This is a genomic window from Acinetobacter sp. YH12156 (assembly GCF_013418235.1).
Classification (GTDB): Bacteria; Pseudomonadota; Gammaproteobacteria; order Pseudomonadales; family Moraxellaceae; genus Acinetobacter; species Acinetobacter pseudolwoffii.
In genome coordinates, this window is sequence record NZ_VPCL01000002.1 from 57414 (window position 1) to 172756 (window position 115343).

101 protein-coding genes, 2 tRNA genes, 3 pseudogenes and 1 riboswitch (2 of these 107 cut by a window edge) are annotated in these 115343 nt (G+C 44.7%); of the genes and pseudogenes, 62 read left to right on the plus strand and 44 right to left on the minus strand.

Translation table 11 applies throughout. The annotated features are described in order from the left end of the window. On the plus strand, positions 1–45 hold the final stretch of the coding sequence (gshA, locus tag FTU87_RS03250) for a glutamate--cysteine ligase (protein ID WP_180001031.1). 1533 nt of this gene lie to the left of the window's left edge; the window shows 45 of its 1578 coding nt (coding positions 1534–1578); its start codon lies off the left edge, out of view; its stop codon occupies positions 43–45. Positions 46–63: 18 nt separating this feature from the next. Beyond that, a complete protein-coding gene (locus FTU87_RS03255) occupies positions 64–591 on the plus strand; it encodes a disulfide bond formation protein B (RefSeq protein ID WP_005094960.1) in 528 nt (175 codons plus the stop codon). 51 nt (positions 592–642) lie between these two features. Here the strand turns inward: FTU87_RS03255 and FTU87_RS03260 are convergent, their stop codons facing one another. Then, positions 643–1974, minus strand: a complete 1332-nt coding sequence (locus tag FTU87_RS03260; RefSeq protein ID WP_005173301.1) for a hypothetical protein — start codon at positions 1972–1974, stop codon at positions 643–645. A gap of 246 nt (positions 1975–2220) precedes the next feature. Here FTU87_RS03260 and FTU87_RS03265 point away from each other — a divergent pair, with 246 nt between their 5' ends. Both FTU87_RS03265 and parE read left to right on the plus strand, forming a co-directional pair. Further along, positions 2221–2814, plus strand: a complete 594-nt coding sequence (locus FTU87_RS03265; protein WP_180001029.1) for a YqiA/YcfP family alpha/beta fold hydrolase — start codon at positions 2221–2223, stop codon at positions 2812–2814. A 1-nt stretch (position 2815) separates the two neighbouring features. After that, positions 2816–4696, plus strand: coding sequence for a DNA topoisomerase IV subunit B (gene parE, locus FTU87_RS03270; protein ID WP_100534542.1), 1881 nt, complete (start codon positions 2816–2818; stop codon positions 4694–4696). A 108-nt stretch (positions 4697–4804) separates the two neighbouring features. Here the strand turns inward: parE and FTU87_RS03275 are convergent, their stop codons facing one another. From FTU87_RS03275 to FTU87_RS03285, 3 genes are all read right to left on the minus strand, one after another. Then, positions 4805–5533, minus strand: coding sequence for a hypothetical protein (locus tag FTU87_RS03275; protein WP_100356993.1), 729 nt, complete (start codon positions 5531–5533; stop codon positions 4805–4807). Positions 5534–5649: 116 nt separating this feature from the next. Next, entirely contained in the window at positions 5650–6177 is a 528-nt protein-coding gene (locus tag FTU87_RS03280) for a GNAT family N-acetyltransferase (RefSeq protein WP_180001028.1), read from the minus strand. An 81-nt stretch (positions 6178–6258) separates the two neighbouring features. After that, positions 6259–7002, minus strand: coding sequence for an outer membrane protein OmpK (locus FTU87_RS03285; RefSeq protein WP_180001027.1), 744 nt, complete (start codon positions 7000–7002; stop codon positions 6259–6261). 1001 nt (positions 7003–8003) lie between these two features. Here FTU87_RS03285 and FTU87_RS03290 point away from each other — a divergent pair. The 4 genes from FTU87_RS03290 (at position 8004) to dsbD (ending at position 11681) form a co-directional block, all read left to right on the plus strand. Then, entirely contained in the window at positions 8004–8372 is a 369-nt protein-coding gene (locus tag FTU87_RS03290; RefSeq protein ID WP_005094974.1) for an HPF/RaiA family ribosome-associated protein, read from the plus strand. Positions 8373–8500: 128 nt separating this feature from the next. Then, positions 8501–9043: a hypothetical protein gene (locus FTU87_RS03295; RefSeq protein WP_005094976.1), complete on the plus strand. Its 543-nt coding sequence runs from the start codon at positions 8501–8503 to the stop codon at positions 9041–9043. A 21-nt stretch (positions 9044–9064) separates the two neighbouring features. Beyond that, entirely contained in the window at positions 9065–9820 is a 756-nt protein-coding gene (locus FTU87_RS03300) for a transporter (RefSeq protein ID WP_180001026.1), read from the plus strand. Between the two features lie 19 nt (positions 9821–9839). Next, positions 9840–11681, plus strand: coding sequence for a protein-disulfide reductase DsbD (gene dsbD / locus FTU87_RS03305; RefSeq protein WP_100329564.1), 1842 nt, complete (start codon positions 9840–9842; stop codon positions 11679–11681). A 31-nt stretch (positions 11682–11712) separates the two neighbouring features. On the opposite strand, the gene FTU87_RS03310 is transcribed toward dsbD, so the two are convergent. After that, positions 11713–12909, minus strand: a complete 1197-nt coding sequence (locus tag FTU87_RS03310; RefSeq protein WP_180001025.1) for a GGDEF domain-containing protein — start codon at positions 12907–12909, stop codon at positions 11713–11715. Between the two features lie 262 nt (positions 12910–13171). On the opposite strand from FTU87_RS03310, the gene FTU87_RS03315 reads away from it, so the two are divergent. Next, positions 13172–13741 (plus strand): FMN-dependent NADH-azoreductase, encoded by a 570-nt coding sequence (locus FTU87_RS03315; RefSeq protein WP_005094985.1) that lies wholly within the window; start codon positions 13172–13174, stop codon positions 13739–13741. Between the two features lie 62 nt (positions 13742–13803). Here FTU87_RS03315 and FTU87_RS03320 read toward each other — a convergent pair whose 3' ends face one another. Continuing rightward, positions 13804–14715 carry an alpha/beta hydrolase gene (locus tag FTU87_RS03320; protein ID WP_180001024.1) on the minus strand — a complete coding sequence of 304 codons (912 nt, stop codon included), beginning with the start codon at positions 14713–14715 and terminating at the stop codon, positions 13804–13806. Positions 14716–14871: 156 nt separating this feature from the next. Here FTU87_RS03320 and FTU87_RS03325 point away from each other — a divergent pair, with 156 nt between their 5' ends. Continuing rightward, complete coding sequence (locus FTU87_RS03325) at positions 14872–15309, plus strand: DUF2147 domain-containing protein (RefSeq protein WP_005173279.1); 438 nt, start codon at positions 14872–14874, stop codon at positions 15307–15309. Between the two features lie 70 nt (positions 15310–15379). Here FTU87_RS03325 and FTU87_RS03330 read toward each other — a convergent pair whose 3' ends face one another. Both FTU87_RS03330 and FTU87_RS03335 read right to left on the minus strand, forming a co-directional pair. Next, entirely contained in the window at positions 15380–15730 is a 351-nt protein-coding gene (locus tag FTU87_RS03330; protein ID WP_034609159.1) for a Spx/MgsR family RNA polymerase-binding regulatory protein, read from the minus strand. A gap of 462 nt (positions 15731–16192) precedes the next feature. Next, positions 16193–17011 (minus strand): exodeoxyribonuclease III, encoded by an 819-nt coding sequence (locus FTU87_RS03335; protein WP_180001023.1) that lies wholly within the window; start codon positions 17009–17011, stop codon positions 16193–16195. A 40-nt stretch (positions 17012–17051) separates the two neighbouring features. On the opposite strand from FTU87_RS03335, the gene pyrE reads away from it, so the two are divergent. Next, complete coding sequence (gene pyrE / locus FTU87_RS03340) at positions 17052–17702, plus strand: orotate phosphoribosyltransferase (RefSeq protein ID WP_180001022.1); 651 nt, start codon at positions 17052–17054, stop codon at positions 17700–17702. A gap of 597 nt (positions 17703–18299) precedes the next feature. Here the strand turns inward: pyrE and FTU87_RS03345 are convergent. Continuing rightward, a complete protein-coding gene (locus FTU87_RS03345; protein WP_005094999.1) occupies positions 18300–18509 on the minus strand; it encodes a cold-shock protein in 210 nt (69 codons plus the stop codon). 547 nt (positions 18510–19056) lie between these two features. Between FTU87_RS03345 and FTU87_RS03350 the strand changes: the two genes are divergently transcribed. Beyond that, complete coding sequence (locus tag FTU87_RS03350; RefSeq protein ID WP_005095001.1) at positions 19057–19383, plus strand: hypothetical protein; 327 nt, start codon at positions 19057–19059, stop codon at positions 19381–19383. 149 nt (positions 19384–19532) lie between these two features. Here FTU87_RS03350 and FTU87_RS03355 read toward each other — a convergent pair whose 3' ends face one another. The 4 genes from FTU87_RS03355 to FTU87_RS03370 form a co-directional block, all read right to left on the minus strand. Beyond that, positions 19533–20501, minus strand: a complete 969-nt coding sequence (locus FTU87_RS03355) for a copper resistance protein B (RefSeq protein ID WP_180001021.1) — start codon at positions 20499–20501, stop codon at positions 19533–19535. Further along, positions 20488–22254: a copper resistance system multicopper oxidase gene (locus FTU87_RS03360; protein WP_180096676.1), complete on the minus strand. Its 1767-nt coding sequence runs from the start codon at positions 22252–22254 to the stop codon at positions 20488–20490. The genes FTU87_RS03355 and FTU87_RS03360 overlap by 14 nt, the downstream gene beginning before the upstream one ends. 39 nt (positions 22255–22293) lie before the next feature. Next, entirely contained in the window at positions 22294–22674 is a 381-nt protein-coding gene (locus tag FTU87_RS03365) for a hypothetical protein (protein WP_227523614.1), read from the minus strand. A 159-nt stretch (positions 22675–22833) separates the two neighbouring features. After that, a complete protein-coding gene (locus FTU87_RS03370; protein ID WP_004281307.1) occupies positions 22834–23034 on the minus strand; it encodes a DUF3565 domain-containing protein in 201 nt (66 codons plus the stop codon). A gap of 144 nt (positions 23035–23178) precedes the next feature. On the opposite strand from FTU87_RS03370, the gene gshB reads away from it, so the two are divergent. Continuing rightward, positions 23179–24129, plus strand: coding sequence for a glutathione synthase (gene gshB / locus FTU87_RS03375; protein WP_180001020.1), 951 nt, complete (start codon positions 23179–23181; stop codon positions 24127–24129). Positions 24130–24512: 383 nt separating this feature from the next. Here the strand turns inward: gshB and FTU87_RS03380 are convergent, their stop codons facing one another. After that, complete coding sequence (locus tag FTU87_RS03380) at positions 24513–25715, minus strand: CynX/NimT family MFS transporter (RefSeq protein WP_180001019.1); 1203 nt, start codon at positions 25713–25715, stop codon at positions 24513–24515. Positions 25716–26134: 419 nt separating this feature from the next. Here FTU87_RS03380 and murG point away from each other — a divergent pair, with 419 nt between their 5' ends. The 7 genes from murG (at position 26135) to lpxC (ending at position 34249) form a co-directional block, all read left to right on the plus strand. Then, positions 26135–27241 (plus strand): undecaprenyldiphospho-muramoylpentapeptide beta-N-acetylglucosaminyltransferase, encoded by a 1107-nt coding sequence (gene murG / locus FTU87_RS03385; protein ID WP_100356984.1) that lies wholly within the window; start codon positions 26135–26137, stop codon positions 27239–27241. 3 nt (positions 27242–27244) lie between these two features. Further along, the gene (gene murC, locus FTU87_RS03390) at positions 27245–28693 is read left to right on the plus strand and encodes a UDP-N-acetylmuramate--L-alanine ligase (protein WP_180001018.1); all 1449 of its coding nucleotides are present in this window, start codon (positions 27245–27247) and stop codon (positions 28691–28693) included. Positions 28694–28750: 57 nt separating this feature from the next. Continuing rightward, positions 28751–29680 (plus strand): D-alanine--D-alanine ligase, encoded by a 930-nt coding sequence (locus FTU87_RS03395; RefSeq protein ID WP_005173261.1) that lies wholly within the window; start codon positions 28751–28753, stop codon positions 29678–29680. A gap of 2 nt (positions 29681–29682) precedes the next feature. After that, positions 29683–30537, plus strand: a complete 855-nt coding sequence (locus FTU87_RS03400; RefSeq protein ID WP_180001017.1) for a cell division protein FtsQ/DivIB — start codon at positions 29683–29685, stop codon at positions 30535–30537. A 70-nt stretch (positions 30538–30607) separates the two neighbouring features. Then, entirely contained in the window at positions 30608–31870 is a 1263-nt protein-coding gene (gene ftsA / locus FTU87_RS03405; protein ID WP_100354935.1) for a cell division protein FtsA, read from the plus strand. Positions 31871–32029: 159 nt separating this feature from the next. Beyond that, on the plus strand, positions 32030–33220 hold the full coding sequence (gene ftsZ / locus FTU87_RS03410) for a cell division protein FtsZ (RefSeq protein ID WP_074383861.1): 1191 nt from the start codon (positions 32030–32032) through the stop codon (positions 33218–33220). Positions 33221–33346: 126 nt separating this feature from the next. Further along, positions 33347–34249, plus strand: a complete 903-nt coding sequence (gene lpxC / locus FTU87_RS03415; protein ID WP_005095032.1) for a UDP-3-O-acyl-N-acetylglucosamine deacetylase — start codon at positions 33347–33349, stop codon at positions 34247–34249. 99 nt (positions 34250–34348) lie between these two features. Here lpxC and FTU87_RS03420 read toward each other — a convergent pair whose 3' ends face one another. Further along, positions 34349–34789: a DciA family protein gene (locus tag FTU87_RS03420; protein WP_180001016.1), complete on the minus strand. Its 441-nt coding sequence runs from the start codon at positions 34787–34789 to the stop codon at positions 34349–34351. 107 nt (positions 34790–34896) lie between these two features. Between FTU87_RS03420 and FTU87_RS03425 the strand changes: the two genes are divergently transcribed. From FTU87_RS03425 to recJ, 10 genes are all read left to right on the plus strand, one after another. Further along, a complete protein-coding gene (locus tag FTU87_RS03425; RefSeq protein ID WP_005173245.1) occupies positions 34897–35580 on the plus strand; it encodes a M23 family metallopeptidase in 684 nt (227 codons plus the stop codon). 328 nt (positions 35581–35908) lie between these two features. Beyond that, positions 35909–38611, plus strand: a complete 2703-nt coding sequence (aceE, locus tag FTU87_RS03430) for a pyruvate dehydrogenase (acetyl-transferring), homodimeric type (protein WP_100354934.1) — start codon at positions 35909–35911, stop codon at positions 38609–38611. 2 nt (positions 38612–38613) lie between these two features. Beyond that, complete coding sequence (locus FTU87_RS03435; protein ID WP_180096677.1) at positions 38614–40626, plus strand: 2-oxo acid dehydrogenase subunit E2; 2013 nt, start codon at positions 38614–38616, stop codon at positions 40624–40626. 88 nt (positions 40627–40714) lie between these two features. Then, positions 40715–40857: riboswitch (yybP-ykoY riboswitch) on the plus strand. A gap of 73 nt (positions 40858–40930) precedes the next feature. Continuing rightward, entirely contained in the window at positions 40931–41506 is a 576-nt protein-coding gene (locus FTU87_RS03440) for a TMEM165/GDT1 family protein (RefSeq protein ID WP_005173234.1), read from the plus strand. 184 nt (positions 41507–41690) lie between these two features. After that, positions 41691–42488 (plus strand): MBL fold metallo-hydrolase, encoded by a 798-nt coding sequence (locus FTU87_RS03445; protein WP_005095047.1) that lies wholly within the window; start codon positions 41691–41693, stop codon positions 42486–42488. A gap of 96 nt (positions 42489–42584) precedes the next feature. After that, a complete protein-coding gene (locus tag FTU87_RS03450) occupies positions 42585–42950 on the plus strand; it encodes a YkgJ family cysteine cluster protein (protein ID WP_074383866.1) in 366 nt (121 codons plus the stop codon). Between the two features lie 236 nt (positions 42951–43186). After that, positions 43187–44653, plus strand: a complete 1467-nt coding sequence (gene guaB / locus FTU87_RS03455; protein WP_005095051.1) for an IMP dehydrogenase — start codon at positions 43187–43189, stop codon at positions 44651–44653. 122 nt (positions 44654–44775) lie between these two features. After that, positions 44776–46107 (plus strand): phosphoglucosamine mutase, encoded by a 1332-nt coding sequence (gene glmM / locus FTU87_RS03460; protein WP_034608847.1) that lies wholly within the window; start codon positions 44776–44778, stop codon positions 46105–46107. Positions 46108–46118: 11 nt separating this feature from the next. Continuing rightward, positions 46119–46775 (plus strand): pyridoxamine 5'-phosphate oxidase, encoded by a 657-nt coding sequence (gene pdxH / locus FTU87_RS03465; protein ID WP_005173224.1) that lies wholly within the window; start codon positions 46119–46121, stop codon positions 46773–46775. Positions 46776–46789: 14 nt separating this feature from the next. Further along, entirely contained in the window at positions 46790–48490 is a 1701-nt protein-coding gene (recJ, locus tag FTU87_RS03470) for a single-stranded-DNA-specific exonuclease RecJ (RefSeq protein WP_180096751.1), read from the plus strand. A 51-nt stretch (positions 48491–48541) separates the two neighbouring features. Here recJ and FTU87_RS03475 read toward each other — a convergent pair. Together FTU87_RS03475 and FTU87_RS03480 are read right to left on the minus strand one after the other, a co-directional pair. Next, positions 48542–49278 (minus strand): annotated as a pseudogene (locus tag FTU87_RS03475) (putative porin). A 177-nt stretch (positions 49279–49455) separates the two neighbouring features. After that, positions 49456–50235, minus strand: coding sequence for a putative porin (locus tag FTU87_RS03480; protein WP_180096678.1), 780 nt, complete (start codon positions 50233–50235; stop codon positions 49456–49458). Between the two features lie 503 nt (positions 50236–50738). Here FTU87_RS03480 and prfB point away from each other — a divergent pair. From prfB to FTU87_RS03505, 5 genes are all read left to right on the plus strand, one after another. Continuing rightward, positions 50739–51834 (plus strand): peptide chain release factor 2 gene (gene prfB, locus FTU87_RS03485; protein WP_100329506.1). Its coding sequence is split into 2 segments (ribosomal slippage): positions 50739–50810 and positions 50812–51834, totalling 1095 coding nucleotides; the frame shifts between segments, so codons are not numbered across the junction. Between the two features lie 167 nt (positions 51835–52001). Further along, entirely contained in the window at positions 52002–52301 is a 300-nt protein-coding gene (locus FTU87_RS03490) for a helix-turn-helix transcriptional regulator (RefSeq protein WP_005173210.1), read from the plus strand. A gap of 20 nt (positions 52302–52321) precedes the next feature. Then, the gene (locus FTU87_RS03495) at positions 52322–53407 is read left to right on the plus strand and encodes an alkene reductase (RefSeq protein WP_180096679.1); all 1086 of its coding nucleotides are present in this window, start codon (positions 52322–52324) and stop codon (positions 53405–53407) included. Positions 53408–53486: 79 nt separating this feature from the next. After that, positions 53487–54767, plus strand: a complete 1281-nt coding sequence (locus tag FTU87_RS03500; RefSeq protein ID WP_100329505.1) for a 3-deoxy-D-manno-octulosonic acid transferase — start codon at positions 53487–53489, stop codon at positions 54765–54767. 251 nt (positions 54768–55018) lie between these two features. Then, on the plus strand, positions 55019–55732 hold the full coding sequence (locus FTU87_RS03505; RefSeq protein WP_074383873.1) for a 16S rRNA (uracil(1498)-N(3))-methyltransferase: 714 nt from the start codon (positions 55019–55021) through the stop codon (positions 55730–55732). Here the strand turns inward: FTU87_RS03505 and FTU87_RS03510 are convergent. Both FTU87_RS03510 and FTU87_RS03515 read right to left on the minus strand, forming a co-directional pair. Continuing rightward, positions 55706–56686 carry a mechanosensitive ion channel family protein gene (locus tag FTU87_RS03510; protein ID WP_180096680.1) on the minus strand — a complete coding sequence of 327 codons (981 nt, stop codon included), beginning with the start codon at positions 56684–56686 and terminating at the stop codon, positions 55706–55708. The genes FTU87_RS03505 and FTU87_RS03510 overlap by 27 nt on opposite strands. Positions 56687–56802: 116 nt before the next feature. Next, complete coding sequence (locus FTU87_RS03515) at positions 56803–57381, minus strand: DUF805 domain-containing protein (RefSeq protein ID WP_180096681.1); 579 nt, start codon at positions 57379–57381, stop codon at positions 56803–56805. Positions 57382–57654: 273 nt separating this feature from the next. Between FTU87_RS03515 and acs the strand changes: the two genes are divergently transcribed. Next, positions 57655–59601, plus strand: coding sequence for an acetate--CoA ligase (gene acs / locus FTU87_RS03520; protein WP_074383876.1), 1947 nt, complete (start codon positions 57655–57657; stop codon positions 59599–59601). A 138-nt stretch (positions 59602–59739) separates the two neighbouring features. Next, complete coding sequence (locus tag FTU87_RS03525; protein ID WP_180001007.1) at positions 59740–60921, plus strand: acyl-CoA dehydrogenase family protein; 1182 nt, start codon at positions 59740–59742, stop codon at positions 60919–60921. A gap of 65 nt (positions 60922–60986) precedes the next feature. Here the strand turns inward: FTU87_RS03525 and FTU87_RS03530 are convergent, their stop codons facing one another. The 4 genes from FTU87_RS03530 to msuE all read right to left on the minus strand — a co-directional run bounded on the left by FTU87_RS03530 (position 60987) and on the right by msuE (position 65201). Continuing rightward, positions 60987–62402, minus strand: coding sequence for a deoxyribodipyrimidine photo-lyase (locus tag FTU87_RS03530; RefSeq protein WP_100534522.1), 1416 nt, complete (start codon positions 62400–62402; stop codon positions 60987–60989). A 120-nt stretch (positions 62403–62522) separates the two neighbouring features. Continuing rightward, a complete protein-coding gene (locus FTU87_RS03535) occupies positions 62523–63143 on the minus strand; it encodes a riboflavin synthase subunit alpha (protein ID WP_180001006.1) in 621 nt (206 codons plus the stop codon). A 181-nt stretch (positions 63144–63324) separates the two neighbouring features. After that, positions 63325–64437 carry a dimethylsulfone monooxygenase SfnG gene (gene sfnG / locus FTU87_RS03540; protein WP_180001005.1) on the minus strand — a complete coding sequence of 371 codons (1113 nt, stop codon included), beginning with the start codon at positions 64435–64437 and terminating at the stop codon, positions 63325–63327. Positions 64438–64466: 29 nt separating this feature from the next. Continuing rightward, complete coding sequence (msuE, locus tag FTU87_RS03545) at positions 64467–65201, minus strand: FMN reductase (protein WP_180001004.1); 735 nt, start codon at positions 65199–65201, stop codon at positions 64467–64469. A 377-nt stretch (positions 65202–65578) separates the two neighbouring features. Between msuE and FTU87_RS03550 the strand changes: the two genes are divergently transcribed. After that, the gene (locus FTU87_RS03550) at positions 65579–66229 is read left to right on the plus strand and encodes a response regulator transcription factor (protein WP_004281370.1); all 651 of its coding nucleotides are present in this window, start codon (positions 65579–65581) and stop codon (positions 66227–66229) included. Positions 66230–66309: 80 nt separating this feature from the next. Here FTU87_RS03550 and FTU87_RS03555 read toward each other — a convergent pair whose 3' ends face one another. Both FTU87_RS03555 and FTU87_RS03560 read right to left on the minus strand, forming a co-directional pair. Then, the gene (locus tag FTU87_RS03555) at positions 66310–67071 is read right to left on the minus strand and encodes a hypothetical protein (protein WP_005095093.1); all 762 of its coding nucleotides are present in this window, start codon (positions 67069–67071) and stop codon (positions 66310–66312) included. 410 nt (positions 67072–67481) lie between these two features. Next, entirely contained in the window at positions 67482–70973 is a 3492-nt protein-coding gene (locus FTU87_RS03560) for a PAS domain-containing hybrid sensor histidine kinase/response regulator (RefSeq protein ID WP_180001003.1), read from the minus strand. Positions 70974–71155: 182 nt separating this feature from the next. On the opposite strand from FTU87_RS03560, the gene FTU87_RS03565 reads away from it, so the two are divergent. The 4 genes from FTU87_RS03565 (at position 71156) to FTU87_RS03580 (ending at position 76284) form a co-directional block, all read left to right on the plus strand. Then, a complete protein-coding gene (locus FTU87_RS03565; protein ID WP_004890697.1) occupies positions 71156–71488 on the plus strand; it encodes a DUF485 domain-containing protein in 333 nt (110 codons plus the stop codon). Between the two features lies 1 nt (position 71489). Continuing rightward, positions 71490–73196, plus strand: coding sequence for a cation acetate symporter (locus FTU87_RS03570; RefSeq protein ID WP_180001002.1), 1707 nt, complete (start codon positions 71490–71492; stop codon positions 73194–73196). A gap of 228 nt (positions 73197–73424) precedes the next feature. Next, entirely contained in the window at positions 73425–74138 is a 714-nt protein-coding gene (locus tag FTU87_RS03575) for an ion channel (protein WP_005095099.1), read from the plus strand. A 175-nt stretch (positions 74139–74313) separates the two neighbouring features. Next, positions 74314–76284: a choline BCCT transporter BetT gene (locus tag FTU87_RS03580; RefSeq protein WP_180001001.1), complete on the plus strand. Its 1971-nt coding sequence runs from the start codon at positions 74314–74316 to the stop codon at positions 76282–76284. Positions 76285–76366: 82 nt separating this feature from the next. Here FTU87_RS03580 and omp33-36 read toward each other — a convergent pair whose 3' ends face one another. Beyond that, the gene (gene omp33-36, locus FTU87_RS03585) at positions 76367–77278 is read right to left on the minus strand and encodes a porin Omp33-36 (protein ID WP_257220456.1); all 912 of its coding nucleotides are present in this window, start codon (positions 77276–77278) and stop codon (positions 76367–76369) included. 1113 nt (positions 77279–78391) lie between these two features. Between omp33-36 and FTU87_RS03590 the strand changes: the two genes are divergently transcribed. Together FTU87_RS03590 and FTU87_RS03595 are read left to right on the plus strand one after the other, a co-directional pair. Beyond that, entirely contained in the window at positions 78392–80098 is a 1707-nt protein-coding gene (locus FTU87_RS03590) for a diguanylate cyclase (RefSeq protein WP_180000999.1), read from the plus strand. A 65-nt stretch (positions 80099–80163) separates the two neighbouring features. Then, positions 80164–81912: a P-loop NTPase fold protein gene (locus FTU87_RS03595; RefSeq protein ID WP_180096682.1), complete on the plus strand. Its 1749-nt coding sequence runs from the start codon at positions 80164–80166 to the stop codon at positions 81910–81912. A gap of 12 nt (positions 81913–81924) precedes the next feature. Here FTU87_RS03595 and uvrA read toward each other — a convergent pair whose 3' ends face one another. The 3 genes from uvrA to tenA all read right to left on the minus strand — a co-directional run bounded on the left by uvrA (position 81925) and on the right by tenA (position 86195). Further along, positions 81925–84756 (minus strand): excinuclease ABC subunit UvrA, encoded by a 2832-nt coding sequence (gene uvrA / locus FTU87_RS03600; RefSeq protein WP_180001843.1) that lies wholly within the window; start codon positions 84754–84756, stop codon positions 81925–81927. 181 nt (positions 84757–84937) lie between these two features. Next, positions 84938–85306: a hypothetical protein gene (locus FTU87_RS03605; protein WP_180001844.1), complete on the minus strand. Its 369-nt coding sequence runs from the start codon at positions 85304–85306 to the stop codon at positions 84938–84940. Between the two features lie 217 nt (positions 85307–85523). Then, complete coding sequence (tenA, locus tag FTU87_RS03610) at positions 85524–86195, minus strand: thiaminase II (RefSeq protein WP_180001845.1); 672 nt, start codon at positions 86193–86195, stop codon at positions 85524–85526. 222 nt (positions 86196–86417) lie between these two features. Here tenA and FTU87_RS03615 point away from each other — a divergent pair, with 222 nt between their 5' ends. From FTU87_RS03615 to FTU87_RS03630, 5 genes and pseudogenes are all read left to right on the plus strand, one after another. Beyond that, positions 86418–87506 carry a DUF475 domain-containing protein gene (locus FTU87_RS03615; RefSeq protein ID WP_004647275.1) on the plus strand — a complete coding sequence of 363 codons (1089 nt, stop codon included), beginning with the start codon at positions 86418–86420 and terminating at the stop codon, positions 87504–87506. 153 nt (positions 87507–87659) lie between these two features. Then, a complete protein-coding gene (locus FTU87_RS03620; protein WP_100534512.1) occupies positions 87660–89024 on the plus strand; it encodes an MFS transporter in 1365 nt (454 codons plus the stop codon). A 51-nt stretch (positions 89025–89075) separates the two neighbouring features. Then, on the plus strand, positions 89076–89666 hold the full coding sequence (ssb, locus tag FTU87_RS03625; RefSeq protein WP_005095120.1) for a single-stranded DNA-binding protein: 591 nt from the start codon (positions 89076–89078) through the stop codon (positions 89664–89666). 155 nt (positions 89667–89821) lie between these two features. After that, positions 89822–89971 (plus strand): annotated as a pseudogene (locus FTU87_RS15085) (site-specific integrase); the annotation flags it as partial. Positions 89972–90026: 55 nt separating this feature from the next. Further along, complete coding sequence (locus FTU87_RS03630; RefSeq protein ID WP_180096683.1) at positions 90027–90959, plus strand: IS5-like element IS17 family transposase; 933 nt, start codon at positions 90027–90029, stop codon at positions 90957–90959. A gap of 53 nt (positions 90960–91012) precedes the next feature. On the opposite strand, the pseudogene FTU87_RS03635 reads toward FTU87_RS03630, so the two are convergent. After that, positions 91013–91225: pseudogene (locus tag FTU87_RS03635) on the minus strand (hydrolase); the annotation flags it as partial. Between the two features lie 308 nt (positions 91226–91533). On the opposite strand from FTU87_RS03635, the gene FTU87_RS03640 reads away from it, so the two are divergent. From FTU87_RS03640 to FTU87_RS03650, 3 genes are all read left to right on the plus strand, one after another. Beyond that, the gene (locus FTU87_RS03640; RefSeq protein WP_100329487.1) at positions 91534–92412 is read left to right on the plus strand and encodes a pirin family protein; all 879 of its coding nucleotides are present in this window, start codon (positions 91534–91536) and stop codon (positions 92410–92412) included. Between the two features lie 414 nt (positions 92413–92826). Continuing rightward, positions 92827–94134, plus strand: a complete 1308-nt coding sequence (locus tag FTU87_RS03645) for an FAD-dependent oxidoreductase (protein ID WP_159138368.1) — start codon at positions 92827–92829, stop codon at positions 94132–94134. 3 nt (positions 94135–94137) lie between these two features. Then, entirely contained in the window at positions 94138–94986 is an 849-nt protein-coding gene (locus FTU87_RS03650) for a cyclopropane-fatty-acyl-phospholipid synthase family protein (protein ID WP_005173172.1), read from the plus strand. Positions 94987–95062: 76 nt separating this feature from the next. Here the strand turns inward: FTU87_RS03650 and FTU87_RS03655 are convergent. The 3 genes from FTU87_RS03655 to FTU87_RS03665 form a co-directional block, all read right to left on the minus strand. Further along, positions 95063–95138: transfer RNA gene (locus tag FTU87_RS03655), tRNA-Thr, on the minus strand. A gap of 203 nt (positions 95139–95341) precedes the next feature. Then, a complete protein-coding gene (locus tag FTU87_RS03660) occupies positions 95342–95569 on the minus strand; it encodes a hypothetical protein (protein ID WP_005095157.1) in 228 nt (75 codons plus the stop codon). A gap of 366 nt (positions 95570–95935) precedes the next feature. Then, positions 95936–96026 (minus strand) — tRNA-Ser (locus FTU87_RS03665). A 121-nt stretch (positions 96027–96147) separates the two neighbouring features. Between FTU87_RS03665 and FTU87_RS03670 the strand changes: the two genes are divergently transcribed. Then, a complete protein-coding gene (locus FTU87_RS03670) occupies positions 96148–98028 on the plus strand; it encodes a potassium transporter Kup (protein WP_005095159.1) in 1881 nt (626 codons plus the stop codon). A gap of 78 nt (positions 98029–98106) precedes the next feature. Here the strand turns inward: FTU87_RS03670 and FTU87_RS03675 are convergent, their stop codons facing one another. Beyond that, positions 98107–98685, minus strand: coding sequence for a hypothetical protein (locus FTU87_RS03675; protein WP_180001423.1), 579 nt, complete (start codon positions 98683–98685; stop codon positions 98107–98109). 265 nt (positions 98686–98950) lie between these two features. Here FTU87_RS03675 and FTU87_RS03680 point away from each other — a divergent pair, with 265 nt between their 5' ends. Further along, positions 98951–100033, plus strand: coding sequence for a DNA/RNA non-specific endonuclease (locus FTU87_RS03680; protein WP_074383897.1), 1083 nt, complete (start codon positions 98951–98953; stop codon positions 100031–100033). Between the two features lie 77 nt (positions 100034–100110). Further along, on the plus strand, positions 100111–100356 hold the full coding sequence (locus tag FTU87_RS03685; RefSeq protein ID WP_005095167.1) for a hypothetical protein: 246 nt from the start codon (positions 100111–100113) through the stop codon (positions 100354–100356). Positions 100357–100458: 102 nt separating this feature from the next. Here the strand turns inward: FTU87_RS03685 and FTU87_RS03690 are convergent, their stop codons facing one another. Next, positions 100459–101472: an AraC family transcriptional regulator gene (locus FTU87_RS03690; protein WP_180076132.1), complete on the minus strand. Its 1014-nt coding sequence runs from the start codon at positions 101470–101472 to the stop codon at positions 100459–100461. 110 nt (positions 101473–101582) lie between these two features. Between FTU87_RS03690 and FTU87_RS03695 the strand changes: the two genes are divergently transcribed. Then, positions 101583–102227, plus strand: a complete 645-nt coding sequence (locus FTU87_RS03695; protein ID WP_180096684.1) for a hypothetical protein — start codon at positions 101583–101585, stop codon at positions 102225–102227. Between the two features lie 594 nt (positions 102228–102821). On the opposite strand, the gene hisF is transcribed toward FTU87_RS03695, so the two are convergent. Beyond that, entirely contained in the window at positions 102822–103580 is a 759-nt protein-coding gene (gene hisF, locus FTU87_RS03700; protein WP_005095173.1) for an imidazole glycerol phosphate synthase subunit HisF, read from the minus strand. 113 nt (positions 103581–103693) lie between these two features. On the opposite strand from hisF, the gene FTU87_RS03705 reads away from it, so the two are divergent. The 3 genes from FTU87_RS03705 to FTU87_RS03715 are packed head-to-tail and all read left to right on the plus strand — an operon-like array spanning position 103694 to position 105720. Next, positions 103694–104641 (plus strand): homoserine kinase, encoded by a 948-nt coding sequence (locus FTU87_RS03705; RefSeq protein WP_100354909.1) that lies wholly within the window; start codon positions 103694–103696, stop codon positions 104639–104641. 36 nt (positions 104642–104677) lie between these two features. Continuing rightward, the gene (locus tag FTU87_RS03710) at positions 104678–105304 is read left to right on the plus strand and encodes a DUF1294 domain-containing protein (protein ID WP_074383901.1); all 627 of its coding nucleotides are present in this window, start codon (positions 104678–104680) and stop codon (positions 105302–105304) included. A gap of 20 nt (positions 105305–105324) precedes the next feature. Beyond that, entirely contained in the window at positions 105325–105720 is a 396-nt protein-coding gene (locus FTU87_RS03715) for a hypothetical protein (RefSeq protein ID WP_005095179.1), read from the plus strand. A 355-nt stretch (positions 105721–106075) separates the two neighbouring features. Here the strand turns inward: FTU87_RS03715 and FTU87_RS03720 are convergent, their stop codons facing one another. Beyond that, complete coding sequence (locus FTU87_RS03720) at positions 106076–106435, minus strand: helix-turn-helix domain-containing protein (RefSeq protein WP_005095181.1); 360 nt, start codon at positions 106433–106435, stop codon at positions 106076–106078. A 96-nt stretch (positions 106436–106531) separates the two neighbouring features. Here FTU87_RS03720 and FTU87_RS03725 point away from each other — a divergent pair, with 96 nt between their 5' ends. Together FTU87_RS03725 and FTU87_RS03730 are read left to right on the plus strand one after the other, a co-directional pair. Beyond that, on the plus strand, positions 106532–107863 hold the full coding sequence (locus FTU87_RS03725; RefSeq protein ID WP_180096685.1) for an APC family permease: 1332 nt from the start codon (positions 106532–106534) through the stop codon (positions 107861–107863). A 40-nt stretch (positions 107864–107903) separates the two neighbouring features. Continuing rightward, positions 107904–109310 carry an FAD-binding oxidoreductase gene (locus FTU87_RS03730; protein ID WP_180096686.1) on the plus strand — a complete coding sequence of 469 codons (1407 nt, stop codon included), beginning with the start codon at positions 107904–107906 and terminating at the stop codon, positions 109308–109310. A 71-nt stretch (positions 109311–109381) separates the two neighbouring features. Here the strand turns inward: FTU87_RS03730 and FTU87_RS03735 are convergent, their stop codons facing one another. The 7 genes from FTU87_RS03735 to hisB form a co-directional block, all read right to left on the minus strand. Continuing rightward, entirely contained in the window at positions 109382–110293 is a 912-nt protein-coding gene (locus FTU87_RS03735) for a DMT family transporter (RefSeq protein WP_180096687.1), read from the minus strand. Between the two features lie 64 nt (positions 110294–110357). Further along, positions 110358–111092 (minus strand): 1-(5-phosphoribosyl)-5-[(5-phosphoribosylamino)methylideneamino]imidazole-4-carboxamide isomerase, encoded by a 735-nt coding sequence (gene hisA / locus FTU87_RS03740; protein ID WP_074383906.1) that lies wholly within the window; start codon positions 111090–111092, stop codon positions 110358–110360. Between the two features lie 199 nt (positions 111093–111291). Continuing rightward, positions 111292–112062 carry a hypothetical protein gene (locus tag FTU87_RS03745; RefSeq protein WP_074383907.1) on the minus strand — a complete coding sequence of 257 codons (771 nt, stop codon included), beginning with the start codon at positions 112060–112062 and terminating at the stop codon, positions 111292–111294. A 406-nt stretch (positions 112063–112468) separates the two neighbouring features. After that, the gene (locus FTU87_RS03750) at positions 112469–113128 is read right to left on the minus strand and encodes a 3'-5' exonuclease (protein WP_180096688.1); all 660 of its coding nucleotides are present in this window, start codon (positions 113126–113128) and stop codon (positions 112469–112471) included. 103 nt (positions 113129–113231) lie between these two features. Next, entirely contained in the window at positions 113232–113765 is a 534-nt protein-coding gene (locus tag FTU87_RS03755) for a DUF805 domain-containing protein (RefSeq protein WP_005173134.1), read from the minus strand. A 160-nt stretch (positions 113766–113925) separates the two neighbouring features. Further along, complete coding sequence (hisH, locus tag FTU87_RS03760; RefSeq protein WP_074383909.1) at positions 113926–114543, minus strand: imidazole glycerol phosphate synthase subunit HisH; 618 nt, start codon at positions 114541–114543, stop codon at positions 113926–113928. Further along, positions 114543–115136 carry an imidazoleglycerol-phosphate dehydratase HisB gene (gene hisB / locus FTU87_RS03765; protein WP_005095198.1) on the minus strand — a complete coding sequence of 198 codons (594 nt, stop codon included), beginning with the start codon at positions 115134–115136 and terminating at the stop codon, positions 114543–114545. Before hisB ends, hisH begins: the two co-directional genes overlap by 1 nt. Before the next feature lie 96 nt (positions 115137–115232). Here hisB and FTU87_RS03770 point away from each other — a divergent pair, with 96 nt between their 5' ends. Next, positions 115233–115343: the start of a GNAT family N-acetyltransferase gene (locus FTU87_RS03770; RefSeq protein ID WP_005095200.1), read on the plus strand. It continues 267 nt past the right edge of the window; the window shows 111 of its 378 coding nt (coding positions 1–111); its start codon is at positions 115233–115235; its stop codon lies beyond the right edge, outside the window.

Below are 115343 nucleotides of genomic sequence, written 5' to 3' on the forward strand. Positions count from 1 at the left end.
GATAGCAGCGTCAGTTTTGCTGATTATTTAGCTCAATATCGATAAAAAGTAAGAGGATTCACCATGCAATGGGGTTATCGCTTCGTGAGTGGTATGTTATTTTTGGCTGCTGTCATTGGAATGGCATTTGCTTTATATCTTGAGCATGTACAGGGCCTGGCGCCTTGTCCACTCTGTGTGTTTCAGCGTGTGGGATTAATTGGACTGGGGATCATCTCACTCATCGCATGTCTGCATAACCCTAAATCCAATATCATGAAGCGGCTCTATGCCTTGCTAGGTTCGCTGAGTATTTTATGGTCTGTGGGCGTTGCTGCCCGGCATGTCTGGTTACAGAATCTGCCACCGGATCAGGTGCCGAGCTGTGGTCCTGGCCTGGAATACTGGCTGGAAACCTTGCCAATGCAGTCGGTATTGCAACAGGTACTCAATGGTTCTGGCGAGTGTGCCACCATTGACTGGACTTTCTTGGGGCAATCTTTGCCGGTCTGGTCTCTGATCTTCTTTAGTATTTTATTGCTGGTCAGTCTATGGCAACTGCTGCGCAAATATAAAACTGCACCGGTTAAACGGCTCAGAGATAAATATTAATAAGTTCGCATTAACAAGCCCTCAATTGAGGGCTTGTTAATGCGCTGAAAGTTAAGTCAGGGCAATACCTTCCAGACTTTCCAGATCAATTGTATATTCACGAATTTGATCAAAGGCTTCATCTTCTACACTTGGATAGAACCAGCGTGCCACCTGTTCGGCGACCAGCGGATGATATTGAATCTCGAAATGGTTCAAGCCATAGAAAATAGCCTTGTGGGCATCCGGAACTTTGAGCTGGAAACGCGGATTGGGATGCTCGCCCAAAGCGCTTTTGATACTGACCAGATAGTCGCCAATCACGTGCAGGGTCTTGTTTTTGCGGTTTTCAAATTCGATCGTACCCGCAACCAGATAGGTGTCGATATGCGACGGGATCGGGGCAGGTTTACGGTTGTCATCCATAAAGCCGATCCGAAGCGCATTATGCTCCCAGTCATCATCACGGACGCTGCCATGGCGTAAATCCAGAATCCCATTACTGCGAATATTGACCAGATGACCAATCAGCCGGATCAGCGGGAAATGTCCAAGTTTGTCCTGCAAGCTAAACCCAAAACGTTCCAGTACAGCACCATGATGTGGTGAGCCGAGACAGACCAGATTCTCCACCATATTGATCCAGCCATACATATTCTGCTTGCCATAAAACAGCGCACTACGAGAGACTAGACCCCCCATGCTATGCCCGATCAGGTCAATACTGGTAATTCTCGGATTGCGAGCGACCAGATCCTGCAAGGTATTGGCCAGACTGCGGCCATTGGCTGAAATTCGCCGACCGGTATTGTAATTCAGATACAGCATGGTATTGCGGTCGCGCTGGGCCAGTAATTTTTCTCCAATCCCTTCATATTTGCGATTTGACCAGTCTAAATGGTTCATGCATAAGCCATGTACAAACAGGGTAATCCGTCCGCTCAGCTCACCATTTTGCAATGAGCCATAATGATCATAGATCACCATGGGCAAGGCCAAAGGGTTTTGATATTTCAGCAGATAATCCCCAATAATGCCATTTAAGGCACTGACCAGAAAATGCAAGGAAGGCGTCAGCGGCTTATTATGCAGTTTGGGAAAACGTTCAATAATCTGGCGTAGACCGGGTGCAATCAGGGTATTGCCATAATGAAACAGCATGTCATAGGACATTTGATAGAGCCGGGCAATCGACGGAATATTCTGAATTTTTTGTGAATTATTCTCACTTAAACCAAAAATACTCATTAAAATTTCACGCTGAATACTCTTGATCAGTTCCTGAATAACGTCGTTAAAGCGCGTCGTCACCAGCTGCGCCAGACCTTCCAGTACATCGGCCTGACTCGGTGGGGTTCGGTCCCAGCGACAATAGGTTTCATGTAACGGTGTCAAACTTGGCATCTGATGCTGTCCTTTCAATGAGCCGCATGATTTGTCATCTTTCTTTTTAAAGAACTTCGCGGTATAAATTCTTTTTCTTGTCGAGTTTCCAGATATTGAGGCCTTCATTCTAAAATAGCGAGAATTACAGAATACTTCTGGCTTTTTTGTCAGACAATTTAAGTAATTAACGGGTCTGATATTGTAGTGTACTTCACATTTTTTAAATTAAATTTTGATGATGAATGGGTTTTTTGTTGGTAGTTCATGAATATTATTTATTTGCATGGCTTTAAAAGTAATGCCTACTCGATCAAGGGGACATTGCTGCAACACTACTGTGCAAAATACCCCGGGGTTCAGGTGCATTTGCCTGATTTAAATATGTCGCCACTGGCTGCGATTCAGCAGCTTTCCGAGCAGATTCAGTCAATGCAAGATGTGGCGCTGGTGGGCAGCAGTCTTGGCGGATTCTATGCGACATATCTGGTCGCACAGCATGCTGTGCCTGCTGTACTGATTAATCCGGCAATGCGACCATGGCAACTGTTTCGTGAACTGTTTGACGAGCAACTGCCTTTGCAGGTGCATCCGAACTGGTGTCTGGATGATGCAGATCTGCTGCAACTGCAACAATTGGCCCTGCCAGTTGCACAAGATGCAGACAAAATGCTGGTTCTGCTGCAACAAGGCGATGAAGTTTTGGATTATCGTGAAGCACATCGTTATTATAGTGCTGCGCGTCCCCCTGCAATGCTGATGACCGAAGCAAATGGCAGTCACGGGATGGATGATTTTGCGGAGAAAATTCCGCTGCTCTTACAGTTTTTGTTGGACTGCATAAAAAAGGAAACCGAATAACGTGTCTCAATATACGGCTCAATCTCTTGAAGTTTTATCTGGTCTGGATCCGGTACGTCGTCGTCCGGGCATGTATACCGATACCTCTCGTCCGAACCATCTGGCGCAGGAAGTGATTGATAATGCTGTCGATGAGGCCTTGGCCGGACATGCCAACAAGATTACCGTCACGGTCTGTAAAGATGGTTCATTATCTGTCGAAGATAACGGTCGTGGTATGCCAGTCGATATTCATCCCGAATATGGTCAAAGTGGTATTGAAATCATCATGACCAAACTGCATGCCGGTGGTAAGTTCAGCACCGATAACTACCAGTTTTCCGGTGGTTTGCATGGCGTGGGGATTTCAGTCGTCAATGCGCTTTCGACCCGTGTAGAAGTTGAAGTTCAGCGTCAGGGCAACCTGTATAAAATGGCCTTTGAAAATGGTGAGCCGACGGCTCCACTTGAAGTGCTGGCAGGCAAGGCGCCTAAACGTGCCTCGGGAACTACGGTACATTTCTGGCCTGAAACCAAATACTTCGATTCACCCAAATTTGCCTTAAAAGCTTTAAAGCATAATCTCAAAGCCAAAGCGGTTTTGGCTGCGGGCTTACAGATCAATTATGTTGACCAGATCAATGACGAAAAGATCAGCTGGCAGTTTGAAAATGGTCTGGTCGACTATTTGATGGATGAGCTTGAGGATCGTGAAATCATTCCTGCACCGGCTTTTGTTGCAACAGGTGACGCTGAGCGTGCCAGTGCCGAGTTTGCGATTTGCTGGAATGTAGAAGGCGGCGATAGCATTCAGGAGTCCTATGTCAACCTGATTCCGACCGCGCAGGGCGGTACCCATGTCAATGGTTTACGTTCAGGCGTGACCGATGCCATGCGTGAATTCTGTGAGCTGCGTAATCTGTTACCGCGTAATATGAAACTCTCTGCGGAAGATGTCTGGGATGGTGTCAACTATATTCTGTCGCTGAAATTCCAGGAGCCGCAGTTCTCGGGACAAACCAAAGAGCGTCTGTCGAGTCGTGAAGCCTCAGGTACGGTGCAGAATATTGCCAAAGATGCATTTGCACTCTGGCTAAACCAGAATTCTGATATCGCGATGCAACTGGCTGAAATGGCCATTTCCAAAGCGGGTCGCCGTTTAAAAGCCGCGAAAAAAGTAGAACGTAAAAAAATTGTGGCCGGTCCAACCTTGCCGGGTAAATTATCCGACTGTGTTGGACATGATCTGGATCAGTCGGAACTGTTTATTGTGGAAGGCGATTCTGCGGGTGGTTCTGCCAAACAGGCGCGTGATAAAAACTTCCAGGCGATCATGCCCATTCGCGGTAAAATTCTAAACACTTGGGAAGTCTCTTCGGATGAAGTTTTGGCATCGCAAGAAGTACATAACATCGCGATTGCGATCGGTGTCGATCCGGGTTCAGATGACCTGTCCGAGCTACGTTATGGCAAAATCTGTATTCTGGCCGATGCCGATTCCGACGGTCTGCATATTGCAACTTTGCTCTGTGCCCTGTTCGTCAAGCATTTCCCGACCTTGGTGGAAGAAGGGCATTTATTCGTTGCCATGCCGCCCTTGTATCGGATTGATGACAACAAAGACGTGCACTATGCCCTGGATGATGACGAGCTCAATGGTATTTTGAAAAAATGCAAAAGCAAAAATCCGCAAATTACCCGATTCAAAGGTCTGGGCGAGATGAATGCCAGCCAGTTACGTGAAACGACCTTAGATCCAAATACACGCCGTTTGGTGCAGCTGGATTTGGATGATAGTCATTTTACCGCAGGTTTACTGGACAAGTTACTTGCGAAAAAACGTGCCAGTGACCGTAAGGAATGGTTAGAGCAAAAAGGCAATCTGGCAGATATTATCGTGTAATAGCTCTCTTTTTTAGATCAAGAGCCCGCAACTGCGGGCTTTTTGCTGGCTTGAATCTAAGCCCTATTTTTTCGATCTGAGCACTGACATTTTTATATCTGAAACCGATTAATTCTCTACTTTTAAGAAAACTCCTGCCGCTGAAACATTATGCCCAAAGCCACAACCTGAATCACCACTATTCTGCTTAAGCACTGCACGACTTCCGAGTTTGGCATCAAAGCCGAAAGAGATATCGATTTTGCAGTCTTCAGAGCGATATTGTGCCTGTGTTTTATTCAGTGGCATCGTGGTATTAAATCCACCTAGATTTGGTCCATAAATCAAACTGCGTAAGCCCATATAGAGACCTTCATATTCGATCGCATAATGTTGCTGCTGTTTGACAATTTTCAGCGTACTCCAGGCACCAAAACCGGCATGCTGTACATAAGTACCTGCAAGTTGAGTGTCCTTTTTAGGCGGAGGAAGCTGTTTTAAATTAAACTGACTACTTTTAGCATCGGGGTAAACGGAGAACCAGGCACGTGCCCATTGAGGCTTGCCAAGTTTGCTATAGCTTAAACCCACATTATTAAATGCTGTTGTAATGGCTTGTTCAGAGAAAGAGGTTTTAGCTTCATCCCGGTTCATTTCACAAAAAGATGACCAGGCAGCTTGTTGCTTAAATTGTGCTATGGCCTGTTGATAGTGTTTTTGATCATAGAATTTTTTGCCATTATTGGCGTAGCTCTTCACTTTGCTGCAGCTTGTACGAAGTTCTTTTTCAAAATCTGAATCGGCAAAAGTTAGTGTACTTAAAGTTAAAATACCAATACAACATAGAGATTTATACATTGTTTTACTCTGGACGGCTTTGATCTGAATAAAACATAGCCAGCTTTGGAAGTAAATAGAGTGTCTGTTTCGATACCAGTTTAAAAAAAGAGAAGCCGGTCTAAATAACAGGAGATTTAAAGAGCCGTTACTTCAGCCTGCTCCAAATTCAGTTGTAATAGCACCAGATCGCGCCATTGACCAAACTTTTGTCCAACTTGCTGCATATAAGCACTTTGCACAAAGCCCAGTTTTTCATGCAGGCGAATCGACGAGATATTTTCTGAATCAATCGCTGCGACCATGATATGCAATTGCTGTGCTTGAGCCTCTTCAATTAAATGCTTTAATAAGCTAGAACCCAGACCTTGTCCTGCATAATCCGGATTTAGAAAAACTGAATGTTCTACCGTGTGTTGAAAGCCTTGAATACTACGAAACTGGTCATAGCAGGCATAGCCAACAACACGCTGATCTCGTCTATCTTCAACCACAAAAACCGGGAAATTTTGATTCTTCAACTGCTTAAACCAGATTTTAAAATAGTTCAAATCAAAGGCTGTTCTGTTCCAGGTCGCAGTGCCATGTAGCACTTCTTGATTATAAATCTCGAGGATGGTTTCAAGATCATGTTCGGTCGCAGGTCGAATGTCAAAATCAGGCATATTCTTGTTCTGGTAAGGTTGATCTGAAATCACAGTTTAAAAAAAAGCAGAACCGGAGTTCTGCTTTTGATCATACATCAATTAGAAATGGTATTTAACCAATGCACTAACATCATTTTGATCTAAGCCTTTAATGGCATATTTATTGTTCCAAACTGAATGTTCAATACCCACATACAATTTTGTTTCTGGAGAAATGTGTTTGCCTACATTCCATTTGTACTGAGATGTCCAGTTTAACTCACTTGCGTGACCATTCTTTTCAGCTGTTGACCAGTCTAAGAATGCATCAGCCAAGAACTCTTCACCGCCAATTTTAAATGGGACTGCGTAAGTGATCGTCATTTGATAATCATCTTCACTGCCATCATTGTCGGCTTTATAGAAGTTGATGGTTGCATAGTTGGTATAAGGGATCGCTAAATTAAAACCAACACCATATAGGTAGTTGTTAAAATCACTACCCTTGGCACTGTTGCCTTCCCAAGTCGTTGCAATCAATATGTCTGTGATAGGGCCTAGTTCAAGTTTCTGGCCAGTTACCGCGCCAAGGCTTAAACGTGGTGCAACTTCAAAATAGGTTTCGTTACCATTTGGATCATTGTTGGTACGATCCGCAAAGGCAAAGAAATCGCCATATTTAAAACCAGCGGCATATTCAGCAGTAACTGTGCTTTGCTCAATTTTTTCATCTTGAGTTGAAGGTACTTTATAGTTTTCACCATAAAGGCCGGTCAGGCTAAAGTCTTGCCAGATTGGTTTTGCCTGGGTAAATGTTGCAGTGGTAGCCAATGCACAAAGTGCCGCGAGTTGTGTCAATTTCATTTAAATCTCTCCCCCAAGAAAGCAGAGTAAGCATACAGATTAATGCGTAAAAATAAAGTTAAAATTGATCGCTGACCTAAATATATTTCAGTCCTCATGAGTTGAATGCAGACGATCATCTTCCTCAGTTTTCATTGTTTTTCGCTGATGTTTTTCTAAAGCATTATTTTTTAAATAAAGTTGAATATGTAGCGCCTTAAAAGACTGAATGTATAACTAAAAATATAAAATCACTTCAATTCAGGATGATTAACTTAAAAAACAAGTATAGAAGGAATGTACAGATTATTTGGCAATTAATTTTAGGCTGAGGCTGAACAGCTTTGTTCAGTTTGTGTAATGAGATTAGTTTTAAAATCTCAAATGACCGTCGTTTTATAAGCCTGTTCTCAGCCCCTTCAAGTAAGATTGAACGGTCTTATATTTCAATTGAAAATCATTTTTGCAGGTTGTTATTTTAGAATGACGAAGGGGTATTTTTCCTGATTCTGCAAAAGTAACTAAATAAGGATAAAGCATATGATCTATTCAGGACTGTAAGGCTTACTAGATGCAGATCTTATAAGAAAAATTATTAGATAAAAGTGAGCTAATTTCGATAAAAAATACTTTTAATTCCTCTTTTTTAGGTTTTCTGGTCGAGTGTTATTTAAGCGATTTATCGGTCTGGCTAAAAAATTATTTCGAATTAAATCGTGTGAAAGGTTTTGAAATTACCAGTTGAAAAATCCTGCATTTTTGAGCTGAGTAAGCAGTTGTCACAATGGATTATTCTTTTGCTAAAAAACCAAAATATCACTTGCATATTTCCCAGATACAGCCGATATTCAAGATATAAGGACACGATTCTGCAGACTCAAAAATGTGTTCATCATTCAAAGTGGAGGGTGTAATTCCAATCATTTGAAGAAGTGAAATGCGATGCGAAACAGCAAGCTACAAACGTGCCAAGATAAAAATTTTTGCACTCAAAAAGTTACAAAGATTGAGGATGGTAATTTATGAATATTGAACTTCGTACAGATAAACACATTCAGAATAGCGAGCGTTTAATTGATTATGTACGTGAAGAATTAAATCAAGAATTCCAGCGCCATAGTGAGCGTATTACTCATTTTTCAGTCCATCTCAGTGATGAAAATGGCGCCAAAGGCGGTGATGATGATATTCGCTGCATGATAGAAGCGCGTCCTGCAGGGTTAAAACCCGTGGTCGTCAATCATCGCGCTCACAATGTGGATACTGCCATTCGTGGTGCGATTGACCGGCTAAAACGCAGTCTGGAACATGTGATTGAGAAAAAAGACAATGTTCGTCCTGGTGCCTTAGCACTGGCAGATACAGATACTGCAGCAGAGATTGACGAGTAATGCTGACCGATTTTAAAAAGCCCTGCGGGGCTTTTTTTGTATGAAATAAAAATATAATAGTGAGAAGCGCAACAAAGCCGCACGTTATTCGGCATAATAGTCGAAAACGAATGAAAGTGAGCTCCATCATGTTAACTGCGCAACAACAGCTTTTTGTGCAAGCACTCGAAGAATTAAATCTGGATCAGGTAAAGCAGCTTTTGGCAGATGGACTCAATCCAAATTTTATTGATCATGACAAAGGCCCGGTAATTTCGGTCTGGTCAGATGGTTTATTTAAATGGTGGGAAGAGGTATGCGAGTTATATGAAGCCGGCACCCCACTTTCAGCTGAAGAAAAACAGGCAAGATTGGCTGTACATTTACAAATTCTGGAAGAATTGATCCAGGCCAAAGTGAATTTGCATCTCTGGGATGCAGAAGAAATTTATGGCCCATTATGGGATGCTGCAAGTGCCGCATGTGCACCTGCCGTGCAGCGTTTACTCGATGAAAAAGTTGATCCAAATAGCAAAGATGAAGATGGCATGACCATTTTATCTTCGATTAGTGACCTGTTCTTCGATTGTGATTTTGATGAAATTAACTGGTCAGAAGCCTTGGATGAAGAAAAACAGACGCTAGAACTCCTGCGTAGTCATGGCGCAAAAATGAGCAAAGAACTGGGTTAAATTTTAATAAAGAGCACCAAGATGACAATATTAAAAACTTTGGGTTTAATTGCACTGACTGGTTGCAGTGCATCACTTTTCGCAGCAGATTTTGAATTTGATCGACCAGGTGAAGGTCTCAGTACTGGAATTACTCCAGTCGGAAATGTCGCTTGGGAGCAAGGCTTGCCTACAGCGCGTTATAGCAAGTCAGGCGATCAGACCGCGACCACACTCAGTGCAGATATGTTGTTACGTACCGGACTTAGTGATGGTCTGGAGTTGCGTCTGGGCTGGGAAGGCCCTGTCTGGTCACAAGTCAAATCCAATGGTCAGACGAATGAAAATGATGGTCTGGGCGATGTCAGTATTGGTCTGAAAAAAGCCATTGATCTGGATGATGACAAACTGAGTCTGGCCTTGCTGGCCGAAGCAGTTATTGCGACAGGCAATGCCGGTTTCAGTAATGAAGAAGATATTTACAGCCTGGGTTCTGTCGTATCGTACCAATATAATGACTTGGTCAGTACCGCATTGACTATGCGTTATGAATGGCAGGACAGCAATTGGGCCATAGCTGCGATTCCATCGATCGGCTACCAGATCACCGATCGCTGGTCAGGCTATTCGGAACTGATTTACCGTAAAGCTGAAAGCATCGACAATGAATACGCGCTTGGCACTGGGGTCATGTATGCCTTAAATGATCGTGTCCAATTAGATGCGAATGTCGGTGTGGATCTGGATGGTGCAGATCGAAGTTACTTCTCAGGCCTAGGTTTCTCTGTGCTGTTCTAAGTTATTCAACTCACAGATGATGAAATACTCGCAGTTCCCGACCTGGGGGAAAATGCTTGCCCCGGTTATTTTGGGAAGCACCTTGTTCAGCAGTCCTGCTCAGGCGGAAACTGCATTGTTGTCTGCCGATCAGGCTTTTCCTGTGAGTGTGATCTCAACCAGTCAACAGCAGGCTGAACTGAGCTGGCAGATTCCGGACAACTATTATCTGTATCAGCATAAAATAGAAGTGCGGCAGGGCAATCAGCCTGTATTGCTTGAATTACCGCCTGCTAAAGATCTGTATGATGACAACTATGGGCATACCCAGGTGTATTATCAGCAGTTAAAGTTTCAGATTCCGACGCAGGCCAACCAGTCCTATCAGGTGAGCTGGCAGGGCTGTGCCAAAGACCGAATCTGTTATCCGCCGCAAAGTATTCAGTTCAAGACAGATCTGTCAGGTCTGGTGCAATTTGAAGCTGCCGGCCCAGGAAGCAAGCGCTTACTTGATCTAAACGGGTCATCACTACAACACAATACCCTGTTTAATACAGCGGCTTCCTCAGAATCTACAGCGGATGCATTTTCTGCAACCTCTAGCGGGCAACCCGCAGTCGGTGCGGCACAAGACCAAAAATGGTCAGCTCAATTGCTTGAACGCTCTTTGGGTTATGGACTGTTACTGTTCTTTGGCTTAGGAATCTTGCTGGCTTTTACCCCATGTTCCTTGCCGATGCTGCCGATCCTGACCTCGCTGATTGTACGGGACAGCAAAGGTGTCAAAGCCTGGATGATCGCCCTGACTTTTGTCAGCAGTATGGCCGCGGTCTATGCGGTGCTGGGTTTAATTGCGTCTTCGGCCGGCCTGAATTTCCAGCGTTGGTTGCAGCAACCCGGTACCCTGATTGCGTTTAGTGTGTTGTTTGTCCTGTTTGCCCTGAATCTGTTTGGACTGTTTGAAATCAAACTGCCACAACGTCTGGTTCAGCGTCTGGATCGGGCTCAGGCCATGCAGCAGGGTGGTAGTTTGGTCAGTGCTGGAGTCATGGGCATGATCTCGGCGCTGCTGGTCGGGCCATGCATGACCGCACCGTTGGCGGGTGCACTCTTGTTTATTTCCCAGACCCAAAGCCAGTGGCAAGGTGCCTTGCTGCTATTTACCCTCGGTTTTGGCATGGGCACACCTTTACTGTTGGCCAGTATTTTGGGTGCACGGGTACTACCTAAAGCCGGGCACTGGATGAATCAGATCAAAGTGCTCTTTGCCTTTATCATGCTGGCGCTGGCACTGTATTTTATTCGCCCACTGATTTCAGAAGCGACTTTACAGTGGTTATCCTTAGGCTTGGGCATGGTCTTTGTGACCTATGTACTGTTCCGGATTTTCTGGCATCGTACCAGTCTGAGGTGGTTGTATATCCTGTGTCTGGTGATAGCGCTGCCTTATATCAGCTATAGTCAATATCAGCATAGTCAGCGGTTTTTTGTTGAGCAGTCCAGTACAGAAGCCCAGTGGCATGTGGCACGCAGCGCAGCAGAATTTCAGCAGATTTTGAATATAGCACCGCAAGGGCAAAAGATCGTGATTGATGTCTATGCCGACTGGTGTGTCGCTTGTCAGCCGATTGAACATCGTATTTTAAAATCTGCACAGGTACAGCAGGCTCTGGCACCTTATTTCCTGATCAAGCTGGATTTAAGCCAATACAATGCCTCGCATCAAATGCTGTTAAATCAATGGGAAATTCTGGGACCACCAACCTATTTATTTCTGAATGAGCAGCAACAGGAAATTCGCGGTTTACGTTTGACCGGTGCTTTTAGCGAAGCAGAATTGCTGGCCCAGCTGCAACGTCTGGCTCAAAGCTCAACTCCATAATCTTCATAATCATCGAAAAAGCTGAACCCGTTTAAGAAACCTGCATCTGTGCAGTCACCGGTTCAGCATAGGCTTTGACCCGATTACGTCCACCGGCTTTGGCCTGATAAAGCGCCTGATCGGCCTGACTGAGTAGCTGTTGTGGGCGTAACTCGGCTTTGGAAATAGCAATTCCGAAACTGGCAGTCACCGGAATCGGCTCACCTTCATCACTCATCATCTGTAATTGCTGAATCGCGCTGCGGCAGCGTTCTGCTACTTGTTTGGCTTTTTCCAGACTGGTATTTTTCAGCACCAAAATGAACTCTTCACCGCCAAAGCGGCCCACTACATCACTTTCGCGTAACTGTTGGCTTAATACAGCACTGACTTCAACCAAGGTTTCATCGCCCTTATGATGACCATACAGATCATTAATTTTCTTAAAGTGATCCAGATCTAAGAGAACCAGGGCGTAATGGGGTACAGCCGTAGCATTGAGCTGATCCAGACATTGATTGATACTGCGCCGGTTAAACAGGTTGGTGAGCGGATCGATCTGGCTCAGCTGTTTGATCAGCTGCTCGCGATGCCGCCACTGACTGAGCAGAATCTCGAATAACACCATGCAGACGGCCAGAATTGGCAAAATGAAATACAGCATCGATAACAGCCAGAAACCATTATAGAAAAGCTCGCCATCGAGATTAAATAGCGGTGAATAAGGCAATTGATGGCTGAAACTTAAATAGGCACATCCGCCTAGGAAAATGGATGCTGGAATCAGCATGCTATAGACCAGTGTGCGATGGAACAGCACCAGTCCCACCATAATTAAACAGACATAGGAGGTCGTGGCCACAGGGCTGATCACCCCCACGACATAGGCATCACGGCACAGCGAAATCACAAAAGTACCCACTGCCATGTAGGGCAGATAACGTTCCACCAGAGGATTGCTCTGAAATTTATAACAGGGATAAATCAGTGCCAATAAAATCGCTAAAAAGCTGCTGTTCAGGATAACTTGGGTATGAACCCGTTCTAACTGAACATATTGCCAATACTCTGGATTGAATAAAACAAAGATATCCCAACCGAGCCAGGTCAGATGTACGCCGCAGCCCAAAGCCAGCATCAGGATGCACTTTTTGAGAATACTCCAGTTCATCACGACTTCATCTTCGACCAGATATTTCGTGATTCTGTGTTTGATTATTTTTTGTAATACAGGCGATATTCGCTTCATGTTGTCGGTCTGACTTAAATTATTATGGCAACTTTTTAAGATTTATTGACTATTTATAGCTTTATTTACATAAGATAACATAAGTTTTAACGCTTGATAAACCACAATATTTAAGGCGTCTGCAAAATAGGAATTTCTAATATTAAAGCTGGTTTTGTTCTAAATTCAGAATGATGTGTTTTATCTGTGCTAATTATTTCATGCAACCTAAGCCTTAAAATGGCTGCATTAGTTAGATAGCCCCATAGATGAGAGCGAAGCCATGAAAGTTTTACAGATTGATTCCAGTATTTTAGGCGATGCCTCTATTTCGCGTCAGCTGACTCAGGCGTTGGTGAGTCAGTTACAACAAAAACATGCTCAGGCCATCGAGCTTGAATATCTCGATCTTGCTGCACAGCCGATTCCACATCTCACGGCTGAAATTTTAATGGGTCAGAATGCAGAACAGACTGCATTAGGCGAAGACATCCTGCAGCAGTATTTACAGGCAGATATCGTGGTGATTGGCGCGGCCATGTATAACTTCGGTTTGCCATCGACCTTAAAAGCCTGGATTGACCGGATCTGTGTGGCGGGACGTACGTTTAAATATACCGAACAGGGCCCTGTCGGTCTGGCTGGCAATAAAAAAGTATATATTGCCAGCAGCCGTGGCGGAGTTTATGGGGAGCAAAGTCCTGCCGATTTTCAGGAAGCTTTTTTGAAAACCGTGTTTAACTTTACCGGCGTAACCGATATTGAAGTGATTCGTGCGGAAGGCGTGAACATGGGCGAAACGATCAAGGCACAAGCCTTAGAGACGGCATTGCAGCAGGTTCAAGCCATCTAAATATCCAAAAACAACTCAAAAGGTCAGCCTATGCTGGCCTTTTTTATATGGGTAAACAGTGATTAATCTCGATCCAGACGGTGCGCGAAGGCTGCCAGATCGCTCAGCGCCTGTTGGGCTTCCTCAAACCAGGCACTGAACATCTGAAAGTTATGCCACATGCCGGTATACAGTTTAAATTCCACATCGACACCCGCCTGTTCGGCTTTTTCCTTAAAACGACTGGCATCATCCAGTAGAATTTCCTTGGAACCGACCTGAATATGAGTTGGGGGCAAGCCGCTTAAATCGGCGAAAAAGGGCGAAACTTCCGGATCACCCCGATCGATGGCACGCGGGACATAATATTCAATGCCAGTTTCAACTGTTTCCGGAGACAGCAGGGCATCATGTTTCTGGTTATAGCGCAACGATTCACTGGTCAGGGTCAAATCCAGCAAAGGAGACAACAGAATCAAACCACTCACTTGTGGGAGGTTTTCTTTTTGTAATTTGAGCGCCAAGGCCAGCGCCAGATTGGCCCCACAAGAATCACCGGACAGGATGATATCTTTGGCCTGAACGCCTTGATCGAGCAATAAGTTATACACATCAAACAAGGCTTCCAAGGCCTCTGGATAGGCAGATTCCGGTGACAGCGGATAATCTACATGCAGTACCTGCATCTGGGTTCGAGCCGCAATTTGAGTCATAAAGGCACGATGGGTATTTAAAGAGCCTAAATAAAATGCCCCGCCATGAATATGAAAAATCAGCTGAGTCGACTCTTGCTGCGGCTTAATTTCCTCTGCGCGCAGACCCGCCAAACGTAGCGAACGAATCTGTACGGTTTTGTCTTGTGGAAAGAGTTTGCACATCTGCTCCAGTGCAATGCGCATTGAACTCGGTGGAAGATTGAATCTGCTCGGGGCACGAATGACTGTCTTTAAGATGCTTTCTGTAATTAATTGTTTTGTTAACGGGCTTATCTTCATTTTCCTTCCATCTTTTTGTGCTTTTATTGATCATGTAGATTATTTACCAACCATATTTACAAGGTTACACTAAATAGTCACAGCTAAAAATTGAAAAATTGTTGTGACTTTTTAATACTACAGAGGTCTATTTTCAGACTAAGGAAATGAAGAAAAATGAAAAAAATAGCGCTTATGTTAGGACTACTAGGCTTATCTGTACTGGCAAATGCCGCAGATCCTTTAAATGGCACGGTTTGGAAAACCATTGATGATAAAACCAAGCAGCCTAAGGCCATGGTTAAATTTACTGAACAAAAGAACGGTACGTTGTCAGCAAGTATTCAATCTGTGTTAACACCAGGTGAAGAAAATGCCTGTACCAAGTGTGAAGGTCCGTACAAGAACAAGTCACTCAAAGGCTTGACCATTGTGAAAGGTCTTAAGAATTCAGGTGGTACCAGCTATGACAGTGGTTCAATTCTGGATCCGCAATCTGGTAAAACTTACAAACTGAAAGGCCAACTGGCAGATGGTGGCAAGAAACTTGAGCTTCGTGGCTTTATTGGTGTGGCAGCATTAGGCCGTAACCAGACTTGGGTTCGTGCAAACTAATCCAGTTCGATAGAAAGATAAAAGCCTGACTGCTGTCAGGCTTTTTTGTATGAATTATTTAGGATAATAATTAATTACTTAGGGTGCGATAAGCCGCGTCATCAAAACCGGCAATAAAACCTGTGGGCGTGGCCAAGATCGGACGTTTAATTAAACTGGTATGAGTGCTTAATGCGGCAATTAAAGCATCTTCACTGGACAGCGCCGTTTGCTGCTGTTCTTCAGTCAGTTTGCGCCATGTGGTTCCTTTTTTATTTAATACCACATCCTGACCCAGCGCATTCAGCCAGACTTTAATGGTATCAGCATCGATGCCCTGTTTCTTATAGTCATGAAATTCATAGCTCAACCCCAGCTCAGTCAGTAGGTCAAAAGCTTTTTTCATCGAATTGCAGTTTTTAATCCCGTAAATTTTTAACATATTCGCCATCTAACACATCTTAAATCATGGCCTAGCTTAACCAAATTCGCAGCAGTCGACCATGCAAAATAGAATGATTAGAAAACAATTTAAAATAGGGAGGCAGAATCGTCATCAAAATGACATCAATGCGCTTTAAAATGACCAGCAAGAAAAACAACAATAAAAAAAATAATAATTTTAGGCAGTGGAAATAGAAAACCCGCATTTAATCATCCTGATCATGCGGGTCTCAATTCAACGTCCATTGTCACATCCATGAAAAACAAGCTAAATGTTCTAGTTTGTTTTATTTTCTTCCTACGGCGTCCTGTCCTTATATTGTCATCCTGACATGTCCCTGTGCCGTGAGGCTATAATGCTCTGTTATGACATCGAGATAAACCCAAAAAATACGTCATGTCATGTAAGCAATAAGCCTTAATTGAGTGAACAGGTGTGCACTCAATTGATAGGTATCTTTTATAGTTTGTAGTCGATGATCACTGGGGCATGATCGCTAAACCATTGTTCCTTATACACCCAGGCATTGACGGTACGCTCTTTCCAGTCTGGTGAGCAGGCCTGATAATCAATCCGCCAACCGACGTTCTTGGCTCGGGCTTGTCCGCGGTTTGACCACCAGGAATACAGTTCAGCTTCTTTGCGTACTTCGCGGAACGTATCGACATAACCGAGTTCATCATAGATATGATCTAGCCAGGCGCGCTCATGTGGTAAACAGCCGGAAGATTTCTGGTTGCCGGACCAGTTTTTAATATCAATCCGTTTATGCACGATGTTGTAATCACCGCAGACAATCACCGATTTATTTTCATCGCGCCATTGTTTCAGGATTTTGGCATATTCTTCCAGAAAGTGATCTTTACGCGCTTGTGCTTCATCGCCTGATGAGCCGGAAGGTAGATACAATGAACAGATATGGGCCGTTTGCTCCAAACCTAAATCAAATTCGGCTGCAATAAAACGGCCTTGCGAATCTGCCAGTTCAAAGCCCAGACCATCGGTTAAAGAGACGAAGGGCAGGCGGCTATAAATCGCGGTACCGGCATAACCTGGACGTTCGGCAGGGAATAGATGAGTATACCAGCCTTCCGGTTTAAATTTATCGGTCCACTGCACATGGGTGATCCGGCTTTCCTGCATACAGATCACATCGGCATCCGACTGTTCCATCCATTCCAATAGGCCTTTGCTCACCGATGAGCGTAAACCGTTGACATTAATTGAAACGACACGAAGAATTTTTTGATCACCTGGATAGCTACTCTTTGGTATCATGCGCAAGTCTTACCTTAATTAATGGATTTAGGAGCACCTCATGCCAACGCCAGCTCAGTTTAACCCGCAAGCTTTTATCGAACTCGCATTATCACGCGGTGTGCTTAAATTTGGTGAGTTTACTTTAAAATCGGGACGTGTGAGTCCCTATTTTTTTAATGCGGGTCTGCTGAATGATGGTGAAGCCTTGACATTGCTGGCTTCTGGCTATGCAGCAAAATTAACGGTATGTGACCATGTGGAAGTGGTTTTTGGTCCTGCATATAAAGGTATTCCTTTTGTGGCAGCGACCGCTGTGGCGCTATCACAAAATCATGGGGTGAGTGTGCCTTGGGGTTTTAACCGCAAAGAAGCCAAAGATCATGGCGAGGGTGGCGTACTGGTGGGTGCTTCTGTAGCAGGTAAAAAAGTCTGGATCATTGATGACGTGATCACGGCAGGAACAGCGATTCGTGAAGTCGTGACAATCTTGAAAAATGCCGGTGCACAAATCGCAGGTGTTTTGGTTGCACTTGACCGTCAGGAAAAAGGTCAGGGCGATTTATCTGCCATTCAGGAAGTGCAGCAAGAGCTCGAGATTCCTGTACATGCCTTGATTACCATGAAAGATTTGATGGACTATCTGGAAACCAAGGGCGATCAAGAAGCTTTAGCTAAAATGGAAGATTATCGAGTTAAATACGGGATCTAAGCGGTGATCCTTATCGTAAAGGAAGCTACAGCTTCCTTTTTTGTTTTAAAGTTCAATTGATGTAGAAATTAAGCATTCAAATACAGGGTGAATACTTAAAAAACTAAGTCAAAGTTCTGTAATTCAAAGATTTTTAATATTAAAGACTTTCAATCTTGATGTAGATGAATACAGTTTAAAATACTGGAAATTGACAATAATATTCAGTGATTCTGTACGCATTTGCTTACGTGAGTTCAAGCCGTTTGCGTCTATACGCGCTGTGCTGCATTGCCTATGATGAATTCATCAGGAACAGGATGTTCCATAAAAGAATAACAAGAGATAAATACAAGGAAAGTAAGGTAAGACAGGAATCATACCCAGCGAACCAACACGAAAATCCCCCGGCAGGATGCTGGGGGTTTTTCATTTTTAGCGATTCATGCAGGCCCAGATGTAGCAGGCTTAGACGCGGGGAGAATAAATAAGATGATTTACTGGTTTAAATGACTGGAATAGGTTTAAAAAGCATCACCAACCGATCGCTTTTGAAGATTGTTAATCTTTAGAGCCAAAAAAAGCACCTTAAGGTGCTTTTTTTATTGCTGGGCTAAATTATAGCGCAACGATATTGATCGCGTTCGGGCCTTTTTGACCTTCAACTACGCTGAAAGAAACGCGTTGGCCTTCAAACAATGTTTTGAAGCCAGAACTGCTAATTTCTTTAAAATGAGCAAAAACGTCAGGACCTGATTCTTGTTGAATAAAACCAAAACCTTTAGTTTCGTTAAACCATTTCACTGTACCGGTAACTGTAGTAGACATAATATAACCTATCAAATTTTTAATAATTTTAGCCATTGAAATGACTATGGATAACTTTGAAAAACAACAAGAATTGAAATAAAGATCTGAAAAAACTGAGGATTATAAAATAACACTGCGGTACTTAAAGAAGTTTAACTAAACAACACTTTTTTCTAGTTGAGTACAGTATAACCTAAATCAGCAAATATTCAAGTTTTTTATATTTATTATTTATTTTTCTTATAAATATGGGTGGATCTTTCTTTTTTAAATATGTGCTGGTCAATTTTTTTAGTATGACTGACTGTATAAAGATTTACTCAAGCAAAACAACAAACATACATTTTACTTACGTTACTTTATGTTAATAAAACTGAACCAGTACGCGGAAAGATTTTTCTAAGTGAATGTATTTTATAACATTGGGTAAATTTGTAGCTGGCTTGTTTAAGATAGTTCTGGTCATTGTTCAGCTATTCAAAGGCCCCTATATTAAAAACACATGGAAAAATTAACTATAAGAATTTCTTAATTTTAATTTAAAACCAGAATAAGAGTGAGTCTCATGGATTACTGGAATTGTGTTTTATTAATCTCCATTATTGCAGTTGTAGGCCTAACGATTATTATCCTGCTGGTCGGCTGTAAAATCTGGAAAAACCTGATCGTCACTTTACTGATTTCGACCATAATGAGTTTTTTGATTATCTATGCCATCAACTTTATCTTTGGAAAGAGTCTGCATTTCCTTTGGGGTCACCGGGAAGTCGGGAATCTTGACTTTATGCTTGAAATTGGGCTGATGAGTCTGGTGATTGGTGGGGTAATCACCTTTATGATTATGTTAGGCACCTTGATTGCCAAAAGTAATGATAAACAGAGTGAGGAATAGAAACAGAGAGCAGGCAGTAGCAATGCTTTCTCTGGACAATACACAGCCTCCTTCTCTTGAGTCAATTTAATAACAGCCGACGAAGTATGAATGGATTTTTCATACTTCGTCGTGGTCTTACCTTTTATCTTAAAAATGATAATCCGTCCTTAAAACATCATTTTAAGTCCTAAAGCATAGATCCAGCCCTGGTCAGAGCCGGATGCCTGCTGCCAGGCAGTCTGTTTGTTTCCTTTGCTATATTCATAGCCAACCTGCAGATAAGGCATGACTTTTTTACTGATCTCATAACGGGTTTCTAGTCCTAATGTCGCATGACTCAGACCAGATTTTTTCGCACTCGCAGCTTGATCATTGAAAATGATATCCAGTTCAATAAAGGGCTGCATAATCAGTTTCTGAGTCAGCAACAGGTCACGTTCTGTTTCCAGTTTGAATCCGACAAAATCATCTTCACCGACATAGAGATAGGCATCGGTTTCAAAAAAATAAGGGGCCAGGCCATGCAGTCCAAGCACTGCATCGAAACGTTCATTTTGTAGGGAAGCTGTATGCTGGCTTATATTTTCCTGACGGTAGCGCAAACCGGTTTGTACATCCCAGAAATCGGAAATATTACGGCTATACAGGATTTCGGCCGCATAGTCAGCCTGACTCGATTCAGATTTATCTGCCTGCAGCTTGAGAAAAACCTTGTTTTCATCAGTACCAATTCTGGCTTCATTCTCTGATTTAAAAGCGCCATTTCCAGCTGAATTGATTTGCCATTTCTGGTCCAGAATGACTTGGCTATAAATCTGTGCACCATGTTCTTTCCGATGGTCATGCTCCGCAGTAGCGCCAACAGGTTTTTCGTGCCCTACAGATTCTTGATCAGATAAAGATCGAGCTTGTTGGGTATGTGAGCGTAGATCCGGCACTGCAATAGGAGCGCTATGATGTACTGCGGTTTTGCTAGGATGATGATCCTGATGATCCTGATGATCCTGATGATCCTGATGATCCTGATGATCCTGATGATCCTGATGATCCTGATGATCCGCTGCCAATATACTGAAACTCGCCACGAGCAGTGCACTGCTTAATACCGATTTTAAAAAGAGCTTAGTGATGTGCATGGCTTTCTCCTTGATCCACTGCTGGCTTTGACGGCATTTGTTGCGGCGAAGCATGAGAAGCTTGATCGTCATTCACATGTGCCACAATCAGCTTATTCATCATGCCGGCACTCATGTGATAGAGCAGATGGCAGTGAATCGCCCATTCTCCCAGTTCATCTGCCGTTAATAAGGTTGTGAGCGTTTTTCCAGGTGGCACAATCACGGTGTGTTTATTTGGCATCTGTGCAGCAGATTGACCATTTTCCAACTGCATAAACATGCCATGTAAATGCATCGGATGCGCCATCATGCTGTCATTGATAAATTTCAAACGGATCCGTTCGCCATATTGCACCTGCAATGGTTCGGCATCACTGAATTTTTTACCATTGATGGTCCAGATATAACGTTCCATGGTTCCACCCAGACGAATCACCAGTTCACGTTCTGCGGCTCGGGTATCGGTTTGTGGCGTCAGGGCTTTGAGGTCTTGATATTGCAATGCTTTATGCCCTGCAGGTGTAGACATATTGACCCAACCCTCAACCGGTGGATGAGACGGATTTGTCTTGGGTATAGCACTGTGACCTGCGTGCATGTCGTGCTGGGCATGCTCATCATGTTTAGGCGTATCTGTTGCAGATTTCGTGGTCTGACTGCTGTGTGCGGTATGAGACATGTCATGCGGTTCGCCATGTCCCATATCTTCCATGGTCAATAAGGCACGTGGACGTGGCGTCGGTAATTGAATCGGATGTGTCGCTGGATCAGCCTCATTGTGCAAGCTGCCAATGGCAAAGCCTGAACGGTCGATCGATTCGGCTTCAATCTGGTAATGAGGTGCAGTTGGTTCCACAATCACATCATACGTTTCAGCAGTTCCGATACGGAATTCATCTACAGTGACCGGCTGTACAGCTTGTCCATCGGCGCTAACCACGGTCATTTTAAGCTGGGGAATACGTACATCGAAAAACGACATGGCCGAGGCATTAATGAATCGCAGACGAACCTTTTCATTCGGTTTAAATTGGCCGCTCCAGTTCTGTTGCGGGGTTTTGCCATTGATTAAAAAGGTATAACCGCTGACATCAGACAGGTCGGTTTTCAACATGCGCATCTGGTTCCACATTTTGCGATCTGACCAGGTGGCCTTGAGACCGTCACGTTTTACCTGCTGGAGTACATCGCCCACGGTTTCACGCTGATTCTGATAATATTCAGCCGATTTTTTTAAATTATTCTGAATCTGCTGGCTGTCCTGTTCATGAAAATCCGACAGCATCACCACATAATCCCGCTCGGTTTTTTCATGCTCAGGCATCGGTGTTTGTGCTTTAGGATAAATCACCAAGGCACCATATAAGCCGTCCTGTTCCTGGCCTTTGGAATGCGCATGATACCAATAGGTACCGTTTTGACGAACCTTGAAACGATAAGTAAAAGACTGCTTCGGTTTGATACCCTGAAAACCATTAAATCCAGGGACACCATCCATTAGGCCGGGCAGGAGCAGGCCATGCCAGTGCAGCGAGGTATCTTGATTCTTCAGGTTATTTTGCACATGAATCACCGCATCATCACCTTCTTCGAATTCCAGCAAGGGGGCAGGGAATTTTCCGTTTACGGTAATCCGTTTGACCGTCTTTCCGGTGAGATTGAGCGGACTTTCATCAATAACCAGATGATATTCTTTAACAGCTGCAAAAACTGCAGACGATGACATCAGGCAAATGCCCAGACATAGGCATTGGGGAATTTTAATTAACATCACTTAATCCTTAATTAATAAAAAATTGAATATTCAGGATTAAGTTTTGGGTGGGCGCAGGATTTCCTGCCAATAACCGGCAAGGTGTTTGGCATGATAAGTTGGGAGGAGGGTTCTTTCTAGAGAATGATGGTCGAATACTGTCAGTTCAGGGGCCGAAATTTGCAAGCCGCTCATCTGGCTTTGACAGGCCATCGTACTGCAATCCAGACAGTCTTGTGAGTGCTGTGGCATATCCGGAAAACAGTCAGCCTGTGTCAGGTCTTGATCTGAGTTATGCGCAGATTCATGCATAGCATGAGAGGTGGAGGCTTTTACCATGTCCAGACAATGGCTGCTCATCTGTTCAGACGACATGACCAAATGCATGGTTGTTGCAGAAGCAACAGACACACTGCTCCAGCCTATGGCAAAAACCATAAGCATCACCAACCAGATCTGTTTGACGAGCCGTGTGAGCAAAGTCCACCCTGAAAAAAACGCTGCATGTTTGAGCAATAAAAGCATAAACGCAGTGACTGCAATTAGCAAATCCTGTGCGAGATTATTTTTAGTCAGCTACATCACACTTTTATAGGTTCAGGTTTCAGTTTCGCACTTTTCACATTTTTTACAGTCCAGCAGCATGCCAAGCTTTTCTTTGCGACCTTGCTCGGTCATCACCCAGGGCCGATTTTGCCACGGCGGGGTATGCCGTACATGCTGGCCATGTCCGCAGGCCAGCTCTGCAACCCAATGCTGTTCTTCATCCAAATGAAAACCGATAATTGCCTGTTGCATGGCAAACCTCCTTTTGAGCTCAATCTGCCTCAGTACTTATCTAAAAATCTATACAGAACAAGTCATGCAAAATCACCATAAACAAAAGAATCCACACAAGCTATACTCCTTGCTAAGTCATTTTTTGAAAAAGAGCAGAGACACATGCGCGTACTTGTTGTGATGGATCCCATCGAAAATGTAAACCTGAAGAAAGACTCGACCATGGCCATGCTTTGGGCAGCAGCACGCCGTGGGCATGAGCTTGGTTATGCATTACAACAAGATTTATATATTGAGCAGGGCAAAGCTTTTGGTTTGATAGTGCCGCTACAGGTGTTTGAAGACTATGATCACTATTATGAACTCGGTGAAAAAAAGAAAGAATCCATCGCTGCTTATGATGTGGTGTTGATGCGTAAAGATCCACCTTTTGATATGAATTTTGTCTACACCACTTATATTCTGGAGCAGGCAGAACGCGAAGGTGCATGGATTGTTAACAAGCCACAAAGCCTGCGTGACTGTAATGAAAAACTGTTTGCGACCCAGTTCCCGCATCTGCAAGTTCCGACACTGGTGACTTCGCAGCAAAGCCTGATTCGTGAGTTTCTCAAAGAACAGGTCGATGTGATTGTGAAACCGCTGGATGGCATGGGGGGTACTGGAATTTTCCGCCTGTATCAGGATGGCATCAATATTGGTTCAACCATTGAAATGCTGACCAATAACGGTACCCAGCCGATTATGGCACAGCGTTATATTCCTGAAATTGTCGAAGGCGATAAACGTATCCTGATGATTAATGGCGAGCCAGTACCATATTGCTTGGCCCGTATTCCACAAAATGGTGAAGTGCGCGGCAATCTGGCGGCAGGCGGTCTGGGAGAAGCACGTCCACTGACTGAAAATGACCGCGCCATTGCGGCAAAAGTAGGCCCTTATCTTAGAGAAAAAGGTCTGGTTTTTGTAGGACTGGATGTGATTGGTAATTATGTCACTGAAATTAATGTAACCAGCCCAACCTGTATTCGTGAAATTGATGACCAGTTTGGAACCTCAATTGCCGATGATCTGTTTGCTGTATTAGAGGCAGGCCGTTCGCAGCAGGTTTAAACCAGACAGAAAAAGAGCCTCATCTGAGGTAATGCTGATCAGTTAAGGAGTTTAGAAATAGACTCTTTAATTTTTTAGTCATTCAATGCGGAGTATTAATGTTATAAATCAAATTCTTGTAAATTATTTGTTACTTTGGTTTCGCCCAAATGAGAAGCGAAGCTTCGCAAGGAAGGCATCTTGCGGAGCAACACTCCTCACCGCAAAACTCGTCAGCCTCCATCGACTAGTAAATTTGTCGCAGAAACAATCATTTTTAAATCTAGTCCTGCCTCAAACAGTTGCGGATGACTTTTCTACTTGTCAAATATGATCATGAATTTAAAAAAGAAAATTCTAGTCAATTTCTTAACTGACTGGCATTACTCATCTGAGGCTCTTTTTTATTGAGCATAACGCTTAAATAAAAGCAGCGTCATCAATATTCCTAAGATAGAAAGACAGGCTGTGACTGTCGCGATATGGGCCCATTGTTGTGTCGTGGATACCAGTGCCGCACTCAGAGGAGGTACAAAGAATTGCGCACAGGCTGAAACCTGTAAAACCAGACCGACACTGGCGGCTGCGGCATTGGCACGCGGTGCATAGCGCAGGGTAATCGCAAAGATCGTGGTCGGAATCATCCCGCCAATGAGTGAAAACAGTACGGCACTCACAAACTGTAATTCAAATGACAGCCAAGAGCTTGCCGCAAAAGTCAGCAAGCTGCTGCACAGCATGGCGATAAATCCTGTGCTTAACAGGGTTTTGGGTTTCCAGCCACCTTGCAGCAACATACCTGCGCCAAAGGTACCGCCTAAATTAGCAAGCACCACCATCGAGACCAGAGCCCCTGCGACTTTTAAATCAATCCCATGTTCGACATACAGGGTAGGCAAGAATCCAGTCACGGTTATCCACTGACTGGTATAACAGGCAAAAATAATGGCCAAACACAAAATCGGTGGGTGAGTCAGGGTCACTTTAATAATTTGCCAGAAGGAGGTATTTTCTGTGCCGGCTTGCGGGTGATTCGGCTGTACCGGTGTGACCGCTTCAAGATATAAATACCGTTTAATCATCACTGCAATGAGCAGACAGAGACTCCCTAAAATGGCCCAAATGCTTTGCCAGCTCAGGTATTCAAGCAACATGGGAATGGTAAAGACAGCAAGACTGACACCAACCCCCATATAGGAACTCCAGAGTCCCATTTTAAAATTGAGTGTTTCAGCTCGGCTGATACGTTTGAGAATGGCAGGGGCACATAAGGAGATAGTTAAAAATCCGATCCCTTCAGTAAAACGGAAGAAATACAACGCCGCGACATGCTGAATCCAGAGGCCTGCCATACTGCTGAGGCCTAAAATGATCAATGCCAAGATCAGACAGCGTTTTAAACCGACTTTTTCTGACAATGCACCAATACACAAGGCAAACAGCATCCCCGCGCCTTGAACCAGAGATAGGGAAAAACCGGCTTGCGTAAAGCTGAGACCTAAATCCTGTTGTAAAATGGGAAGAACCGCAGAAAGTTTCCCGACATGAATAGCCGCCAAATAGCCGGCCAAAATAATCCATAGGTCACGAATTGATATTTTTGACATTTATAATGATTTAATCCATTCAATCAATGTGCTAATACAGCTAAAAAAGTATATAGCGATATGGATAACATAAAATTTTATTAAGATTTATATGATTTAGGCATAAGTTAATAGAGCAATTAAACTGGTGAATGAATAGAAATTGCTGAGAAAATCCCGAAAAACAAATAGATCTAACAAATACAGTGAGGGAAAGATTAAATGAAAGAGGGTTAAAATTGTGTTTATATGTCACTTAAGTCTAAGGAAAAATGCCTGCCTGATAACAAAACTAGTTTAAACTTTAAAATCGTATGAAAAAAACAATTAATGCCTTGTTGAAATAAAGTAAATAAACTTTCAAGGCCCTACAATTGTGATTACAATTGACCACTTAAATCAGATTTCCTGTTCCATTTTTTAAATTGAAGAATTAGACCGTGACCGACGCTCAGCAAAAACAGCCTAAACATGTCATGATGATGGCCGCAGGTACGGGTGGACATGTGTTTCCAGCGTTAGCCGTTGCAAAAAACTTACAACAACAAGGGATTGAAGTGTCTTGGCTGGCTACGCCTGCAGGCATGGAAAATCGTTTATTAAAAAATCAGAATATTCCTATTTATCAAATTGATATTCAGGGTGTGCGTGGTAATGGTTTTGTACGTAAGGCCTTGGCCCCTTTTAAAATCATGAAAGCGACTTTTAGTGCCATGAAATACATGAAGCAGCTAAAAGTCGATGCCGTAGCCGGCTTTGGTGGTTATGTGGCAGGGCCGGGTGGTCTGGCTGCGCGTATTCTAGGCATTCCGGTGCTGGTTCATGAGCAGAATGCGGTGGCCGGTTTTACCAATAGCCAATTGTCGCGTGTTGCCAAGACGGTGTGTCAGGCGTTTCCGGACACCTTTCCCGCACAGGATAAAATCGTGACCACGGGCAATCCGGTGCGCCAAGAAATTAGTGACATTTTAAATCCGTCCTGGCGTTATCAGGAGCGTGAAAAAGCAGGATTACCCTTACGCATTTTAATCGTGGGCGGATCTTTGGGGGCGCAGGCCTTAAATGAACGGGTGCCTGAAGCCTTAAAACAGTTCAATGTGCCTTTAAATGTCTATCATCAGTGTGGTCAAAACCATGCTGAGGCGACGCGTGCACGTTATGCCAATGCTCCGGCAAATCTGCACGTCGAAGTCCAGCCTTTTATTGAAGATATGGCCAAAGCCTATAGTGATGCCGATGTGGTGATCTGTCGTGCTGGCGCATTGACGGTGACCGAAATTGCGACGGCAGGTGTGGCTGCGATTTTTGTACCGCTTCCAAGTGCGGTGGATGATCACCAGACTGCCAATGCCGGTTTTCTGGCCAAGATTAATGCGGCAAAAATCTGCCCACAGGCCAGCATGACCCCGGAAAGTTTAAAAACCTTATTAGAGCCGATGCTGAATCGCCAGCTATTAATGGAAATGGCGGTAAAAGCACGTCGACAGGCTCAACCCGATGCGACTCAACATGTGGTCCGTTTAATTCAAGAATTATCATTCGAGTAAACTATGTCTCCAGTAACCCCCGCTGAACAAGCGAAAAAATTAATTAAAGTGCCGGAAATGCGCCGTATCAAACACATTCATTTTGTGGGCATTGGCGGTGCAGGCATGTGTGGTATTGCCGAAGTATTGAAAAATCAGGGCTATAAAGTTTCCGGTTCAGATATCAAGGCATCCAATACCACGGCGCAGCTGGAAGAAAATGGGATCAAGGTTTATATCGGGCACACTGCAAATAATATTAAAGGGGCCAATGTGATCGTGGTGTCTACTGCGATTGACAAGGAAAACCCGGAAATTAAAACCGCGATTGAAAGTCGTATTCCTGTGGTTCGCCGTGCAGAAATGCTGGGTGAGCTGATGCGTTACCGTCATGGTATTGCGGTTGCCGGCACGCATGGCAAAACCACAACCACCAGTCTGATCACCTGTATGCTGGCAGAAGAAAACATGGATCCAACCTATGTGATCGGTGGTTTGCTGAACCGTACCGGTATGAACGCAGCCTTGGGCGCCAGCCGTTATATCGTGGCCGAAGCCGATGAGTCAGATGCTTCTTTCCTGCACCTGGAACCGATGGCTGCCGTGGTGACCAATATTGATGCCGATCATATGGATACCTATGGCGGTAGCTTCGATGTCCTAAAAGATACCTTTATCCAGTTCCTGCAAAAACTGCCATTTTACGGCTTGGCCGTAGTCTGTGGTGATGATGCCAATATCCGTGAAATCATGCCGCGGATTGCACGTCCGTTACTGACTTATGGTTTCAATGAAGACAATGACATCCGCGCAGTAGATGTTGATCAGGATGGTATGCAAACCCACTTTACCGTATTGCGTAAAGAGCGTGAGCCATTGCGTGTAACGGTCAACCAGCCAGGCTTGCATAATGTGCTGAATGCCTTGGCCGCGATTGGTATAGCAACCGATGAAGGCGTGTCTGATGCTTCAATCTGCCGTGCACTGGAAGGTTTCAGTGGTGTGGGTCGCCGCTTTGAAGTTCAGGGTGAGTTTGCGATTGAGGGTGGTGACGTGAAACTGGTGGATGACTATGGTCATCATCCAAAAGAAGTCGAAGCCACCATTAAAGCCGCGCGTCAGAGTCATCCGGATCGTCGCCTGGTGATGATGTTCCAGCCACACCGTTATAGCCGTACCCGTGACTGTTTTGATGATTTTGTGGAAGTACTTTCTACTGTAGACCAGTTATTGTTATTGGATGTTTATCCTGCCGGTGAAAAACCGATTGTAGGGGCGGACAGCCGTACTTTAGCCCGCAGCATTCGTTTACGTGGCGAAGTTGAGCCAATTCTGGTCGATGCGGTGGACGGTAATCTGAATCAGATCATGAGAAAAGTATTGCAAGCAAATGACTTGTTATTAACCCAAGGCGCAGGTAATGTTGGAGCAATCTCAGTCGAACTTGCGCAAAATCACTTATATATAAAATAGTCATCTTGCATGACTGAATTGAATTGACCAGATTGAAAAAAGTTTAAGGATATAAACGTGTCAAATGCTTCAAAATTCGGAAAAGTTGCCGTGTTGCTTGGTGGTAAATCTGCAGAGCGTGAGGTTTCTCTAGACAGTGGTACGGCGGTACTTGAGGCATTAGTGCGTTCAGGGGTCAATGCGGAAGCTTTTGACCCGCAGCAACGTAGTGTCACAGAACTGGTAAATTATGACCGTGCTTTCATTGTATTGCATGGTCGTGGTGGTGAAGACGGTCAGATTCAGGGTGTACTGGAATGGCTAAATGTGCCCTATACCGGTACGGGGGTACAAGGCTCTGCAATCGGCATGGACAAGGTCAAGACCAAGCAGGTCTGGCAGGGTTCGGAATTGCCGACAGCGCCTTATCGTATTGTTACCAAAGATTCCGATGCAGCTGATATCGTCAATTCTTTAGGCCTGCCTTTGATTATCAAACCGGTACATGAAGGTTCCAGTATCGGCATGAGCAAGGTTGAAAAAATTGAAGACTTTGCAGAAGCAATTGCCAAGGCAACTGAACATGATGCCGTGGTGATGGCAGAACAATGGATTACCGGCCGTGAATTCACCATTGTGGTTTTAAATGGTCAGGCGCTGCCTGTGATTCGTCTTGAACCACCTCAAGATGTTGCTTTCTATGATTATGAAGCCAAATATAACCGTAATGATGTGCAATATGGCATTCCATGTGGTTTGACCGAAGCTGAAGAGCAACAGTTAAAAGCCCTGAGTCTGCGTGCATTTCAGGCAGTCGGTGCCAGCGGTTGGGGCCGGATTGATGCCATGCAGGATGAACAGGGCAACTTCTGGCTGCTGGAAGTGAATACCGTACCGGGCATGACCAGTCATTCTTTGGTGCCAAAAGCGGCAGCTGCAGTCGGTTATAGTTTTGATGACCTGTGTGTTGCGATTCTGGAACAGACCCTGACCGGGTCGGCACACTAAATATGGCTCAACTTCCTGTTTCCATGCGCCGTAAACGTGCTGCGATTACCTCAATTCACGACAAGCCGCCGACACGCAAAGAAAAGCTGTCCAATTTTGGTGGCTGGTTATTGTTGTGTATTGCAGTGCTGGTGCTGGCCTTTGGAATATTGGGCTTATATAAAGTCATGACCAATACCGAAGTGGCAGAGCTGGGCGTGTTAGGTACCCGCTCGGCTGCTGAACAGCGTCAGGTCATGCAATATGTGTCACCGGTTGTGACCGAAAACTATTTTACTTCGGATCTGGAAGCGATCCGAGATCGTACCTTGGAGCTGTCCTGGGTGGATCGGGTGGTGGTTTCCCGAGCCTGGCCAAATGGCATTCGGGTACGGATCATGCCACATCATGCGATTGCACGTTGGGGCACAGGACGTTTATTGAGTGACAGTGGTGTCATTTTCACCGAAGTCACACCCAAGAATTATGAGGCATTACCGTTACTACATGGGCCAGCGAGCCATGCAGAAACCATGATGCGTCGTTATAATGAAATTAATCAGTTATTTTTGCCACACGGCATTCGTCTAAAAGAACTCTATCTCACCGAGCGAATGACCTGGTTTATGCAGTTTGATTCGGGTTTAAGAATAATTGTTGATAAAGATCAGACCATGAGCAAATTACAGCGCTTGAGCCATCTGTCTCAAAGCGACTTAAAGCCGGTCTGGTCTAAAATTTCGGCCATCGACCTGCGTTATCGCAATGGATTGTCGATACAGTGGAAAAATTCAATTCCGCCTAAAATTGTAAATGGACATTTTATTGTAACCATTGATGACACGGGCGTTGAGAATAAGGTAACAGTAAAGCCATAATGATCGGCTTTAAAAAATAGAGGCATTTAAAGCCATAAATCTAACAAACACGTAATGGTAGTAGTGAATAATGAGTGAAGCTGTTCCCTCGGTTGTGGCGATTGACATTGGGACACACAAAGTTTCAGTTTTGATTGGCAAGGTACACGCGCCAGACAATATCCAAGTGATTGGTATGGCCACCGCTCGTAACCGAGGCATGAGTAAAGGGAAAATTGTCAGTCTCGATAAAGTTATTACTGCAATTAAAAATGCCGTTCAAGAAGCAGAAGATATGGCGGAATGTCGTGTACATTCTGCCTGGGTTTCTATTCCAAGTGCCGAATTAAAAAGCTTTTATGCTTCAGGTCGTACCTCGATTGACAATAGCGAACATGCGATTACCACCAGTGAAGTGGTGCGTGCACTGGAATTGGCCAAAGCCAGTCATTTGACTTCAGATCATTATCTGGTCAGTGCTGTGCCTCTGGGTTTTGAGCTGGATGATTCACCGGAATGGGTGCTAAACCCGATTCGTATGTCGGCACATAGCATGACCGGGCATTATCATCTGATGATGCTGCCAATCAGTACCATGCAGAATATTGACCGTGCCCTGAAAGGTGCCAATATTGGCGTGGAAAAAATGGTGGTGTCGAGCCTGGCCACTGCCGAAGCCAGCCTGCTCAAAGATGAAAAAGAATATGGCGTCTGTCTGGTCGATATCGGTGCCGGCACCACCAATGTGGCGGTATATGTGGATGGTCGTCTGGCCTTAACCCATACCTTCCAGCGTGGTGGCGAGCATGTGACCCGTGATATTGCGGCGGTGTTACAGACCACGACCGAAGAAGCTGAACGCCTGAAACTGCTGTATGGCTGCGTAGACCTGAAAGTGGTTAAGCCTGACCATATGATTCAGTTCCAGGGGATTGATGGGCCACAAACCATCAGCCGGATTGAGCTGACCGAAATTATCATGGCGCGTTATGACGAGATTCTTGGATTGGTGCGTGATGAACTGGTGAAAAATGGCGCGATCCAGGGCTTGTATCATGGTGTGGTCCTGACCGGTGATGCCAGTCATATTGAAGGTATGGTGAGTTTTGTACGCCGTACCTTGGGTGTGTCAGCTCATTTGGGTAATCCACCAACGCAGGTGTATGCCGATGAACAGCATCAGGCGGCGCTACGCCGTTCGCAATATAGTACGGTCGCGGGTTTGCTGATGTTTAGTCAGAGTGATACTCAAGACACGATTGTAGAACAGGATGATGTAGAGCGATTATCGTTAACTCAGCGCGTCAAGCGGGCTTGGTCTGGCTTTAATGACACCTTGAAATCAATCTTTTAAGTCGATTTTTATTGTGAATATTGTTGAGAAGATGTAGTTAATCGGGCTTGTACTTGACAAGTTAACGCATGAGCAGCATTCTTAAAAACAATTTTATTAAGATTAAGGCAGTGTACGGGCTTAGTGACTGCCAATTATGAATTAGGAATTTTATAGGTCATGGCCTCATTTGAATTTTTCGAAGACGATCATAGCGATAGCAATGGTCAAGCCCGTTTCACTGTGTTTGGTGTAGGCGGTGCGGGTGGTAATGCTGTACAACACATGTTGCAGTCCGATATCCAGGGCGTAAAGTTTGTTTGTGCCAATACGGACAAGCAGGCACTCGATCGCATGGAAGCCGAATTTAAAATTCAGCTGGGTGAGCAAAGTACCCGTGGTCTGGGTGCAGGTGCCAATCCGCAAGTGGGTCAGACTGCAGCAGAAGAAAGCCGTGAACTGATCCGCCAGCAGCTTGAAGGGACCGATATGGTCTTTGTCACTGCGGGTATGGGCGGTGGTACCGGAACGGGTGCTGCGCCAGTGGTTGCTGAAATTGCCAAAGAAATGGGTATCCTGACGGTTGGTGTGGTGACGACGCCATTCAACTTTGAGGGCAAGCGCCGTTTACAATCTGCGGAAAAAGGCATTGAAGCGCTTGAGCAGCATGTCGACTCATTGATCATCATTCCAAATCAGCGTTTATTGAAAGTCTTCCGTGATATTTCAATGAAAGATGCCTATAAAAAAGCGGATGATGTGCTACTGAATGCGGTACGCAGTATTTTTGATCTGGTGGTACGTCCGGGTCATATCAACCTTGACTTCGCCGATTTGAAAACAGCGATGAGTACTCGTGGTTATGCCATGATGGGTGTTGGTTTAGGCCGTGGTGAAAACCGTGCCCGTCAGGCTGCTGAACAGGCTATTCGTAGCCCATTACTCGATAACGTAACCATCATGAATGCCAAAGGTATTCTGATTAACGTAACGGGTGGCGATGATGTCACTTTTGGTGAAATTGAAGAAATCACCGATGTTGTTAACCAGATTGTCGATTTGGATGAAGGTCAGGTGTTCTACGGTACGGTATTTGATCCGGATGCACGTGATGAAATCAGTGTGACCGTGATTGCAACGGGTTTAACCCGTCATGCAGCGGATTCGGTTGAACCGACCAAACGTACCAATGTACAGGCAACGCGCCCAGCAGCAGCTTCACAGGCTGTGGTAGAAGATGATGATGTACCAGCGATTCAGCGCCAACAGCATGAAACCGCTACGCCAGCGAATGTTTCAGCATCAGTTTCAAGCCCGCGTCCAACACCAATGAGTATTCAGGATTATCTTAAGAATCAACAGCGTAAATAACATGTAACATCATGTGTTTACCATGATTACACAGGAAAGGTGGCTTTTAAGCCACCTTTTTGTTTTTTCTCAATGGCCAAATATGCTAACGTATAGCGGTTTTATTGATGAACAGATGAAAGAAGCATGTTGAAACAACGTACCCTGAAACGTATCGTGAAAGCGAGCGGAATCGGTCTTCACAGTGGGCAAAAAGTCATGATTAACTTTGTGCCGCACCATGCCGATGGGGGAATTGTGTTTCGTCGTATTGACCTGAATCCGCCGGTCGACATTCCTGCCGATGCGATGCTGATTCAGGAAGCTTTCATGTGCTCGAATCTGGTTCAGGAAAATGCCAAAGTCGGTACGATTGAACATGTCATGAGTGCGATTGCCGGTTTAGGAATTGATAACCTGATTATCGAAGTCTCTGCCTCTGAAGTGCCGATTATGGATGGCAGTGCAGGCCCGTTTATCTATCTGCTCATGCAAGGTGGTCTGCAAGAACTGGATGCTGCGAAAAAATTCGTCAAGATTATTAAACCGGTTGAAGCACTGATTGATGATAAGCGTGCCATTTTTAGTCCGCACCATGGCTTCCAGCTGAATTTCACCATTGATTTTGATCATCCTGCTTTTAAAAAAGAACATCAGTCCGCCAGTATCGATTTCTCGACTGAAACTTTTGTTTATGAAGTTAGTGAAGCGCGTACCTTTGGTTTTATGAAAGATCTGGATTATCTCAAAGCCAATAATCTGGCACTGGGAGCCAGTTTGGAGAATGCCATTGGTGTGGATGAAACCGGAGTGGTGAATGAAGAGGGTCTAAGATTCTCTGATGAATTTGTACGCCATAAAATTTTGGATGCAGTCGGGGATTTGTATCTGCTTGGACATCAGATCATTGCCAAATTTGATGGTTATAAATCTGGACACGCTTTAAATAATCAGCTGTTGCGCAATGTGAAAAGTGATCCAAGCTGCTATGAAATTGTAACATTTGATGACGAGGCCAATTGTCCAATCATGTATGTGAATGTGACATAAGTCATTGTGTTTGTGTCTTTATGTTTTAGTTATTGCGTCAATAGTGTGACATGTGTCGCATAATACTGCTTTTCTAATTTATTACATTTGATTGCTATGTTACTTTTTATTGCTTGCCAAACGTAGCAAAGCTTGGCTAAGCTTAGAGTCGCTTATAAAGTCAGCTGCACCACGAAGTAATTCCTGTGTTTCTGCATTTAAGGCTCTTTCAGGTGTTGCTGCAACAGGTTGCGTTTGTGAAGGATTCCGCAAGCAAACTTGAAGTTTTGTAAGATCTGTTAATTCATTTATTTGAGAGAGTTGTGAAATGTATTGCTTTTGAAGATAGGCCAATTGACTGATCATGGCCTGGTTTTCACCGGTAATCGTTAACACACCATTTTGATAGCACACAACTTGCCAGCGTTCCGGTTGGGGCAATAGCGGTTGTACGAGTTTCGTAAGTTTCTGCCAGGCAGCAACTTGTGATGAGAGAAACGAAAAGTTTCCTGTTTTTATCTGTTTTCTGGTTTGTTGAAAAACGTTGACAGGTTCTGACATACATAATTCCTACATGTTTATGTCTTAATCTTATGCGCTTCTTTTAGTGGATATCAAGGATAGAGATCTTCAAGGAACTCGATTAAAGCAGTTTAGAGAGGTTTTTTATGCATATGCGACGTATTTTGTTGGCATTTTCTTTATCAGTTTCAGCTGCTTCGGTAGCCTTTGCAGATTTAGTCAATCTAAATCAAGAAAATGGTTCAACAGATCGTATCGAGCAATTGACGCGTACTCTGGCACAGGGTGCATATACTCATCCAGATGATATCGATATTCCGGCGCAAACCAAATTGAATGTCCAGCTACGTGAAAAGCCAGTTGAGCTTAACAATCGCACGCTGGCACAGAAGTATGCAAATACCTCATCTAATCGAGCTGCTGCAAATAGTGCTTATTCCTGGCTGATCGCTCATCCCTTACCCAATTCTCGCGTAAGTTCAAATTACGGTGGTCGTACCATGGGTGGCCGTGCTGAAAATCACTCAGGTCTTGATCTTGCAGCGCCAAGTGGTACACCAATTTATGCCACAGGCCCAGGTATTGTAACCAAATCAGGTTGGGGTACGGGTTATGGTCAATATGTTGAAATCAATCATGGCAATGGCTATTTAACACGTTATGCTCATGCTTCACGTCTTATTGCACGTGTGGGAGAGCAGGTACAGGCAGGTGATCATATTGCCAACGTTGGCTGTACTGGCCGCTGTACCGGTCCACACTTGCATTATGAAGTAGTAAAAGACGGTCAACGTAAAAACCCATCTACTTATTTGGCTATGTTACCTTAAGTATAGACCTGAATTTCTATTAGGCTCTTTATACATAAGCATCTCTCCAATAAGCATTTCAAAGCGATTAAGCTAAGGCTCTTCAACCCACATTGAAGGGTTCTTCAGATAATCGCTTTTAAGTCTGATATTATCACCAACTATTATAATGAATGTATAATAAATCTCCTATATTGACTATTTTTTGTTATGTTGTGTAATTAAACGTCACCAATCATTTAGTTCCTAAATAGTACTGCCAAATCGCATTCAGCCAGAGCCATACCTGCTGAGGTCTCAAATATGGTACATATAAGACATTAAATTAGGCTTTTAGGAACTGTAGATTATGGCGTTTTATGGCGATACAGACGCGCAAGAAACCCAAGAATGGCAAGATGCATTTGACTCTGTTTTGCAACACATGGGTACCGAGCGTGCAGCATTTTTATTAGAAAAACTTTATCAACGCGCAATTGCAAAGCATGTTCCTATTCAGCGTTTAAATACTCCCTACTTAAATACGATTTCCGTTGAAGAACAACCGGCAATGCCGGGCGACCAGGATATGGAACGCCGGATTCGTGCGCTGGTTCGCTGGAATGCCTTGGCAATGGTATTACGCGCGAATAAAACCGGTGATGATCTCGGTGGTCACCTGGCGAGTTTTGCTTCTTCCGCAACCCTTTATGATGTGGGCTTTAACCACTTCTTCCGCGCCAATAGCGACAGCTTCGGCGGCGACATGATCTATTACCAGGGTCACTGTGCACCTGGTATCTATGCGCGTTCATTTTTAGAAGGACGTTTGACTGAAGAGCATCTGAATAATTTCCGTCGTGAAGTAGGCGGTAAAGGTCTGCCATCTTATCCGCATCCTTATTTGATGCCGGACTACTGGCAGTTCCCAACCGTATCGATGGGTCTGGGCCCAATCATGTCGATTTATCAGGCACATATTCAAAAGTACCTGATGAACCGTGGCCTGATCAAAGAAGAAGATCGTAAGGTTTGGGCGTATTTGGGTGATGGCGAGATGGACGAGCCGGAAAGCCTGGGTGCAATTTCTCTGGCAGGTCGCGAAAAGCTCGATAACCTGATCTGGGTGGTGAACTGTAACTTGCAACGTCTGGATGGTCCGGTACGTGGTAATGGCAAGATCATTCAGGAACTTGAGTCACTATTCCGCGGCGCAGGCTGGCGTGTGATTAAAGTGGTGTGGGGCCGTCATTGGGATCCACTACTGGATAAAGATAAATCCGGTGCACTGAAAGCAGTGATGGAAGAAGCCGTCGATGGCGATTTCCAGCGTTACCAGGTCAAAGGTGGTGCTTACGCACGTGAAAAGTTCTTCGGTAAATACCCAGAAGCCAAAGAGCTGGTCAAGGATTTAAGCGACGAAGATATTGATAATCTGAACCGCGGTGGCCACGACCCGTACAAAGTCTTTGCGGCTTATGCCGAAGCATGTACGGCCAAAGGTCAGCCGACCGTGATTCTGGCGAAAACCGTCAAAGGTTATGGTTTGTCCGAGGAAATCGAAGCAGTCAACAAAACTCACCAAATCAAGAAGATGCAAATCAATTCTTTGAAATACGTGCGTGACCGTTTCAATCTTCCGTTCACCGATGAACAGCTGGAAGAAGTACCATTCTACCGTCCAAGTGAAAATTCGCCTGAAATCAAATATATGAAGGCGCGTCGTGAAGCATTGGGTGGTTATCTGCCGGCACGTCGTAAGGAAAGCGAACAGCTGGCGATTCCTGGACTTTCAGTATTTGATTCGGTCTTGGCCGGTTCAAATGGTAAAGAACAATCGACCACGATGGTGATGGTACGTTTAATCTCTGCGCTTCTTAAAGAGAAAGCAATTAAAGACCGTGTTGTTCCGATTGTGCCAGATGAAGCACGTACTTTTGGTTTGGAGGGCATGTTCCGCCAGCTCGGTATCTATGCTGCGCATGGTCAGAAATATACGCCTGAAGACCAAGAACAGTTGATGCATTATCGTGAAGCCAAAGACGGACACATGTTGCAAGAAGGAATTAACGAAGCCGGCGCCATGAGTGCCTGGGCCGCGTTAGGCACCAGTTATTCAACCAATAACCTGCCAATGATCCCGATGTACATGTACTACTCGATGTTCGGTTTCCAGCGTATCGGTGATATTGCATGGGCAGCCGGTGATGCACAGGCACAAGGTTTCTTGCTCGGTGCAACTGCAGGTCGTACTACACTAAACGGCGAAGGCTTGCAGCATCAGGATGGTCATTCCCATATTCTGGCCAATACCATTCCAAACTGTGTCTCTTATGACCCATGTTTTGGTTATGAACTGGCAGTGATCGTGCATGACGGTTTACAACGTATGTATGTGAATCAGGAACGTGTGTTCTATTACCTGACCGTGATGAACGAAAACTACGAGCATCCGGAAATGCCAAAAGGTGTTGAAGAAGGCATCAAGCGTGGTATGTACTTACTGGAAGAAGATGAAAAAGCCACGGTTCAGTTACTGGGCTCGGGTGTGATCCTGCGTGAAGTGATCAAGGCGGCGAAGATTCTGCGTGAGGAATATCAAATTCACTCAAATGTCTACAGTGTCACCAGCTTCAATGAACTGGCACGTGATGGTATGGCATGTGAAGAATACAACCGCCTGCATCCACTTGCTGAGGATGTGAAAGAAGCATGGATATCGAAACAGCTACGCGGTACCGAAGGTATTGTGGTGTCTGCAACTGATCATATGCGTGCCTATAGCGAACAGATTCGTGCCTATCTTCCAGATGGCCGCCCATTTGTGGCACTCGGTACCGATGGTTATGGCCGTTCAGATACACGTGGTAATTTACGTAGCTACTTCGGTGTCGATGCTGCCCATATTGTGGTGGCAACTCTGAAAAAACTGGCAGATGAAGGTGAAGTTGATCCGCGCCTGGTGAAAGACGCGATCTCGACGTTTGAGCTGGATACCGATCGTCCGGTGGCTTGGGCACCGCAAGACACCCCATCTGTACATGCTGTTGCTGACTACAAAGAGGAGAACTAAGCATGCAAATTACGACTCCCGATATTGGTGTAGATCAGGCAACCGTGGCCGAAATTCTGGTCAAAGTCGGTGATACGATTGCGATTGATGACAGCATCGTGTTGCTTGAATCCGATAAAGCCTCTGTTGAAGTGCCCAGCACTTCAGCAGGGGTGGTGAAAAGCATTCTGGTCAGTCAGGGTGATGAAGTGACTGAAGGCGCGGTACTGATTGAACTGCAAGCTGAAGATGGCAGTACGGATGTGGTCGAGCCACAGCAAGCAGATGCCTCACAAAAAACCTCAGAAAATACACCTACGTCTTTGCCTGATCAGGAAATCATGCAAGAACTGGCATCACATCAGCCAAAAGTTTCTGCTGCGCCTGAGGCTCAAGCAAGTTCACAAGTGGTCGATGTTCAAGTCCCCGATATTGGTGTAGAGAAAGCCACTGTCGGTGAAATTCTGGTCTCTGTCGGTGATGAAATCGAGGTGGATCAAAGCATCGTGGTGGTGGAATCGGACAAGGCGACTGTTGAAGTGCCAAGTACGGTTGCAGGTACGGTGGAATCCATCGACATTAAAGAAGGCGACACGATTAAAGAAGGTGTGGTGATTCTAAAAGTGAAAACTTCAGGATCGACCCCGACTGTTGCAGCAGAAGCGCCAAAAGCTGAAGCTGCGCCAGTTCAAGATGCTAAAGCGGAGCCAGTGGCTCAAGCTGCAGCAGCACCTGCGGGTGAGGTTGAAGTGATGGTGCCTGACCTCGGGGTAGACAAAGCAGCTGTGGCTGAAATTCTGGTTTCTGTCGGTGATACGGTTGAAAAAGACCAGAGCATCATTGTGGTGGAATCAGACAAAGCCACGGTTGAAGTGCCAAGCACAACTGCTGGGGTGATCAAGGCGATTCATGTTGAGCTGGGACAAAATGTCTCTGAAGGCATTGCACTGATGACAATTCAAGCTGAAGCGCAAGCAGAGGCTGCACCTGTTGCGGCTAAAGCGGAAGCACCGAAAGCAGCTGTTGCACCAGTAGAGACCACCAAAGCAGCACCTGCGGCATCTTCTACTCCAGCGGTGGCGACCTCTGACAATGCCGACAAGCTGACGAAAGAGCAGAATGTCGCCAACTCGAAAGTCTATGCCGGCCCTGCTGTACGTAAACTGGCGCGTGAACTGGGCGTAGTATTGTCAGAAGTTCAGGCTTCAGGTTCCAATGCCCGGGTGATGAAAGAAGATCTGAAGGCTTATGTCAAAGCGCGCCTGACTGCGCCGCAGGCTGCTCCTGTAGCCGCTGCTGTTCAAGCCGCAGGTCTACCAAAATTGCCAGACTTTAGTGCTTTTGGTGGTGTGGAAGAGAAAGCCTTAACGCGTTTGCAACAAGTGTCTATTCCGCAGTTGTCGCTGAATAATTTCATTCCGCAAGTGACCCAGTTTGATGCAGCCGATATTACTGAACTGGAAGCGTGGCGTAATGAGCTGAAAGGCAACTTCAAGAAAGAAGGCCTGAGCCTGACCATTATGGCCTTCATCATCAAAGCAGTTGCGCACTTGTTAAAAGAAGAGCGCGAGTTTGCTGGTCACTTGGCCGATGATAGCAAGTCAGTCCTGCTACGTAACGAGATCCATATGGGGATCGCGGTGGCAACGCCAGATGGTTTAACGGTTCCGGTATTGCGTCATCCCGATCAGAAGTCGATTAAACAGATTGCCACTGAGCTGGGAAGCTTGGGTCAAAAAGCGCGTGACAAGAAATTGTCGCCAAAAGATCTGCAAGGGGCGAACTTTACCATTACCAGCCTGGGCTCAATTGGTGGTACTGCATTTACGCCGCTGGTGAACTGGCCGCAAGTGGCAATTCTGGGAATTTCACCTGCCACCATGCAACCGGTCTGGAATGGTGAAGGTTTTGATCCACGCTTGATGCTACCGTTGTCTTTGTCATACGATCACCGTGTGATTAATGGTGCAGATGCTGCGCGTTTCACCAACAAGCTGACCCAGCTGCTTAAAGATATTCGTACTTTATTGATCTAATCTGATCAGATCATTTCAATCATAAACCTTGCTTCGGCGGGGTTTATTTTTGCCACATTGAAAAATAATGGATTTGATTCTATACTTGGCGCACTTCATTGGGGAGTAGCCGCCTTTTGCGCAAAGCAGAAGGGTGATGGTCAACATATTTGTCCTGAACCGGACATGGTCATCATAGCAAAGAACCAAATGAGCTTCTCGAAGCTTTCTTTTGTTGGCAAGACCTTTGATTTACCACTCTGCAGATTTTGGCTAGCAGGAGCGGTGAGTCATTGGTATTGGATGCTAGCCAGAGAAAGACCTCATGTATGAATTCTTACTGTCGACCGCAATCGTGGCACTGGCTGAAATGGGTGACAAAACCCAACTGCTGGCTTTGCTGCTTGCCGCACGTTTTCGCAAACCCGTTCCTATTTTAGTTGCTATTTTATTGGCGACGCTGATTAACCATGGCCTTTCTGCGGTATTGGGACAATGGATCACCACGGTGATTGGGCCGGAAGTGTTGCTGTGGATTGTGTCGATTGGTTTTATTGCGATGGCGGCCTGGATGCTGATTCCGGATGAACTCGGAGATGAAAATGCCAGTATCAATAAATGGCAAAAATTCGGGGTATTTGCTGCGACCTTCATTTTGTTCTTTCTGGCAGAAATTGGCGATAAAACCCAGATTGCCACAGTCGCGCTGGCAGCACGTTTCGATAGTATATTCTGGGTGATGCTCGGTACCACTTTGGGGATGATGCTGGCCAATGCACCTGCGGTATTTCTAGGAGATAAACTGGCGAACAGGCTGCCGATCAGCCTGATTCATAAAATTGGCGCGGCCATTTTCCTGGTGATTGGTGTCGCCACTCTGCTTCAATATTATTTATTTTAAAAATACAGTAATAATTGCATGAATCCTGAGCTAAAAACTCAGGATTTTTTATGCCTAAAATAAGCTTAAAACTTTGATAAGTAGTGTGATATGGCCAGTTTTATTGATTGTAAGTTCAACTAAATACTTATATGTTATATGGGTATAAAACAGCACTTTTAAATTTAAATCGGGGAATATATACATGGTTTTTGAACGCACCACATCGCAGGTCCTGTTTGATGACGGGACACATAAATGCATCAGTTTTACCAGTCTGGTCAAAGGTGAAGGCGTTCAGGCAAACCAGTTTTTAATCATTGATAACGAGCGGGCGGCGGTACTCGATCCGGGTGGTGATCTCACCTATGTTCCGCTAACCATGGAACTGAATAAATACACCCGGTTGACCAATCTGGATTATGTCATGGCTTCGCATCAGGATCCTGACATCATTACTTCGATGCCACGCTGGCTGGTATATACCGATGCCAAAGTGGTGGCTTCCAAGCTCTGGGCGCGTTTCTTGCCACATTTAAACTCGGCTTTTATGAGTGACCGGATGAAAGGCAACTGGCTAGATCGGCTGGTCGAGCTCCCGGATCATGGTCAGATCATTCCTCTGGGTAATGCCAATATTGTGGCGGTACCAGCGCATTTTCTGCATTCAGTCGGCAATTTCCAGTTTTATGATCCGATTGCCAAGATCCTGTTTTCGGGAGATATGGGTGCATCGATGGTCGATGATGCTGCCAAACCATTGGAAAACTTTGCTGCGCATATCCCAAAAATGAAAAGCTTTCATCAGCGTTATATGTGCAATAACAAGGTGATTCGTCTTTGGGTGAACATGGTGCGGGGCATGGATATCGAGATGATTGTGCCGCAGCATGGCACGCCTTTTATGGGTAAAGAGCAGATCACCCAGTTTCTGGACTGGATTGAAACGCTGCAATGTGGCACCGACCTGATGGACGAAACTGTTTTTACCTGTCCTGAATAGTTCACAGAAAAATAAAATTTTTCTTGTGTAGAAAAACAACATTTTTTATATTTCTTCTCCAAAAAACTTTTTTTTGATCATGAGAACTTATAAGAAATGTTATCTCAAGTTCCAACACCAGATGCATGTTTAAGCTGCGGGGCGTGCTGCGCCTATTTCAGGGTTTCGTTTTACTGGGCAGAAGGGATTCATATGCCTGAGCATTATACGGAACCTGTAACAGCAGTTTATTCATGTATGGCTGGAACCAATCAAAAAAATCCACGCTGTATTGCACTGGATGGCACCATCGGCCAGCAGGTCAGTTGCGGTATGTATGAGCTGCGCAGTTCATCCTGCAAAGAAGTACAGATCGCCGATGATCAATGCAATAAAGCCCGTTTGGCACATAATATGTTGCCTTTTATTCAGATTGAAAATGATGAAGCTGACAATGATGACAGTTTTGAATACGTCAGCTAAATCGACCCAAAGCAGAGTTTAGGCTCTGCTTTTTAGCTTTTCAAAGTATCGGGATTGAGTTCAAGCATCAGGCTACTGTGGTCAGTTCTTTTCTGATGTCGTAGTTCTCAAATTGATTCACTGGAAAAAATCCAGCCCTCAAAACTATTTTAATGCAAAAATAATTTTGCAATTGCAATGAAATTTAAGTCGATATTTGTTTATAATAGTGCACGGAAATTACCAGTGAGACTGTTATGTTGACCATCGTTCAAGACGCGTTAACCTTCGATGATGTCCTATTACTCCCTGCCTATTCTACTGTTCTCCCAAAAGATGTCTCTCTAAAGACACGCCTGACCCGTGGCATTAACCTGAATATTCCTCTTGTGTCTGCAGCGATGGATACGGTGACTGAGTCCCGTATGGCAATTGCAATGGCGCAAAACGGTGGTATCGGTATTTTGCACAAGAACATGGATATCGCTGTTCAGGCTGCAGAAGTGCGCCGTGTGAAAAAATTCGAAGCGGGTATGGTCAAAGACCCGATTACAGTTACTCCTGAAACCACAGTACGTGAATTGATTGCTTTGACTCAAGCCAACAATATCAGTGGTGTACCAGTGGTGAAAGATGGCAAAGTGGTCGGTATTGTGACAGGTCGCGATACACGCTTTGAAACCAATCTTGAGCAGCCAGTCAGCAACATCATGACTGGTCAGGATCGTCTGGTAACAGTTCGCGAAGGCGAATCGAAAGAAAATATCCAAGCCTTATTACAGCAGCACCGTATTGAAAAAGTATTGGTGGTGAATGATCAGCAAGAGCTGAAAGGCTTGATTACGGTGACAGATTTCCGTAAAGCTGAACTTTATCCAAACAGCTGTAAAGATGATTTAGGTCGTCTACGTGTCGGTGCTGCAGTCGGTACCGGTGCAGAAACCCCAAGCCGTGTTGAAGCGCTGGTTGAAGCCGGTGTCGATGCGATTGTTGTCGATACAGCACATGGTCATTCTGCGGGTGTGATCGAACGGGTACGTTGGGTTAAAGCCAACTATCCACAAGTTCAGGTGATTGGCGGTAACATCGCAACTGGCGATGCTGCATTGGCTTTGCTTGATGCAGGTGCGGATGCGGTTAAAGTCGGGATTGGTCCGGGTTCAATCTGTACCACACGTATTGTGGCCGGTATTGGTATGCCGCAAATTTCTGCAATCGATTCTGTTGCTAATGCGCTGAAAGATCAGATTCCGTTGATCGCGGATGGTGGTATCCGTTTCTCTGGCGATATGGCCAAAGCGATTGGTGCGGGTGCAAGTACCATTATGGTTGGTTCATTGATGGCCGGTACTGAAGAAGCACCGGGTGAAGTTGAATTCTTCCAAGGCCGTTACTACAAAGCCTACCGCGGTATGGGTTCGTTGGGTGCCATGGCGGGTGCAACCGGTTCGGCTGACCGTTACTTCCAGGACTCTAAAGCCGGTGCCGAGAAACTGGTTCCTGAAGGCATTGAAGGTCGCGTACCGTACAAAGGTCCAATGGGCAATATCGTGCATCAGATGATGGGCGGCCTACGTTCTTCGATGGGTTATACCGGTTCTGCCGTGATTGAAGACCTGCGTCAAAATGCCAAGTTTGTGAAAATCACTTCTGCCGGTATGTCGGAATCACATGTGCATGATGTGACCATTACCAAAGAAGCACCCAACTATCGCGTGGGTTAATCTCCTGTGATTTAAAATTTTTAAAAGCCGTCATGCAAATGACGGCTTTTTTATTTTGGTGTAAAGTGTGGCACAGGGAAAAAATGGGTGAGATCAATCATCCGCTAAGAAGTGAGATAAAGATGAGTTATTTTGGTACGGATGGTATTCGTGGAAAGTTTGGCGAATTGCCGATTACCCCTGAGTTTGCCCTGAAATTGGGGTTTGCAGCCGGTAAGGTTTTAAAGCGTCATAGTAAAAAAGCCAAGCCCTTGGTGGTTTTGGGTAAAGATACCCGTTTGTCTGGCTATATCCTGGAAGCCGCCTTGCAGGCAGGTTTAAATGCGGCTGGCGTCTATGTTCATCTTTTAGGCCCACTGCCAACACCGGCGATTGCCCATTTGACCCGCGCCTTGCATGCCAGCCTGGGAATTGTAATTTCTGCTTCGCATAATCCGTATTTCGATAACGGTATTAAGTTTTTCTCGGCGGAAGGCAAGAAATTACCGGATGCCTTGCAAGAAGAAATCAATCAGGAACTCGAACAAGATTTCATCATTGAAGATACCGCGAGCCTGGGTAAAAGTATCCGGGTCAAAGATGCCAATGGTCGCTATATTGAATTCTGTAAATCGACTTTCCCCTATCATCTGGACTTGAATGAACTCACCATTGTGGTGGATTGTGCCAATGGTGCCGCCTATAACGTCGGGCCTGCTGTGTTCCGTGAGCTGGGCGCACGTGTGATTGCCATTCATAATGAACCGACCGGGTTAAATATAAATAAAGACTGTGGTTCGACTCATCCTGAAAGCTTGCAACAAGCCGTGATCCAGCATCAGGCCGACTTAGGTGTTGCTTTTGATGGCGATGCCGACCGTGTAGTTCTGGTGGATAAGTCTGGAAAGCTGATTGATGGCGACCATATTCTGTATATTCTTGCCACGCAAAGCTCGAAAAAGCCGGCAGGTATCGTCGGTACCTTAATGAGCAATATGGCACTGGAACTGGCACTGGAAAAAGCTCAAGTGCCATTATTACGTGCCAAAGTCGGCGACCGTTATGTGTTGCAAGGTCTGGAAGAAAACGGCTGGACGATTGGTGGCGAGCCTTCTGGGCATATTCTGACCTTGGACAAGAGCACCACCGGTGATGCGATTATTGCCGCCTTGCAAGTGCTGACAGTCATGGTTGAACAGAAGAAAGCCCTGCATGAGCTGGTGGCTGATTTTCAACTGTTGCCAAATGTCCTGGTCAATGTGCGTTTAGATGCCATGTTTGATCCTTATTCAGTACCGGCCTTGGCCGCTGAATTTGAAAAAGCCGAACAGCAGCTTAAAGGGCGTGGCCGCTTGTTGATTCGTAAATCAGGCACTGAACCGGTGATTCGTGTCATGGTGGAAGGCGAAGATTTAAGTGAAGTGACTGCACTGGCAAATTCATTAGCTGATGCTGTACGTGCCAATGCCGCTTAGAGGAAGAAAGAATGAGTGATCTGATCAAAGATCTGAGTGAGCTACGCCTGAATTATCAGAAAGGCGAGCTGCAAGAACAGCAGGTCAACCCGAATCCGCATATGCAGTTCTTGCAATGGTTTAACCATGCACTAGAAGCGAAGCTGCATGAACCCTATGCCATGTCATTGGCAACGGCGGATGCTCAAGGTCGTCCGCATGTGCGTACCGTATTACTGCGCGGGGCGACTGAAGCCGGCTATGACTTCTATACCAATTATGACAGCCAAAAAGGTTTGGATCTGGCCGAAAATCCGTATGCTGAATTATTGTTCTATTGGCAGGATCAGGAACGTCAGATTCGGGTGAGTGGTAAAGTCATCAAGATTTCTGAACAGGAGTCGACTGATTACTATCATAAACGCCCACGTGACAGCCAGATTGCTGCGCATATCAGCACCCCGCAAAGTGGGGTAATTGCCAGCCGTGAAGAGCTGCAACAGCGTTTCTGGGATTTGCATAATCAGGTGGCGAATCAGCAACAGCTGGATAAACCGGAGTTTTGGGGCGGTTATCGTCTCGAACCCGATTATTATGAATTCTGGCAGGGCCGTCCGAACCGTCTGCATGATCGTTTAAGCTATGAGAAAATTGACGGTGCATGGCAATTGCAACGCTTGATGCCTTGATTATGCCAAAAATCATGCCAAAACTTGACATCAAACAGCGCCCCTTTCTGACCCGTCCTGAAAATTTTCAGGGTGTTCCAGCGTTTGTGGCTGAAATTCTGGCCCGTCGCGGGGTGGAGTCCGAGCAGGAACTTGAGCTTAAACTCAAGCATCTGCTGGCACCGACCATGAAAGGCCTGACGGATGCGATTCAGTTGATCGATCAGGCAATTGATCGTGGCCAGAAAATCGTGATTGTCGGCGATTACGATGCCGATGGTGCAACCAGTACTGCACTCATGGTGCTGGCTCTACGTGATATGGGGGCGAATGTCGAGTATCTGGTACCAGACCGTTTTAAATATGGCTATGGTCTGACTGCTGCCATTGCCGATCTGGCTTTCGTCAATTTCACACCTGATCTGCTGATTACCGTGGACAATGGTATTTCCAGCCATGCAGGAGTGAAACAGGCGCAAGATCATGGTATGCAGGTGATTATTACCGATCATCACCTGACCACCAAGCCGACACCTGAAGCCGAAGCGGTGGTCAATCCGAATCAGCTGGGTTGTGATTTCCCCAGCAAAGCCTTGGCCGGGGTCGGGGTGGCGTTTTATGTGCTGGCCAATCTGTCGACCCATCGCAAAAAACTTGGAAAATCGACCACTCAAATTATTCATTATCTTGATCTGGTGGCACTCGGTACTTATGCCGATGTCGCCAGTCTGGACTATAACAACCGGATTCTGGTCGATGCGGGCTTGAAACGGATTCAGCAAGGGCAGTGCCGCGCGGGGATCAGTGCGCTACTGGATATTGCAAAACGTGATCCGGCAGGTCTAAAAGCGCAAGATCTCGGTTTTGTCTTAGGGCCGCGAATTAATGCAGCCGGACGGATGGAAACCATGGACATCGGGATCGAGTGTCTATTGGCGCCGGATCTGGCAAACGCCTATCCACTGGCCGAACAGTTGAATCAACTGAATGTTGAACGCCGTCAGGTCGAAGCTAAAATCAAGCAGGACGCTTTAAACGAACTTGAGAAAATCCAGCTGGACGAAACTGAATTGCCGGCTGCATTAATCATGTTTGAACAGCATTGGCATCAAGGTGTCATTGGTATTGTGGCGGGGCGTTTAAAAGAGCAATTTCATCGTCCGAGTATTGTCTTTGCCGCAGATGAAGATGGCATACATATCAAGGGTTCAGCGCGTTCGATTGACGGGATTCATATCCGTGATGCGATTGAACAGGTGGCGGAGCAATATCCACATTTAGTCAGTCATTTTGGCGGGCATGCAGCGGCAGCGGGTTTAACCCTGAAAAAAGAAAATTTTGCTGAATTTAAGCAGGTCTTTGAAGCACTGATTGCTACGATGGACGCGGATTTATTCACTGCGACTTTATGGACGGATGGGGAGCTATCCGCTTCGGCTTTCCAGATCGAAACAGTCGATATCCTGCAACATTTAAGTCCGTGGGGGCAAAAATTCCCTCCACCTATTTTTGAAGGGATCTTCAAGATTATGGACTATCGTTGGCTCAAAGATGTACATCTTAAATTACGCGTGGCTTTGGAAAATGGGCAGGTGATTGATGCGATCGCCTTCAATGCAGCCGATAAATATGAATTTGATCCGATGAAAGATACACGCTTGGTGTATGAGCTGGATAAAAATGTCTTTAATGGCAATGTCAGCCTGCAAATGCGGATTATCCATTTAGAACAATAGGCCATAAAAAACCGCTCAAGTGAGCGGTTTTTTTGCTTTTAATCGGAGAGATTAGAAGCGGTATGCACCACGTACGCCAAAGGTATCAGCATTATCAGCAAAATTAATCGAACCTTCTAAGCTAACTTGTTGGTTAAAGAATTTCTTGGCACGAATGGTAAAGACATCATTACCTTCTAGATCTGAGTCAGAGAATCCTAAGCCAACACTGAAAGTTTTATCGAGATATAAATCCGCACCTAGGTTATAAGCATCGATATCACCAAAACTTGCACCACCTTCGAAGTTCATATCGTATTGACCGACTTGTGTTACATATTTAGCACGTAAAGTTGGATCAATTTCATCGTCTGCATTGTCTTCAGAAATACCTACAAGACCAAGTGCTACTAATAAGCCAGGAACAGGTAAATAACCCGCTTCAGCAGCGTAACCAGTTATGTCACCAGCGTCATTATCAAAATGAGTAATATTACCACTTAAATAAAAGTCTGAATTTGGACAAAATATTCAATACCAGCACCAATGCCAAACGTGTCTGAATCATCTTGATAGCTTAATACACCATTCACATTGCTGGCACGGTTTAAAAATGCAGCTTCATTCAAAGGCGAATTTTTGACTTGGACCGAGTTGAAGTAGTAAGTCCCATCGATAGCAAAACCTACATCTGAACCACCTTGGTCACGATCAATAAGATCAATAGAAGCCCCAACTTCAGTTTGGTAAGCGTGTGCAGTTCCCAGGCCAGCAAGAAGCGCTGTAGCAAGAGCAAGTTTCTTAAGCATTTAGATTTCTCTCTTTGTTATAAAAATATGACTGTTTGATGAACAGTTGTAACAAATTGTACAGCTTATATTCGCCCCGTCAATGTGCAAAAAAATACCTAAATGCTTGTTAAGAGTGCAATAAAAAACCCATCCGAGGATGGGTTTTTTTATGAATAATTAATTTGTGGTTTTAGATTAGAAGCGGTATTTCGCTGCTACACCAAATTTATTGTAGTCATTGTTACCTGCTTCACCAAAGCCTACTCGACCTTCGAGGCTGACTTGCTGATTAATGAATTTACGAGCGCTTACACCGAATTCATTTTGATTTCTCAGATCATTGTCTTGGTAGTCGACACCAACACTGAAGGTTTTGTCAATGAAATAATCTGCTGCCAGATTGTATTCATCTAGATCACCAAAAGCTGCACCTGCTTCCAGGTTGATATCTTTACCATTACTAAGTGTAGTCACGTATTTGGCGCGAAGTGTTGGATCTACACCATCATCATTGTCGTTATCCCAACCTTTTACACCCGCCGCAATCAATAGACCTGGCGCTGGTAAATAACCAACTTCTACACCGTAAGTCGTTAAGTCATTATCAACATTATTGTTGTCTTGCAGATCATGACCATTCACATTACCGCTTAAGTAGAAGTCAGAATTTGGAACGAAGTACTCTGCACCTACGCCATATTGATGCGCTTCATTATCGCCAATTTCATTATATTGATAATGAGCATTTACGTTACTGGCACGATCAAGGAAAGCTGCCTCTGCTAATGGTGCATTACGTGTTTGAACTGGATTGAAGTAATATGTACCATCAACACCGAAAGAGCCACTGGTTCCACCGTTATCAGGATCAAATACGCCTGCTGATGCACCAATTTCTGCCTGGTAAGCATGTGCTGCTGTACCTGTCATTGCTATTGCTGAAAGTAGTGCCGAAGCAATCGCTAATTTTTTCATGGTTACTACCCCTCAAATCTTTAGTTAAAAACATTACACTTTTTGTTACAACTTTCAGTCTAGAGCAATTTCAAAGATCGTCAATCAAAGGAAAGTTACAGCAATGTGAATAGCGTAATCTTATGTAATCTTTTCTAAATAAGTAACTGAATAATAAAATTAAATTTATAATGTAGTGTTTTATTAAAACTGTGTAGATATTGTGGAATGTATTGAATTTGCTGATTTTTTATTCAATTTGGTAGATATTTTTAGACGATAAAATTAAATGAAAACTATATTTTGATAATGAATGCGAGATGCGAAATCCGATCAAGCTTCAGATCAAAACGACATTTAATAACCGATTCAATTGTCAAAAATTTCCTGACGAAAACATAACTCTAAATTGGGATGACATTCGAGCTTTGGACTGGATCCACCACACTGAAATAGCAGAAATAGACTGTGCTATAATATGGGGCTAAATAATTTGTGCCTAATTTTGATTGAGAGTAATTCACGTGGAAATTAATCCGTATCTAAACCAATTAAAAGACTTAAACGAACGTGGTCAAACACTACGGGGGTATCTTTGACTACGATCTGAAAAAAGAGCGTTTAGAGGAAGTCCTGCGTGAATTAGAAGATCCCACCATCTGGAATGACCAGAGTCGTGCCCAGGCCATGGCCAAAGAAAAAGGCGAACTTGAGAACGTATTAAATGTGCTGGATGGTTTGACCACACAGCTTGAAGATGCGCAGGCCTTGCTTGATCTGGCAGTGGAAGCGGATGATGAAGGCTTACTGGAAGATGTACAGGCTGAACTGACTACAGCTGAAGAAGAACTGGCTAAACTTGAATTCCGTCGTATGTTCAACAATCCGATGGATCCTAATCCTTGTTATTTAGAAATTCAGGCCGGTTCGGGTGGTACTGAAGCGCAGGACTGGGCATCCATGCTCATGCGGATGTACCTGCGCTGGATTGAACGTCATGGCTTTAAAGCAGAAATCATGGAAGAATCGGACGGTGATGTTGCAGGGCTTAAATCAGCGACGATTCGTGTAGACGGTGAATATGCCTATGGCTGGTTACGTACCGAGTCAGGCGTACATCGTTTAGTGCGTAAATCGCCATTTGACTCGGGCAACCGTCGTCATACCTCATTCTCGGCTGTGTTTGTTTCGCCTGAAGTCGATGACAATATTGAGATCGAAATTAATCCGGCAGATGTGCGTACCGATACCTATCGTGCATCGGGTGCCGGTGGTCAGCATATTAACAAAACGGATTCTGCGGTTCGTTTAACGCATGCACCGACCGGGATTGTAGTGGCCTGTCAGAACCAGCGTTCACAGCATGCCAACCGCGACCATGCCTGGAAGCAGTTACGCGCCAAACTTTATGAACGTGAAATGCAAATTCGTAATGATGCTGCAAAAGCGCTGGAAGATACCAAGTCTGATATCGGCTGGGGAAGCCAGATTCGTTCATACGTTCTGGATGATTCACGTATTAAAGACTTACGTACCAGTGTCGAAAGTTCCAATACCGGCGCGGTTCTGGATGGCGATCTGGATAAATTTATCGAAGCAAGCTTGAAACAGGGCTTGTAAGAAATCGTTTAAGCTTGTAAGAAATCGTTTAAATAGCTGGCGTAACCAAGTTAGTACAGACTGTGACTCTTATATCTAAATTTATCGATATATAAATCGATAAAATGCGATATAATCGGTTTAGATGCTGAAACAAGTTTTGTTACGCCACAGATTGTGATGTACCTATGGATCTTGATCTAATTTTTAAAGCCTTAGCCAATCCGATACGTCGGCAGATTCTGGAATGGTTGAAATCGCCAGAACAATATCTATCTGTGGAAGAGTGTGGCGGCTTTCAACGCGGGGTCTGTGCAGGGCAGATTGAAAAGTTAGGACAAGTCTCTCAGTCCACCATGTCCAATCATTTGTCTGTCTTGCAGCAGGCCGGTTTAATCACCGCGACCAAGCACGGACAATGGTCTTATTTCTCGCGTAATGAAGCTTTGATTCAGCAATATATCGACTATATGCAACAACACCTTTAATCCAACAGGTGGGAGTACTGATGGCTGAATTAAATTCTCCTTTAACGCTTGGCGCGTTAGAACTTAAAAACCGTGTCATCATGGCGCCGCTTACGCGTAGTCGTGCAACTGACGACCGCGTACCAACGCCAATGATGGCCGAATATTATGCACAACGTGCAAGTGCCGGTTTAATCATTTCTGAAGCCACGGTGATTTCTGAAGAAGCCAATGGTTACCGTAATACTCCTGGTCTCTTTACTGATGCGCAGGTAGCAGGCTGGCAGCAGGTGACTCAAGCGGTACATGACCAAGGTGGCCTGATTGTGGCGCAGCTGTGGCATGTGGGTCGTGTGTCTGATCCAGAACTGTTAAATGGTGAAACGCCAGTATCGGCGAGCAGTGTACAACAGGCCGGTCATGTCAGTTTATTGCGTCCAAAACGTCCTTATGTGTTGCCGCGTGCGCTGGAAATTTCAGAAATTCATACCATTACCGAACAATATAAACAGGCGGCAATTTGCGCCAAAGCTGCCGGTTTTGATGGGGTTGAATTACATGCAGCCAATGGTTATCTGATTGACCAGTTCCTGCAAACCAAGACCAACCAGCGTGAAGATGAATACGGGGGGGCAGTCGAAAACCGTGCCCGTTTCCTGCTGGAAGTCATGGATGCACTGATTGATGTCTGGGGTGCAGACCGTGTCGGAATTCATTTGGCACCGCGTGGCGATGAACACGATATGGGCGACAATGATCCACGTGAAACCTTCGGTTATGTCATGGAACAGTTGGGCAAGCGCCAGATCGCGTTCTTCTTTACCCGTGAATATCTGGCGGAAGACAGTATCTCGGAGTATATGAAACAGCGCTCAAACGGCGTGCCGTATATGGCCAATATGCGTTTAAGTCGTGACGATGCGATTGAATTGCTGGCTTCAGGCAAAGCAGATGCGGTAGCTTTTGGTAAGGCTTATATTGCCAATCCGGATTTATACGAGCGCCTACTCGAAGATGCACCGCTAAATGAACTAAAGCTGGAAAATATGATCGGAACCAATGTCGCAGAAGGCTATATTGATTATCCGACATTGGCTGAAGCAGACGCTTTAACTACTGTAGAATAATCTAAAAATGAGCCACATCGATTAACATGTCGATGTGGCTCTGTTATATTTTGTCGATTGAATCTGTTTCGAGGCGCATTTGGCTACTCCATTTTGGTATAACGCAGCGTTAGCTCTGATTAAACCCTTATATCAATCGCGTATTCGTAAACGTGCGACCGATCCTGAACAATTACAACAAGAACTGACAGAACGTTTCGGCCCATTTCAGCCGCCCAAAAATCTGCATGCCATCTGGTTTCATGTGGTCTCGGTCGGTGAGACCAATGCTGCCCAGCCTCTCATCGAACATTATTTAAAATCGGGTCATCCGGTGCTGGTCACCAATACCACCAAAACCGGTCAGGCACGGGCCAAATCACTTTTTTTAAAAGCACCTTATCTGGATTTATTTCAAGCGGTCTATTTACCTGCTGATCAGAAAGTACTGATTGGTGATTTTTATCAGCAGTATCAGCCAAAACTGTTATTGCTGATGGAAACCGAGCTTTGGCCGAATCTGCTGGATCAGGCACCAGAGTTTGATGTGCCCAGTATATTATTGAATGCGCGTCTTTCGGAAAAGTCAGCCAAGGGCTATGCCAGGGTTAAAGGTCTGACCCGGAGCATGCTACAGCAGTTAAGTCAGCTTTTGGCACAGGATACTGCCACCCAGCAGCGTTATATCGAGTTGGGAATCACCGCCGAAAAAACCCAGGTTTTGGGCAATATCAAATTTGATATTACTGCACCACAAAGTTTTGTAGAACATGCTGCAAACTTGAAGCAAGCATGGCAACTGGCAGGTCGCAAAATTATGATACTGGCCAGTACCCATGCGCCTGAAGAAAAAGAAATTCTAAGCGCTTTAAAATCGGCTTTAGATAGCAACCCAAAACTTTTATGTATCGTCGTACCCCGTCATCCGGAACGTTTTGATGAGGTGTTTCAGGCTGCACAGAGTTTAAATTTAATAACTCAGCGCCGTAGTTTGGCCCAGAACATTGAAGCAGATACCCAGGTTTATCTGGCGGACTCGATGGGGGAAATGTGGCTCTGGTATGCTTTGAGTCAAGCCTGTTATGTCGGTGGCTCGCTGAATGAGCCGGGTGGTGGGCATAATATTCTGGAGCCGATTGCCTTGAATGTACCGACTGTTTTAGGCAAAAACTATTTTAATTTTCAGACCATTGTCGATGAATTCGTTCAAGCAGATGCAGTAGAAGTTGTGCAGGATGCGCAGCAGGCGGCAGAGGTATTGCTGGAACTTTTGCAAGATCAAATCAAGGCACAACGTTTAAATACAGCAGCGCAGAGAATTATGCAGTTAAATACGGGATCGCTTGCCAAGCATATTCAGGTGATTGATCGGTATCTTTAATTTATATTGATAAGTAACAGATATTGGATTTACCAAGACGGCAGGGATGCCGTCGTTAGGCTGTGTGGATTGAAGTTTTTTCAATATTTCTAAGCTGGCTTATCTAGCCTACTTTTCAAAGATGAAAAGTAGCAAAAATATTTTGTATCCCTGAAGGAATGTGCTTCACCCTCAGGGATACGCACGACATCCATGTCGCCACCCTCTAGCGGATAGAGGTCATTCAACAGTTCTTCGGTATAAAATCTTCTATGAATATTGTCCTGCTTGACCATCGACAAACACAATCGGATCTCTGGACGATTTCATCGAAACGTCAACTGGAACATTTACAGCAGCATGTGCAGATTCAAGTTGGAGATACCTTAAAAGTAGGGGTGCTGGAAGGTCAGCGTTATCTCACCGAGATTGTCGAGATTTCTGAAAAAGCAGTGCGACTAAAACCGCTTCAAGAGGATGCTGTTCCAAAAAAATTACCGGTGACCCTGATTGTGGCCTTGCCACGGCCGAAAGTGCTGCGCCGTTTGATCATGGACAGTGTCACCTTGGGCGTGGAAAAAATCATTTTACTGCATAGTTATCGCGTCGATAAAAGCTACTGGCAAACCCCATTTTTACAGCAGTTAAATCATTATATCGAGCTGGGACTGGAACAGGCAGGAGATACAATAGCTCCGAAAATCGAGCTGTATAAACGTTTTAAACCTTTTGTTGAAGATATTTTACCGGACTTGATTACGGCTGACCGACCCGCTTATGTGGCACATCCTTATGCCGAACAATCCATGCCTTTTGCGATTCCGCATCCTTGTACGATGATCATCGGCCCGGAAGGTGGATTCATTCCGTATGAAGTAGATTTACTGGTTAAAAACGGCTGCCAGGCTGTGAGTCTGGGCAACCGTATTCTCCGCACTGAAACCGTGATTCCCTATGTTCTAGGTCGCCTGTTTAGCACGAGCTGAGGCATCTTCATTGCCTTCGCCGCGATAGACTTTGACTTCCTGTACCGGATAAGGAATTGAAATATGATGTTCGGCAAATGCCTGAATCACGCGTTCCTGCACCGCACTGATTGAGGTTCCTGTGCCTGTCTCAGTGGTATCGACCCACCAGAGCGCTTTTAAGGTAATGGAAAAATCAGCCAGCGCCGTGACATTGACACTAAAGCCCGGCTGACTGAGGATGGTCGGGTCTTTATCTAAAATGGCGGTAATCAGGTCTTTGGCCTTCTGGATATCATCTTCATAACCAATGCCCACTACAAACTCACAGCGACGGCGGGTATAGGCCGTGTTTACCGTCACGGCACTGGTATAGACCGTGGCATTGGGAATCACGATACGGCGGCCATCCGGTGAACGCAAAAAAGTCGCACGAATCTGGATATCTTCGACTGTGCCTTCCATGCCATTGACGATAATATCATCGCCAATCTTGAATGGTTCACCGAGTAAAATCAGCACACCAGAAAGCAGGTTCTGGAAAATATCCTTGAAGGCAAAACCGATCGCGACCGAACCAATTCCGAGGGCACTCATCAGCTGACCCGGGGTAAAGCCAGGCACGGCAATGACCAGACCAATCAAAACACCAAAGAAAATAATAAAGGTACTACCGACACGGTTGAGGACCAATACCAGATTCTGGCGGGTATAAGAGCGGTTTTCCAAAGTTTTACGTACGAAAAACTTGAAGACTTTGGAGAGTAACCAGAAAATCGTAATCACGATTAGCGCGATACAGAAATAAGGCACACGCTCCCAGAAGCCTTCCATGATCTTGTCAATGGTGCTGTAGGCATCATTATACTTGGCGGTATGTTCAATCACGGTCTGGGTCGTTTTCTCAGTTGCCTGATGTAACAACTCCGTGGTGCCCTCTGTTACCTGGCTTAAGGTATTGTTTTGCTCTGCCACAAAAATTCCACAATTCAAATTTTGCCTATTCTGCCTATTTTGCCTGATGTTCAGCAAAAAATTAATAAGGGCTCGAAGTCACCAGTGGATATTTTCTAAAAATAACGGCGCTGTTATTAAAAGTATTTGGTGGTTTTTTGCATCATTTCCGTGGGGGTAGGTGACTGTTCTTCACCGCTCATATAACTGAATAAAGCGATAGATCCCAACAGGCTAAGCAGGGTCAGGATAATCATCAACCAGGCCAGCATCTTTTCCCAGAGCAAGGTCATCCGTGCCGGACCATACTGATTACTGCCTCGATCGCCCGAACCAAAAACGATATAAAGCCATACAAAAATGTTTACTAGCGGCAGTAAAAATAATAGTGCCCACCAGCCACTGCGGTTCATGTCATGCAAACGGCGAACGGTCACCACTAAAGCGAAATAGGCATAGACCAGAATCATGATCAGCACGCCGATACCGGCCAAGCCTTGTAGTGAAAGCAGCCAGTTAGAATCCATTGAATGGACTGCAATATTCACAATATCAATACTTAAGCCCAGCGCAATACTGCTAAACAGGAAGATGAAATGTAGAAATGCTGACCACGCAATAAAACTCAGACGCCCGAAACGGCCTTTTATCGACAAGGGATGATCCGTTGCCACTAAAGCGGGAGGGGTGAAATAGGGAGATTCTGGCGATTTCATAAATATGATCCTGAACTGAACAAAATGAAATAAGAGCGAGAGCTAAATTCTATTTTTTAAAGGGCATTGCTACAGATCATACACAGTTATGCAGAATATTCTGTACTGTAAGTTATGCTTTATTTTGTTTGAATTTGAATAAATAATCTACGACGAAAGCATGATTGCCGGATTCGAAATAAGCAGGCCATACTGCTATTATGCATAAAAAACAATCAACAACACAGCATTAACCTCTCGTGATGAGATAGAACAAAATCAAGGAAGTGACATATGCAAGAGATCTATCCAGTACCCGAAGATTTTAAAAAAACAGCACGCACGCTTGAAGACCAGTATTTCGAACGTTATCAACATTCCATCGAGCAGCCAGAAGCATTCTGGACAGAACAGGCACAACGTCTGGACTGGATCAAGCCTTTTACCCAAGTCAAAAATACCAGTTTCGATCCCGACAATTTTAAAATTGAATGGTTTGCTGATGGTCAGCTCAATGTCAGCGCCAACTGTCTGGACCGTCATCTGAAAGAACATCCCTATAAGCCGGCCATTATCTGGGAAGGGGATCATCCTTCACGGCACAAGATTATTTCTTTTGCCGAGTTGCATGACGAAACCTGCCGTTTCGCCAATGTGCTGAAAAAAAATGGCATTGCTAAAGGCGACCGGGTGATGCTGTACATGCCCATGGTCTCTGAAGCCGCGATTGCCATGCTGGCCTGCGCGCGCATCGGGGCGGTGCATTGCGTGGTATTTGGTGGGTTTTCACCGGATTCTCTGGCCAGCCGGATTGAAGACTGTCAGGCCAAAATGGTGATTACGGCCGATTCCGGTATGCGCGGCGGGAAACCGATTCCGCTGAAAGCCAATGTTGATGAAGCCCTGAAACTGGCTGGTACAGACTCCATTCAAAATGTAATAGTGGTGCATCGCACCGGCAACCCGATTGAAATGCAAGAGGGGCGCGACCTGTGGTATCACATGGAAATCATGTCGGTGAATGACATTTGCCCACCGGAACCGATGAATGCCGAAGATCCGCTATTTATCCTGTATACCTCAGGTTCGACCGGCAAGCCCAAGGGCGTGATGCATACCACGGGCGGTTATTTGACTTATGTGAATTGCAGTTTCCGCGAAGTGTTTGACATCAAACAGGATGATATCTTTTGGTGTACCGCAGATGTCGGCTGGATTACCGGACATTCCTATGTGCTGTATGGCCCATTGTCGAATGGCACCACGACTCTTATGTTCGAGGGTGTTCCGCAGTATCCGAGCTGGGCGCGTACCGGACACATTGTCGATAAGCATAACGTCACCATTCTCTATACCGCACCGACAGCCATCCGCGCCATGATGCGTGAAGGTGATGCCTTTGTGCGGGAAAGTGACCGCAGCAGCCTGAGAATTCTAGGTTCGGTGGGTGAGCCGATTAATCCTGAAGCCTGGAACTGGTATTACACCGTGGTCGGTGAAAGTCGCTGTCCCGTCATTGATACCTGGTGGCAGACGGAAACCGGCGGTTTTATGATTACGCCATTGCCAGGCGCGACTGATTTGAAACCGGGTTCTGCAACACGGCCTTTCTTTGGGGTACAACCTGCGATTGTCGATGCGGATGGTAAGGAGCTGGAAGGCGAAGCTGAAGGCAATCTGGTGATTAAAGATTCCTGGCCGGGCCAGATGCGAACCATCTGGGGTGATCCGGAACGTTTTATCGAAGCCTATTTCTCGACTTATCCGGGTACTTATTTTACCGGAGATGGCGCGCGTCGCGATAAAGACGGTTATTACTGGATTACTGGCCGGGTCGATGATGTGCTGAATGTGTCCGGACACCGTTTAGGCACAGCTGAAGTTGAAAGTGCGTTGGTGGCCCATGAAGCAGTGGCTGAGGCTGCTGTGGTGGGTATGCCGCATGACATTAAAGGGCAGGGAATTTGTGCCTTTGTCACCTTACAGGCCGACGTGACCAGTTCAGATGAATTGCGTGCTGAACTGGTGAGCTGGGTGCGCAAGATTTTGGGGCCAGTGGCGACACCTGATGCACTGTACTGGGCACCCGCTTTGCCCAAAACCCGTTCAGGGAAAATCATGCGCCGGATCTTGAGAAAGATTGCAGCCAATGAGCTGGATAGCCTGGGCGATACCTCGACATTGGCTGAACCACAAGTGGTGGATCATCTGATTGCAGAAGTACAAGCCAATCCTCGTTAAATAGCTAAAGTCCACAAGCAAAATACCGGCTGCACGCAGCCGGTATTTTTAGATCAGGAATAAGCTCTGCATGCTTTCGAATATAGCGCAACGTCTTGATCTGCTAAGCTGCCCACATGCTGAACATGAGTTAAAATAATGAATGTACAATCACCATATTTAGATCAATCTCCTGTCGATATTGCCCAGAAACTGGCAGAACAATTTGCCCAAACTGCCGCAGTGCGAGACAAGCAGGGCGGTAATCCCAAGCATGAACGAGACCTGATCCGTAACAGTGGTCTGCTCGGCTTGTCTATTCCTGTTGCCTATGGTGGACAGGGTGCAGACTGGCGGACAATTTTTAAAACCATTCAGACCCTGGCGCAGGTCGATAGCTCTCTGGCGCATATTTATGGATTTCATCATTTATTGATTGCCACCGTACAGCTATTTTCCCAACCTGAGCAATATGGCAAATGGTTTGCACAGACTGTCCAAAATAATCTGTTCTGGGGCAATACTCTCAATCCGCTGGATCGTCGTACCACGGCAACTCAAGTCTCAGAACATGAATATATTTTCCATGGTGATAAAAGCTTTTGTTCTGGTTCGATCGATTCGGATATGTTGCTGTGTTCAGGTTATAACGAAGCAGGAAAATTGCTGATTGGCGTGATTCCTACCCAGCGACAGGGTGTGAGCTTTCTAGGCGACTGGAACAATATGGGCCAGCGCCAGACTGACAGCGGCACCAGTCATTTTGAACAGGTCAACATTCACCGGGATGAATTGCTGCTCAATCCGGGGCCACTGAGTACGCCGTATTCCAGTTTACGTCCATTGATTGCGCAGCTGATATTTGTGCATATGTTTCTCGGTGTCGCCGAAGGGGCTTTTGAAGTTGCCAAACAGACCGTACAAACCCAAAAAGCCTGGTCAAAATCCTTGGCTGAACATGCAGTGAATGATCCTTTTACCCAAAAGCATTTTGCCGAGTTTTATGTGCAGCTGGAAAGCGTGCGTTTATTGGCAGATCAAGCCATTCAGACCTTGCAGAAAGCTTGGAATATCGGCCCTGATCTGACTGCCGAGCAGCGTGGTGAAGTCTCGATTGCGATTGCCACCGCCAAAATTGCCGCGACCAATAGCTCTTTATATATCACCCAGAATATTTTTCAGGTCATGGGTGCACGGGCAACGACTGCGCAACTGAATCTGGACCGGTTCTGGCGTAATGTTCGGACTCAAACCTTGCATGATCCGGTGGATTATAAATATCAGGAAGTGGGGGAATGGGTGCTGACCGGAAAAGTGCCTGATCCAAGTTTTTATTCCTGATCCTAATAATAAAACAGCCTCTATATGAGAAGCTGTTTTATTATTTTTAAGATGACGGGTCTTTTTTAAAGCTGCTTAAAAGCCTCGATTGCCCGGACACGGGAAGATTTTAAATCCACAAGCGGTTTTGGATAGTCCAGTTCACGGTCAGGGTTTTTGGCGTAGGGTTCATGAATGCTTTTGGCATCCAGATGCGCCAGTTCAGGCACCCACTGACGGATATAATCCCCATTCGGGTCGAACTTCTGTGACTGGCTGACCGGATTGAAAATCCGGAAATAAGGCACCGCATCCATACCCGTCGAAGCACACCATTGCCATCCGCCATTATTGGCTGCCAGATCACCATCAATCAGCTGCTGCATGAACCAGCTTTCTCCCAAACGCCAATCGATCAGCAGGTTTTTGCACAGGAACATTGCGGTAATCATGCGCACCCGATTATGCATCCAGCCGGTGGCCAGTAGCTGCCGCATCCCGGCATCTACAATCGGGATCCCGGTTTGGCCCTGTTGCCAGGCTGCCAAATCTTCAGGTGCATGCCGCCACTGGATTTTATCGGTATTTTCTTTAAACGGGCGATGTCTGGAAACGCGGGGAAAATCGAACAGGGTATGCTGATAAAACTCACGCCACAGCAGTTCATCCAGCCAGGTTTGTTGACCGAGATCATCGATCTGGAAATAGCCATGATGTTGTTTAAACAGCGCCTGAATGCACTGGCGGATCGAGAGAATGCCGATATTTAAATAAGGCGAGAGTTGACTGGTGCCATTAAGCGCTGGAATATCACGATCTGTTTGATAGCTGCTTAAGCGGTCTTCGATAAAATCATCCAGCATCTGTAGGGCATGAGTTTCATCTACGGGCCAAAGTTTTTCAGAATTTTCTATTGAATAGCGACCCGCAAACTTTTCCAGATCAAAATGTGTCAGCTCTGCAGGCAATTCGAGCAAGTCCTGAGACGCAATCACAGGATAAGCAGAAGGCACATCGAGAATCAGCCGCTCATAGCATTTTTTCTTAAAGGCACTATAGACTTGATAGGGTTGATTGGACTGATTGCGGATACTCGCCAATGGAAAGAGGGTGCGATCATGATACAGCTCGACCCGAATCTGCTGCTGTTCTAGTCGTTGCTGAACCTTGAAATCACGCTGTAGTTCATTGACCCCAACTTCAATATGTGCATGCACGCTATCAATCTGCAAGTTTTGGCAGAGTGCTAACATCTCATCAGCAAGATTACGCCACAAGCCGACTTCTCGCACAATTAAAGGAATATTCAGTTGTTCTAGTTGCTGTTTGAAAACCTGTAGCCGTCGCAGATAAAAATCGATTTTGATCGGCGCATCTTGATGTAACTGCCATTGCTCAGGAGAAAGCACCACCAAAGCCACACAGGGGCCTTGTTGAGTGGCATGCCACAAAGCGGCATGGTCTTGAATTCGAAGGTCTTGGCGAAACCAGATCAGATGCATGGTACTTTCTTAAATCAGGGAGTTAGCCTGCATTTTAGGCAATCTGCTACCGATGGAATAGTATTAAAATATTAATATGATAGGAGACTGATTTTTGCACGTACCAGTCTCTTTATACCATTAAGCTTTGGCTTGATAAATATTTTCCAGAGTATCCACCAAAGTACGGGTCATCTGGTCAATTTCATAATTCACTGTATCGCCCACCTGGATGTGCTTCCAGGTGGTCAGACGCAAGGTTTCTGGAATCAGGTCAATCGAAATTTCACTGTGGGCACGATCGACACGGTTCACGGTCAGGCTGCAGCCATTTAGCCCGATAAAGCCTTTTAGGAAGAAGTACTTGATATTGCCCTCTGGAATCTGTAAATCGATATGCAGGGTTTCACCGCGAGCTTCAATCTGGATGACCTTAGCCCTGCCTTCAATATGGCCATACAGATTATGTCCACCGTTTTCTGCACCGACTTTGGCAGAGCGTTCAATATTCACTTCATCACCAATTTTTAAGGCTTTCAAGGTGGTAAGCGCCAAGGTGACATTGGAAATATCAAAATGAATCTGTTTCTGCGCCCGGTCAATCGTGCTCACCGTGAGACAGACACCATTTACTGCCACACTGGCGCCAATAAACACATCTGCAAAAAAGCCGTGCTGATCACTGACCAACAGGGTAATAAAACCATCGCCTTTGCGAATCTCGATGACCTGTTCCAGGCCTTGGACAATACCGGTATACATAGTTAAAACGTCTATTCTTGCAATTGCATCCCATTGTAGGCAGGAAAGCTAAATCCGGCTAGCGCTTTACTGGACTGCTTGGTTTCTGTCCGGATAAAAAAACCCTCAAGCCGAGCCTTGAGGGGAAAATTTGCAATGTGCCGTCATTATTATAATATTTGGGCATAAGCACCACTTAGATTTAAGCGGATTTAGCCTGCACAACCTGCTGTTGTTGTACTTCTAGCTCACGCACCAATGGCAACACCTTTTCTCCAAAATATTCGACTTCTTCAATACAGTGCAAGAAACCGGAAAGCACCAGATCGACTCCAATATTTTTTAAAACTACAATACGTTCAGCAATTTGCTGCGGTGTGCCAATTAAATTGGTCTTGAAACCGTCGTTATACTGGACTAAATCTTCAAAACTTGATTTTGCCCAGTTGCCTTCGCCTTCAGTTGTCGAGGCACCGGCTTCACGTGTCGCTTCAGCAAAATTTTTCACTGCTTTGATATTGGCCTTATCAATAATTTCCTGTAACACCGCTTTGGCTTGTTCTTCAGTATCACGTGCGATGATAAAGGCATTGACCCCAATTTTTACAGTGTGATTATTGGCCCGGGCTTTTTCGCGAATATCATCAATCTGTTTTTTCAGCTCTTCAGGGGTGTTGCCATTGGTGAAATACCAGTCTGAAACACGTGAAGCCATATCGCGCGCCGCACGTGAACTGCCACCCTGAAAAATCTCGACCGGTTTATCCGGGAGCGGTTGTGGGCGTAAGGTATAGTCTTTAAATTGATAGAACTTGCCATCAAAATTAAAGTGATCCGTATTCCAGATTCCGCGCAAACTGCGAATAAACTCTTCTGAACGGGCATAACGCTGGTCATGCTCTGGCCATGCTTCGCCAATCGCATCAAATTCGCCACGGAACCAGCCACTGACCACGTTAATCGCAATCCGGCCATTGCTGAGCTGGTTAATGCTGGCCAATTGTTTTGCCGCAAGCGCAGGTTTCCACGGCCCGGGTAAAATTGCTGCAATTAACTTGATCTTGCTGGTTTGTGCGAGCAAGGCATGACTGAAGCTGACAGATTCATGCTGGTTTTCTGCACCATAGCTTGACGCAAAACGAATCTGGGTCAGACCATATTCAAAACCGCTTTTTTCTGCTGCTTGTGCCAGACGCACGTTATATTCATAGCTCCAGTCGGTACGCTGTTCGATGGTACTGACGACAAAACCGCCACTGACATTCGGAACCCAATACGCAAATTTGATGTCTTGCTGTATTTGCTGTTGTGACATATTTCAACCCTCGAAGTGAAAATCGCTGATCAAGCAACTTGCGTTTGCGCTGATTTTTTACTGTGCAAGCGGGATTCTGCTGCATCCAGACTTGGTACAGCCGCAGAGGGCAAGACTTCTTCTTGTTCGATTTGTTTATTGATGCTCAAGTTCTGGTTGGCCTGTTGGGTTTTTGCTTTAACGACTTCGGCACGTTGTCCTTTGGCCGGTGTCCATTCCAGAATAGGCAGGGCACGTGCTACTGCCAGGGTAATACGATCGCGGAGCAATTCACTGTGAATGGTATATTCAGGAGTGAAATCACGATCAGTCGCATACACGCCAATCGGTAAAGTCTGAGCCTGGAAGAAGCTGAATAATGGACGTAATTGATGTTCGAGCACCAGCGCATGTCGGTCACTACCACCTGAAGCTGCTAAAAGTACCGGTACATCGACCAGTGCAGTCTGCTCGACAAAATCAAAGAAATGTTTAAACAAGCCGGTAAATGAAGCGCGATATACGGGTGTACCAACAATCAGCGCATCTGCAGCTTCGACTGCGGCCAGATCATCCTGAACGCGCTGCGGTAATTGATTACGATAAATCGCACCACCCAGGAGCGAACCAATTTCACTAAATTTAATAAAATGTACATGAATTGGTGTCGCTTCACCCAGTTCATCAATAATGGCCTGAACCAAGGCTTCTGTTTTAGACGGATGATTTAAACCACCCGATACGGCAACAATATTTAAGGGTTTTTGCGCATTAAAATTAGACATGTTTAGAACCTGAAAAATAGGAGTAATCTCGGAATGTCCTTATTAATCCCGATTCAGTGCCGGGCTGTAAAATAACGAAAAGCTGAAAAGTTATCTGATTTTTCGATATATGAAAAAAGCCTGGTTTATAAGCATTAATTTTAATATAAGTTTTTGATATGTAGATTTATATTGAATATAGCTAAGCTTTTTAATTTAGGAATACGTTATATATAAAAAAGTGATGAGAATTAAATAATTATTGAAATACCGCGAAAAATGGTGATTTTGAAGAAAAACTGCATATTATTTTAAAAATTGTAGAGTCTTGCATATCCTTAACCGGGTTGTGTGGTTAGAATAGGGTCTACCGTGCCAAGATCTCTCTCACGTTGCCTATGAATATTTTAATCGTTGATGATCATCCACTATTTCGTCATGCCTTGATTCAGGCTGTACGTTATAGCCTGCCACAAGCCCAGATTCATGAAACTGCGGCAGTCAATGAATTTTATGAACGTCTAGAAAATGGCCCCGAGCCTGATCTTGTGCTGCTGGATTTAAATTTGCCAGGCGCATCAGGTTTTTCTGCCTTGGTACACGTCCGCGCGCAATATCCGTCGCTGCCGATCATTGTCGTGTCTGCGCATGAAGAAGTCAGTATTATCCAGCGTGCCATTGCGCATGGTGCCATGGGCTATATTCCAAAATCTGCCCATCCAAGCCATATTGGTGAAGCGATTCGCGAAGTGCTGGAAGGTGAGATCTGGTTACCGCCAAATCTGCCAGCCAATATGAACTTTGACCCGCGTGCTGCCGATGAAACGGCTTTGGCGGAACGGATCCAGTCTTTGACCCCACAACAGTTCCGAGTATTGATGATGGTGGCCGAAGGCTTGCTGAATAAGCAGATTGCTTATGAACTGGACGTGTCAGAAGCGACCATTAAAGCGCATGTGACTGCAATTTTCCGTAAGCTTGGCGTACAAAACCGGACACAAGCGGTATTGGCCATTAATGCACTGAATATTGAAGACCGGAAAATGTAAGTTCTGTATATCCGCATGGAAAAAGGCCTCCTTGGAGGTCTTTTTTTATCTGAATAATTCAGTGAAAAAGCATGCATATATTAAGCAATATAATCCTGCTTGCGGGTGAAATCATCGCAGAATAATGGATTTAAGGCACATTGCAATTCATCGATCTGATCTTCGGTGACATAACCCTTGGATTTCAGATACTCTGCCACGCGATCATCTCGCAGGCTCAGGAAAGTCGCATCATAAACACCCAGATCGACAAAGAGTGCAGCCGTTTCCAGACTGTTAAAACGGTCCAGATAGACTTCATTGTCATACATCAGGAAGATATGATCATCGCGCGTGTTCGGATCGACATGTAAACGCTGCGCTAGCTCATGCGGGCAGGTTTTAATAAATAGTAAATCAGACAGCTCGTCAAACTGGCTGGTATCCAGACAGTTATCTTCGTTTTTGACTTTACCCAGCCAGGCCTTAAACACCAGGACGGCACCACCACGCAGCAACATGCTCCAGATCTGATGACGAGTTTGCGCCGGCAGATCCGCTGTTTCAGCTTCTAAAGACTGAAGCAGTTTGTCTTCCTGCTCGGCAATCCGTTCAAACAGACCCAGTCCTTGCGGCTTGTAAGCATAAGGTTCAAAGACATCAAAATGTAATTCATCAAAAACTTGCAGTGCCAGCGGGACTGCACTCTGATACAGCGTTTCCAGCGCCTGATACTGGGCATCATTCAGCTTGCTGTATTTAAAGATCTGTGCCCAGTCAATGCTTGGCAATAAGGCATTGGCGCCATATTGACGGTGGAACTGCTGGGCCTGATTCAGGCCATGGTTTTGATCTATGTTCATGTGAAGAACTCCGATATGCAGAAAGATCAGCTACCCAAACAATCAAGGCATGTATGAGATGGAAACTGATCGTTTCTTATTCCTCTATTTTTAGAGCCAAGCATAGCTGATAAAAAATACGACTAAAGTTATAGTGCTGGAAAATTACCCTTTAATTATGAGTTAAAACAAATAGATAATTAATTGTAAATAAGTGTACTGCTGTACAGGTACAGATTGGTCATTTTTTGCCATGGTGAATTAGAAAATGAACATTTTGGTCAATTTATTCGGCTGTATTTTCGGCATATTTGCTGCTTTTAGCACATTAGAATAAATTTTATGCAAGCTAGGTGATTTTCTGTGGCAGTTGAGTATAAAAAATGCCCATTTTAAGCTTTAAAATGGGCATTCATGAATGCAATACAATCTTAGGAATCAGAAATTTTCAGTCCGGATAACCATGATCGTAAGGATGCAGGTTTCAGTGGTTTTTTCAGCAATACAATATTCAGCTCTTTCAGGCGCTGTGGCAATTCCGGATCGGAATCGGCAGTAATCAGCGCCACCGGAACATCATTGCGGCGCTGTTCCAGAATAAAGTCTAAACCGATCTTGTTCTGATTGAGATGCTGATCGACCAGCCAGACCTGAATATTTTCCTGCTGAATCAGCCTCAATGCCTGCTCTGGTTCGGTGGCTTTAAAGACTTGATAACCCCATTTGCTCAACAAGGTCGCCATCCCTTCCAGAATGGTTTCATCATTATCCAGACACAGGATTTTAAACGCCTTGGTTTTTAGTGGTACGGCCTGAACAGGTGCAGCGACGACTTTGGGTGCTGCAATGACAGGCACTTCAATCATAAAACAGGAGCCTTTGCCCAGCGCCGAATACACATGCACAGGATAATCCAGCATGCTGGTCATGCGTTGTACGATGGCCAGACCCAGTCCAAGGCCCTGTTCACCCCATGGAGAGGTATGGCCGCAACGTTCAAACTCCTGAAACAGCTTGATACGTTGTTCTTCGGCAATCCCCGGTCCGGTATCCCAGACGCCAATGCGGATATGATTCGGTTTGGTACTGGAGCGTAAGACCCCGACCATCACTTTACCTTTGGCGGTATAACGCAGCGCATTACTGACAAAGTTCTGGATAATCCGGCGAATCCACTGTGGATCGGTATCAATCCAGAACTGCGCATCATGTACACTGAATTGAATGCCACGTTGTGCCGCAATGGATTTAAACTGCAGTTCCAGATCACTGAGCAGGTCATGTAGCGGATAGGCCTGACGTTTCGGCTGAATGGTACCGCCTTCCAGTCGGGCAATATCCAGTAGCGCAGACAGCATGCTTTCTGCACCATGCAGGGCACGATCTAGTTGCTGCAAGGTCTTGCGGTCTTCGTCATTTTGCACGCTTTGTTCCAAGGCAGTACTGAACAGACGCGCCGCATGCATCGGCTGCAACAGGTCATGACTGGCGGCGGCAATAAAGCGGCTTTTCGACATATTGGCTTTGTCGGCCTGTTCACGCGCCAGTTGCTGTTCGGACAAGGCATCTGCCAGCTGTTGGGTACGATCCTGAACCCGGGCTTCCAAGACGGCTTCATTTTCACGGAAGGCAGTAATATCGGCAAAAGTCGTAACGAAACCACCCCCTTCGATCGGATTACCACGCATCTGAATGACCCGGCCATCTTTACGAATCCGTTCAAATTCATGGGCACTGCCGACCTGCATCCAGTGAATACGCTTGCGGACATGTTCTTCGACCGAACCCGGCCCACATTCACCACGTTCGGCGTTATAACGGATCAGATCTGCGATTGGACAGCCGACATAGACAATATCGGTCGGATAATCGAACAGTTTCAGATACTGATTATTCCAGGCCACCAGACACATGTTTTCATCGACTACGCTGACCCCTTGGGTCATGTGATCAATCATGGTCATGATCAGATTCTGGTTAAAACGTTGCCATTGCGAGGCCTGATCGAGAATGTTGGCGACCTGACCCAAGGCCAGGCCATTATTGACCATGGCCGTGGTCAGCAGGGTACGTGCCGAAGCTGCCCCGATGGTACCGGCCAGATATTGTTCGGTAAAACGCCACCACATGCCATTGGCGCTGCTATTTTCATTCAGTTCGACACTGTTTTGGGTACAAAATTGCTGAAAAGCGCGGGTAGTGGGCCCTTCACCGGTAATGCGCTTGGCCAGGGTAATCAGATCGCCGACTTTTAAACGCGCCACATCCTGATGCGAATAACTGACTTCAGTTGAGGGACTCTGCGATGGCAGTGGCTTGGTTTCATAATAGAAGAAACTTTCAGCCTGAATCTGTTCGGCAATACTCGGACGGAAAATCCGCGAGATCCAAATATATAGGATTGTATTCAGGCCCAGTGCCCAGACCACCCCATGCGTCAGCGGATCAAACGATTCGAAACCGATCAGCGCTTCAGGACGTAACCAGTTCCAGCCAAAAGGGCCGTTAGTGAGCAGACTTTGGCTAAAGCGGTGATAGGCTTCTGGCAGGCTGCGCAGAATGGTGGGAAACAGCAGGGTATAGGACCACAAGGCAAAACCGGTCAACAGACCCGCATATACGCCCTGCTTACTACCACCGCGCCAGTACAGGCCACCGATCAGGGCAGGGGCGAATTGTGCTACCGCACTAAAGGCCAACAGGCCAAAAACAGAAAGCTGATCAATATCATTAAAGAAGTTGAAGAACAGGAAGCCCATTAACATCACGCCCAGAATACAGATCCGGCGGGTAAATTTCAGTACCAGTGGCAAGCGTTTATCATGTCGGGAAATCAGTTTCAAACGCCATAGCGCTGGCATAATCAGATCATTACTGAGCATGATGGAAAGTGCCACAGAAGACACCAGCAGCATCCCGGTAGATGCGGAAAAGCCGCCCAAGAATGCCAATAAAGTGAGCCAGTCCTGATTATAGCTGAGGGGTAAGGACAGGACCGCCACATCTGGAATTGCCAGATATTGCGGCGCCGCATGCAATGCCCAGCTGGCAATCGGAATAATCGCCAGCGTGGTCAGAATCAGATAAACCGCAAACCAGCGCCGTGCACCGCGGATATGTTTTTCATCACGCAGCTCCACCACTGCCACATGGAACTGGCGTGGCAGGCAGATAACTGCCAGGGCTGCCAGCAAGGTCTGAACCCAGAAACTTTGCGGAACCCCAAACAGCTGGACATCACGGAAGGTGGTACTGATATCTGTGCTGATCTGTGCCATATTTCCTGGTGCTTCAAACATAAAGAAACAGGCGACTGCCAGCAGGGCAAAGAGCTTGACAAAGGATTCAAAGGCCACGGCCAGCATCAGACCGCCATGCTGTTCAGTATTGGCAATCTGCCGGGTGCCAAAGATCATCGCCAGAATGGCCAGTACACCGGTCAAAAACAGCACCCCATTGGTGGTGTTGGCAATTCCGGCAGATGGTTCCAGAATGACTGCGGCACTCAGGGCAATGGCGCGTAGCTGTAAAGCCAGATAAGGCACAATCGCGACCACTGCCAGAATGGTGACCAGCGATGCCAGCGGGCCACTTTTACCATAGCGCGCCGCGACAAAGTCCGCGATTGAGGAAATCGCATGATGCTGTCGTACCCGTCCTAATCGGCGCCAGATATCATAACCGACGGCAACGAATAACAGCGGGCCAAGATAGATCGGCAGGAAAATAATGCCTTCCCGTACCGCAGCGCCGGTAGCGCCATAAAAGGTCCAGGATGAACAGTACACCCCTAAAGTTAAACTAAACAATAGCATGCGCCCACGGGTACTCAGCCGGCTGGCATGTTTTTCCCCGTAAAAAGCGCAGATAAAGAGCAATGCGATATAGAGGGCAAGTACCCCTATGATGAGCCAACTGTTCATATAGCCTGATGTGTGCTGAGCATGCCGCTATGATAGCGCATCATGAACGCTGCAGTTTAAATTGGTCATTTTTTAACGACCAAAGTCTAAATTACAAGAACATATGATTCTTGTTAAGTTGTAATAGTGATAATTCGAATTAAAAAATAGGCAGCCCAAGGTTGGGCTTCAGGAGAGTAATTATGGATGAGGTACAAGTAGATCGCATTCTACAAAATCCAAAATTCAAAGAAATGGTTGCCAAGAAAAGTCGTCTTAGCTGGACGCTTACGGCAATCATGTTATTCGTTTATGTCGGCTTCATGCTTTTGGTCGGCTATAACAAAGAGTTTCTATTGTCTTCACTTTCAGGTGGTGTGACCACGTGGGGTATTCCACTCGGTCTGGGCATCATTGTTTTGTCGTTTCTCTTGTGTGGTGTGTATTCCTACATTGCCAATAACAAACTGGATCAATTGACCGAAGAAGCAATCCGTGAAGTTGAAGCAATCGCTCATGAAAAAGGACCACGTTAAGATGAAATGGAATTCTCTTATTGCCCTGGCGACCACCCTTATGGCTTCAGGTATGGCTTTCGCTGGTCCTGACTTGGGTGCAGCAGAACAGCAACCAACCAACTGGCCTGCAATTATCATGTTTGTGATTTTCGTAGGTGCAACACTGTTCATTACCAAATGGGCAGCGAAACAAACCACCAGCACCAAAGACTTCTATACGGCCGGTGGCGGTATTTCCGGTTTTCAGAATGGCCTGGCGATTGCCGGTGACTATATGTCAGCAGCTTCTTTCCTGGGTATTTCCGCGATGGTGTTCCTGTCAGGCTTTGATGGCTTGCTGTATTCACTGGGCTTTATGGTCGGTTGGCCGATCGTATTGTTCCTGGTGGCAGAACGTCTGCGTAACCTGGGTAAATACAACCTGTCAGACGTAGTGTCTTTCCGTTTACAGGAAAAACCGGTACGTACCTTGGCTGCTTTAAGCTCGCTGGTTGTGGTGGCGTTCTATCTGATTGCACAGATGGTGGGTGCAGGTCAGCTGATCAAACTTCTATTCGGTCTGAACTATAATATTGCAGTCGTGATCGTTGGCTTGTTGATGATGGCCTACGTGATGTTCGGCGGTATGTTGGCAACCACTTGGGTACAGATCATCAAGGCGGTGATGTTGCTGTCTGGTGCAACCTTTATGGCATTCATGGTCATGAAAGGTGTGGGCTTCAGCTTTACCAACATGTTTGAACAGGCGATTGGTGTCTACTCAAAAGTACATGACTTGAGCCTGACAGATGCGACCAAAATCATGGGTCCGGGTAGTCTGGCGTCTAATCCGATTGATGCGATTTCTTTAGGTCTGGCATTGATGTTTGGTACAGCAGGTCTTCCACATATTTTAATGCGTTTCTTCACGGTAAAAGATGCTAAAGAAGCGCGTAAATCAGTCGTAGTTGCGACAGGTTTTATTGGTTATTTCTACCTGCTCACCTTCATCATTGGTTTCGGTGCGATTCTGTATGTATCGAACAACCCGCAATTCCTTGATGTTGCGAAAATGGCATTGACTGGCAAGCTGGAGCTGGTTGGTGGTAATAACATGGCTGCGGTGCACCTGTCTGATGCAGTGGGCGGCGACCTGTTCATGGGCTTTATTTCTGCAGTCGCATTTGCCACGATTCTTGCAGTCGTTGCTGGTTTGACCCTGTCAGGTGCTTCAGCAATTTCGCATGACTTGTATGCCAACGTTTTGAAGAAAGGCCAAACCACGCCTGAATCTGAACTACGTATGTCTAAGATTGCGACTTTAGGTCTTGCGATCTTCGCGATGATTCTCGGGATTCTGTTCGAGAAACAAAACGTAGCCTTCATGGTCGGTCTGGCGTTCTCGGTTGCAGCATGTGCCAACTTCCCGGTACTGGTATTGTCTATGTTCTGGAAAGGCTTGACGACACGTGGTGCAGTGATTGGTGGTGTTGCAGGTCTGGTAACCGCAGTAACCTTGATTGTGCTGTCTAAAGCAGTATGGGTCGATACTTTGGGTATTTCTGATACACCAGTGAACCCGTTCAATGGTCCTGCAATCTTCGCGATGCCATTGTCATTCTTCTGCTGCTGGTTATTCTCTGTGACAGATAATTCAGCACAGGCTCAAGCAGAACGCAAAGCCTTTGATGCTCAGTTTGTACGTTCACAAACCGGTATCGGTATCTCAGGAGCATCAGATCACTAAGATTTGATATCCTGCAAAAAAAGTCCCGTAAGGGACTTTTTTTATGCCCTTATGCTCCAAATTTTTTAGAGCAAGCGCCGTACTGAATTTGGGTGCGCTAGATTTTACTTTGATTTTTTCAATCTTTGCATATAAATCGTACAGCTATATACTGCTTTAATCATGCTATGTTAAGCCTGATAAAATAACAATACATGCGTGCATGACTAGACAAACAAGAAGGGCAGTATGAAGCAATCTTTGCAGCAGTTCTGGCACAGTTTTACCCATCTGCCCTCAGCATGGCTGCTTTGTTTACAATTGCTGATTTTGATCTTGTCCATGTTGAGTTATGAAAACCTGCCCTATCGGGCAATCACCTGGATGCTCGGTGTCCTGGTGTTACTGGTCATTGCCAAGGTCATTCGCCAGACGCCGATGTTTACCATTTTAGGACTCAGCTTTGTGGCCGGCGCAATTCTATTTTCTTCACTGATTGTTTTGGGCCTGCGCTATACCTGGGTCTATGTGACGGCGAATTTGTTTGAAGCCAGTGCATATTTTAGTGCTGCTTATGGCCTGTTGCGTTATATGTTTCATGACCGCTATCTTACCAAAGATGAACTCTTTGCAGCTGGAGCGGTATTTACCTTACTGGCCTGGGGCTTTGCTTTTCTTTATAGTGTCTGCCAGTTATGGGTGCCTTATAGCTTTTCAGATCCTGACTTGCAAGCCCATCAGCCTTGGCTAGATTTGATCTTTCTCAGCTTTAGTGTCCAGTCCGCCACGGGCTTGTCGGATGTGATGCCGGTCAGTCCGCTGGCACGGATGCTGGCAATTATCCAGATGTTTGTCGGGGTGATGTATCTGGCGCTGATTGTATCCCGCTTAATTGCCTTGCAATATATCGCACGTCTACCTCATAAAAAGAACGTGAAAAATAGAGAAAACCCGCCTGAGTAATGAAGTTCATCCTTTTATTGTATTGGTTACAGTAACTTAACGGCTTTATTTTGTGTAACATCCTAAAATAGCAGGAGATCTAGCTTCCATAGACTGAATCTGTCTGATCATTTTGACCTTACCAATAATTATTTGACGCTGTTTGTCGATCCAATTTTTAAAAAATGGAGGAGGTATGCCTTCCACAAAACCATCCTGGTTTGCCAATATCAATCCAAATGTTTTTATTAGTACTGTCGCCATTATTGCGATATTTTTAGCGTTGGTCGTATTTGCACCCGATGCTTTTTCAGTTTTCACCCAGCAACTGAACCAGTGGATTACCACCTCCTTTAGCTGGTTCTATGTATTGTCGGTGGCGATATTTCTCATCCTTCTGGTTTATATTGCCCTGTCAGACATGGGTAAAATCAAACTGGGGCCTGATCATAGTCAGCCTAAATATAGCAGTACCTCCTGGTTTGCGATGTTATTCACTGCAGGCATGGGCATCGGACTAATGTTCTTTGGTGTGGCCGAGCCAGTAATGCATTATGTCACGCCACCTGCCGGCGAGCCAGAAACGGTAATGGCTGCACAGCAATCCATGCGAGTGACATTCTTTCACTGGGGGCTGCATGCCTGGGCCATTTATACGCTCGTCGGTTTGTCGCTGGCGTATTTTGCTTATCGGCATCAACTCCCCTTAAAAATTCGCTCAGCCTTGTATCCGCTGATTGGCAAAAAAATCTATGGCCCGATTGGGGATGGGGTCGATACCTTTGCCACCATTGGTACAGTCTTTGGCGTAGCCACGACTTTAGGTTTTGGCGTGACCCAGATTAACTCGGGTTTGAACTATTTGTTTGGCATTGAACAGGCACCCAGTACTCAGGTCATTTTGATTATTGTGGTCAGTGCCATGGCGGCGACTTCCGTATTTTTTGGATTAGACAAAGGAATTAAACGTTTATCTGAACTAAATTTGGTACTTGCACTGCTGTTGCTGATTTTTGTTTTTGTGGCAGGTCCGAGTATTTATCTGTTACAGACGACTATTCAGAATGCCGGCCAGTATGTTTCAAATCTGTTCAGTATGACCTTTAATCTGTATGCCTATCAGCCAAGTGGCTGGATTGGGGGCTGGACCATCATGTACTGGGCCTGGTGGATTTCCTGGTCGCCATTTGTCGGGATGTTTATTGCCCGGGTCTCGGAAGGGCGCAGTATTCGTGAATTTATCGTGGGTGTATTGCTGATCCCGACTGGATTTACCCTGATCTGGATGGGCTTTATGGGCAATGCTGCGCTGTATAGCATTATGCATGAAGCCAATACCAGCTTGCTAGAAGCAGTTCAACGTGATTCCTCTGTGGCTCTATTCGAATTTTTAGCTAATCTGCCTTTCAGCTCAGTGACCAGTATCATTGCGACTTTACTGGTGATGCTGTTCTTTGTGACTTCTGCCGATTCAGGAGCATTGGTGACTGATTATCTGACAGCAAAAAGTGAAAATTCACCGACCTGGCAGCGTCTGTTCTGGACCGTACTCATGGCTTTACTGGCTATCATCCTTTTACTGGCAGGAGGCTTAGAGGCTTTGCAATCGGCCACGATCATGAGTGCTTTGCCATTTACCTTCATTATGCTGCTGATGTGCTGGGGATTAATCAAAGCCTTACATCTGGATGTCACCAAAATGCATGCGCTGCAAGCCGCACGGATTACCCCGCGTGCGATCCAGAATCCGCGCAGCTGGCAACAGCGATTAGGCCTGATTATGCATTATCCGCACACTCAGGAAGAGGTGCAGCAGTATATTCAAAATACAGTGAATAAGGCATTTCTCAGCTTTCAGAGTGAATTGAAACGGCGCCGATTACACGTGACGATTAGTCCGCTAGAAGACGGTATACAGCTCCGTGTTGATCATCAGGATGAAATTAATTTTATCTATCAGGTCAATGCGACCCAGACTTTAAGTCCAAGCTTTATGTCGGAGCCGGAGTGTGCAGGAGCAGACTCCTATCAGGCGGAAGTATTCTTGAGAGAAGGCGGGCAGAGTTATGACGTGATGGAATGGACGCAGGAAGATCTGCTCCAGGATATTATTGATCAATATGAGCGACATTTGCACTTTTTAAGTCTGGTGCGTACACCGGAATAAGCGTATCTAAATCTGAAAATCAAGCAATAATAAAAAAGGACGCATCAAGCGTCCTTTTTTCTATTCAGCATCTAATTGAAAATTAGAAACGGAATTTAGCATTTACGCCAACAGTTTGTGTGTCACGTACTTGTGCATTTTGCGCAAGATTTGCTTCGTAGTTAGCATTTACATAAGTTGCGCCAACTGCAACAGCAGGAGTGATGAAGTAGTTTACGTTCGCACCCCAAGCTTTGTCTGGAGAACCAGCATAGCTAGATTCCATATAAGATGCGCCAACGCTTAACTGTGGGTTAAGGAAAAGCGTAGTACCTAGGTTGTAGGCAGTGTCTTCACCATAAACCAAGCCACTTTCAAAACCAATTGACATGTTAGTACCGTCAATCGCGCCTACATATTTAGTGCGGGCAGTGATTGCGTCTTGGTCTTCATCAATTGTTTCAGATTCTAAGCCAGCTTTAACAACACCATTAGAAAGAATGTTGAATGCATCATAAGAAGTTTGGTCAGCAACGCTGGTATAACCCACAGCCACCAAGAAGTTAGGAGCAACTAAAGCACCTAGTTCTAATGCATAGCGGTCGCCATTGCCGTCTGCTTTACCCGCTTTGTTATCCGCGATGGTATGGCTATAAGAAGCGCTTGCATAAACAGGCACAACTTTAGTTGGGATATAAGTTTCACCTTTCACGCCGTAAGTATGATTTACAGTACGTGAACGTCCAGCTTCTTCTTGACCATTTTCGCCATAGCTATACGCTAGAGCAACATTAGATGCTTGGTTTAGGAAAGCAGCTTCAGCTAAAGGACCTTTAGAAGCATCTACATCTTTAAAGTAATAAGTACCTTGAACAGCGCCAGTGAAGTCTTTGTCATTTGCAGTGTTATCGATGTACTCTGACTGACCTTGAACTTCGAATTGATATGCTTGAGCACCGGTCATCGCTAATAATACAGCAGTGGCTAAACCTAGTTTTTTCATGATATTTACCATTTTGTTACAAAAGATGTACAACATAGAACATATTGTATTGTAACAATTTATTAAGTCAATCCACTTCGAATTTAGTATTTTTTCGTCTTAAAATAATGTATTAGTTTTGTGTAATATTCATCTATTTAGCTTGAAATTGAATTTTATGTAAAATTTGTTTTATAACAAAAAGCTAGAGCTTAAAAATAGAACACTACGTCAAAGATTAAGAAGAAAATGTGTGGATATTATTATTCATTAATTAAATTGATTATTGATTTTTTATCGTAAAATTCAATTGATGTTTTAAGGATAAATTCATAAATATGTCAAAAAATATAAGATGAATTATATAATTCATCACGCTTTATTATAAATTGTACAAATTTAATGCAGAATTCCTCTAGAATTGTAATAGGTGTCTCTTTTTTGAACCAAAATGTGATGCTTTTTAATCTCGACTAGGCCAATCGGCTTTACATTGTTAATAGATTTTTACATAATATCAGTATCAGGTTAAAGTTCATGTTTCATTATGATTTAACGTGATTCTCCACAATTTTTTTATTGGCCCAGCTTTCCCCAAGGTTGGGCTTTTTTTTATCCGCATTTTTTATTTACTTTCTATTCATCTTCTAAGATAGAAACTGTTCTGTAGCAATGAACTTCAGCAATAAAAATAGTAAAAATAAAGCACTAAAATGGTGCATATTAATTCATTAATAGATGACCTAAAAATATAAGCACTAAAAAAAACCCCAGTTTTCATAGAAAACTGGGGTTTTTTCGCCAAAATTTGCGGGTAAACTAAAATATCTGCTGAGGAATAATTTAACTCGCCCTAATGCGGTGCATTATGCACCCAATTGTTGCATGTGTAAATAGTGCGGAAAGCAAGTTTTGATATTTTTTTTAATGCTTAAAAGTCCTGTATTTGTGTTGTATTTTTTGTAGGATAAAACCCATAAAACTTTAGCCTGAATTTAAAAAGTAGCGCTTTTAAAAATTAAAATCAAAAAAATATAGAAAAAACATTAACTAAGTTGAATTACCTACTTTAAGAGTATTTCATTTTATTTGTATAATAATCGCTCTATACAGCATTCTTTTGGCATTGGGGCGTAATAAAACAGCATGAACACCTTACGCTCAGGCTGGATCAGTAAACGTTTATACTGGGCTATGTCGATCATTATTTTAAGTTTGCTTTGTATCTGCATTCCCTTGATCGTCAGTAGTGGTCAAAATTATTTAAAATCGGTACAGACCTATCAACAGTTAGATGCACTACAACAGGTCGCTGATCTGGCCAATCGAATCTCCCGTGAGCGTGCTCCTGCCAATAAAGCCATGTCCAGTTCGGCAGAAGATTTTGCGCAGCATCAACAAGAATTAATAATTTACCGTCAGCAGGTGGATCAGCAGTTTTCCCAGACCGCTGAGGTATTGGCAGAATCCGGTTTCAACGATCTGAGTCAGCAACTTTTAAAGGTCAAAATCAGTCTTGACCATGGACGTGCCCAGGTCGATGCTTATACCCAGATGCCGCGTCAGCTGCGCAGTGCTCAGGAACTTGATCAGGCAATTCTGGCCATGTTTGCTGCATGGGACAGCTGTCGTGAAATTTTAAGAGGCGTGGTTATCGCTTCAGATAGCTCGTCGACTCATCTCTATCGTTATATTAGCCAGATTTTATTTTTATCCGATTTACGTGATCAGGCCGGTCGTGTGGCTTCGAGTATTATAGCGCATGTGACTTTTGCTACGCCTCTTCCCACGCAAAATATCACCCGTTCTTTACAGACTCAGCATCAGGTGCATTATCTTTGGGCATTGATTGAAACCATTCAACCGGCTGAAGACAAGACAGATGAATTTATCCGTTTACATCGCCGGGTAGAAACTGATTTTATTCAGCAAGGTCTGCCGATTGTTTCTGAACTGATCAATGATAGTGTGGAGAAACGTACCTATCATTTGACTGGAACCCAACTGACTGAAGCCATTGTCGATAAATTTTCGACCGTGGTTGACCTGCAAAGCTATCTGCTTCAGTACAGCAGAGAAGTGGCCATTCGGGAAATGACCACCAATATGAATCATTTGATCTGGACCGTATTGCTCTCTCTTATTTCCTTGCTTGCTGCCATTTCGACCATGATTTTTGCACGTAAGCAGGTTTTTTTGCCGCTCATTCAAGCTCGCCGAATACTTTTAAGTTTATCTAAACGTTCGGGCCGTCAGCCACCTGGTTTAAAAATACGCTCAGATAAGCATTCTGATTCTTTATTCGCTGCGATTCAGAAGTTACAGCAGATGTTACAAGAACGCGATGCTTTGGAATTCCGGTTAAAGAATATCGCGCATTCAGATGCCTTGACCGGATTATCAAACCGTTTTGCTTTGGAAGAATATATCCGTTTTCTGGAAAATCAGCCGGGTCAATTGAGCCAGACCTGTCTGATGATTATTGATATTGATCATTTTAAACAGGTGAATGATCAATATGGGCATATTATTGGCGATCAGGTGATTCAACTGGTGGCCGAGCGGTTAAAGGCCAATGTTCGGGCGACGGATTTGCTGGTGCGCTATGGCGGCGATGAATTTCTGGTATTGATTGAAAATATCCAGATGCAGCAGGCATTGATTGTGGCCGATAACATTCGGGCTGAAGTGGCTGAGCGTCATATTTTGACTGCAGCAGGAGACGAGATTCAGGTTTCGGTTAGTATCGGAGTCGCCATTGGTGCCGTGTCCTGGATGGCTTTATTGTCAAATGCTGATGATGCTTTGTTTAAGGCCAAAGCGAAGGGGCGCAATGTGGTGGCTGAGGTTTAAATTCTTAGCCCAGTACTTTTTAATTTAAATTTAAGCGAACTTATCACTCTTAGATGCTAATAAAGATGAAACCAGAACAAAGATTAGAGCAAATATTTAGAGAAAATGAAAACAAAGGTATGGCTGTGGCTATTACTGGATCTTGGGGAGTAGGTAAAACTTTTTTTTGGAAAAATTTTCTAAAAAACCAAACTCTTGAAGAGTATAAAAATGTTAGTAATTTCTATTACTATGCAAGTAAATTAAATTATATAAATGTATTTGAGAATAAAAAATATGCTTATGTCTCATTGTTCGGCATAGAAACTTTAGATGCTCTAAAGAATGAAATTGCCATAAAAATTGGTTGGAATCCACATTCTAGAAATATACATACTCATTACGGAATACCTCAACTTGTTAAAAGCTCATTAGCCCAATTCAAAGATATAAAACTTTCTCATTATGGAGTGAGTTCGAGTTCAAAGTTAATAGATTCCTTACTTTATTCAGAGGTAAAAAATTCAATTATTTGCTTTGATGATTTTGAAAGATTGTCTGAAAAAATTAAAATTCAAGATGTTATGGGTTTAGCAAATCAATTAAAGCTTGAAAGAAATTGCCAAGTAATTTTGATTTTAGATGAATCAAAAAGTGGAGATAATAAATATGCTGAATATAAAGAAAAATTGATTGATGAAACGATCAAGATTAACTCTGTTGAACCATTAATTCGTGAAAATACAAGAGATATAGATGAACCTTTAGTAAATTTAATGGTGAAATTTGCAGATAAATTAGAAATTCATAATTTTCGTTTTTTTCAAAAGGTCATAAAAATTTATAAAGAGTTTAGGGAGCAGTTCCCTGGAAAGATTGCTGATTCAACTAAACAAATAATTTTGATTAGGATTTTGCAAGGATATTTTTTAGAAAATTTTGGTAAGAAATATGAGTTGGACTGGGGTGATATTCGAATAGTAAGAGAAGAAGATCAAAGAGCGTGGTCTCAATCTAAAATTAAAATATATTCGATTTTAAAGGAGTTATCTTATGATTTTGTACGCACCGATACATGGCTAATTGAATTTAAAAAGAAGTTTGATCAAACAGGTGAACCAAATTTAGAGGTACTTATAGGTTTAATAAAATCTGATATGTACTCAGAAAAGAATAATATCATTAGAGAGCAATTAAATGAGTTAATGGAACAGTGGAGAAATTTAGAAGTAGATTCATTGTTTTGTCAGCATCTCTATGATGTAGCCCACCAACAAATCCCATTTGAGAACTTAGAAAATTTAGGTTTTTACTGTGATTTATTAAAAGAGTTTGGGGTAGAGCAATTAGCTATTCAACTCCAAGAGAGTATTAAGGAGTATCTATTTAATCAGTATGAAAGTAAAGGTTATCTTTTTGCGAATGAACATTTTAATTTTGGTTATAAGCCTGAAAATAGATTTCATAGTTACCTTAAATCTTTACAGGAGCAGAAGCCAAATCAAGGATTTCCTATCTTGATAGATGTTATTCATAATTATATTTTTAATAATGGATATAATGTTGATACAGATTCTTTTGTACTGAAAAATGCAACCAAAGCAGATTGGTATAACTTAATTTTTCATGAAATTCCAAAGGATGAAAGATTTAAAAAGTCTAATAAACTTCAAATTTTGCGAAAATTATTAGTCCAGCAAATTTCAGTTGAATTACAATCTCAAATAAATGCTTTGATTTTTGAAGTCTTAGAAGACGAAGCTCGAGCATCAAGCTTGGAGAAAAGAAAGAATATTGAGTATGTGATTAAACGTTTAAAAGAAGGGCTCTTATGAGCCCTTTCTATATCACTTCAACAACGCTTTCAAGAACTTACCCGTATGTGACGCTTTCACTTTCACGACTTCTTCAGGTGTACCTTCCGCGACAATCATACCGCCACCTGAGCCACCTTCAGGTCCCAAATCTACCACCCAGTCAGCAGTTTTAATCACATCCAGATTATGCTCAATCACCACAATGGTATTACCCTTATCACGTAGCTGATGCAGGATGTCCAGCAGCTTGGCAATATCATGGAAATGCAGACCCGTGGTCGGTTCATCCAGAATATACAGGGTTTGACCGGTATCGCGTTTGGCCAGTTCACGTGCCAGTTTGACACGCTGCGCTTCACCACCGGAAAGCGTGGTCGCAGACTGACCCAGACGGATATAACCCAAACCTACCTGATGCAATGTTTCCAGACGACGGTGAATGACGGGAATGGCATCGAAGAAATGCATGGCATCCTCAACGGTCATCTGCAACACATCGGAAATATTCTTGCCCTTATAGTTCACTTCCAGCGTTTCACGGTTATAACGTTTGCCATGACAGGCATCGCAAGGCACATACATATCCGGCAGGAAATGCATCGCCACCTTGATCATGCCGTCGCCTTCACAGGCTTCACAGCGACCACCTTTCACGTTAAACGAGAAACGACCCGCGGCATAACCACGTGCTTTGGCTTCCGGAGTTTGTGAAAACAGTTCACGAATCGGGGTAAATAAACCGGTATAAGTGGCCGGATTGGAACGTGGGGTTCGTCCAATCGGACTCTGGTCAATATCGACGACTTTGTCGAGGAACTGCAAGCCATCAATCGATTCAAACTTTTCCGATGTTAAAGTGGTTGCACCATTCAGTTGGGTCGCCGCCAAAGGTAACAATGTCCGGTTAATCAAGGTCGATTTACCCGAACCCGATACCCCGGTAACACAAGTCATAATGCCCAAAGGAATGGTCAGATCGACTTTTTTCAGGTTATGCCCAGATGCACCCATCAGCTTGATCTGTTCTTCAGGTTTAGGTGGCTGAATCCGTTTTTTCGGCACTTCAATTTTTAACTTGCCAGACAAATATTGTCCGGTCAGCGAGTCAGGATTGGCCAGAATTTCATCATAAGTCCCTTCAGCAATCACATGTCCACCATGTACACCTGCACCCGGGCCAATATCAATAATATGATCGGCGGCACGAATTGCATCTTCATCATGCTCGACCACCAAGACGGTATTGCCCAAGTCTCGCAGACGGATCAGGGTTTGCAGCAGACGGTCATTGTCACGCTGATGCAGACCAATTGAGGGTTCATCCAGCACATACATCACGCCCATCAGGCCGGCACCAATCTGGGAAGCCAGACGAATACGCTGTGCTTCACCGCCCGACAATGTTTCGGCAGAACGCGACAGGCTGAGATAATTCAGACCGACTGAGACCAGGAAGTGCAGACGTTCACGGATTTCCTTGAAAATCTTGTCGGCGATTTCTCCGCGTGCGCCTTCTAGGTTAATGTCCTGATAATAGCTTTCGGCATCACCAATCGACATGCGGGTAATGTCGGCAATGGTCTTGTCCAGAATTTTCACATTCCGCGAGATTTCATTCAGCCGTGAACCATCACAGGCATCACAGGCAGCATTGGACAGATACTGCGCCAGATCATCACGCACATAATTACTTTCAGTTTCACGGTAGCGGCGTTCCAGATGCGGCAAAATCCCTTCAAACGGAATCACCCGATTATGACGACGGCCACGCTCATCGATATAACTTAGATCAATTTTTTCTTTGCCGGTGCCGTACAGGAATTTTTTCTTGGTGTCGGCATCCAGTTCATTCCACGGCGTTTCTAAAGAAAAACCAAAATGCTCGGCGACTTTCTGGATCATGCCGTAATAATAAGGACGCTGACGGTCCCAGCCACGAATCGCACCCTGACTGACACTGACTTCAGGATTGGGAATCAGTTTATCGGCACTAAAATGACTGCGGGTGCCGAGACCATCACAGACCGGACAGGCACCAAAAGGGTTATTGAACGAGAATAAACGCGGTTCCAGTTCTGCGACAGCGCGGTCACATTCCGGGCAGGAATGCTTGGCTGAAAACACGCGATCGTTATGTTCGCCCTTCATCCAGGATAAAATCGCAATATCGCCACCGAGGCGCAGTGCAGTTTCAAAACTTTCTGCGATACGGTTGCCCAGATCATCACGGACTTTAAAGCGGTCGACCACGACTTCAATGGTATGTTTTTTCTTTTTGTCCAGTTCTGGTGGCGGATCAATTTCCATGATCTCGCCATCGACGCGGGCACGGACAAAACCTTGACTCTGTAACTGCTCAAATAAGGCGGTATATTCACCTTTACGCTCACGCACCACCGGGGCAAGCAGCATCAAGGCTGTGCCTTCTTCCAGCACTTTGACTGCATCGACCATTTCCGTGACGGTTTGTGCCACCATCGGCAGGTCATGTTCAGGACAGAAGGGTGTACCGACACGTGCATACAGCAGACGTAAGTAGTCATAAATTTCGGTAATGGTACCCACGGTAGAACGCGGGTTATGGCTGGTCGATTTCTGTTCAATCGCGATGGCTGGACTGAGACCTTCAATCGAATCGACTTCCGGTTTTTCCATTTGTGAAAGGAACTGGCGTGCATAGGCAGACAGCGATTCTACATATCTGCGTTGACCTTCGGCATATAAGGTATCAAAGGCAAGCGAGGACTTACCTGAACCAGACAGTCCCGTAATCACCACAAACTTGTCGCGTGGTATATCAAGGTTCACATTTTTCAGGTTATGGGTACGTGCGCCTCGAATACGGATGTGGCTTTGGCTCATGCAAGGATCCTAGAATATTCATCAAAAACCCTTATATGATACCGGATGAAAAATGTTCAAGTGCAAATAAAAGTATTTTAAACGTCAAGTTATGTCGGTGATTGGTCAATTCATCACAATACCGAGAAATATCACAGTAGATCGCTTCACTGTTCAGAATGACTAGACGTGAGGGAAGTTCTTAACAAGCTGCTGCATAGCGGCGTTCAAAGATAGATTCAATATCTTTAAAGTAGCGGTCACGTGGCACATCATGATGCAGACGTGCATAAAAATTCACTTCATTTTCCAGAATGTGCAGAAAGTCCTCATAGTCTTTTTGGAAAAAATCCAAGTCAAGCAAATCATTACGGCGTGCCTGATGACAGCGATACTTTTCAATAAATTTCAGTAGATGTTTCTGGATATGCGTGTTGGTATGGTAAATCAGATAAGTCGCTGCCGAACCACAATCTAGGCAGCCTTGTTCGAGATAGATTTCTTCATTGTTGAACCAGCAACATTGCAGGGTGAAAAATGCCCGAATCGCTTCGGTGCCTAAAGTGTCCATATTATCTGCCTCTTTCCGGGATTGATTTTATTAATTGATAATTATTCTCAATTATTGTGCGGCAATTTTGGGCTTATAGCTAGGTCTAGCATACCGGCCCGTTCTATCCTTGTTTTTTCAGACTAAGCCGTTTTTATGATCAGTTTATGACAGCAGAAATTTTTTAAACGGCTATAACCAAAAAGCCCTGTCTTAAACAGGGCTTTTTTTATTCGTCTTATTCATCCAGACCAGGCCACTGGCGTTGCTCAAAGGCACTGTCCCAGAACAACCATTCCAGACGGGCAGCATGGGTATAAGCTGCATGCATTTTTTCTAGTGTATCGGCATCAACACGCGCCGCAACACGGTCAACAGTCGCAATCACATTACGTACCGCAGTGTGGAACTCTTCTCCTGAATAGGTGTCCACCCAAGCCTGATACGGATTATTCGGCGCAGAGTTGTCGACAATATCTTTACCAACTTCAGCATAAATCCAGAAACAAGGCAGCAACGAGGCCAGTACTACTGGGTAGCTTTCTGACCAAGTGGTCGAAGTCAGGTAAGAAGTATAGTGATGACATGCCAGAGTCAGCGGGGTATTTTCAAACTGCTCTTTGCTAATGCCAAAATCCTGCATAAAGCCATCATGCAGGCTACGTTCCACCACAATCGCAATTTTGGCTGCCTCGGCAAACTGGATCACATCATCCGCTTCAAAAGCTTTGGCAGCACATACGGCCAGTGCACGGCCATAGGCCAGTAAATAATGCGCATCCTGAATCACATAATGACTAAAGGCTTCACGGCTTAAAGTACCTTGCGCCAGTTGCTGATTAAAGGGCAGGGCCAGGGTCTTCTGATAAAGTCCGAGATTGCGTTGCCATAGCTCTTGTGAAAAACTCATGCTGAAAATCCTTCGCAGTTCAAGTTAAACCATGCGGCACTATAGCAAAGATCGGGCTGTTTAAAAGATCGGCAAATTTTAAAAACAGAAAATAAGATAAAACAGCTCAGGAAGTGCTTTGGTTTATGCGCTAAAAGTTTCATAATTAGCTTAACTTTTCCTATTCGTATTGCTGCTCTCTCGCAGCCATACATTTATTTAATTTATCCAAGGTCGTTGTGTATGTTGAAACATTTTGGTTTCTCGATTGCATTTTCGATCGTGTGTCTTGGTTTGTCTGCGTATTGGGGTTATACCCATGGTCCTGACGCAGGCCTGCAAACCATGCTCACAGCGCTGACCATTACCGCTATTCTGGCGATTATGGAAGTGTCGTTGTCCTTTGATAACGCGGTTGTCAATGCCTCAGTCCTACGGGGTTGGGATCATTTCTGGAAAATGCTGTTCCTGACAGTCGGTATTCTGATTGCAGTCTTCGGAATGCGTTTGATCTTCCCGGTGGTCATTGTTGCAGTGACTGCAGACCTGGGCTTTATGGAAGTGGTACGTCTGGCCCTGAATGATCCGAAAGAATATTCAGCACGTTTAATGGCACATCATCCCGAAATTGCAGCTTTTGGTGGTGCTTTCCTGTTGATGGTATTCCTGAACTTCTTCCTGGATGAAGAAAAAGACACGCACTGGTTCAGACGGGTGGAACGCCGTCTGTCCAATCTGGCCAATGTACCAGCGATGTCGGTGTTTATCGCACTGGTGGCCTTGTTAATCATGGCAGCCAATGTCGATGAAGCCAAGCGTCTGGCAGTGACTATGGCGGGAATCTGGGGCATCGTAATTTATATTGGGGTGCAGGTCTTGAGCCATATGCTCGGTGGTGAACCGGAAGTCGATGAAGAAGGCAATGCGATTCGTCATGATGAAAATGGCGTACCGACGGGTGTAGTGAAAGCCGGTATTGGTGGTTTCCTCTATTTAGAAGTCCTGGATGCCTCTTTTAGTTTTGATGGCGTGATCGGTGCCTTTGCGATTACCTCAGACGTGGTCATCATCATGCTGGGTCTGGCCATTGGTGCGATCTTTGTCCGTTCAATGACGATTTATCTGGTTGAACAGGGCACATTGGATGCCTATATTTACTTGGAACATGGTGCGCATTATGCCATCGGTGCACTGGCTTTTATCATGATTGCCAGCGGAACCGGTCTGCATGTACCAGAAGTGGTGACCGGTCTGATCGGTGTAGCCTTTATTGTCTGGGCAGTATTCGCCTCGATTCAATACAAAAAACGTCAGGCAGCTTTAGACAAATAAAGCGCTGTTCCTGAATAAAAAGCGTAGCTCCGGCTGCGCTTTTTTATTTTTAGATTGGCATCATCTTTATTTCAAATAAAATTCATGTCTTATTAATGAGCTGAATGTCCTATAATCTGGGCTCCAGATTAATTAACCCAATCGCCATAATTTATGATGAATGCTTTAGAACGTCGTTCAACCTTTGCCCTGAGCAGTATTTTTGCACTGCGCATGCTGGGGTTGTTTATGATTATCCCGGTGTTTTCTGTGGCAGGGCAGGCATATCAATATGCAACGCCTGCACTGATCGGTTTGGCGGTCGGGGTCTATGGTTTGACTCAGGCCTTATTACAGATACCATTTAGCCTGATTGCAGACCGCTATAGCCGTAAGCCTTTGATTGTTTTAGGACTGCTGCTGTTTGCCTTGGGTGGTGCGATTGCAGCCATGTCTGACAGCATTTATGGCGTGATTATCGGTCGTGCCATTGCTGGTGGTGGCGCAGTATCCGCTGTCGTCATGGCCTTGCTGGCCGATGTCACGCGTGAAGAAAACCGCATGAAAGCCATGGCAATCATGGGCATGAGTATTGGTCTGTCTTTTGTGGTGGCATTTAGTCTCGGGCCTTGGCTGACAGGTCTGGTTGGCATTTCGGGATTGTTCTGGGTTACTACGGTGATGGGATTGGCTGCCATTGCCATGCTGTTTATGGTGCCTAAAGTCACGCGCCATCATAAAAACTTTCAACAGGGTTATCTGACCCAACTGAAACAGGTGCTCCAGATTGGCGATCTGAATCGTCTGCATGTATCTGTGTTTACCCTGCATTTATTGCTCACAGCCATGTTTATTTATGTGCCTTCGCAGCTGATCGAGTTTGCAGATCTGCCACTTTCTAGTCATGGTTTGGTCTATTTACCCCTGTTGGTGCTAAGTCTGTTCTTTGCTTTTCCGAGTATCATTCTGGCAGAAAAATACCACAAAATGCGCGCGATTTTTCTGGTGGCGATTAGCGGTATTATTCTGGGTTTAATGGTGATGGTCTTTGGTTTTGAATCCAAATATATCTTGCTCATTGGCCTGGGCCTGTTCTTTATTGCCTTTAACGTGATGGAGGCCTTATTGCCTTCCTGGCTGTCTAAAGCTGCACCGATCCAGTCTAAAGCGACGGCAATGGGCGTGAATGCCAGCAGCCAGTTTTTGGGTGCCTTCTTTGGTGGGATGATCGGTGGTCAATTGTTGCTGCTCAATAATACCTCGATGGGCTGGAGTATCCTGACCGGGATTGCGATTGTTTGGCTGCTGATGAGTTTCGGGCTAGCTCAGCCACGCTATCTTTCATCACTGGTGCTGCGTTTGCCGGAAAGCAGACAAACTGACGAATGGACTTCTCAGCTTTTGGCGATTCGTGGTATTGAAGAAGTCGTGGTGATGGCTGAACAGCAAGTTGCCTATATAAAAGTCGATAAACAGCAGATTGATGATGCTTCGCGACAACAATTAACGCACTTGTTAGGTAAAGAGGTAGCCATTTAAGCATAACTCTTATAAAGTAAAATACAGAAATATATAGGAAGTAAACAGCAAATGCGTGGTGTAAATAAAGTCATCTTAGTGGGTACTTTGGGTAAAGATCCGGAAACCAAAACTTTTGCAAATGGTGGTTCTCTCACTCAATTTTCGATCGCCACTAGCGATTCGTGGACAGATAAAAGTACCGGTGAACGTAAAGAACAAACGGAATGGCACCGTATCGTGTTGCATAACCGTTTAGGCGAAATTGCGCAGCAATATCTGCGTAAAGGTTCTAAAGTATATATTGAAGGTTCATTACGTACCCGTCAGTGGACTGATCAAAATGGTCAGGAGCGCTATACAACGGAAATCCGTGGTGATCAAATGCAGATGCTGGACTCGAATCGTTCACAAGGCGAGCAGGGCGACAACAGTTTTAACCAGCCACGTTTTAATAACAATAATCAGGCGAGTAACAACCAAAGTGGCGGTTATGGCAATAATCCGCAGTCGGGTTATGGTTCAGCGCCGCAGCAAGGCGGTTTCAACAACAATCAGGGTGGCGGTTATGGCAACAATAACCCGAGTGGTTTTGCACCGAAATCTGCACCTGCACCAACAGCAGCGCCTGCAGCTGATTTAGATGATGATCTTCCGTTTTGACACCTACTAGAGATCATATTTTGTAAAGTTTATAAAATTATTCTTTATTAGCAGTTAGTTACAAAAGAAATTTACAGATACTAGAAATGGTTCTGTAAATTTTTTTACTTATGATTTATGATATTTAATACTTAGATATTTTGTTAAATAAAACCATGATGTTTGTTAAAAGATTTGTAATGAGTGGTGGTGAGAGATTCGCTGTTCTTTTGAATAGTGATGGTGTTCCTATGACTTATCCAAATTTATATACGATCATTCATTTAAGAAATCGTGGTCAATCAATCAATACTATTACAGCTATTCGGCTTTGTTGCACAAACCTATCTGTAAAGGCTTTTTCAGCGATATAATTTTCAAATGAAGAAGCCTACACACAAAATCTACCGCACAACCAATTGGCCCGCATATAACCGAGCACTCATAAGTCGCGGAAATATTGCCATTTGGTTTGATCTTGCTACGCAATGGTATGCTCCATCAAAAGGCAAACAAGGGCGAAATCAAACCTACTCCGACGCAGCTATCCAATGCTGCTTAATGATTAAATCCTTATTCCGTCTATCTTTACGTATGGTCACTGGCTTTGTGCAAAGTCTGATTAAACTTTGCGGATTAAATTGGACCGCACCAGATTACAGTACGCTTTGTAGAAGACAAAAGCATATTGATATTGCAATCAGCTACCAAAAAAGTAGCGATGGGCTGCATCTACTCGTAGACTCTACAGGCATGAAGTTTCTAGGTGAGGGCGAATGGAAACGCAAGAAACATGGAGCTGAATATCGTCGCCAATGGCGTAAACTACATATTGGTATAGATGCCAAAACCCTACAAATACGCGCTATTCAGCTCACAACCAATAATGTCAGTGATTCACAGGTGCTTGGTGATTTACTTAATCAGATTCCACAAGATGAGCAGATTGACTCTGTTTATACCGATGGAGCTTATGACACCAAGCAATGCCGTCAGGTCATTGCAGATCGGCAAGCACATGCGGTGATTCCACCTAGAAAAAATGCGAAACCATGGAAAGATACAAAGAGTAGCTCGCTAGAGCGAAATGAATTACTTCGAACAGTTAAACGTTTAGGCAGGACATTATGGAAAAAATGGTCAGGCTATCATCGCCGCAGTTTGGTGGAAACCAAGATGCATTGCATCAAATTATTAGGCGATAAATTAATGGCAAGAAGCTTTCCTAGTCAGGTGAATGAAATTCATGCACGTGTAGCAGTCCTCAACAGATTTACGGAATTAGGTCGACCACTTACCCAAGTTACGCCTTAAATTTGGCTCAATTAGGGGCGCTTTGCATTTCAAATCTTTGTGCAACAAAGCCGCTCAGGAACCAACGGACCATTTGGGCCTTGTTCGAAGCTGGTGGTCAAAATGGTCGGTAAATTGAAATATTTTGCTGCTGCCGCAAGCGCCAATACATTATTTTTGAATTTATCTGGGTCAATATCACGAACCAGTGACAACAAACCAGTCTGATGGTCTACAAGTAATACGGCTGCATTGTCTTTGTCTAAACGTACATAAGGTTTTGCCATTTCTCTGTTCCTCTCTATAAAATTAGCATCCCATCTTGGATCAAACCCAGGCTGTTCCGGGACGTGGTGATTTTTATATTAGAGCTAAAAACAGGACAAAATAAGCCCAAATTCTGGGATAAATAATCTTAAAAATAGGATAATTAAAAATTTAGACCAAAATTTTAGTTTATTTGTGTTGAATTCGGGAAGTTAAAGCAAAGATTGTCTTATATATAAGATACTGTATTCCAGCTTAGGACTATCAGCGCATCTTGGCCCGGCATAAAATGGCTGCATGTTCATCCTATCGTAATAGGAGTTAAAAGATGAAAAAAGTAATTGGTGTTTACCGTAATCAAAACATGCATTGGGTCGGTGATGGCTTTCCGGTCAAAAATCTGTTTTCCTATGACCGTTTAGGTCAGGCGATCAGTCCGTTTTTGTTGCTGGATTATGCTGCGCCCTATCATTTTGATCCGACGACTGTACAACATGGCGTGGGTTCACATCCACATCGCGGTTTTGAAACAGTGACGTTAGCCTATCAGGGGGCCGTGACACATCAAGATTCAAGTGGCGGTGGCGGCACGATTCAGGCGGGTGATGTGCAGTGGATGACCGCAGGCTCAGGTGTGGTCCATGAGGAATTTCATTCTCCAGATTTTGCCAAACATGGCGGTCTCTTTGAAATGGTACAGCTCTGGGTCAATCTGCCGGCCAAAGACAAGATGACCACACCACGTTATCAGGCGATCACTGCGGCAGCTATTCCGCGGATTGAAATGGATGAAGAGGCGGGACATATCCGGGTGATTGCAGGTGAGTTTGCTGGTCATCAAGGTCCTGCTCATACTTTTAGTCCGATCAATGTCTGGGATGGTGAACTGAAAGCGGAATATGAAACCACATTGCATATCCCTGCCGGACATAATGCACTGTTAGTCGTGCTGAAGGGTGAGCTGGTGGTCAATGCGAGCCAGAAAGTCCTGGACAGCTCAATTATAATGTTTGCCCGTGATGGAGATCCGGCGATTCAGTTGCAAGCCTATCAGGATACCCAGTTTGTGTTACTGACAGGCGAGCCACTCAATGAGCCCATTCAAGGTTATGGCCCGTTTGTAATGAACAGCAAGGAAGAAATTATGCAGGCATTTCAAGATTTTAATCAGGGTAAATTTGGTGAAATTGCGGTGCAGGCTGAATAGTACACCGAGCGGTTAAACAAAGAAGCCTCTGCTTTCGCAGAGGCTTTTATTTTATAAGGCGCTGTAGTTTCTTGTCGTTTTAAATAATTTACGCATAAACTCATCTTGGTGGAATCTGATGGGTTTATGGTTTTATTATGCTGTGAATCATAGATTTTTCAAGGGCGTTTGTCAACCAAAGGTTATAAAAATGGTTAATTAAGATGTTTGTTTTTAAAGTGATTTTTCTGGTTATGTGGAAAAAATATGAATAAAATCCTGAGTTTGGTGAATTTTGTAACCTGTTCAAAAAAATAGTGAAAAGCAGATTTTATCCCGTCCAATTGCCTTTACGAAAAACATATATTCTGGAAGATTTTAATAACCTGTTTGATTGGCGCATGGTACATAATTTCTGTAGTTTTTCAATGACGGATGATCAGTTTGGATATCGCAGTAATTGGTAGTGGCATGGCCGGACTGGCAACAGCCAGAATTCTCCAGGATGCAGGACATCACATCACGATTTTTGAAGCACTTCCAGGTCGTGGCATGGACAGTCATAGCCTTGAATTTGAAGGGGGGCTGATTGATGCACCTTTACGTGTGATGAATCCTTATCTGTGGAAAAATACCCTGAGTCTGGCCACGCATCTGGGCATTAAAACTTATCCGGTGCGTACCTATATGGCCTGCAGCTGGTTATTTGAAGATAAAACTGAAACCTGGCTGACCACATCGCGTAGCCGTATCGGCAATATTCCAATTATCAATAACCGTAAAGGCTTGCAGCAGTACGGCTGGCGTCTGGTCAAGGGCCTGTTGCAGCTCAAAGTGGCATTAACCAAATTTTTTAAGTCGAAAAATCAGGACATCAGCCTGGCAGAATTTATCAATCGTAACGAGATTGAAGAAGTGTTCTGGCATGGCGCCGTAATGCCGGTACTGTATACCATTTGTACCTGCAATCCGAAAACCATTGGTGAATGGCCGGCGAAACCTTTATTGATTTTCCTGCGTCAATTGACTGATGGCGATGCCTTACTACGCCTGCAAGGCGGAACACCGGCGCTGGTCGACAAACTGGTTGAAGGTATTCATATTGAAGATGGTTCAGCGATTACACTGGTTCAAGAGCAGGGCGATCAGGTCAAAGTTGAAAATGCGGCCGGTTATTCAAAACTGTTTGATCGGGTTATTGTCGCGACGCCAACCACTAAAATTGAGCAATTCCTGGATCCAACCCAGTTTGCCAGTGAAATTGAATTATTGAAGAAATTCAAATTTGAACAGGGTGAACTGGTGATTCATACCGATGCCAGCGTGATGCCGCCAAAACGTAAAGACTGGGCTGTGCTCAGCTATATGATGGATCGTAAGTTTACCCGTCAGCAATTTACAGTGTGGCTCAACTCGATTGAACCTTCTCTGGTCGGCAAGTCGGCAGTGTTCCAGACTTGGCGTCCGGTGACCGAGATTGACCCGAAAAAGGTGATTACCTCGGTCATGCTGACGCGTGCGGTGGTCGATGCCAATACCGTGGCGCTGAACAAGGAATTACAGCAGCGTCATCTGGAAGCCAATCGCAAAGTCTTTTTCTGCGGTTCATGGTCATGTGACGGTTTGCCCATTCTGGAATCGGCTGTGACCTCAGCGATGAAGATTGCGGAAATTTTCGGTGCGCCTTTACCGTTTCAGGGTTTAAAACCTGTGGTCGAGGTTGCTCCGCAACTGGGTTATTAATTGATGCAATGGCTTCAGGCACTGCGTCAGCGCTTTCCTCAGCATAAATATGCAATTCATGCAGCGGCGCTGGGGGATCAGGCGCAATTGCCTTGGAGTAATTTGGGCTATTGGCAGGCAGGACAGCAGGATTATGTTGCTGCCTGTCGCACGCTGGCCGATCAGCTCGCGCAGTGTGTCAATTTGAATTCAAAAGATAAATTACTGGATCTGGGCTGTGGTCAGGGTGCAAGTTTATTGCACTGGCAACAGCACTACCGAGTGCAATATCTAGCCGGTGTCGAATTACAAGCGGCTTGCGTGGCCACTATTCAGCAACATCTGCCAGAACTGAATGCCATCTATCAGGCCTCGTTTCTGCGTTTAAACGAATTACAATTTTCCCAGCGTTTTAATGTGGTGCTGTGTCTGGATGCAGCTTATCACAGTCCGGTTCCGTTACTTTTGCAACAAATCAGCAGTGTTTTAAAGCCAAATGCACGAATTGGTTTTCATCATCTGGTGTTATCGGAACGTTGGCAAAATTTGAATTCATTTCAAAAGCGTAAATATCAGCTGTTACTGAAATCTGCCGATATAAATTTAAAAGAATTAATGTCTGTTGGTGCACTGTATGCGTGTCTGGATCGTTTTGAATTTAAAAATATTCAGATTCAGGATCTATCCGAGCCGGTATTTTCTGGCTTTGCGGATTATGTACAAAAAACTTTGAATTCAAAACAAGCCGGTCATCATATTCAAGGCTCAGGCTTGGATCATTTTAAAATTCAAATGACAGCAAAGCTATGTCAAAAATTATATCAGGAAGGGATCGTGAGATATGTGCAGGTAACGGCACAATCGAAGGACTAGAAACAGTCAAGAATACTTAGCTTAAAACATAAGGCTCAGAAACATCAAAGCCTCACTAAAAAGCGAGGCTAGGATATGGTGCCGGCACACGGATTCGAACTGTGGACCTACTGATTACAAGTCAGTTGCTCTACCAACTGAGCTATGCCGGCATGGTGGAGTGCATTTTACAGAAATTCATTCGCTACGCAAGCCAAAAAATAACCGTTCAAGCTATTTTGGTACGATTTACCGTTTTTCCGGTTCATTCTATCTAAACTGTCTTTTATCGAAAGATCAAGAAAACGCCCATATAGGCAGATATGGGCGAGGGTGAATGTACAGGGTTTAGTATGGGTCAATCGCTTAAAAGGGATTATCGCTTTTTTAGGATCTGGTCTAATTCTTGTGCACATTCCTCTAAAGTAAAGGCCATATCAAACTGCATTTGAGGTTTGAGTTCTTGAGCGAGGCTTCTCCACTGTTCGATGAGTCTCAGAGCTTTTTGAATTTTATGTTTATTGATGTCTTTGGCAATGGTTGGGGTATAACCGCCACGTTTTGCATTTTTGATCTGTTTTGCATAGTTTGCGCTGTTATTCATGTTCGCTCTCCGAATAGCAGTGTATCTATTTAGCTTTAAGTTTAAATGGCTCGATCAATCCTGTATTTCTTTCTATTTTATGGTTTTTATTCTCCTCTCAGCACCTCTGTAGGCACCATAACATAGCTTTGATGACAATAGAATTAAGCTATTTTTATGCCAGTTTTTAAATTGAACCTAGAAAAGCACGGAAGCTTAAGAAAAATTTAAATATGGTGGAATAATCGTCTTAGAACAGCCATATTCCTTAGGTCATAGTAACTTTAATCATGGTGGTGATGGATTGTTTAATGATTCTAAGCAGATGCGAATTTGAATTTCAGGCAATAAAAAAACCCGAATCATGTGATTCGAGTTTTTAAATTCTGGCGGTGAGAGAGGGATTCGAACCCTCGAAACGCTATAAACGTTTACACACTTTCCAGGCGTGCTCCTTCAGCCACTCGGACACCTCACCATAGGCCGAGGATAATAGCGAAAAAAACCAGCTGTGCCAAGCTGAAACAATTGATTTGCAGAAAAACTTTTAATGTGGTGCTATGATTCGCAAAAATGCTTGTTAAAAACGAAGACAATATATGCAAAGCACTGCACAAAAAGCAGCTCTCCCGGTGATTACACTGGCTGCGCTTGGGGTCGTTTTCGGAGATATTGGCACCAGTCCACTCTATGCACTGCGCCAATGCTTCCTCACTGCACATCTCGCCATTAGCGAGGCCTCTGTACTCGGGATCCTGTCGCTGATTTTCTGGTGCATGATGCTCACCATCAGCTTTAAATATGTCACGGTCATCATGCGTGCCGATAACAACGGCGAAGGCGGGATCATGTCATTATTGGCATTAAATCTGCGTACCACACGAATTGCCGATCAAAAGAAAATTTTCCTGATTGCCTTGGGTTTTATTGGTGCATCGCTATTCTTTGGTGACGGTATTATTACTCCGGCAATTTCTGTGCTGTCTGCCATTGAAGGCTTGAGTATTGCGACACCTATTTTCAATCAATGGCTGGTACCGCTATCGATTGGAATTCTGGCGGGGCTGTTTATGGTGCAGCGCCACGGTACAGCCACCATGGGGAAATTTTTCGGGCCTTTAACCATGCTCTGGTTCCTGTCCATTGGCGGTTTTGGTTTGTGGAGCATTATCCAGACCCCGTCTGTCCTCTGGATGGTGAATCCGTACTGGGCATATCACTTTGTGGTTGATCAGCCCTACGTGGCTTTCCTGACCATGGGCGCGGTGATTCTGACCATGACCGGGGGGGAAGCAATTTATGCCGATATGGGGCATTTCGGTCGTCTGCCAATTCGTCTGGCCTGGTTTATTATTGTCTTGCCCTGTTTATTGCTGAATTATGCCGGACAGGGCGCATTGTTGTTGCGCAGTCCAGAAGCGCTGGCCAATCCTTTCTATATGCTGCTGCCAGAATGGGCTTTATTCCCGATGATTGGACTGGCCACGGCTGCAGCGGTCATTGCCTCGCAGGCGGTGATTACCGGGGTATTTTCGATGGTCAATCAGGCCATTCAACTGCGTTATTTGCCGCGTCTATCGGTCAAGCATACCTCGGCAGTCGAACGTGGCCAGATTTATCTGCCCTTTATTAACTGGCTGCTGTTTATTTCGGTCTTGATCCTGATTTTACTGTTTGAAAATAGTGCCAATCTGGCCAGTGCTTATGGTGTTGCAGTGACCATGACCATGCTCTGCGGTACTATTCTGATCTCGATTCTGGCTTATGGTTTATGGCGTTGGCCGGTCTGGAAAGTGGCATTGTTTGCTGTGCCATTTTTGGCTCTGGATTTGGTCTTTGTAGCCTCAACTTCTTTAAAAATCACCTCGGGTGGCTGGGTGCCGATTCTGATTGGTGCCGTGCTGTTTACCATTTTGATGACCTGGAAAGATGGACGCGCTTTGGTTTTGAAGCGTCTGGAACAGGATGCCTTGCCGATTGATCTGTTTATTAAAAGTATCTCAATGGGGGAAGGTACCAAATATGTGCCAGGTGAGGCCATTTTCCTGACGGGTACACCGAATATTGTCCCGCATGCCATGCTGCATAATATCAAGCACAACAAAGTCTTGCATGAACGTAATATTATGCTCACGGTCATTACCCGTGATGTTCCCTTTGTAGCTAAGCAAGATCGGGTTGAACTGGAACAATTGAGTGAGCATTTTTATCGGGTATTTATCTATTATGGTTTTAAGGATCAGCCCAATATTCCAGTAGCTTTACAACAGGCTTATCGAAAATGGGGTTTTGAATATGATCTGATGCAGATCAGTTTCTTTATTTCACGTGAACGGATTATGCATACTGTGGGTGAGGGTATGGCACCGTGGCGGGAAAAACTGTTTATTTCCATGCAGCGCAATACCAGTCCGGTCAGTGATTTCTATCAGATTCCACCCAACCGTGTGGTCGAGCTGGGCACCCAGATTCAGATGTAAATAAAATTAAAAAGCATAAAAAACCAGAGACACACTCTGGTTTTTTATGGGAGAAACAGTAAATAACTGAGCTTCGGATTATTGCTCAAGTTCTACGGCAGCCGGCACTTCAGGTGCAGCATTCAAAGGCTGCTCCATCAGCACTGGTTCTGCATCGGCTTGAGCTGCAATTTCAGTTTGTGCATTCATTGCATTGGCTTCAACTACAGCAGCTTGCTGTTGCTCTTCAAGCACAGGCTGTTGTTCTGGCGCAGCCATAGATGTGGTTGCTTCGACTTCGGTACTGTTGGCCGGTTCAGCCAGATTGGCCGGCATGTCTGATTGATTCATACCCGGTTCTGCCACAGGAGGTTGTGGCGAAACCATGTCTGAATTACCTGGTGCCTGCATCATGGACGGATCATTTGGCATCGCTGGCTGGGTATTTGGCATTGATTGCTGTGGCGCTGCGGTACGCGGATCGACCAGGCGCACTTGACCAGAGTTGACGAGAGTTTCCAAAGACGCTTGCTGACCATTCACCGTGGTACTAATTTTAGCTTTAGACAAGCTTTCAAGTGTTTCACCCGGTTGAACCGGTGGCTCGGCAAATGCGCCTGCGCTGATTACACTTGTGAATAATCCTAAACCTAATATTTTAGAGAGTTTGGAATTCATGATTGACACCACTGCTAATAATTGTACGAATTGGGATAGGCGCTTAGCTTTACATACTCATCCGGCAGCTCCAATCAAAGCTACTCAAAGACTGCGAAACCTCATTTAAAAAGAAATAAAAAATAGACAGTTTGTTACAACTCTCGGGGTTTTTAGGCCAGTATTGTTCATTTGCTAAGCGAATAGCGGGGCTAGGATATACTTCATATATAGAGCTTGTTAAGCTCGGAAAAAGTCGGCATTGATCTAAAAAGTACGTGTAATAATGGCCAAGAAGCAGCGTAAATCCAAGAACTCTCTTTTTCAGTTTTTAAGTAAAAATAGTACTAAAGTCATTCTGGGTGTGGTGGCTTCGAGTAGTTTTGCCATCGCCTTTGGTCAGGAAAAAATCAGTCAATGGGTGTCTCTGCCATCTTCATCCGATTCCGCCTGTCTGACACAGTTTTATCGTGATGTTCCGCCGTATCTGATGAAAGACAGCCTGAAAAAAGACAGTTATTCACTGTGCTTTAATGGCTTTAACGTTGGTTATTCCGGTGTTTCGAAAACCCCACTTTGGGTGGCTGAAGCACTCACACCGGCACGCTTAAGCCAGAAAATTCCGCGTCAAGATAATTTTCATGAAGAGACCCAGCTCAAACCTGCGCATCGGGCGACGTTGGCGGATTATCGTGGTTCCGGTTATGATCGCGGGCATATGGCGCCAAATGCGGATATGCCCAATAAGGCTGCACAGTCGGACAGTTTCTCACTGGCCAATATGGTGCCGCAAGCACCGAAAAACAATCAGCAGGTCTGGCGTGAACTGGAAGAAGCGACCCGTGCCATTGTAACCAAACAGAAGCAGGATGCTTATGTTGTTACCGGGCCGGTATTTGCGGCGAAAAAACTAAAAACCATTGGTAATGGCGTGATTGTACCGACGGCGGTGTATAAGGCAGTTTACCTGCCGAAAACCGGTGCGATTGGTGCTTATTATGCGCCGAATGATAATTCGCTCAAAGTGCGTATTGTTAGTGTCTGTTATCTGGAGGAACAGCTCGGAATTAACCTGTTCCCACAATTGACCGAAGAGCAGAAGCGCAATACCTATCGTTTGCCATTGACGGCCAAGGCGGTTAAAGCCAATCAGAAAATCGAATATTCTAACTGGGATGCAGAAAGCCAGTGTGCGGAAGACGTCTCTAAAGAAAACTTGCAGGCACTGCAACGTGAGTTTAAATCTTCAGGTTCAAATACCTCGACGTCCTCAGCGACTGGTGGTGCAATCGATAACGACACCCAAAATACGATTATAAAACAGCTGATAGATGCGCTATTGCAATATATTTTGCAGTTATTGAAATAAACTTGCTGAAAAAAGTGGGATTCGAGTAGCATCGATCTCACCCATTATTGAAAATAACAAAGACAGGTGAAGAGGATATGTTTAAAGCATTTGAAAATGGCAGTGAATCCCATGCCATTCATGATCTGACCTTGGAAAATGATCTAGATTGTGTCAGCCTGTATGGAAACTTGCAGATCACCAAGGATCAGGAAGGTCTTAAGGCTGCCAAGGTTTTGCAGGCTTTTGTAAATGATGTGGTGCAGCAACTGGAAAATACTGTAGATCTGCCAGAAAAGCTGCAGCGGGATGATCTGGACGAAATCGAAAATCCATTTTTATAAGATTTTTTTCATTTGTTGGAGAATGTTCCATCTGGAACCAGACACAAAGCCCAATATTCCTATTGGGCTTTTTACTATTTTTAGTCTCAGCATTGCAGCGTCTCAAGCTGTCTGAGCCAAAGATTCTAAGCGCCATTGTTGTGGCGTCAGCTGGGTCCATTGCTTAAATGCCCGCTGAAATGCACTCTGCTCGGAGTAACCAAGCAGCATGGAAATTTCCTGTAAGCTTAAATGCGGATCTTTCAGATATTGCATTGCCATCATAGAGCGGATTTCCTGCATGCGTTGCTGATAGGTTTTACCCTGCTTTTGCAAATGTCGTTGTAACTGACGGACAGAGAATTTTATTTGCTGGGCAATATGTTCAATCTGGAACTGGTTTTTTTGCAGGCCCACCAGAATCGCCTGCTGTAACTGCTGGTCAACCTGGGTGGAATTGGGGAATTTTTCCAGTAAAGCTTCAGCTTGTTGTTTCAGAAGCTTTTGTAGGGTCTGATCACCCTGTTTTAAAGGTGTAGACAGCTCGCTGACCGGCATCAGGACTTGAGTCTTGGCTTGACCGAAACGAACCTTGCAGCGGAAATACTGTTCATACAATGCTATATTTTTGGGTGTTGGATGCTGAAAATGCACTTCATGCAGATGCAGATGATTATTATCCAGAATATTCGATTTAATAAATTCGATCATGAGTGCAATCGCGATTTCATCGGTCAGTTGCGTACTCATCTTAAAAGGAACCTCACCCCAGGCAATCGAAAGATGATCTCCTTGCCCCTGGATTTGTAGCGGGCTGCCATCATAGATCAGGCGATGGTAGTCATGATAGCGCATGAAGGCTTCACCCAGCGTGTCACTGGAAAGTGCCAGATAACCGATAATCCCGAGATGTTTAGTCTCGACCAGTTGTGCAATTTCCAGGCCCAAAGCCGGGCGCTGCAGCTGTTGATCAAGTGTCGTCAGCAGATCACGCCACAGGGTAAAATCAAAGCGTTCCAGATTTTGAATGGCCAATAATTTCTCAGGGACTTCGAGCTGTTTCAGCTGATAATAGTCCAAAAGTAAATGTCCTAAACCACCGTATATCGAGCCTACGTAGTTTTTTAGAACCAGCATTTTTTAATTCTTTTATTTTGTCGTATTTTGTCAATCATATTGAATATTTTGGTCAATATCTAGTCTTTTACTTAGCCTATATTGAAAAATAGACCAAGAGGTAAAAGATCATGTGGAAAGGTTTTCTGGCAGGACTCGTCGTTGCCAATGGATTTGAATGGTTTGCGCATAAATATGTGTTACATGGAATTCACCGCCAAGGACAGAGCCGCTATAGTCCGGTTCCAGAAAGCATGTGTTCGCATTGGGAACATCACCGCATTGTGCGTAAAACGGAATTTTCCGATTTCGGTTATGTAGAAGGACTGAGCAACTGGCGTACCCGCAATGAAATTGCTTCTCTTGCCGTGGTTGCTACAGTCTTTGGATTGACGTTTTATCCTTTTTCCAAAGGGATGACGCTGGCCGTATTATATAGTGCAGGCAATTATTATTATCGGCATCGTCGTGCCCATCTGGAGCCAGAATGGGCCAAAAAAAAGCTGCCTTGGCATTATGATCATCACATGAATAGTAATCAGGATGCCAACTGGTGTGTGACCAAACCCTGGTTCGACTATCTGCTGGGTACCCGGGTGATTTCCTCCGCAGATTTACAGGAGCAGAACCCTTTAGGTATGGTATTGCCTGCACCAATCTCGAAAAAACTGAACTATTGGGCAGACCGTTATTTTCCAGCCAAGTGGGCAGAAACTCCGGCTAAAATTGCTAAAAATCCTGCGACCAATCACTTAAATAGGCCATTAAATCGCTAAAACCCGGTTCTTGTCGTGATTTGTCAATAAAATGCAGATGTATTGTCAATATTGTCCTTTTGATTTGGCCTATATTCACTGCTGTCGGTGAGTGAAGCCTCATACTGGGGTGTGTGGTGTAATAAGTTATTTTCAATACCAAGTGCTGTAGTCTTTTCTTGGTTTTATAGGGAGTCGAAAGACTCCTTTTTTTTATTTAATTTTTACTTTTGAATATCGGTCAAAATAGAGCGATCTTGTTCATCCTCATACTGGGGTGAATATTGAAAGAAAATAACGTCCTTTATATTTAAGCTGCTCAGCACTGGAAAGCTTCGTGCTGTCCGGCGGCTATTGATCAATAACAATCCCTAAATATCATTTTGAACATACAAGTCCTTTTCTATTAACTCTTTTTTGTCGTGTTTGCTGTTCTGCTTTAATCCACAGAACGATGGATATACTTTTTCAAAGCAGTCATCATTAGAGCAAACCCGGATGTGCCACAGATGATGAGAGTATTTTCCAAATGATTTATTGCCTAGGCTTATCCTGTAGAAATAAAAAAGAGCATCGTTGTGATGCTCTTTTTTTAAATAGGAATTCGTTTTTGAATTAAAGGCGCATTTCAATGCCTTGCGCTGCCATATAGGCTTTGGCTTCAGGAATGGTATGTTGACCAAAATGGAAAATTGACGCTGCCAGTACCGCATCAGCACCGCCATGAATAATCCCGTCTGCCAGATGTTGTAAATTTCCTACACCGCCAGAGGCAATAGTCGGTACAGTGACGCGGTCATTGATAGCACGCATCAGGGCGATGTCATAACCGGCTTTGGTGCCGTCGGCATCCATTGAGGTAATCAGGAGTTCACCTGCGCCGTAATTGGCCATTTGTTCTGCCCATTCCAAGGCATCAATGCCGGTCGGTTTGCGGCCGCCGTGGGTGAAAATTTCCCATTTATCTTCGCCGGTTTTTTTGGCATCAATGGCGACCACGATACATTGTGCGCCAAAACGTTGTGATGCTTCCTGGACAAATTCCGGATTAAATACTGCTGCCGAGTTGATGCTGACTTTATCTGCACCAGCATTGAGCAGCAAACGGATATCTTCGACTTTACGCACACCGCCACCGACCGTCAGGGGGACGAAAACCGATTCAGCCATACGTTCTACAGTACGGTAAGTGGTGTCGCGTCCATGATGTGTAGCGGTAATATCAAGGAAAGTAATTTCATCGGCACCTTGTTCGTTATAACGACGTGCGACCTCAACTGGGTCACCTGCATCACGAATATCAAGGAATTGAACACCCTTGACCACACGACCATTATCAACGTCGAGGCAAGGAATAATACGTTTAGCTAGCATAAATTTTTCCAATTATTACAGCCGATTATGAAACTCACCCACGCAAGCGCTACACCTTGGCAGATGGAAACGGTATTCTAGCAAAATTATGTAAGTTTTTTCGCAGGTTTTCTATGTCGGTTTATACCACTTTGACTTTAAAGGAAGTTCAGGATTTTGCAGCGCCCTACGGTTTAAAGGCGGTTGATCTGATTCCGATTCAAGGCGGTATTCAAAATACCAACTATTTTTTGGTCTGCGAAGACGCACACTATGTGCTGACCGTGTTTGAGGATATGGATGAACAGGCGGCAGGGGAACTTGTGCCTGTATTACAACATTTGGGCAAAGCAGGCTTGGCCGTTCCGGTGCCTTTATCGCATTCAGGCAAGGCTATTCATAGTATTAAAGATAAACCGGCACAGATTGCACCGCGCCTATTGGGTGAGCATCCCATGCCATCGACCGTGGCACAAGTTGAAGCAATTGCAGTGGCGCAGGCAAAAATGCATGTGGCATTGCAGGACTTCAAATTAGAACGTAATTTCGTGCGTGATCATGCGTATTGGCTGGCCGTGTCCCAAGAAATCAAACCAAGTTTAAGTCCGGCCGATAAAGTGTTGCTCGGCAAGCTTTTAGGCCTGTATGACGCTTTAACAGCAGTCTATCCAGATCGTCCACGTGGCTTTATTCATTCCGATCTGTTCCGGGACAATACCTTATTTGAGGGTGATCAACTCAACGGTATTCTGGATTTTTATGAACTAAACAAAGATGAATTTTTATTTGATATCGCGATTACTTTAAATGACTTTTGCACCAACTATCCGGATGTCACTTTAAACGAAGAAAAAGCCATTGCCTTTTTAAATGCCTATGAAAGCGTCCGCCCCTTAACAGCAGATGAAAAATCATGTTTAGAGTTGTACTTGGCCATGGCCGCAGGACGTTTCTGGATGATGCGTTTACAGGTGGCACAGCGTAACGCGGCACTGGGTCGTACTGGCGAAGATATTTTGCAAAAAAATCCAGTCGAGATGCGTAATATGTTGATTGAGCGATTAAAATTCGTTACAGCTTAAATATTTAAAATTTATAAAGACAAAAGGACAGGGGATATGCGCGATCAGGGACGTTTAGTAGAGTGGTTTGATGACAAGGGTTATGGCTTTATTCAGCCCAATGATTCGGCCAAAGATCGCGTATTTCTGCATATCAAGGACTTTGCCAAGCAAGGTCCGCGTCCGATCGTCGGCTGTGCCTTAGATTACACGGTCATTTTAGATGAGCGCGGACGATACAAAGCACAGCAGGTCATGTATCTGAAAGCATCGCAAACCAAAATGTCTCAGGTTAAATTCAAACCCTCCAAGCAACAGCAGTCACAGAAATTACAACCGATGCAGATTGCCTGTGTGGTTTATATTCTGTTGCTGACCGCATTGACTTTGGGCGGTCTGCTCAGCGGACTGGTCTTGTTGCTGATCAGTTTGATGAATGCATTGAGTTACTGGTTGTATGCGCAGGACAAGGAAGCGGCGCAATCGGGTAAGCAACGTATTCCGGAAAATACCCTGCATCTGGTGGCTTTTTTAGGTGGTTGGCCTGCGGCATGGTTGGCACAGCAAAAACTGCGACATAAAACACAAAAACAACCATTCCGTCAGATATATTTTTGTACTATAGCCTTTAACATCATTTTGATTATATGGCTAATTTCCCCATTTAACAGTTTAAATATTTAGGGGAAAGATCAGGAGGGGACGTGAACTATTCCATTGATAAAGACCCAAATCGCACACTGACTTTTGCACTGTACATTTTATATATTGTGGCCATTTTTAGTGCTGGCCTCTTGGCTGTCGTGGCGTTGATCATTAACTATGTCAAACGTCGCGATGTACGTGGTTCAATTTTTGAAAGCCACTTCACCTGGCAGATCCGCAGTTTCTGGTGGTATCTGGTCTGGAATATCATTGCCTTTATTCCATTTTTGTTTCTGTTCTTTACTGGCGAAGATCCGAACCTGTTTGCAGGCGTGGCATTTGGTGCATCCGCTTTCTGTTTGTTGGTGGTCTTTCTGGCCTGGATCTGGATTGTGTATCGGGCGATTCGTGGCATCATGCGCTTGAATGACAATCGACCGATGTATAAATCCTAAATTTTATTGTAGAAAAAGCAGCCAAAGTGCTGCTTTTTTATGCCTCATGCAATAGAACGGATTCCATCTGTCTGCATAGGCTGAAAAAATTACCAACTCGCACCACTTTTATTCAAGCTTGCTCTATTTTAGGGAGCAATTCTTATCATCATTGAACATAATGACGAACATTGCTAAATATTTTTAATTTTATAAATTTACATTTTTAATATTTAGACTTTACTTTTTTGTTTTATAAATTTACTTTTTTAATAAATATAGTTTACGTTTTTAATAAATAAAACTTACATTAATGTACATTTATTTTTTTAAATTTAACAGGTCGAATTATTTTATTGTCGGGCTCATTTTTAATTTAAGAATAAAAGCGACCACGACGGCGACGCATGCCTAAAACATGAATAGCACGCACCAGAACCGCATAAGAAACTGCATAACCAAAGCGCTGTTCAAATATTGGAACCAAATCACTAATATTTTGAAATTTTAAAGATCTTACAAACACTTGAAATTCATTCCAATCTTTAATATGGCCCGGTGCGCCGCGGTTTTTTACAGGTTTCTGGACCAAGTCGCCAGTTTCTTCTTCAAGGCGGATCCATGCATCCAGAGTCACCCGAGAGATGCCAAATTCTTTACAGACAGCCACCTTGTAATCGGTCTTTTTATACATCTGAATGGCTGCAATTCGAGTTTCTAAATTGTACTTTGGCATTTTCCATCCTCACTCAATTTATTTATATTTTTATTATATGGCATAGTCATTGCAATTGAACAAATAACGAAAATAAATAATGTTCAGGTGACATCAATGGAAAAAGCACAAGTTGCTTTCAAAAAAATGTCTTTGTGGCAGGTCGTGATCATTGGTGTGGCATATATGACCCCGATGGTTGTTTTTGATACCTTTGGGATTGTTTCCGGCATCACTGCGGGACGTGTTCCACTCGCGTATATCCTTGCCTTAGGTGCCATGCTGTTAACGGCATTCAGCTATGCGCGCTTTAGTCGCCAGACAGAAAAACCGGGCTCGGCGTATACTTATACGGCGGAATCTTGCGGGCCGAAAGCCGGTTTCTTTGTTGGCTGGTGTGCCTTAATGGATTATATATTGCTGCCGCTCGTGAATGCTTTACTGGCCGGGATCTATTTGGAAGCCCTGATTCCAGGCGTGCCATATTGGGTGTGGGTCTGTATCTTTACCGGTTTGGTGACCCTGATTAACTGTTTCCGCATTAATATCTTGGCGAACTTAAGCCTGGTTTTTGTGGTGGCTCCCTTGATTTTAATGCTGCTGTTTATCTATCTGGTGATCAAGGGCATAGGTACGGAGCAAGGTTATCATCACGTCCTGACCATGACGCCATTATTGAACGGCGATAGCAGTATATTGCCGTTAATTGCCGGGGCATCAATTTTATGTTTCTCGTTTCTGGGCTTTGATGCCGTGACGACAATATCACACGAAACTAAAGACCCGAAAAAAAATATTCCACGTGCTGTAATGCTGACCACGTTGACAGGCGGGGTGATTTTCTTCTCGGCATCGTGGTTTATCCAGTTGTATTTCCCCAGCAATGTCCGCTTTAACAACCCCGATGAAGCATTGCCTGAAATTGTGATGTATGTCGGTGGGGCACTATTTCAGGCGGTGTTCCTCTGCGCGCAAATCATGAATACCTTTGCTTCAGGTTTGGCGACTCATGCCAGTGCCTCGCGTTTAATCCATATCATGGGACGTGACGGAATTTTCCATAAAGGCACATTCGGTCAAGTGCATAACAAGTTGGGTACACCACTTTATGCCGTGCTGTTCATTGGCTTAACTTCACTCCTCGCCATCAGCCTTGATCTTGCGACAGTGGTGAGTATGGTGAGTTTTGGTGCCCTGATTGCCTTTACTGCAGTGAATTTCTCGGTATTTGTAAAATTCTTTGTTCAGGACAAACAGCGTCAAGGCTTAAAAAATGTCTTCCTTAACTTGGTTTTGCCCCTGCTTTCGGTGGGCGTGATGTTGGGTTTATGGATCAACCTGGAAATGTCAGCTTTGATCTGTGGCTGTATTTGGCTCGCAGTAGGCGTGCTGCTCTATATGTATAAGCGTCTGCGTAAACAGAATATTGTGATTAGTAGTGCTTACTAAAATCGAATCAATTGTATTGAAGTAATAGTGAGAAGATGAAATGAATAAACCAAAATTTATTGAAGATGTCGAGTTTAAAGCCAGTATTAATACACAGAGTGGCAAAGAGTGGAACTGGATTAATCCCAAACATGGCAATTTTGAACATCCTGCCAATTACTATGAAAGCTCACTCGAAACTGGGCATGCGTTTCCAGGTTTAAATGCCGATCTTGAATGTGATGTGGTGGTGATTGGTGGTGGGCTACTTGGAGCATCGACAGCACTCCATCTGTCTGAACATGGCATAGATACCATTTTGGTAGAAAAAAATCGCATTGGTGGCGCTGCTTCAGGACGTAATGGTGGACAGCTCACACCGGGGCTAGCGCGTTGGGAAGCGTCAGAAATGATTGAGCATTTCAGCTATGCAGATGCAAAAAAACTCTGGCACTTTAGCTCTACTGAAGCGATGTCTTTAATCGATGACATTGCAGCAAAATACCAACTTGAGCTACAGCGTAAACGTGGACATATTACCGCAGCAGTGCATGAAGGGCACTTGGTTGGTTTAACTCGAGGGGCAGATGCACGTAAATTTTTAGGTGAAGACCACACCAAAATTGTCGGTGAGCATGAGCTGAAACAGCATATTGCTTCAGAGAATTATTGTGGTGGTCTAATTGACTCGCTGGGGGGACATATCCATCCACTCGCACTGAACCGTGGACTGGTTTATGGCTTCTGCCAAAACGGTGGACAGGTGTTTGAACAAACTGAAGTGGTGTCAGTAGAAGAGCGTGAAGATGGGATTTATGTCACGACCATAAGTGGCGTAATAAAAGCGCGTAAGAGTGTGGTCATGGGCGTACATCATGCTTCGTTTAAACTGCTGCAAAAGAATAATCAGACCACAATTCCATTTTATACTTATGTATGTACCACAGCGCCTTTAGAAGTAAATTTAAAAGAGCTATTGCCAACCGATGCGCCTGTCTACGACACCCAGTTCCAGATTGATTATTACCGGGGTGTGTCTCAAAACCGAATTTTATTTGGTGGTGAAGGGACAGGTTCGTGTTGGAGTCCTGAAAAAACCCATCAGTATTTGTTAGGTCGAATTCAGCATGTATTCCCACAATTAAAACAGGTTGAGCTGGATTTTGTCTGGAGTGGAACCACGGATCTGACCATGAATGGTGCAGCCGACAGCCGTAAATTTGGCCATAAATTCCCGATTTATGCCGTGCAAGGCTGGAGTGGGCATGGTGTGGCGCAAACGGTGCGTATCGGTAAAGCGATTGCAGATGATTTCTGTGGCAAGGCAGATGATTTCAATATGCTGACCACTATTCAGCATCAGGATATGTTGTTTGGTCGCACACTTGCCCCTGTGGTGATTCCAATTGCCAAAACTGCCTATGGACTGGGAGCACTGGTAAATCCGGGCAAGATGGTGTCTTTCTAAAATTAAATATAAAAAATTCCCCTTTCTTAAAAGGGGAATTTAGGGGGATTAAAAATAGGAAATTAAGTGATTTATTCTTTTACTTTCCGCTTTAAAAACTTCGGTTTCCATTCACTGGCAATTACGCCCAGTACCACCATCAATCCGCCCAACAGTGCCAGTGCAGGTAGGCGTTCTCCTGCAAGTCGGCCAAAAAGTGCTGCCCATACCGGTTCACCGGCATAGATAATTGCTGCCTGTGATGGAGCTACCCTACGTTGTGCCCAGTTCATAACCAGTTGAATCATCGCACTGGCAATGCCTAAACCGACTAAAATGCCTGCCAGATGCCAGTGAAATTCAGGTAGCTGAGATTCACCTAAAACAGGTGCAATCATAAAGCAGAACAAGGACGCAAAAATCAGTTGCAGCACTGTGACCCGGCGTACATTCACCTGCTCAGCAAAATAACTGATCAAAATAATCTCCAGGGCAATGGCAATGGAGCCAAGTAAAGTCAAAGTTTGTCCAAAACTGAGCTGAATTGCTGCAAAGCCATTACCAGTCAAAAACACTAACCCGATAAAGGCAAACAATGCCCCGATCCAGGTCATCACCTGTGGTTTTTGACCAAACAGCAGCCAGAGCAGGATTGGTACCAGTGGAACATACAAGGCGGTTAAAAAAGCAGACTCGCTGCTGCTAATCGTTTGCAATCCCACGGTTTGGGTGCCGTAACCGATGGCGATCATGAGCCCAATCACCGCGCCGGCAATAATTTCCTTGAGGGTCATGCCTTTTAAAGATTTTAATGAGATCAGGGTCACGGCAATGGCGGCTGCAGCAAAACGCAGCCCAACAAACATAATCGGGCTGCTAAAATTCAGCCCGTATTGTACGGTAATAAAACTGCCGCCCCAGATCAGGGTAATCAGAATTAAAGCAAGCTGCGGAAGTTTGGCTGCCAGAGCGGGAGAGCGAAAAGTGGAGATGAGGGTCGACATATCAGGAGATCGGAAAATAACAAATAAAAAAGAGGCCCGAAGACCTCTTGTGCAGCAGGCTTAATTATAGCGCCTGTTGTTCATCTAACAATAACTGCGCTTCACGCAGGCTTAATGTACCTTCGTAAATGGCACGACCAGTAATAGCACCTAGAATACCCGGCTGATCTTTCAGGTTACGGACGTCATCCATATTGGTTACGCCGCCTGAAGCAATCACAGGTAAACCTGAATATTGTGCCAGATTTACGGTTTGCTCAATATTCACACCCTGCATCATGCCATCACGGGCAATGTCAGTATAGACAATGCTGGATACGCCCGCATCGGCAAAACGCTTGGCCAGATCTGTCGCTTTGACATCCGTCACATTGGCCCAGCCATCGGTTGCCACCATGCCATTCATGGCATCAATGCCGACAATGATATGACCCGCGAATTTTTTGCATGCTTCTTCCACAAATTCAGGATCCTGAACTGCTTTGGTACCAATAATCACAAAAGATACGCCTGCTTGCAGATAATGCTCGATGGTTTCCATCGAACGGATACCGCCGCCAATCTGGATCGGTAAATCTGGCTGCGCTCTGGCAATGGCTTCAACCACTGGCTTATGGATAGGCGTACCTGCGAAAGCACCGTTTAAATCCACTAAATGCAAGCGGCGAGCGCCTTCATTTACCCAATGCTGTGCTGTTGCGACCGGATCGTCAGAAAATACGGTATCGTCTTCCATACGACCTTGTTTTAAACGGACACATTTGCCATCTTTCAGGTCAATTGCAGGGATGATCAGCATGCTTTCGCTCCTTGCTTAATCTTTAGAATGAATTTGAGTGAGTTCATCTTAGCAAATAAAGTCGAAATTTCTAACTCTTAAACAGTATCAATAAAGAAAACCTGTCCGAAGACAGGTCGCAGTCAGGTAATTTATTTTTATCCTTTTAATGATTCAGCGACTGCGCATACGATCTGCTTTATTTTCACTGTCAGACTGATTAGACATAGCTATAAGTTTGAGACAGATGGTCTAGTGAATTGACTTGGCCCAGCTGCGCTCCCAACTCATAAAGTCCCTGATTGACTGTACTGACAGTTTCACCCACTAAACCGACCACCGTACCTGCAACTGGCAGGCTGGTCGCGACGTCCGTGACCGGAACCAGGTCATTGAGCAGGGCATCCAGTGTGCCCGATACATCCTGAATTACGCCGCCGACACTGGCGACCGGATTTTCTAGGGTATTGTTAATCAGCTCAAGTGGATTGATTGCTGCCACATATTGTCCGGTTTCATCGACCAGACCACTTAGATTGCTGCCAGTCTGCCCAATCGCGGTCACCACATCACCCAGGATCGGTAAGTTAGCCAATGGAGCAGTCAATGGAGCCGTAGCGGCAAGCACACTGTCCAGAATGTCAGATACACCCCCTAGACCCTGACCCAGCAGATCAGTCGTACCATTCAAGGCAGTATTAACACCGCCTGCTAAGTCTCCTGCAATCCACTGGTCCGAGATGGCATGTACACCTGCGCTGACGCCACTGACCAGACCAGTGCTGACATTCAGGACGGTCGATAGCAGATCTCCGACAACGGGCAGTGCACCGAGCTGAGCGCTAAGAGGCGCAGTCAGATCCGATACGGTTGATACCACTTCATCTACCACGGTGATCACCGTTTTAGTCAGCACACCCAGTGCTGTCGTAATCCCTTGCAGTGCCAGACTCAGCACGCCACTGATTTTTTCATTCAATAAACTGAACATGTGTATTAACCCTCTAGAACATGCACATCCTGATCGGATGATGAATAAGATGGCTCATGTTTTAGCAAATTTTTTAATAAAAAACAGAACGGAGAAACTGCAAATAGATCATGAAAAATAAAGAAATTATAAAAAGTTGAATATATTTAAATTGCTAAGTTTGAAAATGGTTATTGTTTTAAAATGTAAATAAAATCAGTAAATTAATTTGAATTTTATGGTGCTTTTTGAGATTTTATGCCTCAAGATTGGGCATGATTCTATCTGAAGTTAAGTTCCAAGTTAAAGAGACGCTGAAAGTTGCTAAATTCACTTGGGATGGGCATTTAAGCAGTCTTAATATTGCCAACTTTTGGGGCAGAATCTGATTTACACAAAGTTACATTGTTGCGGTGTGCTGAAGACATTAAAGCCTTGACGAAGGGCGTAGACGTAATTTCAGTGATGTATTCGGAATCTCTTTGGGGAGTAGATTTCGGCGCAGCAATTCTTCAAATACCAACACTGGCGCATAGGCATCTGCAGCTGCATAGTCAATCTGGGCTGCACTTAAGTTTTTACTGGCCCAATTGGAAGTGCTAATCCGTTTCGATTTAGGGAAATTTAGTCCAAATAACAGGGCGATGGCATTTTTCAGTCCGACCGGATTTTTTAGACCAAAATGACCGAAGCATTTCGACAGCTCAATCACGCTATTCAGTTCTATGCCTCGTTTACGAAACAGATGCGCATCATTTTTCAGGCCAAAACCAACCTTGATCTGATCACGATTGGCAAAAATCGGCACGAGAAATGTCCAGATCGCCGGACTCATTTGAAATAAATAGGCTTTGTCTAAAGTCGCCAGCTGAATCAGATGTGGCCCAGTGGAGACTTCACCGACTTTAAAGGTGGGCTTGGATTCAGAATCGAAACCCAGGACTGCACAGCTTTTTAGCTCATGTTCAAGGGCATGACACTGTTCCAGGCTATTAATCACCTGAATCTGTTGCATCGGAAGATTTTGAAATACAGGAAAGGTCTGAATTTTTTCCTTGCTTGGTAAAATGTCCAGCAGCTGTTCCATACGCATTAATCATGAAATGAATGCGTTCAGCTTAATCACTTTTCTAGCGCTAGGCAAAAATAAAGCCCATAAAGAATGAGTTTTATACAAAATTTAAATAGGATTAATCAGTGTGATAGCTACTCTGTTCCATCTGCGCCTGTTGAGCACGCGTCACATAGTCTTGATAAGCTGGGATTGCAATCGCGGCTAAAATACCGATTGGAAAAATAAGTACATAAATCAATCCCAACACCTTTTCCCAAGCTTTGGTGGTACGTCGCGGGCCGTATTGATTGCTTCTGTCATCACCTTTGGCAAAAATCAGATAAAGGATAAAAATCAGATTGAGTAGCGGAACCAAGATCAGCAGCGATAACCATCCAGTATGATTGCGGTCATGTAGACGGCGAATAGTAAAAACAAAACTAAAATAAAGCATGACCAAGTAAGCGAGTCCGATGAGAACAGTTGCAACCATGGATGAGCCTGCCAAGGCAGAGCTATCCATAAATAGGCCAGGTGAAAAAGCTGCAATGATCCCAATGATGATCAGGAGCGAAAAGGTCATTAGCATGTTCCAGCCGAGATAAGACAAGCGGCCAAAACGACCATTTGGGCTTAAAGCTGATTCATTGCTTGGATAGTGTGGATTCATTATTGTATTTCCCCTGAGTTTAATTATTTTTAAATATAATGAGTTACTTCAACATCATAACAATTTTAATGACTAAAAAATAGTCAGAATCACTAGCAGTGAACTAATCTAAATGAATAAAAAAGCCCGCAATCTGCGAGCTTTTTAAGTGAAAGGAAAATCAGATTTTCCAGTCCACAAAGTTTTTCAGTAATTGCAAACCTGCGGTATGGCTCTTTTCCGGATGGAACTGGGTCGCGAACAGGTTTTCTTGATGAATCGCGGTACAGAACTCGATGCCATAGGTACAGCTGGCAGCTACCAGCTCTGAATCTTGTGGCTCGACATAGTAGCTATGTACAAAGTAGAACCGCGCATCCTGTTCAATATTGTTCCACATCGGATGGTCTGGATTGGCCTGATGTACCTGATTCCAGCCCATATGTGGCACTTTTAGACCGGCCATTTCCGGGAAATGCTTGACCGCACCTTTGAAAATACCCAGCGCATTTGTGCCACCATTCTCTTCAGAATGCTGCATCAAGGCCTGCATACCGACACAGATTGCCAGTACTGGTTTGTTAAACACTGCATTGCGTACCACTTCATCGATACCTGCTTCATGCATACCTTGCATACAGTCACGCATGGCGCCTACACCCGGAAAGACAATTTTGTCTGCTTGCGCAATCAATTTGGGATCATTGGTCACATCAACCGTGGCACCGACATGTTCGAGTGCTTTTGCTGCAGAGTGCAAATTTCCCATGCCATAATCAAGAAGGGCAATACGGGTCATTACAGCGTTCCTTTGGTTGAAGCGACCGTGTTCGCAGCACGCGGATCCACTTCACAGGCCATACGCAGCGCACGCGCAAAAGCTTTAAATACGCTTTCGATCTGGTGATGGCTGTTTTTGCCTTTCAGGTTGTCGATATGCACGGTCATCAATGAATGATTGACAAAGCCCTGGAAGAATTCAGAGAATAAATCCACATCAAAACGGCCGATCATGGCACGGGTAAATGGAATATCCATAAACAGGCCTGGACGACCGGACAGATCCACCACAACACGGCTTAAAGATTCATCGAGTGGTGCATAAAAGTGACCGTAGCGTTTCAGGCCTTTTTTATCGCCCAGCGCTTGTGCAAAAGCCTGACCCAAGGTAATACCACAGTCTTCTACGGTATGATGGTCATCAATTTCCAGATCGCCTTCACAATGAATATCAATATCAAACAAACCATGACGCTTGATTTGATCAATCATATGGTCTAAAAATGGAATACCCGTGTTTAAGGTGCCTTGACCAGTACCGTCGAGATTCAAACGAACTCGAATTTTGGTTTCGTTGGTATTTCTTACCACTTCACTGATACGATCTGTCATAGACACGTTCCTCAAATACGTCAAAATGATTGATGTAGAAAATATTTTCGCCGTGACGACGTCACTGCATATTAGATTGCTCAGGAGGGTTTATCAATGCCTATTACCGTACATGCTTATACTTCTTTAGAAAATGATGAAGTGCGCAGCCAGCTTGAGCGACTGTATGACACTAGCCCTGAATTTAGCGATGGGGCAGATGCCATG

What these genes read in the sequence shown, in the direction of transcription:
- FTU87_RS03330 (WP_034609159.1), bottom strand. Translation starts at nt 15,730, where the DNA reads ATGTTAAAAATTTACGGGATTAAAAACTGCAATTCGATGAAAAAAGCT.
- aceE (WP_100354934.1), top strand. Translation starts at nt 35,909, where the DNA reads ATGGCGTTTTATGGCGATACAGACGCGCAAGAAACCCAAGAATGGCAA.
- FTU87_RS03755 (WP_005173134.1), bottom strand. Translation starts at nt 113,765, where the DNA reads ATGAATCCACACTATCCAAGCAATGAATCAGCTTTAAGCCCAAATGGT.
- hisB (WP_005095198.1), bottom strand. Translation starts at nt 115,136, where the DNA reads ATGACAGATCGTATCAGTGAAGTGGTAAGAAATACCAACGAAACCAAA.
- FTU87_RS03620 (WP_100534512.1), top strand. Translation starts at nt 87,660, where the DNA reads ATGATGAATGCTTTAGAACGTCGTTCAACCTTTGCCCTGAGCAGTATT.
- murC (WP_180001018.1), top strand. Translation starts at nt 27,245, where the DNA reads ATGTCTCCAGTAACCCCCGCTGAACAAGCGAAAAAATTAATTAAAGTG.
- FTU87_RS03605 (WP_180001844.1), bottom strand. Translation starts at nt 85,306, where the DNA reads ATGGACACTTTAGGCACCGAAGCGATTCGGGCATTTTTCACCCTGCAA.
- FTU87_RS03730 (WP_180096686.1), top strand. Translation starts at nt 107,904, where the DNA reads ATGAATAAACCAAAATTTATTGAAGATGTCGAGTTTAAAGCCAGTATT.
- FTU87_RS03320 (WP_180001024.1), bottom strand. Translation starts at nt 14,715, where the DNA reads ATGAAGATAAGCCCGTTAACAAAACAATTAATTACAGAAAGCATCTTA.
- FTU87_RS03360 (WP_180096676.1), bottom strand. Translation starts at nt 22,254, where the DNA reads ATGTTAATTAAAATTCCCCAATGCCTATGTCTGGGCATTTGCCTGATG.
- sfnG (WP_180001005.1), bottom strand. Translation starts at nt 64,437, where the DNA reads ATGTCACAACAGCAAATACAGCAAGACATCAAATTTGCGTATTGGGTT.
- FTU87_RS03265 (WP_180001029.1), top strand. Translation starts at nt 2,221, where the DNA reads ATGAATATTATTTATTTGCATGGCTTTAAAAGTAATGCCTACTCGATC.
- FTU87_RS03365 (WP_227523614.1), bottom strand. Translation starts at nt 22,674, where the DNA reads ATGGTTTTTGCCATAGGCTGGAGCAGTGTGTCTGTTGCTTCTGCAACA.
- FTU87_RS03685 (WP_005095167.1), top strand. Translation starts at nt 100,111, where the DNA reads ATGTTTAAAGCATTTGAAAATGGCAGTGAATCCCATGCCATTCATGAT.
- pdxH (WP_005173224.1), top strand. Translation starts at nt 46,119, where the DNA reads ATGAGTGATCTGATCAAAGATCTGAGTGAGCTACGCCTGAATTATCAG.
- FTU87_RS03725 (WP_180096685.1), top strand. Translation starts at nt 106,532, where the DNA reads ATGGAAAAAGCACAAGTTGCTTTCAAAAAAATGTCTTTGTGGCAGGTC.
- FTU87_RS03590 (WP_180000999.1), top strand. Translation starts at nt 78,392, where the DNA reads ATGAACACCTTACGCTCAGGCTGGATCAGTAAACGTTTATACTGGGCT.
- FTU87_RS03690 (WP_180076132.1), bottom strand. Translation starts at nt 101,472, where the DNA reads ATGCTGGTTCTAAAAAACTACGTAGGCTCGATATACGGTGGTTTAGGA.
- FTU87_RS03630 (WP_180096683.1), top strand. Translation starts at nt 90,027, where the DNA reads ATGAAGAAGCCTACACACAAAATCTACCGCACAACCAATTGGCCCGCA.
- FTU87_RS03680 (WP_074383897.1), top strand. Translation starts at nt 98,951, where the DNA reads ATGGCCAAGAAGCAGCGTAAATCCAAGAACTCTCTTTTTCAGTTTTTA.
- FTU87_RS03275 (WP_100356993.1), bottom strand. Translation starts at nt 5,533, where the DNA reads ATGTATAAATCTCTATGTTGTATTGGTATTTTAACTTTAAGTACACTA.
- FTU87_RS03280 (WP_180001028.1), bottom strand. Translation starts at nt 6,177, where the DNA reads ATGCCTGATTTTGACATTCGACCTGCGACCGAACATGATCTTGAAACC.
- FTU87_RS03325 (WP_005173279.1), top strand. Translation starts at nt 14,872, where the DNA reads ATGAAAAAAATAGCGCTTATGTTAGGACTACTAGGCTTATCTGTACTG.
- FTU87_RS03535 (WP_180001006.1), bottom strand. Translation starts at nt 63,143, where the DNA reads ATGTATACCGGTATTGTCCAAGGCCTGGAACAGGTCATCGAGATTCGC.
- FTU87_RS03450 (WP_074383866.1), top strand. Translation starts at nt 42,585, where the DNA reads ATGTTATCTCAAGTTCCAACACCAGATGCATGTTTAAGCTGCGGGGCG.
- FTU87_RS03345 (WP_005094999.1), bottom strand. Translation starts at nt 18,509, where the DNA reads ATGTCTACTACAGTTACCGGTACAGTGAAATGGTTTAACGAAACTAAA.
- dsbD (WP_100329564.1), top strand. Translation starts at nt 9,840, where the DNA reads ATGAAATACTCGCAGTTCCCGACCTGGGGGAAAATGCTTGCCCCGGTT.
- FTU87_RS03425 (WP_005173245.1), top strand. Translation starts at nt 34,897, where the DNA reads ATGCATATGCGACGTATTTTGTTGGCATTTTCTTTATCAGTTTCAGCT.
- guaB (WP_005095051.1), top strand. Translation starts at nt 43,187, where the DNA reads ATGTTGACCATCGTTCAAGACGCGTTAACCTTCGATGATGTCCTATTA.
- FTU87_RS03525 (WP_180001007.1), top strand. Translation starts at nt 59,740, where the DNA reads ATGAATGTACAATCACCATATTTAGATCAATCTCCTGTCGATATTGCC.
- hisA (WP_074383906.1), bottom strand. Translation starts at nt 111,092, where the DNA reads ATGCTGATCATCCCTGCAATTGACCTGAAAGATGGCAAATGTGTCCGT.
- tenA (WP_180001845.1), bottom strand. Translation starts at nt 86,195, where the DNA reads ATGAGTTTTTCACAAGAGCTATGGCAACGCAATCTCGGACTTTATCAG.
- FTU87_RS03640 (WP_100329487.1), top strand. Translation starts at nt 91,534, where the DNA reads ATGAAAAAAGTAATTGGTGTTTACCGTAATCAAAACATGCATTGGGTC.
- FTU87_RS03555 (WP_005095093.1), bottom strand. Translation starts at nt 67,071, where the DNA reads ATGAACATAGATCAAAACCATGGCCTGAATCAGGCCCAGCAGTTCCAC.
- FTU87_RS03505 (WP_074383873.1), top strand. Translation starts at nt 55,019, where the DNA reads ATGAATATTGTCCTGCTTGACCATCGACAAACACAATCGGATCTCTGG.
- FTU87_RS03710 (WP_074383901.1), top strand. Translation starts at nt 104,678, where the DNA reads ATGCGCGATCAGGGACGTTTAGTAGAGTGGTTTGATGACAAGGGTTAT.
- FTU87_RS03720 (WP_005095181.1), bottom strand. Translation starts at nt 106,435, where the DNA reads ATGCCAAAGTACAATTTAGAAACTCGAATTGCAGCCATTCAGATGTAT.
- FTU87_RS03650 (WP_005173172.1), top strand. Translation starts at nt 94,138, where the DNA reads ATGCAATGGCTTCAGGCACTGCGTCAGCGCTTTCCTCAGCATAAATAT.
- FTU87_RS03745 (WP_074383907.1), bottom strand. Translation starts at nt 112,062, where the DNA reads ATGTTCAGTTTATTGAATGAAAAAATCAGTGGCGTGCTGAGTCTGGCA.
- ftsZ (WP_074383861.1), top strand. Translation starts at nt 32,030, where the DNA reads ATGGCCTCATTTGAATTTTTCGAAGACGATCATAGCGATAGCAATGGT.
- FTU87_RS03530 (WP_100534522.1), bottom strand. Translation starts at nt 62,402, where the DNA reads ATGCATCTGATCTGGTTTCGCCAAGACCTTCGAATTCAAGACCATGCC.
- FTU87_RS03300 (WP_180001026.1), top strand. Translation starts at nt 9,065, where the DNA reads ATGACAATATTAAAAACTTTGGGTTTAATTGCACTGACTGGTTGCAGT.
- FTU87_RS03315 (WP_005094985.1), top strand. Translation starts at nt 13,172, where the DNA reads ATGAAAGTTTTACAGATTGATTCCAGTATTTTAGGCGATGCCTCTATT.
- uvrA (WP_180001843.1), bottom strand. Translation starts at nt 84,756, where the DNA reads ATGAGCCAAAGCCACATCCGTATTCGAGGCGCACGTACCCATAACCTG.
- FTU87_RS03735 (WP_180096687.1), bottom strand. Translation starts at nt 110,293, where the DNA reads ATGTCGACCCTCATCTCCACTTTTCGCTCTCCCGCTCTGGCAGCCAAA.
- pyrE (WP_180001022.1), top strand. Translation starts at nt 17,052, where the DNA reads ATGCCAACGCCAGCTCAGTTTAACCCGCAAGCTTTTATCGAACTCGCA.
- FTU87_RS03255 (WP_005094960.1), top strand. Translation starts at nt 64, where the DNA reads ATGCAATGGGGTTATCGCTTCGTGAGTGGTATGTTATTTTTGGCTGCT.
- FTU87_RS03580 (WP_180001001.1), top strand. Translation starts at nt 74,314, where the DNA reads ATGCCTTCCACAAAACCATCCTGGTTTGCCAATATCAATCCAAATGTT.
- FTU87_RS03355 (WP_180001021.1), bottom strand. Translation starts at nt 20,501, where the DNA reads ATGCACATCACTAAGCTCTTTTTAAAATCGGTATTAAGCAGTGCACTG.
- FTU87_RS03480 (WP_180096678.1), bottom strand. Translation starts at nt 50,235, where the DNA reads ATGAAAAAATTAGCGATTGCTTCGGCACTACTTTCAGCAATAGCAATG.
- FTU87_RS03515 (WP_180096681.1), bottom strand. Translation starts at nt 57,381, where the DNA reads ATGAAATCGCCAGAATCTCCCTATTTCACCCCTCCCGCTTTAGTGGCA.
- omp33-36 (WP_257220456.1), bottom strand. Translation starts at nt 77,278, where the DNA reads ATGGTAAATATCATGAAAAAACTAGGTTTAGCCACTGCTGTATTATTA.
- ssb (WP_005095120.1), top strand. Translation starts at nt 89,076, where the DNA reads ATGCGTGGTGTAAATAAAGTCATCTTAGTGGGTACTTTGGGTAAAGAT.
- FTU87_RS03440 (WP_005173234.1), top strand. Translation starts at nt 40,931, where the DNA reads ATGTATGAATTCTTACTGTCGACCGCAATCGTGGCACTGGCTGAAATG.
- hisH (WP_074383909.1), bottom strand. Translation starts at nt 114,543, where the DNA reads ATGACCCGTATTGCCCTTCTTGATTATGGCATGGGAAATTTGCACTCT.
- FTU87_RS03560 (WP_180001003.1), bottom strand. Translation starts at nt 70,973, where the DNA reads ATGAACAGTTGGCTCATCATAGGGGTACTTGCCCTCTATATCGCATTG.
- FTU87_RS03495 (WP_180096679.1), top strand. Translation starts at nt 52,322, where the DNA reads ATGGCTGAATTAAATTCTCCTTTAACGCTTGGCGCGTTAGAACTTAAA.
- acs (WP_074383876.1), top strand. Translation starts at nt 57,655, where the DNA reads ATGCAAGAGATCTATCCAGTACCCGAAGATTTTAAAAAAACAGCACGC.
- FTU87_RS03695 (WP_180096684.1), top strand. Translation starts at nt 101,583, where the DNA reads ATGTGGAAAGGTTTTCTGGCAGGACTCGTCGTTGCCAATGGATTTGAA.
- FTU87_RS03615 (WP_004647275.1), top strand. Translation starts at nt 86,418, where the DNA reads ATGTTGAAACATTTTGGTTTCTCGATTGCATTTTCGATCGTGTGTCTT.
- lpxC (WP_005095032.1), top strand. Translation starts at nt 33,347, where the DNA reads ATGTTGAAACAACGTACCCTGAAACGTATCGTGAAAGCGAGCGGAATC.
- FTU87_RS03750 (WP_180096688.1), bottom strand. Translation starts at nt 113,128, where the DNA reads ATGGAACAGCTGCTGGACATTTTACCAAGCAAGGAAAAAATTCAGACC.
- FTU87_RS03400 (WP_180001017.1), top strand. Translation starts at nt 29,683, where the DNA reads ATGGCTCAACTTCCTGTTTCCATGCGCCGTAAACGTGCTGCGATTACC.
- FTU87_RS03670 (WP_005095159.1), top strand. Translation starts at nt 96,148, where the DNA reads ATGCAAAGCACTGCACAAAAAGCAGCTCTCCCGGTGATTACACTGGCT.
- FTU87_RS03570 (WP_180001002.1), top strand. Translation starts at nt 71,490, where the DNA reads ATGAAATGGAATTCTCTTATTGCCCTGGCGACCACCCTTATGGCTTCA.
- FTU87_RS03290 (WP_005094974.1), top strand. Translation starts at nt 8,004, where the DNA reads ATGAATATTGAACTTCGTACAGATAAACACATTCAGAATAGCGAGCGT.
- gshB (WP_180001020.1), top strand. Translation starts at nt 23,179, where the DNA reads ATGCGCGTACTTGTTGTGATGGATCCCATCGAAAATGTAAACCTGAAG.
- ftsA (WP_100354935.1), top strand. Translation starts at nt 30,608, where the DNA reads ATGAGTGAAGCTGTTCCCTCGGTTGTGGCGATTGACATTGGGACACAC.
- hisF (WP_005095173.1), bottom strand. Translation starts at nt 103,580, where the DNA reads ATGCTAGCTAAACGTATTATTCCTTGCCTCGACGTTGATAATGGTCGT.
- FTU87_RS03370 (WP_004281307.1), bottom strand. Translation starts at nt 23,034, where the DNA reads ATGCAACAGGCAATTATCGGTTTTCATTTGGATGAAGAACAGCATTGG.
- FTU87_RS03335 (WP_180001023.1), bottom strand. Translation starts at nt 17,011, where the DNA reads ATGATACCAAAGAGTAGCTATCCAGGTGATCAAAAAATTCTTCGTGTC.
- FTU87_RS03435 (WP_180096677.1), top strand. Translation starts at nt 38,614, where the DNA reads ATGCAAATTACGACTCCCGATATTGGTGTAGATCAGGCAACCGTGGCC.
- FTU87_RS03445 (WP_005095047.1), top strand. Translation starts at nt 41,691, where the DNA reads ATGGTTTTTGAACGCACCACATCGCAGGTCCTGTTTGATGACGGGACA.
- FTU87_RS03350 (WP_005095001.1), top strand. Translation starts at nt 19,057, where the DNA reads ATGGATTACTGGAATTGTGTTTTATTAATCTCCATTATTGCAGTTGTA.
- FTU87_RS03660 (WP_005095157.1), bottom strand. Translation starts at nt 95,569, where the DNA reads ATGAATAACAGCGCAAACTATGCAAAACAGATCAAAAATGCAAAACGT.
- FTU87_RS03295 (WP_005094976.1), top strand. Translation starts at nt 8,501, where the DNA reads ATGTTAACTGCGCAACAACAGCTTTTTGTGCAAGCACTCGAAGAATTA.
- FTU87_RS03260 (WP_005173301.1), bottom strand. Translation starts at nt 1,974, where the DNA reads ATGCCAAGTTTGACACCGTTACATGAAACCTATTGTCGCTGGGACCGA.
- glmM (WP_034608847.1), top strand. Translation starts at nt 44,776, where the DNA reads ATGAGTTATTTTGGTACGGATGGTATTCGTGGAAAGTTTGGCGAATTG.
- FTU87_RS03310 (WP_180001025.1), bottom strand. Translation starts at nt 12,909, where the DNA reads ATGAAGCGAATATCGCCTGTATTACAAAAAATAATCAAACACAGAATC.
- recJ (WP_180096751.1), top strand. Translation starts at nt 46,790, where the DNA reads ATGCCAAAACTTGACATCAAACAGCGCCCCTTTCTGACCCGTCCTGAA.
- FTU87_RS03645 (WP_159138368.1), top strand. Translation starts at nt 92,827, where the DNA reads ATGATCAGTTTGGATATCGCAGTAATTGGTAGTGGCATGGCCGGACTG.
- FTU87_RS03420 (WP_180001016.1), bottom strand. Translation starts at nt 34,789, where the DNA reads ATGTCAGAACCTGTCAACGTTTTTCAACAAACCAGAAAACAGATAAAA.
- FTU87_RS03380 (WP_180001019.1), bottom strand. Translation starts at nt 25,715, where the DNA reads ATGTCAAAAATATCAATTCGTGACCTATGGATTATTTTGGCCGGCTAT.
- FTU87_RS03595 (WP_180096682.1), top strand. Translation starts at nt 80,164, where the DNA reads ATGAAACCAGAACAAAGATTAGAGCAAATATTTAGAGAAAATGAAAAC.
- FTU87_RS03575 (WP_005095099.1), top strand. Translation starts at nt 73,425, where the DNA reads ATGAAGCAATCTTTGCAGCAGTTCTGGCACAGTTTTACCCATCTGCCC.
- FTU87_RS03565 (WP_004890697.1), top strand. Translation starts at nt 71,156, where the DNA reads ATGGATGAGGTACAAGTAGATCGCATTCTACAAAATCCAAAATTCAAA.
- FTU87_RS03675 (WP_180001423.1), bottom strand. Translation starts at nt 98,685, where the DNA reads ATGAATTCCAAACTCTCTAAAATATTAGGTTTAGGATTATTCACAAGT.
- FTU87_RS03285 (WP_180001027.1), bottom strand. Translation starts at nt 7,002, where the DNA reads ATGAAATTGACACAACTCGCGGCACTTTGTGCATTGGCTACCACTGCA.
- FTU87_RS03550 (WP_004281370.1), top strand. Translation starts at nt 65,579, where the DNA reads ATGAATATTTTAATCGTTGATGATCATCCACTATTTCGTCATGCCTTG.
- FTU87_RS03705 (WP_100354909.1), top strand. Translation starts at nt 103,694, where the DNA reads ATGTCGGTTTATACCACTTTGACTTTAAAGGAAGTTCAGGATTTTGCA.
- msuE (WP_180001004.1), bottom strand. Translation starts at nt 65,201, where the DNA reads ATGTCTAATTTTAATGCGCAAAAACCCTTAAATATTGTTGCCGTATCG.
- FTU87_RS03490 (WP_005173210.1), top strand. Translation starts at nt 52,002, where the DNA reads ATGGATCTTGATCTAATTTTTAAAGCCTTAGCCAATCCGATACGTCGG.